Here is a 111,558-nt window from a genome sequence, read left to right on the forward strand (position 1 = left end):
TTCGACTGCGCCGGAAGTGGGGCGAATTATAGACACCTGAAATCTGCCGTCAAGCACTGATTTAGGTTTTCTATCAATAAGCTGCAGAAAGCAGCAAAACGCCCCAAAGGGGGCCTATATAGAGGAGCCGAAACTCCCCTCTATATAGAAGAGACCCATCAGAGAACGCCCGAAGCCTTGAATGCAGTCACCGCCCCGGCATCCAGGCCCAACACCCGCTGCAGAACCTCCAGCGTGTGCTCACCCAGCAAAGGAGGTGCAAAACGGTACTCCACGGGCGTCTCCGAGAGTCGAATCGGGCTCGCCACCTGAGGCACCATACCAGCCAGCGCATGCGGCAGCTCGATAGCCAACCCGCGCGCCTTCACCTGAGGATCGGCAAACATCTGCGCCACGTCATTGATAGGCCCGCAGGGCACGCCAGCCTGTTCCAGCTGCGCCACCCACTCAGCGGTAGTCTTGAATACCGTAGCCTGGCGGATCAGCGGAATCAGTACAGCCCTGTTTGCCACCCGCAGCTTGTTGGTAGCAAAACGCGGATCGTCCGCCCATTGCGGCTGCCCGGCCACTTCCGCGAACTTGCGGAACTGCCCATCGTTCCCGACGGTAAGGATGAAATCGCCATCCGCCGTAGGAAAATCCTGATAAGGCACGATGTTCGGGTGAGCATTACCCAAGCGTTTAGGCGCATTGCCTGTCGTCAGGTAGTTCATTGCCTGGTTAGCCAGGCAAGCCACCTGTACGTCCAGTAGCGCCATGTCGATATGCTGACCGCCTCCGTCGTGATCCCGATGCGCAAGCGCAGCCAGGATCGCAACAGTCGAATACAGCCCGGTCAGGATATCCGTCAGCGCTACGCCAACCTTCACCGGCCCCGCGCCTTCTTCGCCTTCAGGTCGCCCCGTCAGACTCATGAGACCGCCCAGCCCCTGGATCATGAAGTCATAACCCGCACGCTTGGCGTAAGGGCCGGTCTGGCCGAAGCCGGTGATCGAGCAATAGATCAGATCCGGATTGATCGCCTTCAACGATTCATAGTCCAGGCCATAAGCCGCCAAACCGCCAACCTTGAAGTTCTCGATCAGGATGTCCGACTTGGCCGCCAACTCACGCACCAGCTTCTGCCCTTCAGGGCGCGTGAAGTCGATGGTGACCGATTGCTTGTTGCGATTGGCCGACAAGTAATAGGCCGCCTCGCTGGTGTTTTCCCCATAAGCGTCTTTAAGGAACGGCGGCCCCCAGGCGCGCGTGTCATCGCCGTTACCCGGGCGCTCGACCTTGATCACTTCGGCGCCAAGGTCGGCAAGGATCTGCCCGGCCCAAGGCCCGGCCAGCACCCGCGATAAATCCAGTACCCGTAGATGCGAAAGCGCGCCCATCGACGTTCTCCTATTAATAGAACGCCTGGATGCCGGTTTGCGCACGACCAAGGATCAGAGCATGGACGTCATGGGTACCTTCGTAGGTGTTCACCACTTCCAGGTTGACCAGGTGGCGAGCAACACCGAACTCATCGGAAATACCATTGCCGCCCAACATATCGCGAGCCATGCGAGCGATGTCCAGGGACTTGCCGCAAGAGTTGCGCTTCATCATCGAAGTGATTTCGACCGCCGCAGTACCTTCATCCTTCATACGACCCAGACGCAGGCAGCCTTGCAGCGCCATGGTGATTTCAGTCTGCATGTCGGCCAGTTTTTTCTGGATCAACTGAGTGGCGGCCAGTGGGCGACCGAACTGCTGACGATCCAGGGTGTACTGGCGAGCGGTGTGCCAGCAGAACTCGGCAGCACCCAACGCGCCCCAGGAGATGCCGTAACGTGCCGAGTTGAGGCACGTGAAAGGACCTTTCAGGCCACGGACATCCGGGAAAATGTTTTCTTCCGGAACGAACACGTTGTCCATCACGATTTCACCGGTGATCGATGCCCGCAGGCCCACCTTGCCGTGAATCGCCGGAGCGCTCAGGCCTTTCCAGCCTTTCTCCAGAACGAAGCCGCGGATGTCGCCGGCATCATCCTTGCCCCAGACCACGAACACATCGGCGATCGGGCTGTTGGTGATCCACATCTTGCTGCCCGTGAGGCTGTAGCCGCCTTCTACTTTGCGTGCACGAGTAATCATCGCGCCCGGATCGGAACCGTGGTTAGGCTCGGTCAGGCCGAAGCAGCCGATCCACTCGCCCGAAGCCAGTTTCGGCAGGGACTTCTGCTTCTGCGCTTCAGTACCGAATTCATTGATCGGCACCATCACCAGAGAGGACTGCACGCTCATCATCGAGCGATAGCCGGAGTCGATGCGCTCGACTTCACGTGCGATCAGGCCATAGCTGACATAGTTCAGGCCACTGCCGCCGTACTGCTCGGGGATGGTTGCGCCCAACAGGCCGACTTCGCCCATTTCGCGGAAGATCGCCGGGTCGGTCTTCTCATGACGGAAAGCTTCGAGAATGCGCGGCGCAAGGCTTTGCTGAGCGAATTGCGCAGCCGTGTCGCGAATCATGCGCTCTTCTTCAGTGAGCTGTTGATCCAGCAGCAGGGGATCGATCCAGTTGAAGCTAGCTTTACCGCCCATGAGTGTGTCCTCTCGAATCGGGTCAAATAACGTGGACTGATGCTAGGCCGGGTTCGGCGTTACGACAAACGAGGATTTCGCATACTGTTGTGCTAATTTCTCACTCCGAAACGTCGCAAAAGAGCCTTTATACGATGTATTAGTGAGGTTGACGTACATGCGCAGAAAGATACCCAGCACCACCGCCCTGATCAGCTTTGAGGCAGCGGCACGCCACGAGAGCTTTACCAAGGCAGCCCAGGAACTTTCGCTGACCCAAGGGGCGATTTGCCGACAGATCGCCAGCCTGGAGGAGTTCCTCAGCGTGGAACTGTTCCGACGCTCGCGGCGCGGGGTCAAGCTGACGGAAGCCGGTCTCTCCTACAGCCGTCGAGTGGCCACTCAGCTCGACGCGGTTGAGCGCGACACCTTGTCCGTGATGGGCCAACAGGGCGCCAACGTGATCGAGCTGGCCGTCGTTCCGACCTTCGGCACCCAATGGCTGCTGCCGCGACTCAAGGACTTCCAGCAAAAGCACCCGGAAGTGACGGTCAACCTGACCAACCGCACGCGGCCGTTCCTGTTCGCCGACACTGATTTTGATGCCGCCATCTACTTCGGTGACGCGGATTGGTCGGGTACAGAATCCCACAGACTGATGGGTGAAAATCCGATGCCCGTTTGCAGCCCCAACCTGCTCGGAAAAAAGACCAGTCTGACGCCCGGCGAAATCGCCGACTTGCCTCTTCTGCAACAAACCACCCGCCCCTATGCCTGGCGCCAATGGTTCGACTCCCAACACCTGAATGTCCCGCGAGACATGACAGGTCCTCGCTACGAGCTATTCTCCATGCTCGCCCAAGCGGCCATGCACGACATGGGCATTGCACTGATTCCGCCGTTCCTGATTCAAAGAGAGCTGAAAGAAAAACGCCTGGTGATCGCCAACCCGCAAGCACTGTCGAGCATCAAGGCTTATTACCTGATGATTCCTGAGCGAAAGGTCGAATCTGCGTCTTTGAGGGCATTTCGTGACTGGCTGGTAAATCAGGCACACAACTACAGCCTAGAGGGATAAAGGCTCTCTAACATTACTTGACCCCGTAGTCAGCAACTGTAAAGCCCTACAGATATACGTATTTGTCGCATAGCAGCAAACTGTATCGAGAAGTCGTACAAACGTCCCACAAGCGGCTGACCACGCGGCTTTGCGCCACTATTTCGAAGCGATGCCGCATCATTCATACGGCCGATGTGTAATTTCCTGAATTTCGGCCAGAATCCTTGAAAAGCACGGTCTGTAAGGGATTGAGCCAGCTGGTTGCGACATTCGGTCACGGGGTGACTTGTAGTTAATTTTCCGTCACCCGTCATAATCCCTTGAAGGGCACAAAGTTCGCCTGCAAAATGCCGCGCCCCGCCCTGATTTGGCGGGATCGTGCTGATCGGCCGCCCCAGCCGCACCATCCGTAGTGCATGGGTTTACTCAATAAGATCACGCAGGAGATTTGACGTGCACATTGGTGTTCCTCTCGAAACCCAGACCGGTGAAACACGGGTTGCTGCAACCCCGGAAACCATCAAGAAGCTGATCAGCCAGGGTCATAAGGTCACTGTACAAAGCGGCGCTGGCGTTAATGCCAGCGTTGTCGACAGTGCCTATGCAGCGGCAGGCGCGACCATTGGCAGCGCCAATGATGCGTTTGGTGCAGAGCTGATTTTGAAGGTGGTCGCTCCCAGCGACAGCGAACTGACGCTGATTAAAAGCGGCACCGTTGTGGTGGGGATGCTCAACCCGTTCAGCAACGAAACCATCGCCAAGCTGGCCGAGTGCGGCATTACCGCATTTGCCCTGGAGGCTGCGCCTCGCACATCCCGCGCCCAAAGCCTGGATGTACTGTCCTCGCAAGCCAACATCGCCGGTTATAAATCCGTGTTGCTGGCCGCGCACTACTATCCGCGCTTCATGCCGATGCTGATGACTGCTGCTGGCACTGTGAAGGCGGCGCGCGTGCTGATTCTCGGTGCAGGTGTGGCCGGTTTGCAGGCCATCGCTACGGCGAAACGTCTGGGCGCAGTGATCGAAGCGTCTGACGTGCGCCCTGCGGTAAAAGAGCAGATCGAATCCCTCGGCGCCAAATTCGTCGACGTGCCTTACGAGACCGATGAAGAGCGTGAATGCGCCGTCGGTGTCGGAGGCTACGCCCGGCCAATGCCGGCCAGCTGGATGCAACGTCAGGCCGTGGCCGTGCACGAGCGCGCCAAACAAGCTGACATCGTCATCACCACCGCGCTGATTCCGGGCCGCAAGGCACCGACGTTGTTGAGCGCGGAAACCGTGGCGCAGATGAAACCCGGTTCGGTGGTCATCGACCTCGCAGCAGCCCAGGGCGGCAACTGCCCGCTGACCGTGGCGGACCAAGTGGTCGTCGAGAATGGCGTGACCATTGTCGGCCCGACCAACCTGGCTGCCGCAGTTGGAGCCGATGCCTCGGCACTGTATGCACGCAACCTGCTGGACTTCATGAAACTGTTGTTCGATAAAGAAGGACAACTGGTGATCAACCTTGAAGACGATATCGTCGCCGCGTGCCTGATGTGCCGCGACGGCCAGATCGTGCGCAAGAACGGCTGAGGATAAAAACAATGGAAGACATGCTGATCTCTCACGGTATCTACAACCTGATCATCTTCGTGCTGGCTATCTATGTCGGCTACCACGTGGTCTGGAACGTCACACCTGCCCTGCACACGCCACTGATGGCCGTGACCAATGCCATCTCGGCCATCGTGATCGTCGGCGCCATGCTCGCTGCCGCCCTCACCGTGACCCCGCTGGGCAAGACCATGGGCACCATGGCGGTGGCCCTGGCCGCAGTCAACGTGTTTGGTGGCTTCCTGGTAACCCGGCGCATGCTGGAAATGTTCAAGAAGAAAGCGGCTCCGGCAAAAGCTCCGGCAGCCAAGGCCGAAGCAGCCAAGGCTGAGGTGCAGCAAGCATGAGCATGAACCTGGTTACTTCCCTGTATCTGATCGCCTCGGTCTGCTTCATCCAGGCGCTCAAGGGTCTCTCGCATCCCACCACGTCGCGTCGCGGCAACCTGTTCGGCATGCTCGGCATGGGCCTGGCGATCCTCACCACAGTCGGCCTGATCTACAAGCTGGGTGCCGAACTTGCCCACGACGGTATCGTCTACGTGATCGTCGGCCTGCTGATCGGCGGCACCGCCGGTTCGATCATGGCCAAACGCGTTGAAATGACCAAGATGCCCGAACTGGTCGCCTTCATGCACAGCATGATCGGCCTGGCTGCGGTGTTCATCGCCGTGGCTGCCGTGGTCGAGCCGCAGTCGCTGGGCATCGTCCAGCAACTCGGTGACGCGATCCCGGCCGGTAACCGCCTGGAACTGTTCCTCGGTGCCGCCATTGGTGCAATCACCTTCTCCGGCTCGGTCATTGCCTTCGGCAAGCTGGCCGGCAAGTACAAGTTCCGCCTGTTCCAGGGTGCACCGGTACAGTTTGGCGGTCAGCACAAGCTGAACCTGCTGCTGGGCCTGGCCACACTGGCCCTGGGCGTGACCTTCATGCTCACCGGTGACTACACCGCTTTCGGCGTGATGCTGGCGCTGGCCTTCGTGCTCGGCGTGCTGATCATCATCCCGATCGGTGGCGCCGACATGCCGGTGGTGGTGTCGATGCTCAACAGTTACTCCGGTTGGGCGGCGGCGGGTATCGGCTTCTCGCTGAACAACTCGATGCTGATCATCGCCGGTTCGCTGGTAGGTTCGTCCGGTGCGATCCTCTCGTACATCATGTGCAAGGCGATGAACCGTTCCTTCTTTAATGTACTGCTCGGTGGTTTCGGCAATACGGCAGATGCGGCCGGCCCGGCGGGTTCGAAAGAAGCCCGTCCGGTGAAATCCGGCTCGGCTGACGACGCGACCTTCCTGCTGACCAACGCCGACACCGTGATCATCGTTCCGGGCTATGGTCTGGCGGTAGCACGGGCCCAGCATGCGCTGAAGGAACTGACCGAGAAGCTGACCCATCGCGGCGTGACCGTGAAGTACGCGATCCACCCGGTTGCCGGCCGTATGCCGGGGCACATGAACGTGTTGCTGGCCGAGGCCGAAGTGCCTTACGACCAGGTGTTCGAGATGGACGACATCAACTCCGAGTTCGGTCAGGCCGACGTGGTGCTGGTGCTGGGTGCCAACGACGTGGTCAACCCGGCCGCGAAGAACGATCCGAAATCGCCGATTGCCGGCATGCCGATTCTCGAAGCGTTCAAGGCCAAGACCATCATCGTCAACAAGCGCTCGATGGCCAGCGGCTATGCCGGCCTGGACAACGAACTGTTCTATCTGGACAAAACCATGATGGTGTTCGGCGACGCGAAGAAAGTCATCGAAGACATGGTCAAAGCCGTCGACTAACCCTCTGCGGCACACAGAACGCCCCGACTCGTCGGGGCGTTTTTGTTTGCGCAAAACGTCAGACAAACTATTCTTTTATTACCGATCCGGTAACGGTGTTTTGCTTCAAAGGCCCGGAATAGACACCTCGATTGCGACCTTGGTAGCGGGACAGAAGCCGACGCAATTCACTAGACTGCACGTCCTGCTACCTGTTACCCGAGATAACAATCCATGTACCGTGACCGTATTCGCCTGCCTTCGTTGTTGGACAAAGTGATGAGTGCCGCCGACGCTGCCGCTCTGATTGAGGACGGCATGACCGTCGGCATGAGTGGCTTCACTCGCGCCGGCGAAGCCAAGGCCGTCCCCCAGGCGCTGGCCGAGCGTGCCAAGGTCACGCCGCTGAAGATCAGCCTGATGACCGGCGCGAGCCTGGGCAACGACCTGGACAAGCAGTTGACAGAAGCCGGTGTGTTGTCGCGACGCATGCCATTCCAGGTCGACAGCACCCTGCGCAAGGCGATCAACGCCGGCGAGGTCATGTTCATCGACCAGCACTTGTCGGAAACCGTGGAGCAATTGCGCAACCAGCAATTGAAACTGCCGGACATTGCCGTGATTGAAGCGGTAGCAATCACCGAGCAAGGGCATATCGTGCCAACCACCTCGGTAGGCAACTCGGCCAGCTTCGCAATTTTCGCCAAGCATGTGATCGTCGAGATCAACATGGCGCACAACCCGAACCTCGAAGGTCTGCACGACATCTATATCCCGACCTATCGTCCGACCCGCACCCCGATTCCATTGGTCAAGGTCGACGACCGCATTGGCAGCACCGCCATCCCGATTCCAGCGGAAAAAATCGTCGCCATTGTGGTCACCAATCAGGCTGACTCACCCTCCACGGTGCTGGCGCCAGACGCTGAGACCCAAGCTATTGCCGACCACCTGATCGACTTCTTCAAGCAGGAAGTGGCCGCCGGACGCATGACCAACAAGCTCGGCCCGCTACAGGCCGGTATTGGCACCATTGCCAACTCGGTGATGTGTGGACTGATCGACTCGCCGTTCGAAGACCTGACGATGTATTCCGAAGTACTTCAGGACTCGACCTTCGACCTGATCGACGCAGGCAAGCTGAGTTTTGCCTCGGGCAGTTCGATCACCCTGTCGAGCCGGCGCAATGCCGACGTCTTCGGCAATCTGGAGCGCTACAAGGACAAACTGGTTCTGCGCCCGCAGGAGATTTCCAACCACCCTGAAGTCGTGCGTCGCCTTGGCATCATCGGCATCAACACGGCGCTGGAGTTCGACATCTACGGCAACGTCAACTCCACTCACGTCTGCGGCACGCGGATGATGAACGGCATCGGTGGCTCCGGCGACTTTGCGCGCAATGCGCACCTGTCCGTATTCGTGACCAAGTCGATTGCCAAGGGTGGTGCAATCTCCAGCGTGGTGCCGATGGTCAGCCACGTTGACCATACCGAACATGACGTCGACATCCTCGTGACCGAAGTAGGCCTGGCGGACTTGCGAGGCCTCGCGCCCCGGGAGCGTGCCCGGGTCATCATCGACAAGTGCGTGCATGCGGATTACCGCCAGGCGCTGAATGATTACTTCACCGCCGCATGCGCCATCGGCGGGCACACCCCGCACATCCTGCGTGACGCCCTCAGCTGGCACATCAACCTGGAAGAAACCGGGCAAATGCTGAAGAAGTAATTGGTACAGATAGCAGCTGACGCAAACACAGTTTCGTCAGCTTGCGCTTGCCCCCTCGCAATATGAAAAAAACTGTACTGCTGTACCGGTCATTTCCTACCGAAAACTCCTACCTTACTGGATCAAAACATCAAAAATGCACCATGACAGTGCGCATAGGTACAGTTGCCTCAATTTAGACCAGTACACCACCTATAAACAGTTAACTGAGCTCTCACAATACAGGTGAACTGTATCTACAGAGACTAGGCAAACAAGAGGATCATGGGCACCAGTTAAACCACTACCTAATCCCGCCACAAGCGGAAGGATGACCACCATGGAACGTACACTCAGTTCCGATCTGTTCTTTGAAGACACCGCTGCAAAAAACCAGGCTTCCCTGCCTCTGCGCGTTATCGCCAACCTGATGTTGTGGCAGCGCCGCATCTCCAGCCGCCATCAACTGGCTCGCCTGGATTCGCGTCTGCTGGCTGACGCCGGGATTAGCGAAGCACAACGCTACGAAGAGCTGAGCAAGCCGTTCTGGCGCTAAGCTAGCGTCGCTGGCTCTGACCTGAAGGTCCACCGCCAGCAACCCGAATTGAAAAAACAAAACCCGTCGTGGGAAACCACGACGGGTTTTGTCGTTTTGGCCGATCAAACCTGGTCTTACAGTAGGGAAACCTGAATACCAGTACAGTTTGTAGAAACCACAAACTGGATGAGTACAATATCGTCGCAGTGTGTCTGTAGTGGATGTTCGGCCGATGTCAGCATGGAACCCTCTACTTATCGAGACAGGGACCGCGCCATGAATTCTTTACAGGATGTTTCCACCCCCTCAATTCAATCGAGACCTTGCTTGAACTGGGTTAAAGATCTGTTAACAGGACTCTTCGCTAGTCTCGAAAGGGCGAGAGCGCGACGTTTACTGGCTCAACTCGATGATCGCCAGCTATCAGATCTTGGTATCAGCCACGCCGACCGCATCAATGAATTGGATAAACCGTTCTGGCGCTGACTTCCTGCTTGCATGACGGGCTATTCGAACCGACACACTCAGGCCTAATATCAATTCAGAACGTGGCGAGCGCCAAGCACCTGGCGTCTGACCTTGCAGACACTGCGCCATTTTTCAACTGGTTTACCCAAAGGAGTTACCTATGTCCCGTCTTCGCCTGCTTAGCGCTGCGGCCTTGTTTGCCGTAGCTGCCAGTGCACAAGCCAGCAGTTTCATCGTGACCACGGATGCTGTTGTCAATGCACTCAAAGCCACATCCGATGCGACCACCGACGTCGTCTCTTCGTCGTTCAAGGATGACAAGATCGTTCTTGCGGCCCGTGACGACGCTGCCAGCTTTGTCGCCAGCGAAGGTTCCATCCGCGGCGTAAAACTGGAAAGCGCACTCGACCACATTCGCCACCAGGCGCCACAGTTGAGCGCCACCGATGCACAACTGGCGCAAGCGATCCTGACCATCTAAACGACTGCACAGACATGGGGCACGTCCGACGTGTCCCAATGTTTCGGCGCTGGCTCTAGAACGGGCCTTGCGCTAGCCTTTTGACTCACTTTCAACTGTCGAGTCTCATGCGTTTTCCTTCCAGTCTCTTGATAGCTCCAGTCTTTCTTACCCTTGGTTACTGCGCATCAGCCCACGCTTATGACGCCTTCAACCTGTCCACCCAAGGCATCGTCGCCAGCGGTTACGCCACAAGTTTGGTGACCAGCGCCCCCTTCGACCATAAACTGCTGCTCGCCGCCCAGGATGACGCTGCGGCATTCATCGCCAGTGACGGCCAACTGAGAGGTGCACGACTGGAGTCGGCCTTGCGGTATCTGCGCCGAACCCAGGCAAAACTTCATGCCAGCGACCTTGAACTGGCACAAGCAATTCTCGTCCAATAGTTATCCCTGTTTTTCTGGAGTCGTTCCATGCGTAACCCGCTGATTGCTGCCACCTTGGGCCTGCTGCTGTTGGCCGACGTGGCCCAGGCACATACTCTGGTTGCCACCAGTAACATGCTGATCCGTGCTACCCAGCGCACCCTCGATTTCACCTCCGATACCACTACGTCCATCCGCGATTCGAAGATCGTGCGCGAAGCCCAGGACGATGCCGCCAGTTTCGTTGCCAGCAATGGCGACATCCGTGGCGCTCACCTGGAATCTGCTTTCGACTTGCTGCGCACCCGCGTGCCGGAAGCCCGTGACGCCAGTGACCAGGATCTCGCTGAAGCCATCCTCGCACTGTGAAGCGTCCAGGCGTCTGGCTGCTGGCCGGGGTCCTGTTGCTGCTGGGCAACACGGCCCACGCAGGCCTTCAGTTACAGCTCAAGACCGAAGGTCTGACTCCCGCACAACTGCAAGCCAGCCAGACGTTGCTCGATGAAGCCATGCAGGCACTGCCGCCACGCTTTATCGAGCAACTCGATCGACGCATCGACGTCGTCTGGACCGATGACATGCCAAGCAACGCCTATGGCCAGGCGTCACTGGTGTCCGAGCTTGATCTGAACCGCAACCTGCTGGCCGGCCTCACCGATGGCAGCGCTGCGACCAGGAAAACCCATCGCCCCCATGGCACCGTGCGCCAGGAAATGCTGGCCACGGTGTTGCACGAGCTGACTCACATCTACGATCGCTCGCGCCTGTGGCCGGATGCCGAACGCAAGCTGATTCAGCGTTGCACCCAGCGCAACAACAGCTCAGGGCTGGTTGGCATTCCCGACCAATGTCGGGGCCAGTCCGGTCGGCGTTTTACCCTCAGTGACGATCCGCGTCTGCTCGACCTCGCCGGCTGGCAGCAATACGTCGGCCGTCGCGGCGAACGCGAACAGCACAACCGCCAGATTGCCCGCAGTCCGGACATCTACGAGACCAGCAGTCCAAAGGAATTCGTCGCGGTCAACATGGAGTATTTCCTCCTTGATCCGACCTACGCCTGCCGCCGTCCCGCGCTGTATCGCTACTACGAGGAACATTTCGGCTGGGCGCCCGCCGCCAAAGACAGTTGCAGCAAAACCTTCGCCTTCCTCAATGCCGGCAACGACTTCGCCAAGACACCTTTGGGCCAGGTCGATCCGGAGCGGGTCTACGCCGTTGACTATCTGCTGGCCGAGGCTAACCAGAACTTGTTCAGCCGCTGGGGCCACAGCATGTTGCGCCTGGTGATCTGCGCACCGGGCCGGCCACGCGGACCGGATTGTCGACTGGACCTGGACCAGCATCTGGTGCTGTCGTACCGCGCCTTCGTCGGTGACGTGCAGCTGTCGAGCTGGGATGGCCTGGTCGGTAAATACCCGTCGCGGCTGTTCATCCTGCCGCTGTCCCAGGTCATCGACGAATACACCAAGACCGAGCTGCGCAGCCTGGCCTCCGTGCCCCTGAACCTGTCGCGCAGAGAGATTGAAGACGTGGTCGGACGTGCCGCCGAGATGCACTGGAGTTACGACGGCAACTACTTCTTCCTGTCGAACAACTGCGCGGTGGAAGAACTGAAACTGCTGCGCGGCGGCACCAACAACCCGCAACTGGTGGGACTCGACAACATCATGCCCAACGGTTTGTTGGAAGTGCTCAAGGGTCGCGGACTGGCGGACACCAGTGTGCTGGATGATCCGCGAGAAGCCTTGCGTCTGGGTTATCGTTTCGATTCTTTCCGCGATCGCTATCAGGCCATGTTCGAAGTACTGAAAAAGCACTTGCCGGTCAAACAGGAAACCGTCGAAGACTGGCTCGACTTGAAAGCCGAGGAGCGGCGGCAATGGTTTGAACAAGCCGATTTACGCACCAGTGCAGCGTTGCTTCTGCTGGAGCAAGCGAGTTTCCGTCGGCAGTTGCTATTGGCCCAGGATGAAGTGAAGCAACGCTATCTGGGTGCTCGAGAGCTGAAGAATGGCGGTATGGACAAGGCCAACGCGACACTGAAGGACATTCTTGCCAACAGTGGCTTCCTCAGCCGTCCGGCTGAGTTGCTGGGCACCAACGGTTATGGCTTGCCGCAGCCAAGCGAGTGGGAACATCTGGAATCAGAAAGCAGCCAGCGCCAGAAGCAGCTCCTGGCGCTGTCCGGGGATCTGGACAAGGAAGTGAGAGCGTTGCTTGAACCTGACCGTGCCGCCGAAATGGCCGCCAACGAGGCCAACGTGAAGCAGATTGGTGAGCACTTGCGCAAACTGCACAAGGCATCAGGCGGGATAGAGTTGCCTTGATCCGTAACCTGTAGGAGCGAGCTTGCTCGCTCCTACAGGGGGTCAGTGTTCAGCTCAACTGACGCGGGCTTTACGCACGCCGTCCGCCAGTGCCGAGCACAGACTCAATACGCCGTCGACGGCCTGGTCCGCAGTTGCCGCATTGGCGATCTGGTCGATCAACGCCGAGCCCACCACCACACCATCAGCCAGACGTGCGATGGACGCCGCCTGTTCCGGAGTCCGGATACCGAAACCGATGCTGATCGGCAGGTCGGTATGGCGGCGCAGACGGGCGACCGCTTCTTCGACGTGTTCCAGCGTGGCGGCACCGGCGCCGGTCACACCAGCCACCGACACGTAGTAGACGAAACCGGAGCTGCCGTTGAGAACGGTCGGCAGGCGTACATCGTCGGTGGTCGGCGTGGTCAGGCGAATGAAGTCCAGGCCCGCGGCCTGCGCCGGGTCGCACAGCTCGCCGTTATGCTCTGGCGGCAGGTCGACCACGATCAGGCCATCAACGCCGGCCTCTTTGGCTTCGGCAATGAAGCGCGGTACACCGTACATGTGAATCGGGTTGAAGTACCCCATCAGCACCAGCGGCGTTTCGTTGTTGTCCTGGCGGAACTCGCGAACCATTTGCAGGGTTTTCGCCAGATTCTGCCTGGCACCCAACGCACGGATGTTGGCGAGCTGGATGGCCGGGCCGTCAGCCATCGGGTCGGTGAAGGGCATGCCCAGCTCGATCACGTCAGCACCGGCCGCCGGCAAGCCTTTGAGGATCGCCAGGGAGGTGTCGTAGCTCGGGTCGCCAGCGGTCACGAAGGTCACCAAGGCGGCGCGGTTCTGTTCCTTGAGTTCGGCAAAACGCGTTTGCAGGCGGCTCATCAGTGTTTCTCCTGCTTGGATTGTTCCATGTGGTGCATCACGGTCTGCATGTCTTTGTCGCCACGGCCGGACAGGTTGACCACCATCAGGTGATCTTTTGGCAAGGTCGGTGCGCGCTTGAATACTTCAGCCAGGGCATGGGCGCTTTCAAGGGCAGGGATGATCCCTTCCAGGCGGCAGCACTGGTGAAACGCGGCGAGGGCTTCGTCGTCGGTCACCGAGGTGTACTGAACGCGGCCGATGTCGTGCAACCAGGCGTGTTCCGGACCGATGCCCGGGTAGTCGAGGCCGGCAGAGATCGAGTGGGCATCGATGATCTGGCCATCGTCGTCCTGCAGCAGGAAGGTGCGGTTGCCGTGCAGGACGCCAGGAACGCCGCCATTCAGGCTGGCCGCGTGCTTGCCGGTCTCGATGCCGTAACCGGCGGCTTCAACGCCGATGATCTCAACACTCTTGTCGTCGAGGAACGGGTGGAACAGGCCCATGGCGTTGGAACCACCACCAATGCACGCCACCAGACTGTCCGGCAGGCGGCCTTCCTGGGCTTGCAGTTGCTCGCGGGTTTCCTTGCCGATCACGGCCTGGAAGTCGCGGACCATCGCCGGGTAAGGGTGCGGACCGGCCACGGTGCCGATCAGGTAGAAGGTGCTGTCGACGTTGGTCACCCAGTCACGCAGGGCTTCGTTCATCGCGTCTTTCAACGTGCCAGTACCGGCTACCACCGGGATCACCTCGGCACCCAACAGCTTCATGCGAAACACGTTGGCCTGCTGACGCTCGATGTCAGTGGTACCCATGTAGATCACGCAATCCAGACCGAAGCGTGCAGCGACGGTGGCGGTGGCCACACCGTGCATGCCGGCACCGGTCTCGGCGATGATGCGCTTCTTGCCCATGCGCCGCGCCAGCAGGATCTGGCCGATGCAGTTGTTGATCTTGTGCGCGCCGGTGTGGTTCAGCTCTTCACGCTTGAGGTAGATCTTCGCACCGCCACAGAACTCGGTCAGACGCTCGGCGAAGTACAGTGGGCTTGGACGTCCGACATAGTCGCGCTGGAAGTAGGCCAGTTCTTCCTTGAATGCAGGATCTTCCTTGGCCAACTCATATTCGCGGGCCAGGTCGAGGATCAACGGCATCAGGGTTTCGGCAACGTAGCGGCCGCCGAACGCGCCAAACAGGCCGTTGGCATCAGGGCCGTTGCGCAGATTAGTCTGGGTCATTTGGCGCTCCAGTTGAATGCGTAAAGAGACAGTGGGCTTCACTCTACCCCTGACGTCCCGGCCTGAAAACCGATAAGATCGCCGCAACCTGTCAGTAAAACTCACAGATCCCATGAGCCATGACCTTCCTCCGCTGAACGCGCTTCGCGCCTTTGAAGCCACTGCCCGCCTGAACAGCGTCAGCCAGGCGGCCGAACAGCTGCACGTCACCCACGGTGCGGTCAGCCGGCAACTCAAGGTGCTTGAAGAACACCTCGGCGTAAGCCTGTTCATCAAGGACGGTCGCGGCCTGAAACTCACAGATGCCGGGTTGCGTCTGCGTGACGCCAGCAGCGAAGCCTTCGAGCGCCTGCGCAGCGTTTGCGCCGAACTCACACAAAGCACAGCCGATGCCCCCTTCGTGCTCGGTTGCTCAGGAAGCCTGCTGGCGCGCTGGTTTATCCCGCGGCTGGGGAGGCTCAATGCCGACCTGCCGGACTTGCGCCTGCACCTGTCGGCCGGAGAGGGCGATCTCGATCCGCGAAGACCGGGGCTGGATGCCTTGCTGGTCTTTGCCGAGCCTCCCTGGCCGGCGGACATGCAGGTTTTTGAGCTGGCCAGCGAACGTATCGGTCCGGTCATGAGCCCGCGGTTCACCGGCTATGAACGGCTCAAGGAAGCGCCGGCCACTGCACTGCTGAGCGAACCCTTGCTGCACACCACCTCACGCCCGCAAGCCTGGCCGAGCTGGGCGCAACCACGAGGCCTCGACGCCAGGGCGTTGAAGTACGGTCAGGGATTTGAACATTTGTATTACTTGCTGGAAGCCGCCGTCGCGGGTCTGGGCGTGGCGATTGCCCCCGAGCCCTTGGTGACGGAGGACTTGAAGGCCGGCCGCCTGGTTGCGCCATGGGGCTTCAGTGAAACCCCGGCACAACTGGCGTTGTGGCTACCCAAGCGCGCCGCGGACGGGCGCGCCCGGCAACTGGCGCAGTGGCTCAGGAACGAGCTGCGTCGAGCGGATTAATCACGCTTGCACAACAGATACGCGGCCAGCAGGCCCAATGCGCCCACGGCAACACCGGCTGTTGTCCAGGGGTGTTCCTGGGCGTAGCCCCGGGTGGCGATCCCGGTTTCGCGGGTTTTGACCTTGACCTCTTCATAGGCATCGGCCAGCAGATGACGCGAGTGCTTCAAGGCATTCTCGGCGTTGCTTTTCAGGGTCTTGAGGGTTTTACGCGACTCGTCCGAAGCGTCGTCCTTCAAGCTTTCCAAAGACTTGAGCAGACTCTCGATCTCGGCTTCCATGCTTTGCAATGAGGCTTTGCGTAACGAGGTGTTGGCCATGGTGGCTCTCCTGCATTGGTGATGAGTGGCGTGTGTTGGTTGGGACTTCAGGGGTTCGAGAAAGTGCAGAAAATCTGAACTTCACCTTCAGAACGGCCAACAGAAGAAATAGGAAAAATCACTGCTAGGCTGTAATTCACACGCCGAGGAGAACGCCATGTCTGACCATCACACCTACAAGAAAGTCGAGCTGGTCGGCTCGTCCACCAGCAGCATCGAAGATGCGATCAACAACGCCCTGGCCGAAGCCAGTAAAAGCATCAAGTATATGGAATGGTTTGAAGTGACCGAGACCCGTGGGCACATCAGGGACGGCAAGGCAGCGCACTTTCAGGTGACCTTGAAAGTCGGATTCCGCATTGCCAGCAGCTGACTTTGGGCTAGTCTTCTGAACTTGCACGCCAGCCGAATGCCATAGGGAATGGCAAAGCGCTCCATGAGTGCGTCCGGCTGACGGCTGGTTACCCCTATGATCCGACCAGGGAATGCAACCGATGAAGAAGTTTATGTTGGCGGTAGGTTTGTTGAGCCTTGCGGGGACCGCATTGGCGGGTGATGGCAAGCCATGCGAAGAGCTGAAAGCCGAAATCGCAGCGAAACTTGATGCCAAGGGCGTTTCCGGTTATTCGCTGGAGATTGTCGATAAAGGTACCGCTGCCGGCGGAAAAGTTGTTGGTAAATGCGAAAAGGGCGCCAAAGTGATCGTCTACAAAAAGTAGGCCGATCCTCGCCTGAACGAAAAAGCCGACGCCCTGGCGCCGGCTTTTTTATGCCTGCCGTTTGAGTATCAGCCTCGCATGACCTGTGCCAGCAGCTCGTAGGAATGCACACGATCCGAATGTTCGTACAGGTCACAGGTGAAAATCAGCTCGTCGGCCTGGGTCTGTTCGATCAGGACCTCGAGTTTGGCGCGGATTTTCTGCGGGCTGCCGATCATGGCCAGTCCAAGGAAATCGTGCACGGCCTCTTTCTCATGGGGCAGCCACAGGCCGTCCATGGTCTTCACCGGCGGACGTTGCACCAGGCTTTGCCCACGCATCAGGGCGAGAATCCGCTGGAACACCGAAGTGGCCAGGTAATCGGCCTGCTCGTCGGTATCGGCTGCCACCAATGGCACACCGAGCATTACGTAAGGTTTGTCCAGAACGGCTGACGGTTTGAAGTGATTGCGGTAGACCCGAATCGCTTCATGCATGTAGCGCGGTGCGAAATGCGATGCGAAGGCGTAGGGCAAACCGCGTTCACCCGCCAACTGTGCGCTGAACAGGCTCGACCCCAACAACCAGACCGGCACATTGGTCCCGGTTCCCGGCATGGCGATGATGCGTTGGTCCGGAGTGCGTGGCCCCAGGTAGCGCACCAGTTCCGCCACATCTTCCGGGAAGTCGTCGGCGCTGCCGGAGCGCTCACGGCGCAACGCACGTGCGGTCATCTGGTCGGAGCCCGGGGCACGCCCCAGGCCCAGATCGATCCGGCCCGGATAAAGACTCTCCAGGGTGCCGAACTGCTCGGCAATCACCAACGGCGCGTGGTTAGGCAACATCACCCCACCCGAACCGACTCGAATGGTCGACGTGCCACCGGCCAGGTAGCCGAGCAGCACCGAAGTCGCGGAACTGGCGATGCCATCCATGTTGTGGTGCTCAGCCACCCAGAAGCGGTTGTAACCGAACTTCTCGACGTGTTGCGCCAGGTCCAGCGAATTGCGCAGCGACTGAGCCGCGCTGCCGTTCTCGCGCACCGGCACCAGATCGAGGGTCGAGAACTTGATATCGGACAGTCGTTTCATAAACCTGCTTCTCCAATTGAGGGCGCAGGTTCGATCTTGCGAACGAAAACCTGCCGAATCCAAAAGCGTGTTTCATGCAATGTGGGCATATACCCGAGTTTCAATAGCCCGGTAAAAAATCCGGCGAAAAAAGCTGATTGATCGGACGAGGTGATGATGATCCTCAAGGCGAAATCAGCCTGGAGGCAACATTGGTCGGCTGGATTTTCGTTGAAACGAAAGATCGCAGCCTTGGGCAACCACCGGGATCACTCGGCAGATTGCCCAAGGCTGCGATCTTTTTTGCGTCGTGACAGACTTGCCCGCTAAAACTGTGGTCGAATAAATGACAGCAGCGAAACCCCATGACTGTGGTGCTGCCTCAAAGGAGCTTCAACCATGAAACGTTTTGCCCTGGTGATTATCTGTTGCGCACTGGCCACTTCGGCCCTCGCAGCGCCGAAACCCTGCGAAGAACTCAAGGCCGAGATCGAAGCCAAGATCCAGGCCAGTGGCGTCACCGCCTACACGCTTGAAATCGTCACCAACGACGAGGTACACGACCAGAACATGGTCGTTGGCTCTTGCGAAAACGGCACCAAGAAAATCATCTACCAGAAGAACGACCGCTGACACGTCACATCAAGCAGTAAGACTCCCGATCTTCTGCAACGATCTCCCGCTTGGCGTTGTATAGCCTGGCTTCAGGAATGAAGGCAATCGAGCGGCCTTCAAGCACATAACGTTGGCCGGCTTCGAAATGATCGAAGTTGATGGTCAAGTAACATATGCGTTCAGAAGGGCCACCCATCATGTTCAAGCCCCCGCCACCAGGTACTTCGAAGTCGAAGCGGACGATCAGTTCATGGCTACCGGGCATAACCTCAAAAAAACGCCCGTCGGCCAAGCGCTGTTTATCCAGACGCTCGGCCATCAGCAATTTATCGTTAGGGAAGGGCGTGGAAAATTCGACCCAGGCCATCTTTGGATTAGCCGCCGGCATCGGGGTCTGACAACCCGCAACAACACTGACGGCGAGTAACAGCATCAACCTGTACATGATGAATGTCCCATGGGGCTATACATTCAGCATAACGCCGATCAGGAGTGTTGACAGCCCGCTGGCGTGCCTTGGCCAACCACTTTGCGCTGTTGATCGTAGAGTTTCGCCCAAGGCCGAAAGCCGATGTTCCCCGCCTGTAGCTGATAACGCTCACCCGCGTTGAAGTCGTTGAATTTCACGTTCAATTGGCAATCGCGCCACAACGGCTCGGCGTCAGGGCCTATGTTGGTGGGCTGGACCGAGAATTGGTAACGGACAGTCAGCTCATGGCTACCGGGCTGGACCTGGAAATAGCGTTTATCGTCGGTGGCCTTGTCATCGACCTCCAGCGCTTGCAGCTTCGTATCTTCTTGCTTCGACTCCAGGTCGATCCAGGCTTGCGCAGGATCAGGGCGGGGTAGTCCGAAAAAAGCACAGCCGGCCAGCATCAACAGGCCTCCTGTCAGTATCAACATGCGCATAGCGGAGCTCCAGTCAGGCGGGATAGTCTTGTGGAAAGACTCTCCAAGGAAGAATTATTGTGATCAGGCCGCTTCCTAGCCTTGGGTTACTTGATCGCGTTTTTCGCGTTTTGTTTCCGGGCGTGTTGTTTTTATTGCTCAACGGTTGCACCAGCGCCAGCTATTACAGCCAATTGGCCAGCGGCCAACTGCAGTTGCTACGGGCAAGAGAGCCGGTTTCCAGCGTGATTGCCGACCCGGCGCGCGATCAAAAACTGCGCTCACACCTGGAGCAATCGCAAAAGGCCCGAACGTTTGCCAGCCAGCAATTGCACCTGCCGGATAACCAGAGTTACCGCCTGTACGCTGACATTGGCCGTCCATTCGTCGTCTGGAATGTCTTCGTCACGCCGGAATTTTCCCTCAAGCCCGTAAGTCACTGCTTCCCCGTCGCCGGCTGCGTGGCCTATCGCGGTTACTACAGCCAGAATGCAGCCCGCGGCGAAGCGGCATTGCAACGCTTGCAGGGTATGGACGTGTCAATTGGCGGCGTCGAGGCCTATTCGACACTCGGCTGGTTCAACGACCCGATCATCAGTTCGATGATGGGTTGGGGGGATGAGCGACTGGCCACACTGATCTTTCACGAGCTGGCCCATCAGCGTTTCTATATAAAGGACGACACGGAGTTCAACGAATCCTTTGCCACCTTCGTCGAGCAGGAAGGTACTCGCCAATGGCGCACCTACCGCCACCTGCCACCGGATAACGATGCGCAGGTGCGTCGGCGCGACCAGTTCACTGAGTTGGTGCTCAAGACCCGCACCCGGCTGGAAAAGCTCTACACCTTGTCGTTGCCAACCGAACAAATGCGCCAGCGCAAGGCTGCCGAGTTCGAGCGCTTGCGCAGCGAGTACCGGCAATTGCGCGACAGTCAGTGGGCCGCAGACAAACGCTACGACGCCTGGATCTATGCCCCCATGAACAATGCCCGGCTATTGCCGTTTGGTTTGTACGATCAATGGGTACCGGCATTTGCCGCGTTGTTCCATCAGGTGGATGGCGACTGGCTCAAGTTCTATGCTGCCGTGGAGAAGCTCGGTGCCTTGCCGACGGGCGAGCGCAAGGCAGCGTTGAAAGAGTTGGCTGGCGGGGCCGATCAACCAAAGAACCAGTAACAAACCCCGATCGCACCCAACACCCCGGCAAGCTCCGCCAACAATGCACAACCGACTGCATGTCGTGCGCGCTGGATACCCACGGCGCCGAAGTACACCGCCAGTACATAGAAGGTCGTCTCGGTACTGCCCTGGATCGTTGCCGCCACCAGCGCCGGGAAGCTGTCCACGCCCGAGGTCTTCATGGTTTCAATCAGCATCGCCCGGGCGGCGCTACCCGAGAAGGGTTTGACCATCGCCGTCGGCAGCGCATCGACGAAGCGCGTGTCCCAACCGGCCCACGCCACCAGATGACGAATCCCGTCCAGACCGAAGTCCAGCGCCCCGGATGCCCGCAGAACACCCACCGCGCAGAGCATTGCCACCAGGTAGGGCAGCAAGTTCTTGGCGACGTCGAAACCCTCTTTGGCGCCTTCGACGAAGGCCTCGTAGACCTTCACTTTGCGCAGCGCGCCGATCAGCAAAAACAGCATGATCAGGCCAAACAGCGTCAGGTTGCCGAGGATCGACGACAGGCCAGCCAGCGCGGTCGCCGAAAGAGTCGCCAGCAACGCCATGAAACCGCCGAGGGCGAGGGAGCCAGGGATGAGGTAGGCCAGCACCACGGGGTCCCAGATGCGCAGGCGCTGCATGAATGCCACTGACAGGAAGCCGACAATGGTCGAGCAACTGGTCGCCAGCAGGATCGGCAGGAACACCAGCGTCGGGTCAGGCGCGCCTTGCTGGGCGCGATACATGAAGATCGTCACCGGCAGCAGGGTCAGCGAGGAAGCGTTGAGCACCAGGAACAGTATCTGTGCGTTGCTGGCGATGGTATCGCTGGGATTGAGCTCTTGCAGCGCTTTCATGGCCTTGAGGCCGATCGGTGTGGCGGCGTTGTCCAGGCCCAGCCCATTGGCGGCGAAATTCAGGGTGATCAGGCCGATGGCCGGATGACCAGGCGGGACCTCAGGCATCAGGCGCAAAAACAGTGGCCCCAGGGCCTTGGCCAGCCATTCGACGATCCCGGCTTTCTCGGCAATGCGCAAAAAGCCCAGCCAGAGAGTGAGGGTGCCAAACAGCAGCACCATGACCTCGACCGACAACTTGGCCATGGCGAAAATGCTTTCCACCATCGCCGCGAATATCCCGGCGTTGCCGCCAATCAGCCACTGAGCCAGCGCCGAGACGGCTGCCACGATGAAGAAGCCAAGCCACAGGCCATTGAGCATCAGTCAAATCCCCCAAAAGATGCGCGAATGATAGCGGGGTGGCCAGAAACGACAAACCCCGGATTTCTCCGGGGTTTGTCTGGTGCGGCTTTCGTAGATCACTGTGGGAGCAGCCGGTCGACGCTCGATTGCTCGCGATAGCGGTGTATCAGTCGACATCAATGTCGGCTTTAGTCGGTCATCGCGAGCAAGCTCGCTCCCACAGTTTTTGTATCAGTTGCTGGAGGTTTCACCCGCCGGCAGTTTTTCCTTGCTGCGCCAGTGCGGCAGGGAGTTCCAGTAGCGCTGGCCCTTGGCGTCGTCGTACATGCCTTCCCAACGAGCGATAACCAGAACCGCCAGGGCGTTGCCGATCACATTCAGTGCGGTACGGGCCATGTCCATGACGCGGTCGACACCGGCGATGAACGCCAGGCCTTCCAGTGGAATACCGACGCTGCCGAGTGTGGCCAGCAGTACCACGAAGGACACGCCCGGTACGCCGGCGATGCCTTTGGAGGTGACCATCAGGGTCAGTACCAGCAACAGTTGTTGGCTGATCGACAGGTCGATGCCATACAGCTGGGCAATGAAGATCGCCGCGATGCTTTGGTACAGGGTCGAACCGTCGAGGTTGAACGAGTAACCGGTCGGCACCACGAAGCTGCAAATGGCTTTCGGTGCGCCGTAGGCTTCCATTTTCTCGATCACGCGTGGCAGCACGGTTTCGGAGCTGGCGGTGGAGTAGGCCAGTACCAGCTCATCCTTGAAGATGCGCATCAGCTTGATCACCGAGAACCCGAACAGGCGAGCGATCAGGCCCAGGATCACGAAAGCGAAAAAGGCGATGGCGAAGTAAACCAGGATCACCAGTTTGGCCAGCGGTATCAGCGAGGCGAAGCCGAAGTTGGCAACGGTTACCGCAATCAGTGCGAACACGCCGATCGGGGCGTAGTTCATGATCATGTGAGTGACCTTGAACATGCTTTCCGATACGCCCTGGAACATCTTCACCAGCGGTTCGCGCAGGTCCGCCTGCAGGCTCGACAAACCGAGACCGAACAATACAGAGAAGAAGATGATCGGCAGCATTTCGCCGCGAACCATGGCCGCAAAGATGTTCGACGGGATCAGGTTGAGGATGGTTTCGATGAACGCGTGTTCATGCTGAACCTCGGCCGCCGTGGCCTGGTACTTGGAAATGTCCACAGTGCCCAGGGTGCTCATGTCGATGCCGGCACCCGGATGGAACAGGTTGGCCAGCAGCAGACCGACCACGATAGCGATGGTAGTGACGATCTCGAAGTAGACGATGGTCTTGAAGCCGATGCGCCCCAGCTTCTTGGCGTCACCGACGCCTGCAATGCCGACGATCAGGGAGGAAATGACGATCGGAATCACGATCATCTTGATCAGACGGATAAAGATATCGCCTGCCGGTTGCAGGACGTTGCTGATCCACCAGGCTTTTTCGGCACTGAAATGGTTGAGCAGCGCACCGATTGCAATCCCCAATACCAGACCGATGAGGATCTGCCAGGCGAGGCTAAGCTTTGCCTTCTTCATATCTTTACCCTTACTTGTTGTTTGACTCAGGGAGATGCGCGAACTGGAACGCTTATGGCGAAAAAGTCCAGTGCATCTGCCCCCCGTATAAGGTGCCCCGGACCGCGTGTTTACGGCTCTCTGGCAGGCGAAAAAAGGCGCAACTATTCCGATGCAAGGGAGCGCCGTCTAATGCCGTAAACGCCTACCCCATGCCGAATCGGCATGAGGTTTTTTTAGTGAAACTCGCGTCCCAACCGGTTCGAATACGACATTTCGGCAGGCATAAGTGCCGTGAACCGGCCATCACAGAGCAGATTGAATGTTTTTTGAGCAGTGGCCGAGCGTTGATTTTCCAGCAAAATCCCGCCGAACGAAGCGAAAAATCGCGGCCAAAGAAAGGTGATTTTTCTCGATATACGGTCGCTGCTGAAACACCGGGAAAAGTAATTTCCGACGTAACAAGGACGAGGAAGCGATAACAGTGATGAAACCGGGACGAGCGCTCTATTTCAATGTGTTGCGTGATCAAGCCCTTCGCAAGCCCGTCGAACCATGGCGGTCCGGCGAACTTGCGCAGCAGCTTTTCCAGACCCGGCCCTTGCGCAGGTACTCCCTGTACCCGTAGGTCACTCCGCCCCTGAAACAGGCAGAACGTCCCGACCCCTTGGTCATGCGCCGGCCTTCCTCAGGTGGCGCAGCCAGTGTATTCAACAACCCTCTCATATCAGCCTCGACCGCGACGGCCAAAGAAAAAGGAGGCAACGAACATCACCAGGAACACGACGAACAGAATCTTGGCGATACCCGTGGCGGTGCCCGCGATACCACCGAAGCCTAGTACGGCGGCGATGATGGCGATGATCAGAAATGTGATTGCCCAGCTCAACATGGTGATTCTCCTTACGTTTCTGTTTAGAGGTGCTGCATTTCCCGGCGCATGGGGTGCGGCGGAAGTTTTGCCTAGAACACCCAACGCTCTTGATGACGCATCTCACCCACAGGCCCGGCCTGGTCGACATCCATCATGCGCATCGGGGTGCTATCGGCCTGACCGCTGCTGACAGCACTGAAATGGGTTTGGGCTGGATGCTGAATCGACAGACATGGCGCTTCCGGCTGCTGACACTGCTCCCAGCGCAGAAACTGCTGGCCGCCGATCAAGGTGATCAACAGCGCCAGAACAGCAAACACCCCTTGCTGGATATGCACAGGCGAGAGGTGCAGGTGGGCGGCACGTTGACGGTTCATCCTGAAGCTCCTACCGATCGGGTCGGTATTCGATAACGGGCGTTTGTTTTTGAATGCCCTGGTCAACCAGACAATTGCAGCCTGCATGCCAGCCTTGACTCGAATAAATTTTCTTTAATTTCAATATGTTATGAATATCAAAAAAATCACTTCGCACGCATCCTGCACGATGCCACGTGTGCAGTCGTGCGTATTGCACGATTCGTTTGTAGGAAGGCGTAAATTTTTTGAATTGAGAGGAAGGCGCGGATGTCAGAAATACACACAGGCTGTTGTAAGAAATCGGGCATCTATTAACAGACCCACAAAATCAGCCGGCTAACCGATACATGGGATGAAAGCTACCCTGCCATGACGGGAATGGCTCAGAATCAATCATGCAACTTGCCCGATTTTTCCAGGACCAAACCAAGATCATTCATTAAGGAGCGTAGGAAAATGGAATCAGCCACTGAGCATCAAGGCCGCATTCTGCTAGTGGATGATGAGTCCGCCATCCTGCGTACTTTCCGTTACTGCCTCGAAGACGAAGGCTACAGCGTGGCCACCGCTACCAGCGCCGCGCAGGCAGAAGCCCTGTTGCAGCGACAGGTCTTCGACCTGTGCTTCCTCGATTTGCGTCTGGGTGAAGACAACGGCCTCGATGTGCTGGCCCAGATGCGTATCCAGGCACCCTGGATGCGGGTGGTGATTGTCACCGCGCACTCAGCCGTCGACACGGCGGTGGATGCGATCCAGGCCGGTGCCGCCGACTATCTGGTCAAACCGTGCAGCCCGGATCAATTGCGGCTGGCAACCGCCAAGCAACTGGAAGTGCGGCAATTGTCGGCGCGCCTGGAAGCCCTGGAAGGTGAAGTGCGCAAGCCCATGGATGGTCTGGACTCCCACAGCCCAGCCATGAAAGTGGTACTCGAAACCGCCCGCCAGGTTGCCACGACCGATGCCAATATTCTGATTCTTGGTGAATCCGGTACCGGCAAGGGCGAACTGTCCCAAGCCATTCACGGCTGGAGCAAACGCGCGAAGAAATCCTGCGTCACGATCAACTGCCCGTCGCTGACCGCCGACCTCATGGAAAGCGAACTCTTCGGCCACAGCCGCGGCGCTTTCACCGGTGCCAGCGAAAGCACCTTGGGCCGAGTCAACCAGGCTGACGGCGGGACGCTGTTTCTCGACGAGATCGGCGACTTTCCTCTGACATTGCAGCCGAAGTTGCTGCGTTTTATTCAGGACAAGGAATATGAGCGCGTCGGTGACCCGGTGACCCGCCGCGCCGATGTGCGCATCCTTGCGGCCACCAACCGCAACCTTGAGGACATGGCCCGCGACGGTCGTTTCCGTGAAGACCTGCTCTATCGCCTGAATGTCATTACCTTGCACCTGCCGCCACTACGCGAACGCCGCGAAGATATTCTCAACCTCGCCGATCGTTTCCTGGCGCGCTTCGTCAAGGAATACGCCCGTCCCGCGCGCGCCTTCAGCGACGAGGCCCGGGAAGTGCTGCTGAGCTATCGCTGGCCCGGCAACATCCGTGAGCTGCGCAACGTGATCGAGCGGGCGAGCATCATCTGTCCGCAGGAGCTGGTCGAGATCAGTCATCTGGGCATGGCCGAAACCCCGGCCAACAATGCACCGCGCATCGGCGCGGCACTGAGCCTGGATGAGCTGGAAAAGGCCCACATCGGCGCGGTCCTTGCCACTGCCGACACGCTGGATCAAGCGGCCAAAATCCTGGGCATCGACGCCTCGACGCTGTACCGCAAACGCAAGCAGTACAACTTGTGAGCAATAACCGATGAAACTGGCGATGAAATTGCGGACCCGGCTTTTCCTGAGCATCTCCGCACTGATCACCGTCGCGTTGCTTGGGCTCTTGCTCGGGCTGGTCAGCGTGATGCAGATGGCCGGCAGCCAGGAAGTGCTCATCCGCAACAACTTCGTCACTCTGGACCTGGGGCTCAAGCTGCGTCAGACCCTGGGTGATCAACTGATCATCATGCTCAGCGAGAAACCTGACTCCGCCGCTTTCGCCGCCTCGAAGCAGCATTACTTCGAACTGCTGGAGGAAGGCATCGCCCAGGAACCGGCGGAGACCGGCAGCGAGTACGGCTTCAGAAAAGCCAAGGCCGACTACGAGCGCTTTATCCAGGCTTATGAAACGTCCCCGGCCCCGTCGAATGTGCTCAGCAGCCACGACAACCTGACGGAAAAATTCAACGCGCTACGCAATGGCCTGATCGCCGAGCACAAGCGCGCACTGGATAACATTAACGATACCGAGCGCCAGGCCCGAGAGCGGGCACTGCTGATTGCCGGGTTGCTTGGCTTGGTGGGGCTGGCGGTGCTGATCATCGGCTTCGTGACCGCGCAGGCCATCGCCCGGCGCTTCGGGGAGCCCATCGAGGCATTGGCCAAGGCGGCGGACAATATCGGCCAAGGCAATTTCGATGTCACCCTGCCGATCTCTTCGGCGGTGGAGATGAACCAACTGACCCGGCGTTTCGGGATCATGGCCCAATCGCTGCGTGAACATCAGGCCACCAACGTTGATGAACTGCTGGCCGGGCAGCAGCGTTTGCAGGCCGTACTCGACAGCATCGACGACGGACTGCTGATGATCGACCGTCAGGGCCATCTGGAACACCTTAATCCCGTGGCCCAGCGCCAATTAGGCTGGGAGTCCGATCGCCTGGGTCAAGGGTTGGGTACGGCGCTGGAGCGCCCCGAACTCGATGAGCAGCTGCATCTGGTGCTGCGCGGCGGCACGCTGGAACGGGCGCCGGAAGACCTGAGTATCGAAGTCGACGGCGAGTCGCGACTGCTGACCTTTAGCCTGACCCCGGTCAGCCATACCCAGGGCCATATTCTCGGTGCCGTGATGGTGCTGCATGACGTCACGGAACAGCGGGCCTTCGAACGGGTGCGCAGCGAATTTGTATTGCGCGCCTCCCATGAATTACGCACACCGGTCACCGGCATGCATATGGCATTCGGATTGTTCCGTGAGCGCGCACACTTTGCCCCGGATTCCCGGGAAGCCGACCTGCTCGATACCGTGAATGAAGAGATGCAGCGGCTGATGCAGTTGATCAATGACCTGCTGAATTTCTCCCGCTACCAGAACGGCTTGCAGAAACTCAGCCTGGCACCGTGTTCCATCGAGGCTTTGCTGGAACAGGCTCAGGCACGCTTTGCCACATCGGCCCAAGAGAAGGAAATCAATCTGCTGGTGGAAGTGCAGGGGCCATTACCGCGGTTGCAGGCCGACCAGCCACAACTGGACCGGGTACTCGACAACCTGCTCGACAACGCCTTGCGTCACACCGGTTCCGGCGGACGGATACGCTTGCAGGCCCGGCGCCATGGCGACCGGGTCATTATCAGTGTCGAGGACAATGGCGAAGGCATTGCCTACGGTCAGCAGGGGCGGATCTTCGAGCCGTTCGTGCAGGTTGGACGCAAGAAGGGCGGGGCCGGACTCGGCCTGGCACTGTGCAAGGAAATCGTGCAATTGCATGGCGGGCGGATGGGCGTCTATTCACGGCCGGGGCAGGGTACTCAGTTCTACATGGCGCTGACCGTTTAGGTCACCGTCACGCTTCGTCATCCAGGCGCCGGCCGGCCAGACGCCGCCCCCGGGTAATCAGTTCAATGAACTGCACTGCGCTCAGCGCGCGGGCGAACAGCCAGCCCTGGCCGAACTTCACGCCTTCACTGCTCAGGAACTCCGCCTGGGCCTCATGTTCAATGCCTTCGGCAATCACCTTCAGGTGCAGCGACTGGGCCATGTGAATGATGTGCGGGGCCACACCGCTGCTGGCGGCGTCATGACCCAACGCATCAATGAACGCCTTGTCGATTTTCAGGCAATCCACCGGCAGGGTTTGCAAATAAGCGAGACTGCAATAGCCGGTACCAAAGTCGTCGATCAACACCTGGTGCCCGACATCCCTCAACGATTGCAGGTTTTCCCGGGCCACCACCACATCGACCAGTCCACGCTCGGTGACCTCAAAGGCAATTTGCCGCGCAGCGACGCGGTGCAGGGTCAGCAACCGCGCCATCACCTGGCCGATCCGCGGAACCATCACGTCACACGCCGCGAGATTGACCGAGATGTACAGTTGCGGATTGGCACGCAGCAACTGTCCGAGCTGCTCGAGCAGGCGTTGCAGGACGAAGTCCGTCATCTGGCGAATTTGCCCGGTGTTCTCCGCCATCGGAATGAACAGGTCGGGACTGGTCAGGGTGCCGTCCGGCCTGCGCCAGCGCAGCAGCGCTTCAGCCCCGACACAGTTGCGGCTATCGAGGTCGAAGATCGGTTGATACAGCACCTGCAACTCGCCACGGCGAATCGCGCCGGCCAGTTCGGCGTCCAGCGACTGCCGCTGGCGTACCAGCAGAAACACCAGGAACCCAACGCACGTGCCCAGCGCGATGCTGGCTGGCAGCAACCACCACCAGACTGTCGGGATATGCATGCCGCTGCGCGGGCTGATCAACACCAATTGATACTCCGGGTTGTCGGTGGGCATGCGGTAAATCAGGCGTGTCTGGGTGATTTGTAGCGCATCGCGGTTTTTCGGTGGCCAGACCTTGGCCGGCGGCCAAACCTGAGTAACACCCAGCACCGGAATCGCGCGCGTGCCATGGTCCAGGACTACCAGCAGGCTGCTGCCCGGCGACAGGTCGACCATATCGGTCAAATGCCCGCGAGAGGTCGCGACCCGGAAATTCCCGCGCCCGAGCATCAGCGCGGCGCGGTTTTCATCGGGTTCGGTGGTGGTGTTGAGCCAATAGCTGTACGTCGGGCCTTTGATGTCTGGTGACCGACTCAGCGACAGCCCTTCCTGACGAGGGCGATTGGAGCAGATTCGCGAGGAGTCCATGTAGGCGGCTTCGTAGACGAAGCGATAATTGAACGAAACCTGTTGCAAGGTTGCGATCATTTCAGCATCGCAACCGCGCAACGGTTGCGCTTCAAGATCGTCAAGGCTTTCACGCAGTTGCCCGAAGAGCTGTTCCAGGCGGGCGAGAAAGCGTTCACCCTGAGCATTCATTTCTTCGCTTTCGTTTTGCTCGACCTGGTGTATGGCGACGAACAGGCTGCCGGCCATCAATAACGTTGCGCTCAGGGCAGTAGACATCAGCCCCAGGAACCAGGGGCGATGGAACCAACTACGGAAGGTCTCTCGAGCAGCAGTCATTGTGGAATATCCGAAGGATTACCAATGAGTTATAGCTGCTGATTGGGAAAACGCCCGGACCGTCGGGCGGGCGTCATTATTTTGTCTGATTCAACACCAAAAGAATTGCTGCAGTTTGCGCATCCGGAGTGCCATCGAAGCGCGCCGGGCGAAAATGCATCTGGAATGCCGCTATCACATGTCGTGTCGCGACATCGAGCTCGCCGGTTTGTGGCGAGGCATAACCCAGGTGAGCCAATTGCGCCTGAAACCAGCTGATGCTCGGCAACTGTTCGGCGAACTGCATTTGCTGGCGCGCCACCGACTGTTCGTTCGGCCAAATGCCCAAGCCTTCGGCGGCCAGACGCTTCCAGGGGAACAGCGGCCCCGGGTCCAGCTTGCGAAACGGTGCAATATCGCTATGGCCAACGATGTCGCGCGGCCTTATGCCATGACGCTTGCTGATGTCCTTGAGCAACACGATCAACGACTGGACCTGATCCTCGGTGTAGGGATACCACACGCGTCCAGTCGGGGTGTCCTTGAACCCTGGATTGACGATTTCGATACCGATGGAACTGGAATTCAGCCAGGTCCGGCCATTCCACTCGCTCTCCCCGGCGTGCCAGGCCCGCACATTTTCATCCATCAGCTTATAGATGGTGGCGCCCTTGTCGTCGCCGATCAGGTAATGGCTGCTGACTTCACCGTGGGTCAGCAATTGCAACGAACGCTCCAGCGAGGCATTGGTGTAATGCACCACCACAAATTGCACGCGGCTATCGTAATTGGCCGATGGGTGGCTGGTGTCATAACGGGGACCGCTGGTACAGCCGGCCAGCAGAATCAGTGACACGATCAGAGCAAAATATTTCATGGCGAAAGGCAGTACACACAAGACAATAATGCAACAGTGTAACGTAATGCCTTGCGGACTGACGGCAATCGCATCGAATTAAACAAATTGGAACAAATGATACTCAGCCCGGTTCCACCCGGTTGCGGCCTGCATTTTTTGCGCGATACAGTGCCTGATCGGCTCTTTTAAGCGCTTGATCGCCATGCTCACCCGGCCTGAACGCCGTCATTCCGATAGACACGGTGATGGTCACCGGCTCTCCCTTGAAGTGGAACGGACAGGCCTCAATGGAGGCACGCAAGCTTTCCAGCAACTTCAGTCCCGCCGCCGGCACCGTGGCTGGCATCAACAGTACAAACTCTTCGCCGCCAAACCGGGCAATGAAATCCGTCCCGCGCAGACGCTTGCGCAACACACTGGCGATGATTTTCAACACTTTGTCACCGGCCAGGTGCCCGTAGTTATCGTTGATGCGCTTGAAATGATCGAGGTCGAGCATGGCCAGCAGCAGCGTGTTGCCATGTTGCTGCCATTGTTTGACTTCATGATCAAGGCGCTCGCTCCAGGCCGCGCGGTTGGGCAGCCCGGTCAACGGGTCGACCAATGCCTTCTGACGTTGCTCTTCAAGGTGCTCGCGGTAACCCTGGGCCTCCTGCTCCATATGGGCGACCCGCTCGGCCAGGCTGTGCAGGCGCGCAGCGACCTCTTGCTCGCGCTCATCGCGCTGTTTCTGGTGCTGGTCCATGGTACCCAGCAAGCCTTCGAGATGGTTTTCCAGAACGTGCTTGAGATCTTCCAGGTCCGCGGCTTCCTGCATGCTGCTTTGCAAGCCATCGACCTGTTCGCGGATCTGCGTATCCATCTGCCGCGCGGCCGACCGATTGTCGGCGTGTCCTGCGGTGGCGGCCTGCAAGTTGCTCTGGAACGATTCGAGGCGCTCGTTCAGTCGTTGCAGATAGGCTTCGAACTCATGCTGGCCGCTGTCGGTAATGGCCAGCATCAACGTGGCGAAATCGTCGAGGATCGGTAGCAATTCGTACCAGTTCAGACCGTTTTTCAGACGATCGCGCATGGATTCGGCTTGCGGGCGATGACGCTCGGGCAATGTCAGGTCGTCGAGCAGCCCCAGCAGCGTGTCTTCGATGTGACTGGCCACCGAGCTGTAGGAGGGCTCGGGGGAGTCCGGGAGTGCGTAGAGAATATCGTGTTCGGGCGCATGATCGACGACGGCCACGCCCTCGGCCGCAATATCCGCCAAGGGCAGGCTATCCGGCGATGTTTGCGCGGTCAGCTCGTCAGGGTTCACTTCCGGCTCGGGGACAGTCGCGATGGTTTTCGAAACGGATTGTTCGACCGATTCGATTTCGGCGCCGGGTTGCACTTCTGAAATGCTGGCGGGCTGAGGCTCCTCGACCGCCGATGCAAAGGTCACGATTACCGGAGCAGACTCAGTCACGAGGGGTTCGGATGGCGAAGGTTCTGCTTCAACGCGCTCGGCAGCAGGCGGGGCCACCGCTTCGGCAGACGACGAGGCGCAGGCCTGGGCAGGCGATGTGGCCATTTCCTCCGCTTCACGACCGCCGAACAACCGCTGCAGCAAGCCCGGCCGTCCGTGCTCCGTCGGGGTCTCCAGCTGGTTCAAGGCCTTGCCTTGCAAGCCACTCAGCTCGCTGAGCAACAACGGTATCTCACGTGCCTGACTGACCCGCGCATCCAGTTGCCTGGCGAAAGTCTTGAGTGGCCGGCTCACATCCCGTGGCAGCGGCAATGTTTGCAACTGAGTGACCAGCGCAGTCAGGGCGGCACTGGTCTGGTTGATCCGGGTTTCCCGACGCTGCTCGGAGTCGAGCACGGCTTTTTCCAGGCGTGGAATCAGGGCGGCCAGGCCGGCGTCCATGTCATCGGTGCGCACGACCTCACGCATTTCCTTCATGCATTGGTCAACGGAGCGGTCAGTCCCTTCCGCCGCCAGGGTACTGCGCACCAGCCCACGGCGCAGCAAGTCGAGCCGCGCGTCCCAGCGACGTTCGAGCTTTTCCTGTTGTTCGATGCTTTTGAGGTATTTCTCTTTCCAGCGCTGTGCTTCGTCGCTCATTCATGGGATCCGCGAAGGGCAGGACTCAACGCGGGCAATGCATCGGCCGTGAGCGAACCCGGCAGACGAATTTCTACCGCGACCGGCAGGTGATCGGAAATGGGCTGTGCCAACACCTCGACCTTTTCCAGGGTCAGGCTCGGGCTCAGCAGGATATGGTCCAGGCAGCGCTGTGGGCGCCAGCTGGGAAACGTCGCCTCCATTTGCGGCGCAAGCAGACCGAGATCGCGCAACGCGGAGTTTTGCAGAAGGTCACTGGCATGGGTGTTCATGTCGCCCATCAGTACCTGGTGTTTGTAATCACCAATCAACTCGCGGATGTAGGCCAGTTGCAGGCTGCGCGCCCGGGCGCCCAATGCCAGGTGCATCATGACCACTACCAGCGCTTCCGGGCCTTCGCCGAACCTTACCAGAATGGCTCCGCGACCCTTTGGCCCCGGCAACGGATGATCTTCAATGGCCCACGGGCGCAATCGGCTGAGCACGCCATTGCTGTGCTGGGCCAGGCGACCGAGATTGCGATTGAGTTGTTGATACCAGTAGGGAAAGGCGCCGAGCTGGGCCAGGTGTTCGACCTGATTGACGTAGCCTGATCGCAGGCTGCCGCCATCGGCTTCCTGCAAGGCGACCAGATCGAAGTCGCCTAGCAGATTGCCGATTTTCTGCAGATTATCGGCTCGCCCGGTGTGCGGTAACAGATGTTGCCAGCCTCGGGTCAGGTAATGCCGATAACGCTCGGTACTGATGCCGACCTGGATATTGAAACTGAGCAAGCGCAGACGACTGTCTGCGGGCAGGCCCGTGGACTCCAGATGATGCTCGTTGACCCGCGGATCATGCAGGCCAACGATGCGTTCAGTACCCCATCGGCGCATGGCAGTGACTGCCCTTAGTTGGCGGCAGCCTTGTTAGCCGCTCGCTCTTTGTCGATCAGTTTGTCGGCCAGTTGCAGGGCCTGTTCGGCACCGCCGGCGGAGCCCACGTCAAAGCGGTACTTGCCGTTGACGATCATGGTTGGAACGCCGGAGATTTCGTACTTCTTCGCCAGCTCTTTAGCCTTATTGATCTGGCCCTTGATGGCGAACGAATCGAAGGTGGCCAGGAACTTGTCCTTGTCCACGCCTTGGGTAGCGAGGAAGTCAGCCATGTCATCCTTGTCGGTCAGTTTCTTGTGTTCTTTCTGAATCGCGTTGAATACCGCGGCGTGAACGTTGTGCTCGACACCCATGGCTTCAAGGGTCAGGAACATCTGACCGTGAGCATCCCACGCGCCACCGAACATGGCCGGGATGCGCACGAAGTTCACGTCCGTAGGCAGCTTCTCGACCCACGGATTGATCACCGGCTCGAAGGCGTAGCAATGCGGGCAGCCGTACCAGAACAGCTCTACCACTTCGATCTTGCCTGGCACGGCGACCGGAACCGGATTGCTCAGTTCGACATAAGGTGCGGCGGGGGCTTCAGCGGCCTGGGCAGTCATGCCGAACAGGCTGGCAGCGGCAAAAACGGCGCTGATGATCAGATTACGCATGCTTTACTCCTGGACAAATTTTATCGCCTCGCGCGACTTGTTTTCAGACAGATCCTGGCGGGCTTGAGTTCTGTAGTGTAACGGCAGCGGCCACAAAAAAGGGCGGCCAAAGCCACCCTTTTTATACTCGTTGCAACGGATTAATCGAGCGTTAACATTGCAGGCGATAAGCACCCCGTCCAACGCCCGAACCGCCGGCCTTAGTGCAGGCCTTGAATGTAGCTGGAGACCGCGGCGATGTCTTCGTCACTCAGCCGCTTGGCGATGGTCTGCATGGTTTTGGCATCGCCATCGTTGGTGCGACCACCGTCTTCCTTGCGGAAATCGGTCAGTTGCTTGGCGACGTATTGAGCGTGCTGGCCACCCAGGTGCGGGAAGCCGGCAGCCGCGTTACCTGCGCCATTTGGCGAGTGGCAGCCGGTGCAGGCTGGCAGGCCCTTGGCCATGTCACCGCCACGGAACAAATTCTCGCCGCGCTTGACCAGCTTCTCGTCGGCGGCCCCGACGCTGCCTTTCTGGCTGGCGAAGTAGGCGGCGATGTCCGCCAGATCCTGATCGCTCAGGTTGGTCAGCAGGCCAGTCATTTCCAGTACGGTGCGCTTGCCCGACTTGATGTCGAGCAATTGCTTGGTCAGGTAGCGTTCACCCTGACCCGCCAGTTTCGGAAAATTTGGCGCCATGCTGTTGCCATCCGGACCGTGGCAGGCGCCACATACGGCGGCTTTTGCCTGGCCAGCTGCTTTGTCACCAGGTTTTACTGCCTCACCTGCAGCATGGGCCATGCCGGAGATGCCCACGGTCAACAGCAGACTCACGATCAATTTCTTCATCAGCTAATCCAACTACGGCTAAGGGTTAAGAGTTATGGACCGGGCTTACTCGCTCATCCAAAGGATGATGGCTTGGTAATCCTCGGCACTGCAGTCCATGCACAAACCACGCGGCGGCATCGCCTTGAAACCCTGGGTCACGTGTTGCACCAGCGTCTCCATACCTTTCGCCAACCTCGGCGTCCAAGCTTCCTGATCGCCTTTTTTCGGCGCCATGGGGAGTTGGCCGGAATGACAGGCACCACAAACACGGTTGTACACAGCTTCCGGATCCTGTGTAGCCTGAGCGCTGTAAAGCGGCATCAAGACACCGGCAGCTAGCAGCCATTTCGTCATAAAACGACCTTTTCAGGGTTGAGAGCGAGCTGCGTTCTAGTGCGCAATCAAGGTCTGTCGCTCTCGTGAACTTCATCCTACGCTGGGACAAAGCGCACACAAAATCTGCGGCATTATATACTGGCGTCACTGAAACGGAAGCGACACTGCTTGCCGCGCCCATTCCTGGCGCCGCCCACATCGGAAATCCCATGCAACTCAAGAATCCCATCCTCGGTCTGTGCCAACAGTCCACCTTCATGCTCAGCGCCGCCAAAGTCGACCAATGTCCGGATGACGAGGGCTTCGAAGTCGCCTTCGCCGGGCGTTCCAACGCCGGCAAGTCGAGTGCCTTGAACACCCTGACTCATGCCAGCCTGGCGCGCACCTCGAAAACCCCGGGGCGCACACAGCTGTTGAACTTCTTCAAGCTAGACGATGAACGCCGTCTGGTCGACCTGCCGGGCTACGGTTATGCAAAAGTACCGATCCCGCTCAAGCAACACTGGCAGCGTCACCTGGAGGCTTATCTGGGTGGGCGCGAGAGTTTGAAAGGTCTGATCCTGATGATGGACATCCGCCATCCGATGACCGATTTCGACCTGCTGATGCTCGACTGGGCCGTGGCTGCCGGCATGCCGATGCACATTCTGCTGACCAAAGCGGACAAGCTGACCTATGGCGCGGCCAAGAACACGCTGCTCAAGGTTCAGGCGGAAATCCGCAAGGGCTGGGGCGATCTCGTGACAATTCAGCTGTTCTCGGCCCCAAAACGTATGGGCCTGGAAGATGCCTACACAGTGCTGGCAGGCTGGATGGAGCTGGCGGACAAGGGTGCCGAGGTAGAAGCCCAGTAAGCCACGAAAACTGTCTGGGACGTCCCCCAGGCAGTTTTCTGCGGGCAAAAAAAACCCCGGACTTCTATGGGGAGGAGGAAGTTCCGGGGTTCAAGCTCTAGACCGCTAGGGCGGGGTCCAGATATCTGCCAACACTTAACACAACATAGGAGCATCGAAGGGCTTCACCAGCCATTCAGTAACTCTGAGTGGTGGTTCGCAAGATTAGTTCAGATTTTTTTCAAATGGCTTTGGAATAACTCTGATAATTTTCCGGACCAAGCGATTTGCGCCCTTCTGCCGCGGCACTATGCCGCAGCAGAACACGACATTTTTCTGTAGGAGCGAGCTTGCTCCTACAGGAAGGCTCAGTGAGCCTCATCCCAGTTATTTCCAACACCCACTTCGACCAGCAACGGCACATCCAGTTTCGCAGCTTCGCTCATGTGCACGCGAATTTCATCGCGAACCTGGTCGACCAGATCTTCTCGCACCTCAAGCACCAGTTCATCGTGCACCTGCAAGATGACTTTGGCGTCGAGGCCAGACGCGGTCAGCCAGTTATCCACCGCGACCATGGCTTTCTTGATGATGTCCGCAGCGGTGCCTTGCATCGGGGCGTTGATCGCCGTGCGTTCGGCGGCGGCACGTTCTTGCGGCTTGTTGGAATTGATGTCCGGCAGGTACAGGCGACGGCCGAAGAACGTCTCGACATAACCTTGCTCGGCGGCCTGGGCGCGCGTGCGGTCCATGTACTGGCGAACGCCGGGGTATCGGGCGAAGTAGGTATCGATGTAGGCCTTGGCAGTCTTGGTGTCGACGCCGATGTCCTTGCCGAGCTTCTGCGCACCCATGCCATAGATCAGGCCGAAGTTGATCGCCTTGGCGCTACGGCGCTGGTCGGAGCTCACGTCGGCCAGTTCGACCTTGAACACTTCGGCGGCGGTCGCGGTGTGGACGTCCAGATTGTGGCGGAAGGCGTTCATCAGCCCTTCATCCCGGGACAGATGCGCCATGATCCGTAACTCGATCTGCGAGTAGTCCGCCGCCAGCAGCTTGTAACCAGTCGGGGCCACGAAGGCCTGGCGGATGCGACGCCCTTCGGCGGTGCGCACCGGAATGTTCTGCAGGTTCGGATCGCTGGAGGACAGCCGCCCGGTGGACGCTACCGCCTGGTGATACGAGGTATGGATCCGCCCGGTACGCGGGTTGATCTGCTCCGGCAGACGGTCGGTATAAGTGCTTTTCAGCTTGCTCATGGAACGGTATTCCATGAGCACTTTCGGCAACCGATAGTCGTCTTCAGCCAGTTTGGCCAGCACTTCTTCGGCGGTGGATGGCTGGCCCTTGGCGGTTTTCTTCAATACCGGCAGGCCGAGCTTCTCGTAAAGGATCACGCCAAGTTGCTTGGGCGAGCCGAGGTTGAATTCCTCGCCGGCAATCTCGAAGGCCTCACGCTCCAGCGCCACCATCTTGTCGCCCAGTTCGATGCTTTGCACGCCCAGCAAGGCGGCGTCGACGAATGCGCCTTGGCGCTCGATACGCGCCAGCACCGGCACCAACGGAATTTCAATGTCAGTCAGTACGCTGGCCAGGCTCGGAATGGCCGAGAGCTTTTCGAACAGGGTCTGGTGCAGACGCAAGGTGATATCCGCATCTTCGGCGGCGTAAGGCCCGGCCTGCTCCAGGGCGATCTGATCGAACGTCAGCTGTTTCACGCCTTTGCCGGCGATGTCCTGGAAGCTCACCGTGGTGTGGTCCAGATACTTCTGCGCGAGGCTGTCCATGTCATGGCGCGTGGCCGTGGAATTGAGCACGTAGGACTCAAGCATGGTGTCGAAAGCGATGCCGCGCACGGTGATGCCGTTGTCCTGATCACCGCCGATGGCGCAGTTGGCCAGGATGTTCATGTCGAACTTGGCGTGCTGGCCGACCTTGAGCTTGTTCGGGTCTTCGAGAATCGGCTTGAGTGCGCGCAGGACCGTGTCACGATCCAGCTGCTGCGGCACGCCGATGTAGGAATGGGTCAACGGGATGTAGGCCGCTTCGTTAGCCTGAACCGCGAACGACAGGCCCACCAGTTGTGCCTGCTGCGCGTCGATGCCGGTGGTTTCGGTGTCGAAGGCAAACAGCTTGGCGTTGTTCAGTTTTTCCAGCCAGACATTGAACCGCGCCTGATCGAGGATGGTTTCATAGGCGGCTTCAGCAGCGGCGGCCGGTGCTTCGGCCTCTGATTCGCTGAACAGATCGGCGGCCGGCGCAGGCTCGGCGGCAGCGCTCAGCTCCAGGCGTTTGGCGTCGCGATCAAGGTCGTTCAGCCAACTCTTGAACTCCAGCAGGCTGTACAACTCGTAGAGTTTCGCCTGATCTTCCTCGCCCATTTGCAAGTCGTCGAGGCCAATATCCAGCGGCACGTCAACCTTGATGGTCGCCAGTTGATACGAAAGGAAGGCCATTTCCTTGTGCTCTTCGAGCTTGGCCGGCAAGGTCTTGGCGCCGCGAATCGGCAGGGTCGGCACGATGTCGAGCTTTGCATAGAGCTCGGTCAGGCCGCCGTTCACACCGACCAGCAGGCCTGAAGCCGTCTTCGGGCCGATACCCGGAACGCCCGGAATGTTGTCGGAAGAATCGCCCATGAGCGCCAGATAATCGATGATCTGCTCGGGAGCGACGCCGAATTTCTCCTTCACGCCCTCCACGTCCATGCTGCTACCGGTCATGGTGTTGACCAAGGTAATGTGCCCGTCGACCAGTTGCGCCATGTCCTTGTCACCGGTGGAGATGATCACCGGACGGTCCGCCGCCGCGCTGCTGCGGGCCAGGGTGCCGATCACGTCATCGGCCTCGACACCTTCGACGCACAGCAACGGGAAGCCCAGGGCGATCACGCTCTGGTGCAGCGGCTCGATCTGCACGCGCATGTCGTCAGGCATGCTCGGACGGTTGGCCTTGTATTCGGCGTACATGTCATCGCGAAAAGTCCCACCCTTGGCGTCGAACACCACGGCGAACGGACTGTCCGGATACTGCTTGCGCAGGCTCTTGAGCATGTTCAACACGCCCTTGACCGCGCCGGTCGGCAGGCCTTTGGATGTGGTCAGCGGTGGCAGCGCGTGAAAGGCGCGGTACAAGTAAGAAGAACCGTCCACCAGGACGAGGGGGGCTTGGCTCATGAGCAGGATCAACCTTTTCGGCGGGTCCGGCGCTAGAATAGCGGGACCGTTGACGACAAAGGGACAAGGTTATCATGCGCACACCAAATCGCCTGTTGCTGGCTGGCTTGTTTGCAATCGCCCCATTGGCCGTCATGGCGGCCGACGATGCGCCGACACCGGAGCCAGATGTCACGATCCGCACGGAAGGGGACAAGCTCATCCAGGAATACCGCCAAAACGGCTTTCTGTATGCGATCAAAGTCACGCCCAAAGGCGGCAAGCCGTACTTCCTGGTACGCGCCGACGGATCAGAAGGTAACTTCATCCGCTCTGATTACCCGGATATGCTGATTCCGGCGTGGGAAATTTTTAAGTGGTAAGTCGTCCTTAACTTTAATCGGCGCTGGCTCAACAGCAGCGCCCGTACTGGCAGTTTAAACATGTCTGTGTTCACCCCCCTGGCTCGGCCCGAGCTGGAAGCTTTTCTCGCCCCTTATGGCCTCGGCCGCCTGCTTGATTTCCAGGGGATTGCCGCCGGTAGCGAAAACACCAATTTCTTTATCAGCCTGGAGCAGGGCGAATTTGTCCTGACCCTGGTCGAGCGCGGTCCGGTTCAGGAAATGCCGTTCTTCATCGAGTTGCTCGACGTGCTGCACGGCGCCGACCTGCCGGTGCCTTACGCCCTGCGCACCACCGACGGCGTGGCCTTGCGCGAACTGGCGGGCAAACCTGCGTTGCTGCAACCGCGCCTGGCCGGCAAGCACATCAAGCAAGCCAACGCGCAACATTGCGCGCAGGTCGGTGAGTTGCTCGGCCATCTGCACCTGGCGACCCAGGCCAACATGATCAAGCGCAAAACCGATCGCGGTCTGGACTGGATGCTGGAAGAGGGTACGCAGTTTTTGTCGCACCTCGGTGCCGAGCAGAAAGACCTGTTGCAGCGGGCACTGGAAGAAATCACCCGACAGAAAGAAAAAATCCTGGCACTGCCGCGGGCGAACATTCACGCCGACCTGTTCCGCGACAACGCGATGTTCGAAGGCACGCACCTGACCGGGCTGATCGATTTCTACAACGCCTGCTCCGGGCCGATGCTCTACGACGTGGCGATTGCCTTGAACGACTGGTGCTCGGACGACGATGGCGTGATCGATGGACCGCGAGCGCGGGCCTTGTTGGGTGCTTACGCGGCCTTGCGACCGTTCACCGCTGCCGAAGCCGAGTTGTGGCCGACCATGCTGCGGGTGGCTTGCGTACGGTTCTGGTTGTCACGCTTGATCGCGGCGCAGGCGTTCGCCGGGCAGGATGTGCTAATTCACGATCCGATGGAGTTCCAGTTGCGCCTGGCGCAGCGGCAGACGGTCAATACGCCGTTGCCTTTCGCCCTTTAAAGGCTTTGACCTGTGGGAGCGAGCTTGCTCCCACAGGGTTTGGTGTCGGTTACAACGACTCCAGGCACCCCGCCAGATCATTCCCCAATTTCTCCAGCACCTGCTCATAGCCCTGTGCTGTCGCCGGCGTGTACCCGCCCAGCGCATCCAGTTCAGCCAGCTTCACCGGCAAACCCGCCACCAGGGTTTCCGCCAGGCGCGGACGCAACGGAGGTTCGCTAAACACGCAGGTCTTGCCGACTTCCTGCAAACGCGCGCGCATCGCCGCAACATGCTGGGCACCGGGCTGCACTTCGGCCGCGACGCTGAACACACCCACGTGCTTGAGGCCGTAGGCATCTTCGAAGTAGTCGAAAGCTTCGTGGAACACGAAGTAGGGTTTGCCCTGAACATCGGCCAGGCGTTTCTTCAAGCGCGCATCCAACGCATCGAGGCGTTCGTCGAAGGCTTTCAGATTGCTTTGATAGCGCGCAGCATTGTCAGGATCGGCGGCACTCAGGTCAGCGGCCATTTTCGTGGCGATGACCCGGGCGTTAACCGGCGACAACCACAGGTGCGCATCCAGGCTGCCAGGACGGTGATCGTGGTCATGTTCGTCGGCTTCTTCGGCGTGGGAGTGGCTATCTTCGGCAAAGCGGCGCAGTTTCATACCTGGCAAGTCCTGCACGGCGACGCTGGGAAGCGTACGACCATTGAGCACGCGTGGCAGAAAACCTTCCATGTCCGGGCCGATCCAGTACAGCAGGTCCACCGATTGCACCTTGCGTACGTCGGAAGGGCGCAACGCATAGTTATGCGGCGAGGCACCCGGTGGCAGTAAAACTTCAGGAATCGCCACACCGTCCTGCACCGCTGCGGCGATCAACTGCAGAGGCTTGATGCTTGTAAGGACCTTGACCTCGGCCTGCGCCGAACCGATCAGCAGAAAACTTGCGATAAATGCGACAAAGATAGAAAAAAGTCGGGACACGATGACCACTCGAAGAGGCGAGAACGGGTAACATAATAACGTCTCTCACAAAACTCGTCGCCGCTCATGCTAAAAACACCGATTGCCAGCCGTCCCCACGACCACTCACATTGCGTTCACAGCGCTTTGTCCGAGGCTGATGCACTGTGCGCACGTCAAGGCCTGCGCCTGACCGCATTGCGTCGGCGGGTGCTGGAACTGGTGTGGCAAAGCCACAAGCCCCTGGGTGCCTACGACATTCTTGCGGTCCTCAGCGAGCAGGACGGCCGCCGCGCCGCGCCGCCGACGGTGTATCGCGCGCTGGATTTCCTGCTGGAAAACGGCCTGGTCCATCGGATTTCCTCGCTCAACGCCTTCATCGGCTGCAATCACCCGGAACATGCTCACCAGGGTCAGTTCCTGATCTGCCGCATGTGCCACGCCGCGATCGAACTTGAGCAAAAATCCATCAGCGACGCGATCATCGCCAGTGCCAGGGATGTCGGGTTTATCGTCGAAGGCCAGACCGTCGAAGTGATCGGTCTCTGCTCGGGTTGCCAGGGGGCTTGATGAGCAACGCGCTGATTCGTCTTGAGCAGGTTGCGGTCACGTTCGCCGGGCAACCGGTGCTGGACAACATCGAGCTGAGTGTCGAGCCGGGGCAGATCGTGACCCTGATCGGCCCCAACGGCGCCGGCAAAACCACACTGGTGCGTGCCGTGCTCGGCCTGTTGAAACCGGACAGCGGCAGCGTCTGGCGCAAGCCGAAACTGCGGGTTGGTTACATGCCGCAAAAACTTCACGTCGATCCGACCCTCCCGCTGTCGGTCCTGCGTTTCTTGCGCCTGGTGCCGGGCGTGGACCGTGCGATGGCCTTGGCGGCACTCAAGGAAGTCGGTGCCGAACAGGTAATCGACAGCCCGGTGCAAAGCGTTTCCGGTGGCGAAATGCAACGCGTGTTGCTGGCCCGGGCCTTGTTGCGCGAACCGGAACTGCTGGTACTCGACGAACCGGTACAGGGTGTCGACGTGGCCGGCCAGGCTGAGCTGTACAGCCTGATCACCCGCCTGCGTGACCGTCACGGTTGTGGCGTGCTGATGGTCTCCCACGATTTGCATCTGGTGATGAGCACCACGGACCAGGTGGTTTGTCTCAATCGTCACGTCTGCTGTTCCGGCCATCCCGAGCAGGTCAGCGGCGATCCGGCTTTCGTCGAGCTGTTCGGAAAGAACGCACAAAGCCTGGCGATTTATCACCACCATCACGACCACGCCCACGACCTGCATGGCTCGGTGGTCAAGGCGCCCGCGGCGGGCCAACCCCATGTACACGGAGATAGCTGCAAGCATGGCTGATTTTCTGCTCTACGCCCTGCTTGCAGGCTTGGCCCTGGCCGTCGTCGCAGGCCCGTTGGGGTCTTTCGTGGTCTGGCGGCGCATGGCCTATTTCGGCGACACCCTGTCCCACGCCGCATTGCTCGGCGTGGCCCTGGGCTTCCTGCTGGATGTCAGCCCGACCGTTGCCGTGACCGTTGGCTGCTTGCTGTTGGCGGTGTTGCTGGTGACTTTGCAACAACGCCAGCCACTGGCATCCGACACACTTCTGGGAATTCTTGCACCCAGCACGCTCTCCCTGGGCCTGGTGGTACTAAGCTTCATGCACGAAGTGCGGATCGACCTGATGGCCTATCTGTTCGGCGACCTGCTGGCGATCAGTCCGACCGATCTGGCCTGGATCCTGGGCGGCAGCGCTGCGGTACTGGTCTTGCTGGTTTCGTTGTGGCGCCCATTGCTGGCGATCACCGTGCATGAAGAACTGGCCAGGGTCGAAGGTTTGCCCGTGGCGGGATTGCGCCTGGCCCTGATGCTGTTGATCGCCGTGGTGATTGCCGTGGCGATGAAAATCGTCGGCGTATTGCTGATCACTTCATTGCTGATCATCCCGGCCGCTGCGGCACAACGTCACGCCCGCTCGCCGGAACAGATGGCACTGGGCGCGAGCTTGCTGGGCATACTCGCCGTGTGTGGCGGGCTGGCGCTGTCCTGGTTCAAGGACACCCCGGCCGGCCCGTCAATTGTAGTCACGGCCGCCGTGCTGTTTCTGCTGAGTTTTGTTCTGCCCCGTCGAGGGGTGTAGACTTGCTCGTTTTTTGCGCAAATAGAGAGTCGCAGGAATGAAGTCGTTCGCCTCCCGTTATCTGCTCCTTGTCGCATTTTCTTTGCTGCTGGGCGCCTGCCAAAGCACGCCACCGGCGGCCACCGAGGCTGCCGATGCACGGGCCGCGGCCATCGTACAGCTGGAACAAAACATCGCCGGCGATGAACTGGCCACCGCCGAAGACCAGTTGGCAGCCTTGCAGGCCGAATCGCCCAACGATGCGTCCCTTGAGCAATACCAGCGGCAACTGGCCGAAGCCTACCTGCGCCGCAGCCAGATCGTGCTGCAAAAGGGTGACGTGGATGCCGCCGCGACCGCCCTGAGCCGTGCCCGCGCGCTGATGCCCAAGGCTCCGGCATTGACCGGCGGAGTCAACGGCTCGATTGCCGAGGCGCGCAAGGCCGAGCTGGAAAAGGCCGAAGCCGCCCTCAAGGCTGCCGAAGCCAAGCCCAAAGCCAAGGTGATCGATCTGACGGCTGAAAGCACCACAGTCGCGCTGAACATCAACGACATGGGCAAACTGCGTCGCCAACTGGATGCGATCGCCGCCGATGTGGTGAACTTTCAGTGCGACGTGAGCATTCAGGCGCCGCGCACCAACGATTACCCTTGGCTGGCTAATTTGCTGACCAAACGGGTGAACAAGCTCGATCCTGAGTTTGATCTGAAGCTGGAGCGGCAGATTTTGCGCAGTGTTCCGGCGCAGATGGTCCTGAGCCCGCGCAAACCCTGAAAAGCTTCGTCGGAACGCCGCCCGGAGCAAGCCCGCTCCCACAATGTCCGAGTTAGCCACAACGTAAGTGACAAACCTAGAATCCTGTGGGAGCGGGCTTGCCCGCGAAGGCGTCCTATCTGGCAGTAAAACTCTCAGGCCGGAATCGCCTTGGCCTTCGCCTCCCGTCCCCAAATTTAGCCATTCCTTTTTTCTGACCTTTGATCGCGTTATTGCCAAATGACAGGACAAATGCGAAATAAATGCTAAGAACCTCTATACGGACAGGCTAAAATGCGCGCCCGGCTAACCGCTGATCCTTTTCTAACGCGCCCCACAAGGTTCGCTACGTGATCGAGTTTCAAAACGTCCACAAAACCTACCGCGTCGCCGGTAAGGAAATCCCCGCCCTGCATCCGACCAGTCTGACGATTGAGAACGGGCAGGTTTTTGGCTTGATCGGTCATTCCGGTGCAGGAAAAAGTACCCTGCTGCGTCTGATCAATCGCCTGGAAAACGCCAGTGGCGGCAAGATCACCGTCGACGGTGAAGAAGTCACCGCTCTCGACGCCAACGGCCTGCGACGTTTCCGTCAGCAGGTCGGGATGATTTTCCAGCACTTCAACCTGCTGGCCTCCAAGACCGTCGCCGACAACGTCGCGCTGCCACTGACCCTGGCCGGCGAGCTGTCGCGCAGCGAGATCGACTCCCGCGTGGCCGAGTTGCTGGCACGGGTCGGCTTGTCCGACCACGCGAAAAAGTACCCGGCGCAATTGTCCGGCGGGCAGAAGCAGCGTGTCGGCATTGCCCGCGCCCTGGCGACCAAGCCGAAAATTTTGCTGTGCGATGAAGCCACCAGCGCCCTCGACCCGCAAACCACGGCATCTGTGTTGCAATTGCTGGCCGAGATCAACCGCGAGCTGAAACTGACTATCGTGTTGATCACCCACGAGATGGACGTGATCCGCCGGGTCTGCGACCAGGTCGCGGTGATGGACGCCGGCGTGATCGTCGAGCAAGGCTCGGTGGCCGAGGTGTTCCTGCATCCGAAGCACCCGACCACCAAGCGCTTCGTGCAGGAAGACGAGCAGATCGACGAAAACGAACAGCGTGACGACTTCGCTCACGTGCCGGGGCGCATCTTGCGCCTGACCTTCCAGGGCGAAGCGACCTACGCGCCATTGCTGGGCACCGTCGCCCGGGAAACCGGTGTGGACTACAGCATCCTCGCCGGTCGCATCGACCGCATCAAAGACATCCCTTACGGGCAACTGACCCTGGCCGTCACTGGCGGTGACATGGAAGCGGCGTTCGCCCGCTTCACCGCAGCCGACGTTCACATGGAGGTGCTGCGTTAATGGAAGCCCTGACAAGTTTCTTCGCCAATATCGACTGGTTCGAAATCTGGCTGGCCACTGGCGACACCTTGCTGATGCTTGGCGGTTCGCTGTTGTTCACCGTGCTGCTCGGCTTGCCGCTGGGCGTGCTGCTGTTCTTGTGCAGCCCGCGCCAGTTGCTGGAAGCCAAAGGCGTCTACGCGATGTTGTCGCTGGTGGTGAACATTCTGCGCTCGCTGCCGTTCATCATCCTGTTGATCGTGATGATTCCGTTCACCGTGTTGATCACCGGCACGTCCCTCGGTGTCGCGGGGGCGATCCCGCCGCTGGTGGTGGGTGCCACGCCGTTCTTCGCCCGTCTGGTGGAAACCGCCCTGCGTGAAGTGGATCGCGGCATCATCGAAGCGACCCAGGCCATGGGTGCAACCACACGGCAGATCATCACCAATGCCTTGCTGCCGGAGGCTCGTCCGGGCATCTTCGCGGCGATTACGGTGACAGCCATTACACTGGTGTCCTACACGGCGATGGCCGGAGTCGTGGGCGCCGGTGGTCTGGGTGACCTGGCGATCCGCTTCGGTTACCAGCGTTTCCAGACCGATGTGATGGTGGTGACAGTGGTGTTGCTGCTGGTTCTGGTCCAGGTACTGCAAACCGTTGGCGACAAACTGGTTGTGCATTTCTCCCGTAAATAAGACATGAGCCGGCCATTCGCTGGCAGGCGCCGCAAGCCGGCGCCGCACAAGGAGTTAGCTGAATGAAAAAACTACTCGTGGCCTTCGCGGCCGTTGCCGCGTTCTCTGCCCACGCTGAAACCCTGACCGTCGCGGCCACCCCGGTGCCACACGCCGAGATCCTCGAATTCGTGAAGCCAGCCCTGGCCAAAGAAGGTGTGGACCTGAAGGTCAAAGTCTTCACCGACTACATCCAGCCGAACGTACAGGTCGCGGAAAAGCGCCTGGACGCCAACTTCTTCCAGCACCAGCCGTACCTGGATGAGTTCAACAAGGCCAAGGGTACCCACCTGGTTTCCGTGGCTGGCGTGCATCTGGAACCCCTGGGCGCTTACTCCAGCAAGTACAAGACCCTCGCCGAGCTGCCTGGCGGTGCCAACGTGGTCATCCCGAACGATGCCACCAACGGCGGCCGCGCACTGTTGCTGATGGCCAAGGCCGGCCTGATCAAGTTGAAGGATTCGAACAACATCCTGTCGACCGTGAAGGACATCACCGAGAACACCAAGGACCTGAAAATCCGTGAGCTGGAAGCCGCGACCATCCCGCGCGTGCTGACCCAGGTCGACCTGGCGCTGATCAACACCAACTACGCGCTGGAAGCCAAGCTCGATCCGGCCAAAGATGCGCTGGTGATCGAAGGCAGCGACTCGCCCTACGTGAACATCCTGGTTGCCCGTTCGGACGACAAGGACAGCGATGCGATGAAGAAACTGGTTACTGCCCTGCACAGCCCGGAAGTGAAAGCCTTCATCCTCGAGAAGTACAAAGGCGCGGTGGTGCCGGCGTTCTGATCTGATTCGGCAAAAAAATGGGGCGCATTGAATGCGCCCCTTTTTTTATGCCTGAAACACGGCCCCTTGTAGGAGCGAGCTTGCTCGCGAAGGTGTGTCAGCCACTGTGATGTCGACTGACACTCCATCGCGAGCAAGCTCGCTCCTACAGAGGGATTGTGGCGCTTAATTACGCTTGAGCATCACCGGCAACTGCGCCACCAGCTTCGCATTATTCAAAGGCGCCCGAATAAACCCGCGCTGGGTGCCATCCGGCCCGATCACCGCGAGGTTACCGCTGTGGTCAACGGTGTAGTTCGGCTTGCTGGTGTCCGCCGGAATGTACGGAATGCTCACCGCGTTGGCGACCTTTTGCAGCTCTTCGGTCGAGGCCGGGGTCAGGCCGATGAACTGCGGGTCGAAGTAGCCCAGGTACTGCTTGAGCTGCTTGGGTGTATCGCGATTGGGGTCGATGCTGACCAGCACGATTTGCAGTTTATCCACGGCCTCTGGCGGCAACTCGCTTTTGATCTGTCGCAGTTGGGCGAGGGTGGTCGGGCAGATGTCCGGGCAGAAGGTGTAGCCGAAGAACAGCAGGCTCCACTTGCCCTTCAACTCATTGATCGTGATCGGCTGGCCGTCCTGATTGGTCATCGTCACGTCCGGCAGATTACGGCTCTGCGGCAGCAAAATGATGCCGGCGTCGATCAGCGCCGTCGGATCGCCCTGGTTTTTCCCGGACAGTACCTTGTTGACGGTCAGGCCCAGGATCAGCGCGATCAGGGCGACGAGTATGAAGACGGTTTTCTGGGTTCGAGTCATAGGTTCAACAGTAAGTAGTGGTCTACGAGCAGGGCGATAAACAGCAGGAACAAGTAGTAAATAGAGTACTTGAACGTGTTGATCGCCGCGTGCGGCCGAGTGCCACGGTACAGCACCACGGCCCAATGCAGAAACCGCGCGCCCAGCCCGAGCGCGCAGACCAGGTAGAGCGTGCCGCTCATGTGGATCACATAAGGCATCAGGCTGACGGCGAGCAGCGCGAAGGTATAAAGCAGGATATGAACCTTGGTGTAGTGCTCGCCATGGGTGACCGGCAGCATCGGGATGTCGGCCTTGGCATATTCCTCCTTGCGATGGATCGCCAGCGCCCAGAAGTGTGGCGGGGTCCAGGCGAAGATGATCAGCACCAGCAGCAGCGGCTCGGCGCTGACATGACCAGTGGCGGCGGTCCAGCCGAGCAATGGTGGCGCGGCACCGGCCAGACCACCGATGACGATGTTCTGCGGAGTCGCGCGCTTGAGGAATCCGGTGTAAATCACCGCATAGCCAAGCAACGAGGCGAGGGTCAGCCACGCGGTCAGCGGGTTGGTAAACGCCAGCAGCATGGCTTGCCCGAGGGCGGCCAGTACCAACGCGAACGTCAACGCGGCGGTCGGCGAAACCCGGCCTTCGGCGAGCGGCCGTTTGTGGGTGCGCGCCATGATCGCGTCGATGCGCCGGTCCACCACATGATTGACCGCCGCCGCGCCACCGGCACACAGGGCGATGCCCAGGTTGCCGAAGATCAGCACCGTCCACGGCACCCCGGCGCGGGTTGCGAGGAACATCCCCACCAGTGAAGTGATGAGCATCAGCACCACGACTTTGGGTTTGGTCAGTTCCAGGTAGTCACGCCAGATCGCCTGACTGGGACGTTCGCCGATCAGAATCGCCATGGCATCTCTCCTTTTATTGTTATGGGCCCGGCTGAGTGTTTACGCGGGCTGAAGTGCCAGCGCGCTTGCTTGACCCGGACCAGACTGGTTCGGGCGTGATAATTAACCAACACCATGGTCAGCAACAGCGCCGCGCCGCCCGCGTTATGTGCGACGGCCACCGGCAGCGGCAGATGGAACAGCACGTTGCTGATGCCCAGGGTGATTTGTGCGCCAAGGGCGATCAGCACCAGGCCTGCCAGGCGCGTCATGCCGACCGCCTTCAATTGCCAGGCCAGACCGAGCAATACCAGGGTGACCAGCAACGCGCCGATGCGATGGGTCAGATGAATGGCCGTGCGGGCGTCGCTGTCCAGTTGCCCGCCGAGGTAATTCGGGCCGATGTGTTGGGTCAGGTGAAAACCATTGGCGAAGTCGGCGGGCGGCAACCACTGGCCGTGACAGGTCGGAAAGTCGATGCAGGCCACGGCGGCGTAGTTGGAACTGACCCAGCCACCGAGGGCGATTTGCCCGATCACCAACAGCAGCCCCGCCGTCGCCCAGTACTGCAAGCGTCGTGGCACGGTCAGCGCCGGCAGTACGCCGGACAGGCGCAAGGTCAGCAAAAACAACAGGCTCAAGGTCGCGAAGCCGCCAAGCAAATGCCCGGTGACCACCTGCGGCCAGAGCTTGAGCGTTACCGTCCACATGCCGAACGCGGCTTGGCCAAGGACCACCGCCAGCAGGAACAACGGCAGCTTCACCGGTTGCCCCGGATGGCGGCGATGCACCCACGCACGACCGGCCAACACCGCGATCAACATCCCCAACGTACCGGCGAAGTAGCGGTGGATCATCTCGTTCCAGCCCTTGTGGGCCTCGACCGGCGCGTCCGGGAAATGCAATTCGGCATGGGCCAGCTGGACTTCGCTTTTCGGCACGCTGAGGAAGCCGTAGCAGCCAGGCCAGTCCGGGCAGCCGAGGCCGGCGTGGGTGAGGCGGGTGTAGGCGCCGAGCAACACCACAATCAGTGCCAGCAAGGTGGCAAACAGCGCGAGGCGAAATCCAGGTTTGGCCATGACGATGCCCTTATCCGATGTTCGACAGTTTCAGCAGGTGACGCAGGTCGTTGAGCAGGTCCTTGCCCTTCACCGACGGGTCGTAGCGCAGCACCAGATTGCCATGAGGGTCGATGATCCAAAGGTGCGGCGCGTCATTGGTCTGAGCGCCTTTAGTGTAGGTCGGCAAGTCCAGTGAATAGCGTTGCAACTGCGGGTACTCGCGTTGAAGTTTAGTCTCGTAATCGCTGTTCAGCGTCTGCGCGGCGGCCAACGCATGGCTGGCGCGGGACGCATCGCGACCGAGGCCGATCTGGATCTGCCGCGCCAGATACACCAGTTGCTGGCAGTCCACTGCGCAATCCTTGGGCGCCGTCACCAGCATCTGCCAGCGATCGTCCTGCGCCTGCACGCCAATATCGGCGCGGGTCTGGCCGTTGCCGATCAGTTCGCCGTGATAGATGCGGCCCTCGGGCACCCAGAAATTCAGCTTGTACATGCCGGTGGCGAGGATCATCGGACCGATTACCCCGAAAAGTATCAGCAGCAGTTGCAAGCGGCCCTTGCGCCGGTTCACCGACGGTTTCGCCTCAGACATGCTGGGTGGATTCATGGCCGCTCCCATGGTGTTTCTCCTTTGCGTTGTGCCAGCCGAGATAGAGATAAAGACCGAACAGGGCGATCGCCATGGCGAACCACTGCACGGCATAAGCGCTGTGTTTTTCCGGGCCCATGGCGACCACCGGCCAGTCGGCTTGATAGGTGGCGGGGCCGGTTTCGGCGCGTAGTTCGTAGGCAAAGCCTTCGCGGTTCAGTGCCGTCCAGAGCCTGGTTGGCTCAACGGCCGTAATCAGCTTCGGCCATGTCAACGTTGTGGGATCTGCGTGCAATTGGAACGTCACACCGGGGGAGACGTAGACCCACGCGTCGAGGCTGACTGCTTCGGCAGGCGTGTTGAATTGCGGTGGTGTGCGGCGGTCCGGCCAGGGCAACCAGCCGCGATTGACCAGCAGCCAAAGCCCGGTGGCCTGATCGTGAAACGGTTGCAACAGCTCGACGCCAACCTTGCCGTTGCGTTGACTGTTGTCCAGCAACAGGCTGTGGGCGGCATCGAACTCGCCATGCAGGCGAACCCGGCGGAAGGCCGGGTCCTGAGTATGTTGCAGCTCGGAGCTGGCCATCGGCTCGGCGGCGCGGCGTTCGGCGTAGGTTTGCAGTAGCGCGCTTTTCTCCGCGCCCCGGCTCAATTGCCAGAACCCCAGGGACACCAGCAGCGGCAGCAACAGCGCCACCATCAGCGTTGGCACGATTCCCGGCCGAAAGCGCTTCATGGCATCGCCAGAAAGTCGGTCATCGCGATAGCTATACTTAAGAGCATCGCTTGTCCCCCCGGAGTCTCACCATGCTCAAAGCAGCCATCGTCCTGATGCTGATTGCCACGGTTGTCAGCCTGTTCAGCGGCCTGTTTTTTCTGGTCAAGGACGACAGCCGCTCAAACCGCCTCGTCATTGCCTTGAGTGTTCGTGTGACCTTGGCCGCCATTACCCTCGGTTTGATCACCTGGGGCTTTTTCAGCGGCCAGTTGGTGTCGCACGCCCCGTGGTAGCTCGCTCCTACAAGCTGCTTTAGAGCACATAGACGAAAACGAACAGTCCGATCCACACCACATCCACGAAGTGCCAGTACCAACTCGCCGCTTCGAAGCCGAACTGGTGATCGCCGTCGAAGTGCCCGCGCATGATCCGCATCAGCATCACGAACAGGATGATGGTGCCGATGGTCACGTGGGCACCATGGAACCCGGTGAGCATGAAGAACGTCGCGCCGTAGATGCCCGAACCCAGGGTCAGGCCCAGTTCGCGGTAGGCGTGCATGTACTCTTCAGCCTGGAAAGTGAGGAACCCGCAGCCCAGCAACACGGTGATCGCCAACCACAATTTCAGTGCGCCGCGATGGCCCTTTTTCAAGGCATGGTGGGCGATGGTCACGGTCACGCTGGAGCTCACCAGCAACACGGTGTTGAGCAGCGGCAGACCCCAGGGGCTGATGACCTCCTTGGGTGGCGGGAACAGTTTCGAGTCGGGGTTGTTCAGCAGCGGCCAGGTGAACTGGAAGTTCGGCCACAGCATGTGCGCGATGCCCTTGGCGCCGTCACCGCCGAGGGCCGGGCCGGAAATGTTACGCACATAAAACAGTGCACCGAAGAAGGCGATGAAGAACATCACCTCCGAGAAAATGAACCAACTCATGCCCCAGCGAAACGAGCGATCCATTTGCGGGCTGTACAAACCGCCGCGACTTTCCTTGATCACAGTGCCGAACCAGCCGAACAGCATGTAGGCCAGCAGCAGCCCGCCGACGAAAAAGATCAGCGGCCCGTGGGATTCGGGGCGCGCCGCTTTCAGATCGTTGAACCAGGTAGCCAGGCCGTACACGGTGGTGACCATGCCGAGCGTGGCGATGATCGGCCATTTGCTCTGGGCGGGAACGTAATAATGTTCATGAGTTGCCATTTATTGTTCTCCTTATCGGGCACGCTCAGCCGCCAGTGTTTACAGCTACCGGTGGATGTCGGGCGGTGATATCGAACAGCGTGTAAGACAGCGTCAGGTGCTTCACATCCTTGGGCATGTCACGGTCAACGATGAAACGTACCGGCATCTCGATCCGTTGACCGGGCTGCAGCACTTGCTGGGTAAAGCAGAAACATTCGGTCTTGTGGAAGTACGCCGCCGCCGCGCTGGGCGCGATGCTCGGCACTGCCTGGGCGCTCATAGGGCGGTCGGTGGGGTTATGCGCAATGAAGATCATCTCGTTCACTGCCCCAGGGTTGGCCGTCAATTCCTCACCCTTGGGATAGAAATCCCAGGGCATGTCGGCGGAATTGGTTGAAAGAAACTGCACGCGCACCTGCCGCGAGGTGTCGACCGTCTGCTCACCCTCGTACTGCCCGGCAGTTTTGCCATTGATGCCGAAGGCCTTGCACATCACGTCGTAGATCGGCACCAGCGCAAACCCGAACACAAACATCGCTACCACCACCAGCAACAGGCGGGTGACCAGTTTCTTCAACGAAATCGAGTCAGCCATGATTTCGAACCTCCACACCACCCCCTGTAGGAGCGAGCTTGCTCGCGATAGCGGTGTGTCTGACACACCGAGTTGGCCCTATCGCGAGCAAGCTCGCTCCCACAGAAGGGCAGGTGTTCATTTCACTTCCGGCGGCGTGGTGAAGGTGTGATACGGCGCCGGCGACGGAATACTCCACTCCAGGCCTTCAGCCCCGTCCCACGGTTTGGCCGGTGCTGGCGGACCGCCGCGAATGGTCTTGATCACGATGAACAGGAAGAAGATCTGCGTGGCGCCGAACATGAATGCACCAATCGACGACACCATGTTGAAGTCGGCGAATTGAAGGTTGTAGTCCGGAATTCGCCGCGGCATGCCCGCCAGTCCCACGAAGTGCATCGGGAAGAAGGCCATGTTCATGCCGATGAACGATAGCCAGAAATGCAGCTTGCCGAGGGTTTCGTCGTACATGTGGCCGGTCCACTTCGGCAGCCAGTAGTAGGCCGAGGCGAAGATCCCGAAGATCGCCCCCGGCACCAGTACATAGTGGAAGTGCGCGACCACGAAGTAGGTGTCCTGGTACTGGAAATCCGCCGGGGCGATGGCCAGCATCAACCCGGAGAACCCGCCGATGGAGAACAGGATCACGAACGCCACGGCGAACAGCATCGGCGTCTCGAAGGTCAGCGAGCCTTGCCACATGGTGCTGGCCCAGTTGAACACCTTCACGCCAGTTGGCACCGCAATCAGCAGCGTGGCATACATGAAGAACAGCTCGCCCACCAGCGGAATGCCGACCACGAACATGTGGTGCGCCCAGACGATGAACGACAGGAACGCGATACTCGCCGTGGCGTAGACCATCGACGTGTAGCCGAACAATGGCTTGCGCGAAAAGGCCGGAATGATCGAGCTGACGGCACCGAACGCCGGCAGGATCATGATGTACACCTCGGGGTGGCCGAAGAACCAGAACACATGCTGGAACAGCACCGGGTCACCGCCACCGGCGGCACTGAAGAAGCTGGTGCCGAAGTGGATGTCCATCAGCATCATGGTCACGCAGCCCGCCAGTACCGGCATCACCGCGATCAACAGGAACGCGGTGATCAGCCAGGTCCAGACGAACAATGGCATTTTCATCAACGTCATGCCGGGGGCGCGCAGGTTGAGGATGGTGGCGATCACGTTGATCGCCCCCATGATCGAACTGATCCCCATCAAGTGAATGGCGAAGATGAAGAAGGTCACGCTTTCCGGCGCATAGGTCGTCGACAGCGGTGCATAGAAGGTCCAGCCGAAGTTCGGCCCGCCGCCGGAGGTGAACAGGGTCGATACCAGCAGCAGGAACGCTGCCGGCAACAGCCAGAAGCTGAAGTTGTTCATCCGCGGCAGGGCCATGTCCGGCGCGCCAATCATCAGCGGGATCATCCAGTTGGCGAGGCCGACGAAGGCCGGCATTACCGCACCGAAGACCATTACCAAGCCGTGCATGGTGGTCATCTGGTTGAAGAATTCCGGCTGGACGATTTGCAGCCCCGGCTGGAACAGCTCGGCGCGAATCACCATCGCGAACGAGCCGCCAAGCAGGAACATGGAGAATGCAAACCACAGGTACAGCGTGCCAATGTCCTTGTGGTTGGTGGTCAGCACCCAGCGCATCAAGCCTTTGGCGGGGCCGTGGGCGTGGTCGGTGGCGGTATGAACATGTTCATCGATTACAGCAGTCATGTTCTGTCTCCTGCAAACAGATGGGCTGGGCAGGCCGGGGTGCATAGCCCCGACCGGTTCCGTACGTGCGCAATAGACCGGGTCATTTGCTTTCCGCCTGTTTCAGCTCCAGCACTTCTTTAGGCGTGACCATGTCGCCTTTGTTGTTGCCCCAGGCATTACGTTCATAGGTCACGACCGCCGCGATATCGACTTCCGAGAGTTGCTTGCCGAACGCCGCCATCGCGGTGCCAGGCTTGCCGTGGAAGACAATGCTCAGGTGAGCCTCTTTCGGCCCGGTGGCGATTTTCGAACCCTTGAGTGCCGGGAACATCGGCGGCAGGCCCTGGCCTTCGGCCTGGTGACAGGCCACGCAGGTGGTGTGATAGATCTTGTCGCCGCGATCCTTGAGCTCGTCGAGCGTCCATTCCTTGCTGGTCAGCTCTTTGAGCTGTGCGGCCTCGACCTTGCGATCGGCCAGCCATTTTTCGTAATCGGCCTTTTCCTTGACCTCGACCACCGTCGGCATGAAGCCGTGATCCTTGCCGCACAACTCAGCGCACTGGCCACGGTAGATGCCGGGCTTGTCGATGCGGGTCCAGGCTTCGTTGACGAACCCGGGAATCGCGTCGCGCTTGACCGCGAAAGCCGGCACCCACCAGGAGTGGATCACGTCGGCGGAGGTCACCAGAAAGCGCACTTTGGTGCCGACCGGAAGCACCAATGGCTTGTCGACTTCGAGCAGATAGTGCTCGCCCTTGGCTTCCTTGTTGTGGATTTGATCTTGAGGGGTGGTCAGGTTGCTGAAGAATTCGACGTCCTGGCCCAGGTATTTGTAGTGCCACTTCCACTGGTAGCCGGTGACCTGGATATCGATCTCCGGCTCGCTGGCGTCGTACATCTTGATCAGGGTCGCGGTAGCGGGAACCGCCATGGCCACCAGGATCAGGAAGGGCACGATGGTCCAGAGGATTTCGACAGTGGTGCTTTCATGAAATTTGGCAGCCACCTGCCCGGTCGAGCGGCGGTGGAGAATCATCGACCAGAACATGGCACCAAAAACGATGATGCCGATCACCACACAGATCCAGAAAATGGTCATGTGCAGGTCGAATACTGCGTGACTGATTTCAGTCGCTCCAGGCGCCATATTCACAGTCCAGGCCGCTTGTGCCTGACTGAAAATCGACCACAACAGGAGGCCCATCCAGACATGTGGATGTCGCATCATTGCGGGTTCCCCTTATCGTTCTTGTTATCCCGCCGGCTTTCACCTGCGGCAAGGGAGCGGCTGTATCAGACTACGAACTTGAATCGCCGTGCCTTGCTGCATATGCAGTCGGGCGTCATCAGCTAACTCCATTCCAACCCGAGTATAGACAGCACCTCTGACCTCGCAACGCGAAGGCGTAAATCATCTGAAACAGCATTAACTTGCTTTGCAGGGCACGAATGGAGAAGGATGCAGACGAGTGGTGGCCAATCGATATAACGGGACCGTCTCAAGGATGAAATAATTATGACAAATGCGTCTTAGCATTTTTCGTAAGCCAGCTAAGTTATGTCTTCCCTATTTCATTGCCTTGTTTCCTGGAGTTTTCATGAACACCGCCGCATTGCGCGAGCAGATCCAAAAAGCCCAACAACACGAAGCCGAGACCGGCCTGCTGACGCGTCAGCTGGAAAGTAAACTGCCTCACCTACACCCGGCGATCCAATTGCCGGAAGCGGACGCCAATGGCGTGCTGACGCGTTTTGTCGCCGCCTACATCGAAGAAGTGCCCGATCTGCTGGATGCAGCAAATGAAGTCGCCAGGGAAGCGGGCATTGAGTCACAGATCAAACCGGTGCTGAAAATCGCCGAACAGTACTTTCTCCAGCCGCCAGCCATCATGGCCGGCCATGTCGGGCTCGACAGCCTGCTGGATGAAGCCTATCTGGCGCACCGGTTTGTCGAAGAGGTCAACGACCTGTACATCAAGCATTTCGGCCAGCCACTGATCCCCTTGGACATGACTGTCGCCAACCTGATTGCTCACCAATTGATCGGTGAGTCGTTCGCCAACCAACTGGACGAAGCGGTGCATCACGCCATCGACGAAATGCTCAACGAAGAGAGTTTTGCGCTGGAGTCGGTGGAAACCTACCGCGACAAGCTCAGCAGCCCGGACACCGGCGCCGCATGGAAACGCTGGCCGTGCATGTCCCGCCGTTTGGGCGTAGGCCTGGAGCTGGATCAGCCGGCGGCTTGATCCCTGAAACCTGTGGGAGCGGGCTTGCTCGCGAATACGGTCAATCATTCAACGTTGATGTCGACTGACACGCCGCTTTCCCGAGCAAGCCCGCTCCCACACAGGTACCTCAGCCAGCCGCACCTATACCTGTATTCGTGCGCACCCGCCCCTCAAGCCTGCGCTTCAATCCCCGCGCTTCAATCAGCAGCTTCGAACCCTTGGCCGCATTCGCCCGACCCCATTCCTCCAGCAACTCCAGACAGGAGTGATCGATGTAGCTCAAATTGTTGAGTGGAACATGCACCGTAGTGCCCGGCGCAATGCTGCCCAGTACCTGGGTCAGCGCCGGCACTTTGAGGAAGGTCGCCGCACCCACCAGGCGCAATTCCATTTGCCCTTCCTGAGGCAGGTCGATCAGGCTGATCTTCAAGCGCGAGGCTTTCAGCGCCAGTTTCACCAGCGTCAGGCCGAAGCCAATCAACACGCCGGTCAGCAGGTCCGTGAATACGATGGCCAGCGCAGTTGCCGCGTAAGTGAACATCGGCGCCCGACCATACCGGCCCAAGCCACGAAAGACCTTGAGGTCCACCAGTTTGAAACCGGTGTACACCAGCACGCCCGCCAGGCTCGCCACCGGAATGCTTTGCAGGACACTGGACAGCAACAACACGAACGCCAGCAGCCACAGGCCGTGGAAAATCGTCGAGTAACGGGTGGTGGCGCCTGCCTGGACGTTAGCCGAGCTGCGCACGATCACGCCCGTCATCGGCAGGGCGCCGAGCAGGCCGCAGAGCATGTTGCCGACACCTTGCGCCGACAGTTCCCGATCGAAGTCCGAGCGCTGGCCGCTGTGCATCCGGTCTACTGCGGCAGCCGAGAGCAGGGTTTCGGCGCTAGCGATGAAGGCCACGGCAAACGCGGCGATCAGCAAGGTCGGATCAGCCAGGTTGAGTAGATCTGCCGGCTTCAGCCAGTCGATGGCCTCCGTCAGGTTGGCCGGCACCTCAACCCGTTTGACCTGCAACGCCAGCACCAGGCTGGCAAGCGTGGCCAGACCAACGCCGAGTAGCGCGCCAGGAATGAAGCGCAGGGATTGCGGACGGAATTTGTCCCACAGCCACATGACGGCAATCGTCGACAAACCGAGCAAACCGGCTTGCCAGCCAAGCGTGGGCAATGCCTGAGCCAGTACCGCCGGGAAGGCTGCCAGGTTATCCAGGCCCGAGGGTCTGGGTACGGCATCCAGCATCACATGCACCTGAGACAGGACGATCAGCACGCCAATCCCGGCCAGCATGCCGTACACCACTGCCGGCGCCGTCACCCGAAACCAGCAGCCCAGCTTCAAACGACCGGCCAACAGTTGCAGCAAACCCGCCAGCACCAGAATGGGCCCGAGCATGGCGATGCCGTGTTGGCGGACCAGTTCGAATACCAGAACCGCCAGGCCCGCCGCCGGGCCGCTGACTTGCAGCGGCGAGCCGGCCAACCAACCGACTACCAGACCACCGATGATGCCGGTGATCAGACCTTTGGCCGGAGGCAGCCCCGAAGCAATCGCGATGCCCATGCACAGGGGCAGGGCAACCAGAAACACAACCACCGAAGCCAGCAGCTCCCGTGGCAGAACAGCTTTGAGTCGAGCAGCACGCATGGTGAGTCTCCCGAAGTTTTCTTCAGGCATGGCAAAGCCAGGCTGCCTGAACGGCAGCCTCGGCTGAACCACACAACGATTTAGGGGGATTTAGAAGCGCGCTTTGGGCGTCGCCACGGGAATTGGCAGGCTGCCATTGAGCGGCAGGAAACAGCCTTTATCGGCGTCGTAGGCTTTGATTTCGCTGGTTTCGATGTTGTAGACCCAGCCGTGAATGAACAATTGACCGTTGGCCATGCGCGAGGCCACCGACGGATGGGTGCGCAGATGCTGCAACTGGGCGATCACATTCTCTTCGGTGAGGATGTGCATGCTTTCGCTTTCGCTAGAGCAGTTGCAATTCTCCTGCACCATGGTCTTGGCCACTTCGGCATGACGCAGCCAGGCTTTGACCGTGGGCATTTTTTCCAGACTGTCCGGGTTGAGCACCGCACGCATGGCGCCGCAATCGGAATGCCCGCAAATGATGATGTGATGAACCCCCAGAGCCAGTACGGCGTACTCGATGGCTGTGGAAACACCGCCGTTCATTTGCCCGTAAGGCGGCACGACGTTACCGACATTGCGCGTCACGAACAGATCGCCGGGGGAGCTCTGGGTGATCAATTCGGGAACGATGCGCGAATCGGCGCACGCGATGAACATGGCTCGCGGCCGTTGGGCGGTGGCGAGTTTCTTGAAGAGTTCTTCCTGTTGCGGAAAGATCTCATGATGAAAATGCAAAAAGCCGTCAACGATATGCTGCAACGCTGCATCGGCGGTTTCCGCCTCGGGTTCGGGCGAAGCCGATGCAGCCAACGGCTGTTTATCCTTATCACTCATGATTCATCCTCATTGACGGGCTCAGGGAGCCATCCCGTGTTGTCCGGTGTGAAGCCAGTGGCTGGTTGAAAAACATCCAGGTCAAACAGCTCGACCCATCAGTCACTCGATGAACAAGTTAGCGGTTGAATCTTAATTGAAACTGAATGAAACGCTCTAGGACGTGTGTTCCAGGTCAAAAAAAACGTGACCAGCCTAATGCGTGAGCGCGCTCCTCAGTACTCAACCATAGGCCAATTGTCCTCAAATCAACGACATCTGGCGACCCGGCGGACAAAAGGCGTCGCAATCCAGGTTAAAGCCTTCCCGTCGATTGAGCCCCAGGCGTTTGATGGTTTTGGCAAAGCGCTGCGCCAGCAGGTCGGCGAAGGGGCCTTCGCCGCGCATTCGAGCGCCAAAGCGGCTGTCGTAGAGTTCACCGCCACGGCTCTGGCGAATCAGGCTCAGCACATGCGCCGCCCGTTGCGGATAGTGGGCGCCCAGCCATTCTTCGAACAGCGGCGCCACTTCCAGCGGCAGGCGCAACATCATGTAAGCAGCGCTTTGCGCCCCGGCTACATGGGCCTCGGTGAGCAGGCTTTCGAGCTCACTGTCGTTGATCATCGGAATCATCGGTGAACACAGCACGCCCACCGGAATGCCTGCATCGCGCATGACCCTGATCGCCCGCAACCGGGCCTTGGGCGCTGCGGCGCGGGGTTCGAGGATGCGCTTGAGTTCGTCGTCCAGGGTGGTCAGGCTGATCATTACCGCCACCAGTCTTTGGCTGGCAAGCTCGGTCAGCAGGTCCAGGTCACGAAGAATCAGCGAGCCCTTGGTGACGATTGTCACCGGGTGCCGGTATCGCAGGAGTACCTCGAGGGTTTGCCGGGTGATCTTGTATTCACGCTCGATCGGCTGATACGGATCGGTGTTGGAACCGAGGTTGATCGGTGCACATTGATAGCCACGCTTGGACAGCTGCTCCTCCAGCACATCCGTGGCGTTGGTCTTGGCGATCAGTTTTGTTTCGAAATCCAGCCCTGGTGACATGTCCCAATAGGCGTGACTGGGGCGTGCATAGCAATAAATGCAGCCGTGCTCGCAGCCGCGATAGGGATTGATCGAACGGTCGAAGGGCAAATCCGGCGATGTGTTACGGGTAATGATGGTTTTCGCCGTTTCAATGCGCACCTCGGTGCCCTGGGTGAGCGGTACTTCCTGGTACCAGCCGTCGTCCTCTGCCACCGAATGGCTGGGGGCGAAGCGGTTGTGCGGGTTGGTCGCGGTGCCGCGGCCACGGGGAGGCAGAGAGCTAATCATCGGCGTATTCCTGCATCTGTATATCCATACAGTAACCGACGTCGCACCTCGCGACCAGTACCGCTCAGCCCTTCATTTGACAGTTGGGCTGTTGTCATGAACTTACTTGTTCAATAAACGAAGGGAAAACTAAGGAAACATATAGTCAGTGGCTGGATCCAATACCCGCCCGTATATTCAACCCAACAAGCAACACCCTCAACAGCAAACAAATAAAAGGATTTATTAATGTCTTTCTTCAATCAGCGCGGCATCTTCCTGCAACTTATGCAACCAAGCCATTCGGAGCCCGACACACTTGTTTCGTTGCAACTTGCTCGCAAGGAATCAAGTTGGGATGCGGAAAATGAACAACAAGTTGAAAAACTGGTCGACTCGGTTTTTTTCAGGGCCACTTCTACAGACCTGGGTGATTCTTTCAGTATCAGGACTGTCGGAAAGGATGTAGATGGAGACGGCGTCATTGGCGCATCGGACAAAGCCAAGCTGCAGGCGCTGGCCAAGGCCTACGCCAGTATCGTCAACCCTTGACTCCTGACCGTTGATTTCAGCTGTCAAAGAGTCGTTTCGGATGCATGTGGACGACTGCATGCATTCAAGATAATCGCGAGGATAAAATGCCAATATTCACCAAGACAGGCGCTTTCTTGCAACGAATAGAAACATCAAACAATGTACAAGTAATTATAAAACTAATAAGACCAAACAACTATTCCGACGCAACAAATCAACCAAACCGCGATACCCTTACCCACATACCAACTCTGACACTCCATATAAACGATGACGGAAAAACAGTAAAGCTGGACTTTGACCCATGGTCTGACATCAATGTTAATTCAGACAGTAACATTGACGAAAAAGATATCGGCATCGTGACAGATCTCGCGCTCGCCTTTTTTCATCAAACAATAATAACTTCTGAATTCGCAGGCTATCTCTATCGCCTTCCCGCTGACCCGTCCGAGTTTCGAGTAGGTGTCGAGATATTGGAGTTTGATGAAAATGATCAAAAATTCTACAGCTACGATGTTCTCGAAACCGAGTCTCTGGATTCAGGCGCCCGGTTTCAAGGCGCGCGTCGTAACCCTCAGACTGGAAAGGTTTATGAGTACGGGACGGCCCTGGAGGCATTGCTCAAGGCATTCATCAAGTTGGAACTGTAGGCTCGGTCAGGCGTAGCGACTTCAGGACAGGGACTTCACGATTCTTTGACGGTCCGCTCACAGGCCTTTGACCGCGCATGGCTGATCCTTGTCAGCCTCTTCCCGTCCCTTTCTGAACGGTCGCTCAAGCATGCCTCTATCACGATTTTTATCTGCAATATGCCTGTCGCTGGTCGCACTCGTTAACCTGACACCGGCATTTGCTGACGACAGCACGATGCACCGTCCGGCAGACTGGGCTCAACCGATCGAGAAGCAATACAACCTCTTTCAAATGTCGCCAACTCTCTATCGCAGCGCCTTGCCGGACAAAGGGGCGGTGCCGCTGCTGGAAAAACTCAAGGTCGGGACGGTAATCAACTTCCTGCCTGAAGCGGACTCCAGTTGGTTGTCCACGCCGGGGATCACTCAAGTACAGCTGCCTTATCGCACCAACCATGTGGATGACGCCGATGTGCTCAAGGCCTTGCGCGCCATCAAGTCTGCAGAAGCCAAAGGCCCGGTACTGATGCATTGCAAACACGGTTCCGACCGTACTGGCCTGATGGCGGCCATGTACCGGGTTGTCATCCAGGGCTGGACCAAGGAAGAGGCCCTTAACGAAATGACCCAGGGCGGCTTTGGCGACAGCACCCATTTCAAGGACGGAATTCGCTACATGATGCAGGCCGACGTGGAAAAACTGCGCACGGCCCTGGCCAATGGCGATTGCAGCACCAGTCCGTTCGCCGCGTGCTCGATGAAGAGCTGGTTCAAGTCCGCTCATATCGAATAAAAAGCCCCCGTTGCATTGCGCAACGGAGGCTTTTTTTCACTCAGTGCTGTTCGTCAGGCTTTTTCTTCAGTTTCGGGTTCGGGAAGAACTGAACCGCCTGAACCTTGGTGTCCGCTGGCTTCGGCGCAGTCGCATTGACCCGCGTACCTAGCTCCCTGGGCACCGACAGCCCTTGTTCATTGAGAGTGTCGGAGTAACCGCAGGCCACGCACTCTCGGTGCGGGACCAGGTCCTCGTTCCACATCATCAACTTATCCGGCTCGCTGCATGCCGGGCAGACCGCCCCGGCGATAAAGCGTTTTTTCGTAATCACAGGTCCCTCACTCATGCTGCCGCGTCCTCACTCAGGCCACTGTGGCGCAAGAGTGCGTCAATCGATGGCTCACGGCCACGGAAGTCGACGAACAGCACCATCGGTTCCTGGGAACCGCCACGCGCCAGGATCGCTTCGCGGAACGCACGACCAGTGTCGGCGTTGAGCACACCTTCTTCTTCAAACTTCGAGAACGCATCGGCCGACAGCACTTCAGCCCATTTGTAGCTGTAGTAACCCGCGGCATAACCGCCGGCGAAGATGTGCGCAAAGCTGTTGGGGAAGCGGTTGTAGGCCGGCGGACGCATGACCGAAACCTCGTCGCGCACGCCTTCGAGCACTTGCAGCACACTGCGACCATCGCCGTGGGTGGCGTGCAGTTCGAAGTCGAACAGCGAGAATTCCAGTTGGCGGACCATCATCAGGCCAGACTGGAAGTTTTTCGCCGCGAGCATTTTCCCGAGCAGGTCCTGAGGCAGTGGTTCGCCGGATTCATAGTGACCGGAAATCAGCGCCAGACCTTCCGGCTCCCAGCACCAGTTTTCCATGAACTGACTTGGCAGTTCGACCGCATCCCAGGCCACACCGTTGATGCCGGACGCGCCAGCATGCTCGACGCGGGTCAGCAGGTGATGCAAGCCGTGACCGAACTCGTGGAACAGGGTGGTGACTTCGTCGTGGGTCAGCAGCGCAGGCTTGCCGCTGTCGGCCGGGGTGAAGTTGCACACCAGGTTGGCCACCGGACTTTGCAGTACACCGCCGGCGGTGCGGCGACGGTCGCGGGCGCCATCCATCCAGGCACCACCGCGCTTGTTGGCGCGGGCGTAGAGGTCGAAGAAAAAGCGGCCGACATGCTGGCCGTTTTCCTTGATTTCAAACAGGCGGACATCCGGGTGCCAGGTGTCGAAACCTTTGAGCTCGGCAATCTCGATGCCGTACAGACGCTGGACGATGGCGAACAGGCCGCTGAGCACCTTGTCGATCGGGAAGTAGGCGCGCAGGGCTTCCTGGGCAACGCTGTAACGCTGTTCACGGAGTTTTTCGCCGTAGAAACCGCTGTCCCAGCTTTGCAGATCCGGGCAGCCTTGCCCGGCTGCATAGGCCTTGAGCTGTTCCAGGTCCTGGGTGGCGAATGGCTTGCTGCGCTTGGCCAGGTCGCGCAGGAAACTCAGCACCTGATCGCTGGATTCGGCCATTTTGGTCGCCAGGCTCAGCTCGGAGAAACTGCTGAACCCCAAGAGCTTTGCCAGTTCCTGACGCAAGTCGAGGATCTCTTCCATGACCGGACCGTTGTCGTTCTGGCCGGCATTCGGCCCCTGGTCCGACGCACGGGTGCAGTACGCGGCATAGACCTCTTCACGCAGTGCGCGGTCCTGGGCGTAGGTCATCACCGCGTAATAGCTCGGGAATTCCAGGGTGATCAACCAGCCGTCCAGATCCTTGGCCTGAGCTGCGGCGGCCATTTGCGCCTTGGCCGAATCGGTCAGGCCGGCGAGGGCGGCTTCATCGGTGATGTGCTTGGTCCACGCCTGCGTGGCGTCGAGCAACTGGTTGGAGAAACGGCTGCCCAGCTCGGACAGCTTGCTCTGCACTTCGGCGTAACGCTTCTGTTCGGCTTCCGGCAAGTCGATACCCGACAGACGGAAGTCACGCAGGGAGTGTTCCAGGATAGTTTTCTGCGCCACGTCGAAACCGGCGGCTTGCGGGCTGCTGGCCAGGGCTTCGAAGGCCTGGAACAGTTCGCGGTTCTGGCCCAATTCGGTGGCATAGGCGCTCAACGCCGGCAGGCACGACTCGTAGGCTTCACGCAGTTCGGCGCTGTTGCACACGGCGTTGAGGTGACTGACCGGGCTCCAGGCGGCGCCCAGGCGGTCGTTGAGTTCATCCATCGCCAGCACCAGGCCAGCCCATGTTGGCTGTTTGGCCTGGGTCTTGAGGATCTCGACGATGGCGGCACGGTTGTCAGCCAGGATCTGTTCAATGGCCGGTTGTACGTGTTCGGCGCGGATGGCGGAGAACGGCGGCAGGTCGTAGGACTGCAAAAGAGGGTTGTTCACGCTCACGGTTGATACCTTGGCTGGAGAAACATGCAGCCATCTTAATTACAATCGGCACTCACCGCAGCTATCAGCGACAGAGAGAAACCCTATCGTGAACCTTCGCAAGTATCAGAACCACACGCCGCTGCTTGGCAAAGGCGCTTTTGTCGACCGCTCGGCGGTGGTGATCGGCGACGTTGAAATCGGCGAAGACAGCTCGGTCTGGCCGCTGACGGTGATCCGTGGCGACATGCACCGCATACGCATCGGCGCACGCACCAGCGTGCAGGATGGCTGCGTATTGCACATCACCCACGCCGGGCCGTTCAACCCCGATGGCTTTCCGTTGCTGATCGGCGATGACGTGACCATCGCCCACAAGGTCATGCTGCATGGCTGTTCGGTGGGCAGCCGGGTGTTGATCGGCATGGGCAGCATCGTCATGGACGGCGCGGTGGTCGACGATGATGTGATCATCGGTGCCGGCAGCCTGGTGCCACCGGGCAAGCACCTGCAAAGCGGCTTCCTGTATGTGGGCAGCCCGGTGAAGCAGATCCGTCCGCTGACTGACAAGGAGCGTGTCTTTTTCACCTACAGCGCGGCGAACTACGTGAAGCTCAAGGACCTGCATCTGGCCGAAGGTTACGACCAGCTTTGACCCAGCCTCCTTATTCAGGATTCAACATGCATTACCAAACCGTTTTGTTCGACCTCGATGGCACCCTGACCGACCCGCGCGAGGGCATCACCCGTTCTATCCAGTTCGCTTTAAGCAAACTGGGTATCGATGAGCCGGACCTGACCAAACTCGAACACTTCATCGGCCCTCCGCTGTTGCAGGCGTTCATGCAGTTCTACGACTTCGACGAAGCCCGCGCCTGGGAAGCGGTGAATTTCTACCGCGAGCGATTCAAGGTCACCGGCCTCTACGAAAACCGCGTGTTCGATGGCGTCACACCACTGCTGGAAACCCTGGTCGGACAAGGGCGACAGCTGTACATCGCCACTTCGAAGCCGTGGGTGTTCGCCCGTGAGATCGCCCGGCATTTCGATTTTGCCAGGCACTTCAAAGTGATTTACGGCAGCGAACTGGATGGCACCCGGACCAACAAAATCGAGCTGATCGCACACCTGATGGCCGAAGAAGGCCTGGACCCGGCCAACACCCTGATGATCGGCGACCGCAAGCACGACCTGATCGGCGCACGCAGCAATGGACTGGATGCGGCGGCGGTGGGTTACGGGTTCGGCAGCCACGAAGAATTGAGCGCCGAAGCGCCGGCGTATCACTTTGAAACGCTGGAAGCGCTGCATCGGGCGTTTTTGCGCTGATACGACGTCTCCCTGTAGGAGCGAGCCTGCTCGCGATGGTCGTGAACGATAACGCTGGAAGCCTGACGCCCCGCGGCGCTCTCAGGTTTTTCGCGAGCAAGCTCGCTCCTACAAAGGAATTGCGCAGGCCTTCATGGCCGAGGTGGCGGGGCGAGTTTCTGTCCTTGCTCAACCGCCCAGTTCACCACCTGCGCTGTCAACTGATCGTTCGCCTGACCAAACCCGGCCACCACCGCCGGGACCTGCACATCGCTGAGTGGCTGGCGCACTTCAAAGCGACGGCTGGCGAGGATGCGCTGGTCGTAGCTGCGCACTAGCAACGCATCCAGACGCACCACCGCGCTGGCATTCGTACCTTGGTATTCAGTCTGAAACGCCTGCAGGCTGCCGCCCAATTCAAGATCGGTCTGGAAAATGCTGTCATCGGTGCTCAACAGCGGCACCCGCCCGTCATGCTGGAAACCTTCCAGCAAGCGATTGCGCACCAGCACCGGCGTCGGGTCGCTCCAGCGTGAACCCTTGTAGTGGCTGATCACATCGCCCTGAGGAATCACTGCAATGTTCGGGCTGTTCAACGCTTCGCTGGACTGGAATTTGCTCAGGCGCAGCGACCAGCGCTGCGGCGTGCCGTGGCTGGCCGATGCACTCTGGGCCGACGGCAATCGATAGACTTCGAAGGGCTCGGGCTTGGGCAGGATCGAGCACGAACTGATCAGTGTGAAGCCAGCGAGGAGGGCAATCCGAGTCAGCTTCATGGCGTGAATTCCTTGGTCTTTTCACTGCCCAGCAGGTAACCGCTGGGGTTGGCCTCCAGACGTTTGGTAATGACGCGCAACGAGGACAGGGTTTCGCGCATCTCGCGCACGGCCGGGCCCAGGCCATTGAGGCCTTGCATGCCGCTGTTGAGCGAGTCCTGATTGGCGGTTATCAATTTGTTGAGGGTGGCGCTGCTTTCCTGCAGCGACTTCATCGCCTGCTCGGCGCTGCCCAGCGTCTCCTTGCCATGCTCATTGAGCAGCCCGTTGGCATTGCGCATCAGCGCCGTGGTCTGTTCCAGCATGTTGTTGGCCTGTTTGCCGACCGAGGCCAGTTGCTGCATGGCCTGGCGGATATCGCCGCGCTGCTCGGCTATGGTCCCGGTGGTTTGCTCCAGGTGCTCCAGGGTATTGCTGATGCGCTCGATGTTTTCCGTGGAGAACATCAGGTTGGCGTTATGCATCAGCGTGCTCACCCCGGCCATCAGGTCTTCGCTGTCATTGAGCAGGCGGGCGATGGGCGACGGCGATGCAACGATGGTCGGCAGGTTGCCGTCCTTGCCCTTGAGCGTCGGGCTCTGTGGCGTGCCGCCGCTGAGCTGGATGATCGAGGTCCCGGTGACACCGGTCAGGGCCAGCTTGGCATTGGTGTCTTCCTTGACCGGGGTATCGCCGGCCAGGCGAATTCGCGCCAGCACCCGGCGCGGGTCTTTGGGGTCCAGGCGCAGCGAGATCACGTCGCCGACCTTGATCCCGCTGTACTGCACGGAACTGCCCTTGGACAATCCGCTGACCGCCTCGTTGAACACGACTTCGTAGTCCTTGAACTCGGTGTCGACACTGGACTTGGCCAGCCACAGGCCGAACAGCAGCGCGGCCGTCACCACAATCACGGTGAACAGGCCAATCAATACATGATGGGCTCGGGTTTCCATGTCAGACCTCTTTGAGCTGTTGGGCGGCCGTCAATGCCGCGCGGCCGCGAGGGCCATGGAAGTATTCGTGAATCCACGCATCGTCGGTTTCCGACACCTTGTCGATGGCGTCCGCCACCAGCACTTTTTTCTGCGCCAGCACCGCCACCCGGTCGGTGATGGTGTAGAGCGTGTCGAGGTCGTGGGTCACCAGAAAGACACTCAGGCCCAGGGCATCGCGCAGGGTCAGGATCAATTGGTCGAACGCGGCGGCGCCAATCGGATCGAGGCCGGCGGTGGGTTCGTCGAGAAACAGGATGTCCGGGTCCAGTGCCAATGCCCGGGCCAGTGCGGCACGCTTGATCATGCCGCCGGACAGCGACGAGGGGTACTTCTCCGCCGCCGACAGCGGTAACCCGGCCAGGGCCATTTTCACCGCCGCCAGGTGCTCGGCGTCGTTGCGGCTCAAACCGGCGTGTTCGATCAGCGGCAGGGCGACGTTCTCGGTCACCGTCAGCGAAGAGAACAGCGCGCCCTTCTGGAACAGCACGCCAAAGCGTCGTTCCACCAGCGAGCGCTCGTGCTCGGACAAGGTCGGCAGGTTCTTGCCGAAGACTTTCACCACGCCTTCGCTGGGCTGACGCAACCCGACAATGCTGCGCAGCAGCACCGATTTACCGCTGCCGGAGCCGCCGACCACGGCGAGGATCTCACCCTTGTACAAGTCCAGGTCGAGGTTCTCGTGCACGCTCTGGCGGCCAAAGCGATTGCACAACCCACGCACCTCAATCACCGCCTCGGAGGGCGCTCGGGGGATACGACTCACCAACCCATCTCCATGAAAAACATCGCGGCTATCGCATCCATCACGATCACCACGAAAATCGATTGCACCACGCTCGACGTGGTGTGGGCACCGACGGACTCGGCGCTGCCGCTGACCTTGAAGCCTTCGAGGCAACCAATCGCGGCGATGAGGAAGGCGAAAACCGGCGCTTTGACGATCCCCACCAGAAAGTGCTGAACGCCGATGTCGGTTTGCAGCAGCGATATGAACATCGCCGGAGAGATATCCAGCGCCACGGCGCAGACCACGCCACCGCCGATAATCCCCGACAGCATCGCCAGGAAGGTCAGCATCGGCAGGGCGATCAGCAACGCCAGGACCCGCGGCACCACCAGCAATTCCACGGGGTCGAGGCCCAGGGTGCGAATGGCGTCGATTTCTTCGTTGGCCTTCATCGAACCGATCTGCGCCGTGAACGCACTGGCGGTGCGCCCGGCCATCAGGATCGCGGTCAGCAGCACACCGAATTCGCGCAGGAAGGCGAATCCCACCAGGTCCACGGTAAAGACTGTGGCACCGAAAGTGGCCAGCACCGTCGACCCGAGAAACGCCACCACGGCACCCACCAGAAACGTCAGCAGGGCAACGATTGGGGCGGCATCGAGGCCGGTCTGTTCGATGTGCGCGATCATTGGTGTGACGCGCCAGCGTTTTGGCCGGAACAGGCCGCGGGCGATGGTTTCGATGATCAGGCCGACGAAACCCAGCAGTTGCAGGGTGTCCTGCCAGACGGCGTCCACCGCGCGGCCAATGCGGGTCAGCAATTGAATGGCAACGCTGACTTCCGGTTCCTTGATCGGTACACAGAAATCGGTCAACGAACAGTAGACGGTTTGCAGCAACGCGCGGTCGGCGGCGGAGAGTGTGCAATCCGGGTGTTCGGCGGAGCGGCCTAGGCGCTCGGAGCCGAGCAGCTCGACCAGTAGCGAGGCACCAGCGGTGTCGAGGGCGCCCAGGCCATTGAGGTCGATGGGGGTGTTGGCGTCGTACTGGCCGTGGAGTTTTTCGCTCACCAGCTTGAGGTCAGCGTAATGGGCAAGCGTCCAGTCGCCCGTCACCCGCAACCGCGCAGGGGTAATCGACGTATCTAATCTGGCGTTGCCGGCCATCGTGCTGCTGATCATAGGCTCCGTGCTTGTTCAGTGATTACGCAGCTGTACGTAATAGCACGAAGCGCACTACTTTTCTTTGATCGCTGTGCTGTCCGTGACTTTGAAGCGCAGCACGCCGATGACCTGGCCATCTTCGGTCAGCACCCGAACCTGCCATTTGCCGGCCGGGTTGCCCGGGAAATTCTGCTTGTGGGTCCAGGCCCGGTAACCTTCCTTGCGCCCGCCGCGGATATCCAGAGCGATGCGATCGACCTCCTTACCGTTGAATTGCCAGACGTGATAAATCCGTTCGTCCAGGCCACGCGGGGCATTGATCGCGGTGTACGCGTAGAGCCCGCCATTGCGAATCTGCTCGGCGCTGACTTCGTCGAGGCTGGCGCCTGGCGTACGGTCCTGCATTTGCGTGCTGATGGCCACATCGGTCATCCACAGCGTCGCCGGTGGCACCCACGAGCGCAGTTCCCAACCAACGAAACCGATGCCCAGGGTGATACTCAAAATCGCCAACGCACTGCGTACGGTACGAATCGGGAAGATCGACGCCAGGCTCGGGAACGACAACAGTACCGAGATACCCAGCGCCCATTTGAAACTTTGCGCGGTGGTCAGGTGCATGATCACCGGCAACGCGGTGAGCAGCGCGGCGAACAGGGTCAGGGTGTGCAGGGCCAGAAACGCCCAGCGCCGTGGCGCCAGCCATTTGTAGTAGAGCGGATCGATGATCGAAATCAGCGCCGCGATACCCAACAGCCCGGTGAACACCAACTGGCCGCTGTTCCACGTCGTGGTGATGAAAAAGAACGGCAGGACAAAAAACAGGCTTTCCTGGTGGATCATCTGCGTCGCGTAACGCAGCAACGGCTCCGGGATTTCTCGTTTGAATACGCGCGTGAACAGCTTGGTCAGGCTGTTTTCCAGCATCAACCAGATCCAGCTGATCAGCATGATTGTGGTGATCCAGCTCGCCAGGCCTTGCTGGCGATCGACCAGAATGAAACTGCCCACCCCGGAGATGAAACCACAGAGCGCAATGACCCCAGGGTAGCGCTTCATCAATTCGAGGATGCGCTGTACGAAAAGGGTCAGGTTTTGCATTCGGCGGGTTCACAGTAGTCGTAGGAAAAAACCTCGACAGGGTACCGTTGGCGCGGCGCTGTGGCGAGGGTTCACGGTCAGTGACACCACGCCACCTGTGGGAGCGAGCTTGCTCCGGGCGGCGTTCCGACGATGGCGGCGGATCAGTCAACTTTAATGTTGAATGACATGGCCTCATCGTCGGAACGCCGCCCGGAGCAAGCTCGCTCCCACAGGGGGATTGTGTTTCCCACAAGGAGTTTTCCTGCCAAACAGAGTGGTTACTTCCTGCGATGCAAACGCCAGCCCACCACACTCAACACCAGCAACCCCAACACCCCGACCACCAACCACATCAACTGGTCATAACTGAACAAAGGCTTCTCGATCCGCAAATACCCCGGTTGCAGGAGCAATTCACGCACGGCCTTGTTCGCCTCTTCCAGCGTCACCCCTTCCAGCTCCCGGGCCGGGTTGGCGAAACGGCCGTCCTGGTAGTCGCCGATGGCGCTCCAGTAGTAGTCGGCCAACGCACTGTTGCCTTGTACGGCCCAGGTCTGACGGGCAATCGCGGCCTGTTTGAGGCGGTTGAAGGTGTCGGCATTGAGGCCGTCCTTGAGCAGTTCGGCCTTCAAGTCATCGAGCACGTGTTCGGCAGCGGCTACGTCGTCGCGCTCAAGATCGGCATTGAGGCTCATGAAACCCACGCCGCCGAACACCTCGCGTTCCGCCCACGGGCCGTAGGACAAACCGTGAGCCAGGCGCAGCTGGCGATAGAGCGCCCAATCCAGATAATCCTTGAGCAAATCGAAGGTTTCGTCGTGTCCATCTTCCAGCACTGGCTCCGGCACCAGCCAGTGCAATTTGGCGCCGTTGCCGACCAAACCGTGGGGCAGGGTGCGCTCGTGGGCGGCGCTGACCTGGATTTGCGGCAGCGGCGGATGCTCGCCGGGGGTAATCGCTTCCAGCCCGCCATACGCCCGCTCCAGATAGGCCGGCAGCAACTTGTCGAGGTCGCCGACCACGATCAGGGTCATGTTGTTCGGCGCATACCAGTCCTTGCGCACCTGCTCCAGTTGCTCACGGGTCAGGTCATCGACTTGTGCACGCTCCGGGCATTTGAGGCCCAGTTCCACGGCCAGCTGGTTGCTGGCGGTGTGGCCCAGGTCCTGACGATCGAGCCAGCGTTGCAGGTGCGAGTAGTGGCCGCCGTCTTCACGCTCGACCACTTGCTTGGCAGCGTTGATGGCGTAGTCGTCGAAGCGGGTCTGGGTCAGTAGCGCCAGCAGCAGGTCGAGCACCTTGCGCTGGTTTTTCGCCGGCGCCTCGATGACGAAAGTCGTATCGGCGTTACTGGTGTAGGCGTTCCACTCACCACCCAAGGCCTGCATGCGCTCTTCCAGGCCACCTTCGCCGCTGGCGTCGATGCCGCTGAACAGCAGGTGTTCCAGCAAATGCGGCAACTCCTTTTCTTCGCAGTTGAAATCGTCCAGGCCAACACCGACCACCAGCCGGATTGCCACATGCCCATGGTCGGTGCCGGGCTTGAGCAGCAACTGCAAACCGTTGCGCAGGGTGTAGCCCTCGACCTGGAAGCGATCCAGGGCGAATGACGGGAATGAACCAAGCAACAGGCAGGCGAGCAACAGACAACGCATAACGGGTTCCATACGGCCAGCGTAAGTTCAACAGACTTCAGGCAACTGTGGACGTTCAGGGTGAATGAGTGATGTCGCTCAAATCGTCGACCACCAGCGCGCCGGTGTCCGATGTTTCCAGCACCACGTAGGCACTGCTGCAAAACAGCGAATTCAGGCGCTTCATGTCGGCGATCAGCTCCAGGTGCAACGAACTGGTTTCGATACTTTGCACGATTTTACGTTGCAAGCGGCTGACATGGGCATGGGCCAGACGCCGTTCCTGTGCACGAAACCGACGTTTTTCACGCACCAGTTGACGGGCACTTTCCGGGTCGCCACTGAGAAACACCGACATCCCGAGCCGCAGGCTGGAAATCAGCTGAGTATGCAGCCCGGTCAACTCGTCCAGCCCGACTTCGGAAAACGACCGGCGCTGCGAGGTTTTCTGCTGCTGAATCTTGCGCAGCATGCGTTCGATCAAGTCGCTGGCGAGTTTCAGGTTGATCGCCAGTTCGATGATTTCCGCCCAGCGCCGGCTGTCCTGATCGCTGAGATCTTCCCGGGGCATTTGCGCCAGATACAACTTGATCGCGCTGTAGAGCGCTTCCACATCGTCGGTCAGGCGGCGAATTTCCTGGGTGACGGCGGTTTGCTTGCCGCGCAACACGTCGAGCATGGCTTCGAGCATGCTGTCGATCAGGTCGCCCATGCGCAGGGTTTCCCGGGCCGCGTTGGCCAGCGCCAAACCGGGCGTAACCAACGCAGTGGGGTCAAGATGCCGGGGCTTGGCCGTGCCGTTGGCCTGCGGGCGCTCCGGCAGCACCCAGGCACAAAACCTGGCCATCGGCTCGATGCTGGGCAGCAGGATCAGGCAGCGCGCGGTGTTGTAGAGCAGGTGAAAGCCAATGACCATTTCCTGGGGGCTGAAATCGAAGCCATCGAGCCAGTGCACCAGCGGATCGAGCACCGGTATGATCAATAAAAGACCAATCAGTTTGTACAGCAAGCTGCCCAGCGCCACTTGGCGCCCGGCGGCGTTCTGCATGCTGGTGCTGAGAAAGGCGAGTACGCCGCTGCCGATATTGGCGCCGATCACCAGTCCGATGGCCACCGGCAGACTGATCACGTTGGCACCCGCCAGGGTCGCGGTCAGCAGTACAGCGGCCAGACTGGAATAGGAAATCATCGCGAACAGCGCACCGACCAGGGCGTCGAGCAGGATGTCGCCGGTGAGCGAGGCGAAAATCACCTTCACCCCTTTGGCATGGGTAATCGGATGCGCCGCTTCGACAATCAGTTGCAGCGCCAGAATGATCAACCCCAAGCCAATGGCGACACGGCCCAACTGCCCGAGTCGGGTCTGCTTGCGCGACAGAAAGAAAATCACCCCGACAAAAATCAGCAACGGCGACAGCCACGACAGATCGAACGTCAGCACCCGCGCCATCAGCGCCGTACCGACGTCCGCGCCAAGCATGGTGGCCAGCGCCGGGGTCAGCGCCATCAGGCCCTGGCCGACAAAGGAAGTGACGAGCATGGCAGTGGCGTTGCTGCTCTGGACCATCGCTGTCACGACGATCCCGGAGACGAAAGCCAACCAGCGTTTGGACACGTTCTGGCCAATGACATGGCGCAGATTGGTGCCGTAGACCCGCAGAATGCCGGTTCGGACGATGTGCGTGCCCCAGATCAGCAGGGCCACGGCAGAAAGCAAATTGAGCAGGGTGAGCATAATGACCCCCTGTGGTGTAGCGCCCCAAAGGAGCAAGTTGACGGTACCGCGCGACGTTCTACGTTCTTCGTTCTGTACTTAAGCTGTAGTTGGCTAACGGTCTGCGCGCCAGCATCGCATAGCCAAAGAAGGGATTGAAACAAAACCGTCATGAAATCCCGTTCACGCAGGCATGAAAAAGGGGCCCGATGGCCCCGATTTTATGTAGGAGCGAGCTTGCTCGCGATGGTCGTTAACGAAAACGCGTGTTTACGAGGTTAACGCGGAGCGCTCGAGTCCATCGCGAGCAAGCTCGCTCCTACAGGGTTACTGACCCGGAATGTCCTTGCGCAGTTTCACCGGATCCTGCTGCTTTTTCTTTTTCGCAATCGCGGTGCGCATCTTGATGTTGATCGCTTCCACTGCCAGCGAGAACGCCATGGCGAAGTAGACGTAGCCTTTAGGGATATGCACGTCGAAGGATTCGGCAATCAGCACAGTACCGACGATCAACAGGAACGACAGCGCCAGCATCTTCAGCGACGGGTGCTTGTCGATGAACTCGCTGATGGTGCCAGATGCCCACATCATCACCAGCACCGCCACGATGATCGCCGCGACCATGACCGGTACGTGGGAGACCATGCCGACCGCGGTGATCACCGAGTCCAGCGAGAACACGATGTCGATGATCGCGATCTGGATGATGGTGTAGAGGAAGTTGCCGCCCTTGCCGCTTGGCTCGTCGCTGGTTTCGTCTTCACCTTCCAGCGCGTGGTACATCTCTTGCGAACTCTTCCACAGCAGGAACAGACCACCGAAGAACAGAATCAGGTCGCGTCCGGAAATACCCTGGCCGAATACCACGAACAGGTCCGCCGTGAGGCGCATGACCCAGGTGATCGACAGCAGCAGCAGGATTCGCGTGACCATGGCCAGCGCCAGGCCGAAAATCCGGGTGCGCGCCTGCATATGCTTGGGCATGCGGCTGACCAGGATCGAAATCATGATGATGTTATCGATGCCCAGGACGATTTCCAGGGCGGTCAGGGTGAAGAAGGCAACCCAGATTTCAGGGTTGGTCAGCCATTCCATGTGTATTCCTTTGAGCGATTGTTAAACCACAAAGGGCCCAGGCTTCAAACAGCGAAGCCTGGACCCGAAGTGGTGAGTCTTGGGCTTATAGAGTGCTGAACATCGGGAAAGTCCCCAACAGCAGTGCAGCAATCAGTATGCAGATACAAACCAGCACTGCCCACTTCAGGGTGAAGCGCTGGTGGTCACCGAAATCGATGCCGGCCAGGGCCACCAACAAATAAGTCGATGGAACCAGCGGGCTCAACAGGTGGACGGGCTGACCGACGATCGAGGCACGTGCCATTTCCACCGCGGTTATACCGTAATGGCTGGCGGCCTCGGCAAGAACCGGTAACACGCCGTAATAAAATGCATCGTTCGACATGAAGAAGGTGAACGGCATGCTGACCAGCGCCGTGATCACCGCCAGGTACGGGCCGAGAAAGTCCGGAATCACCGCCAGCAGGCTTTTCGACATGGCGTCGACCATCCCGGTGCCGGTCAGGATACCGGTGAAGATACCGGCCGCAAAGATCAGCCCGACTACCGCCAGCACGCTACCGGCGTGAGCCGCGACGCGATCCTTCTGCTGCTGCAGGCAAGGATAGTTGACGATCATGGCAATACTGAACGCCACCATGAACAGCACCGGCAACGGCAGCAGGCCGGCGATCAGGGTGCCCATCAGGGCCAGGGTCAGGGCGCCGTTGAACCAGATCAGATTCGGACGACGGGCATCCGGGAACTGCGAAACGCTGATTTCGCTGTGGTCGATTTCATCGCCCACCAGGTGCAGTTCACCCAGACGCGCACGTTCACGCTTGCCGTAGAAGTAGGCAATGACCAGGATCGCCACCACACCGGCCAGCATCGCAGGAATCATCGGTACGAAGATGTCGGACGGATCCACATGCAACGCACTGGCAGCGCGAGCTGTCGGGCCACCCCATGGGGTCATGTTCATCACGCCACCGGCTAGGATGATCAGGCCGGCCATGATCCGCGGGCTCATGCCGATACGGCTGTAGAGCGGCAGCATCGCGGCCACGCAGATCATGTAAGTGGTCGCGCCGTCACCATCGAGGGAAACGACGAGCGCCAGTACGGCGGTACCGACCGAAACTTTCAGCGGGTCGCCCTTGACCAGTTTGAGGATCTTGCGCACGGCCGGGTCGAACAGGCCGGAGTCGATCATCAGGGCGAAGTACAAAATAGCGAACATCAGCATCACGCCGGTTGGCGCAAGCTTGGTGATGCCTTCGAGCATCATCGGGCCAATCTTCGGCGAAAAACCGCCAAACAGCGCGAAAATGATCGGGATGATGATCAGGGCGATCAGCGCGGACAGGCGCTTGGTCATGATCAGGAACATGAACGTGATGACCATGGCGAAGCCAAGGAAAGTCAGCATGGGAATACTCCAGGCGTAGCGCGGCTAGGGAATGGGCGGATCGGGCGTGATCAGCGCAGAACGGAAAGCACGAGGCGTACGGGTGGAGTTGCAGCGAAGCGGCGGGTAGAAGAGGACATCAGAATCACCATTGTTGTTGTTAAATGGGCTGTGCGAGCGATAACACGCTGGCATTGGCCAACCGGTCTGTTGCCGGTAGTGGGGGCGATCCTAATCGGGGAAGCTTTCAGCCAGCTTTCGGTGATGAAAGCTTTGACCGGATGCACGACCGGTCGTCGGACCGGGGCTGGGAGGTGAACCGGGTTACAGCCTTCGCGAGCAAGCCCGCTCCCACACTGGTTCTGTGTCGTACACAAAGCTGATGTGGGAGCGGGCTTGCTCGCGAAGGCGTCAGTAATGACGCATCAGGAGGAATGCCATGAACAAAACTCACACCGGCGGCTGCCACTGTGGGCAACTGCGCTATCAATTCAGCGGGCCGCTGCACGATATCGTCCACTGCCATTGCTCGATTTGCCGACGGGTCAGCGGCGGCATCGTGACCACCTGGATCACCGTGCCGGCATCCGCCTTTCAATGGTTGGCCGGGACACCGTCGCGGTACGACTCCTCATCCACCTGCGCGCGATACTTCTGCGGCCACTGTGGAGCGCAACTGGCGGTGGTGACGCACCTGAGCCCGGAAACCATCGACCTGACCATCGCCACCCTCGACCATCCCGAGCAAGCACCGGCCGAGCGGCACATCTGGACCGACAGCCGCTTGCCGTGGCTGCACCTGGACGAACACTTGCCCGGCGAGGCTGAAGAAACACTCTGATCAAAAAATAGACAGATCCAACGGCCGAATCGCGCCCATCCAGATCGCGTGCTCGGTGTGGTCGAGCAGATCGTCGCCGGTGTCCGGGTGCAGGAACACCACCAGACCCTTGCGGTTCAGCGCCAGCCACGGCAGCACGTCGCCCAGAACCTGCGGTTCGAACGCCAACTGGCAGCTCCAGTCCGGGTGCGGACCGACCGGACGCTCGTGCACGCGGCCCATTTTCAGTGGAAACAATTGCGCCGCCTGTTCACACAAGGCTCGCGCCTGATCGATGGTGCTGGCGTCGAAATAGACATGGGCGTGGTAGCCCGTTATGTGTTGCATTTGAAATCCCCTATATCCGGTCGAGCAGATCACGCGGCACAAGTTGTGATCGTTTCACGTTTCACACCGCAATCGAAGGCAATGACAACCCCGACAACGACTCCGCACTACTGGCCTGCTCGGCCATCAACCAATCCACAAACTGCTGGATCAAAGCTCCACGCCGTTTGCGCTGGGGCAGAACCACGTAGTAACCCAGCCTCGACATCACCGTTTCGCCGATCGGCCGACACAACAACCCTTGCGCGAGCAAGTTATCCACAAGGTGCCGCCAACCAATGGCCACGCCCTGACCGCCAATCGCGGCCTGAATCAGCAGGGTGTAGTTGTCGAAGCGCAACTGTCCGGGCGCCGGGGGCGAGGTGATGCCCAGCTCGCGGAACACACCACTCCAGTCGAACCAGTTACTGCTGTGTTCCCCACGCAGGTGCAGCAACGGAAACTCCAGCAATGCCTGGGCCGGCAAGGGTAAGGTCCGCTCGCTCAACAACTGCGGGCTGCACACCGGAAACACTTCCTCGCTGAACAGCCAATGGCTTTCACCCTGCTTGAAACGGCCATCGCCAAACAGCACCGCCACATCGATATCAGTACGTAGCATGTTATGACTGCGTTCACTGGTGACCAGGCTGACATCTACCTGCGGATTGGCCGCGTGAAAGCGGTGCAGACGCGGCATCAACCAATAGGCTGCGAAGGCAAAATCCGTGGCAACTTGCAGCACTTCATGCTGTTGCTGTGCGCTGATTGCGCTCAATCCTGCGTCGATATTCTGCAATCCGAGCTGAACCTGCTCGAAAAGAATCTGCCCGGCCTCGGTCAGTCCGATTCCACGATAAATGCGGTCGAACAGGCGGGTCGCCAATTGTTCTTCCAGGCGCTTGATCTGCTGGCTGATGGCCGGTTGCGTCGTACCCAGTTCAACCGCCGCAGCGGTGAAGCTGCGCTGACGGGCCGCCGCTTCGAAGGCACGAAGCAAATCCAGTGACAGGTCACCAAGGGCGTCATACATAAGCTGTGCTTATCCTAGTCATTGCCGTGTATGGGCTTTACCGCAAAGCGTGAGGGTTTCATTCTCGAAGCCAGCACTCTCGCATAAACATCCACTATGGAATGCCGCGATCACATGAAGCGCAAGAACATTCTTTTCATCATGGCCGATCAAATGGCCGCGCCAATGTTGCCGTTCTACGGCCCGTCGCCCATCAAGCTGCCCCATCTCAGCCGCCTCGCCGCACAAGGCGTGGTGTTCGATTCTGCTTATTGCAACAGCCCCCTGTGCGCGCCGTCGCGATTTACCCTGGTCAGCGGCCAGTTGCCGAGCAAGATCGGCGCCTACGACAACGCCGCCGATTTCCCCGCCGAGGTACCGACTTATGCCCATTACTTGCGCCGCCTCGGCTACCGCACCGCCCTGTCGGGCAAGATGCATTTCTGTGGACCAGACCAGCTGCATGGCTACGAAGAACGCCTGACCAGTGACATTTACCCGGCCGACTACGGCTGGGCAGTGAACTGGGATGAACCGGACGTGCGCCCGACCTGGTATCACAACATGTCGTCGGTGCTGCAAGCCGGCCCGTGTGTGCGCACCAATCAGCTGGATTTCGACGAAGAGGTGGTGTTCAAGGCCCAGCAATACCTGTTCGATCATATCCGCGAAGATGGAGACCAGCCGTTCTGCCTGACCGTTTCGATGACTCACCCACACGACCCGTACACCATTCCCAAAGCCTTCTGGGATTTGTACGACGATGCCGACATCCCGCTGCCTACAGCCCCGGATCAGCATTCACTCGATCCACACTCCCAGCGTTTGCTCAAGGTTTACGACCTGTGGGACAAGCCATTGCCTGTGGATAAGATCCGCGATGCCCGCCGCGCCTATTTCGGAGCGTGCAGCTATATCGACAGTAACGTCGGCAAACTCCTGCAAACCCTCGAAGATACTGGGTTGATCGACGACACCATCATCGTCTTCTCCGGCGACCACGGCGACATGCTCGGCGAACGTGGCCTCTGGTACAAAATGCACTGGTATGAAATGGCCGCACGGGTGCCGCTGCTGATCAGCGCACCGGGGCAATTCGGTGCCGGCCGAGTCAGCGCCAGCGTTTCGACCGCCGACCTGTTGCCGACCTTCGTTGAACTGGCCGGAGGCACTCTGGAACCTGGCTTGCCGCTGGATGGCCGTTCGCTGGTGCCGCACCTGCAAGGGCAGGGCGGTCACGACGAAGTGTTCGGCGAATACATGGCCGAAGGCACCATCAGCCCGTTGATGATGATCCGCCGCGGTGCCTACAAATTCATCTACAGCGAAGACGACCCTTGCCTACTCTTCGACGTACACAACGACCCTCGCGAACTGGAGGAACTCAGCCATTCGCCGCAACATCGCCAGCTATTCGACGATTTTCTTGCCGAAGCGCGGACCAAATGGAACATCCCGGCGATTCACCAGCAGGTGCTCGCCAGCCAGCGGCGTCGACGTTTCGTGGCCGAGGCGCTGACCCTCGGCAAGCTGAAGAGCTGGGATCATCAGCCGCTGGTGGACGCCAGTCAGCAATACATGCGTAACCACATCGACCTCGACGATCTGGAGCGTAAAGCACGTTATCCACAACCCTGCCAAAACTAATAATGTTAAGGGGAAGTCCATGCAAAGGTTATCCACAGTACTGACGATCGGGCTCCTGGCTCTAGGCAGTGCATCGGCGTTTGCCGATCAGAGTTGCGAGACGGTGAAGATGGCCGACCCGGGCTGGAGCGACATTGCCGCGACCAATGCCATCACCGGGTTTCTGCTGGACGGCATGGGCTACAAGGCCAAGGTTGATACCCTCGCGGTGCCGATCACCTTTGGCGGGCTCAAGGATGGCCAGGTCGATGTGTTCCTGGGTAACTGGATGCCGGCGCAGCAGGGCTTCTACGACAAATTCGTCGCCAGCGGCGATGTCACGCAACTGGCGAAGAACCTCGACGGCACCGAATTCACCCTCGCCGTCCCGGACTACGTGTGGGACGCGGGTGTGCATGACTTTGCCGACCTGAACAAATACGCCGACAAGTTCGACCGCAAGATCTACGGCATCGGTTCCGGCGCACCGGCGAACATCTCACTGCAAGAGATCATCAAGAAAAACGATTTCGACATGGGCCAGTGGAAACTGGTCGAGTCCAGCGAGCAGGCAATGCTGGCAGAAGTGTCCCGCGCGGTGAAAAAACAGAAATTCGTAACCTTCCTCGGCTGGACCCCACACCCGATGAACGTGCAGCTGAAAATGCATTACCTCAAGGGCGGCGAGAAATACTTCGGCGACACCGGCAGCGTTCATACCCTGACCCGCAAAGGTTATGCACAGGCCTGTCCGAACGTTGGCAAGCTGCTGACCAACCTGAGTTTCACCCAGGACATGGAGAACAGCATCATGGCCGAGGTGGTGAACAAGAAAGTCAGCAATACCGACGCAGCCAAGGCATGGATCAAGGCCAACCCCGCGGTACTGGACAAGTGGCTCGATGGGGTGAAGACCGTAGATGGGCAGGATGCGTTGCCGGCGGTGAAAGCCAAGTTGTAACGTTCAAGGACGCCATCGCGGGAAAGCCCGCTCCCACAGGTTTTCGGAGATCCTTGTGAGAGCGGGCTTGCCCGCGATTCGATGGTCGCCCTTGCACAACTGGTTCTGACCCACCACCCTGACATTTTCGCCGTTTATTCACCGAGAGGCCCCATGGCCCTGCCAAGCCGCCATTCACTCTTTCCATTCCTCAGTTGGCTGCCCAAGCAAACCCGCGCCAGCGTCGGTCGTGACCTGATCGTCGGCCTCAGCGGCGCGATTCTGGCGTTGCCGCAATCCATTGCCTACGCGCTGATTGCCGGCCTGCCACCGGAATACGGCCTCTATGCCGCAATCATCCCCGTGCTGATCGCCTGCCTCTGGGGCTCGTCGTGGCATTTGATCTGCGGTCCTACGGCGGCCATCTCGATTGTCCTGTATGCCAGCGTCAGTCCTCTGGCCGTTCCGGCCACGCAGGACTACGTCATGTTGATCCTGTTGCTGACGTTTCTTGCCGGCATCTTTCAGTGGCTGCTGGGTTTGCTGCGGTTTGGCGCGCTGGTGAATTTCGTCTCGCACTCGGTGGTACTCGGCTTCACCCTGGGTGCTGCCGTGGTGATTGCCATCGGTCAATTGCCTAACCTGCTGGGGCTGGACTTGCCCAGCCAAGCCACCGCGCTGGATAGCTTCATCACGTTGTTGCTCCATCTCGGCGAAATGGACAGACCTTCGCTGGCGCTGGGGCTGGCGACGGTGGTGGTGGGCGTGACCCTCAAACTGCTGCTGCCACGCTGGCCGACGCTCCTGATCACTCTGGTTCTCGGCGGATTGCTGGTCTGGCTCTGGCCATCGATGTTCGGGCACGTGCAACTGGTCAACGCATTCATCGGCCAATTGCCGCCCTTCAGTCCGTTGCCGCTGGACCTCGACCTGATCCTGCGCCTGCTGCCCAGCGCGGTGGCGGTCGGAATGCTCGGGCTGGTCACCAGCCTGTCGATTGCCCGCTCGATTTCTGCACGTTCGCAGCAATTACTCGACGCGAATCAGGAAGTTCGTGCCCAGGGCTTGTCGAATATCGTCGGGGCGTTTTTTTCCGGATCGCTGTCGGCCGGCTCCTTCACTCGCTCAGGCCTGAGCTATGAAGCGGGGGCCTGTTCGCCACTGGCCGGGATCTTTTCGGCATTGTGGGTGGCGCTGTTTGCGATCTTCGGTGCGAGCCTGATCGCGCACATCCCGATTCCGGCCATGGCCGGCAGCATTCTGTTGATCGCCTGGGGACTGGTGGACCATCGCGGCATTCGCGCGTTGTTGCGGGTCAGCCGTGCTGAATTCGCGGTCATGGCACTGACCTGCGTCGCCACGCTGCTGCTGGAGTTGCAAACGGCGATCTACGCCGGCGTATTGGCCTCGCTTTTTTTCTACCTCAAACGCACATCGCAACCCCGGGTGCAGCATGTACGAGATGGCGAGGAGGATATTCTGCGGGTGGGCGGTTCGATCTTTTTCGGTGCCAGCCACTACCTGCAAGTGCGTCTGCAACGGATGCATGGCGTGCGGGTGGTGATCGAGGCGCAGCAGATCAACTTCATCGATTATTCAGGGGTGGAAATGCTGCATCAGGAGGCGCGGCGCCTGTTGCGTCAAGATCGCAGCCTGACCTTGCGCCGGGCACGGCCGCAGGTGGTGGAAGAGTTGAGGAAGCTCGAAGGGGCGGAGAAATGCCCGATCCGGTTTGAGGATTGAAACACCGCCCCCTGTAGGAGCGAGCTTGCTCCGGGCGGCGCTCCGACGAAGGTCGTGAACGAAAACGCGCAAAACCAGATGCCTAAGGTGCCCTCGGGTTTTTCGCGAGCAAGCTCGCTCCTACAGTAGGTTATAGGGCCAGCTGCCGACGCAACTCCGCCAGCACCGGCGCCGTATCCGGTCGCACGCCACGCCACAGGAAGAACGCTTCCGCCGCTTGTTCGGCAAGCATTCCCAAACCATCCATCGCCACCGCCGCGCCGTGTTCGCTGGCCCAGCGGCAAAACGAGGTCGGTTCCTTGCCGTACATCATGTCGTAGCACACCGTTTTGCCCGGTTCGATCAGGCTGGGTGCAATCGGCGGCACATCGCCGGTCAGGCTCGCCGACGTCGCGTTGATGATCAGGTCCACCGACTCCTGCAACCAGTCGTAACCGCTGGCCGATACCGGCCCCAGATCGCCGAACAATTCCGCCAGCAGCTCGGCCTTGTCCACCGTGCGGTTGGCGATGATCACCGACGCAGGTTGCTCGGCCAGCAACGGCTCCAAAGCACCGCGCACCGCACCGCCGGCACCGAGCAGCAGGATGCGTTTGCCCTTGAGGCTGAATCCGGCGTTGACCGTCAGGTCGCGCACCAGCCCGGCACCATCGGTGTTGTCGCCCAGCAGACTGCCATCGGCCAACTTGCTCAGGGTATTGACCGCACCCGCCCGCTGCGCCCGCGGGGTCAGGTTGTTCGCCAGTCGATAGGCCTCTTCCTTGAACGGTACCGTCACATTGGCGCCGCGTCCTTCGAGGAAAAACGTCCGGGCACAGGTGGAAAAGTCGTCGAGTGGCGCCAGTAACGTGTTGTAGTCCAGCTTCTGCGCGGTCTGCTCAGCAAACAGGCGATGGATCAGCGGCGACTTGCTGTGGCCAATCGGGTTACCGAATACGACATAACGGTCCATCAGGATTCCTCGTTCAGGCTTCGGCCAACCAATCGCGGTCTTGCAGGAAGTACTCGGTCAGGCGAGCTTCTTCGCTGCCAGGCTCGGCCTTCCAGTCGTAACCCCAGCGCACTTGCGGCGGCAGCGACATCAAGATCGACTCGGTACGCCCACCCGATTGCAGGCCGAACAACGTGCCGCGGTCATAGACCAGGTTGAATTCAACGTAGCGGCCACGGCGGAATTCCTGGAACTCACGCTGCTGGGCGGTGAACGCATCGTTCTTGCGGCGCTGCACGATTGGCAGGTAGGCGTCGATGTACGCATCGCCGATGGCGCGCATGAAAGCAAAGCTGGTGTCGAAATCCCACTCGTTCAGGTCGTCGAAAAACAGCCCGCCGATGCCGCGCGGCTCGTGGCGATGCTTGATGTGGAAGTAGCTGTCGCACCAGGCCTTGAAACGTGGGTAAACGTCAGGACCGAACGGCGCGCAGGCCTGTTCGGCGACGCGGTGCCAGTGGATGCAGTCTTCTTCATTGCCGTAGTAAGGCGTCAGGTCGAAACCGCCACCGAACCACCAGACCGGCTCTTCGCCTTCTTTTTCGGCGATGAAAAAACGCACATTGGCGTGGGAAGTCGGCACATGCGGGTTGTGCGGGTGAATCACCAGCGACACGCCCAGGGCTTCAAAACCACGGCCCGCCAGCTCTGGCCGGTGGGCGCTGGCAGACGGTGGAAGACCGCTGCCGAAGACGTGGGAAAAGTTGACGCCGCCCTTTTCAATCACCGCGCCGTTTTCAATGACGCGGGTGCGACCGCCACCGCCGGCCGGCCTGGTCCAGGCGTCTTCGACGAATTGCGTGCCACCGTCTTCGGCTTCCAGAGCGGCGCAAATACGGTCTTGCAGGTCGAGCAGGTAGGCCTTTACGGCCTCGGTGCGGGTCGTCATGTCATCACCTTGAATCGGGCAAAACTACGCGGTGCTCCCTTGGAGCTCAGCCTGCGCAAATGGGCCCGTAGCATACCATCGCAAGTCGACCCGTCGCAGTTGACGAAGATCAAGCTTAGGAGTCCGATAGGGAGCTTGGTAAAACGACCTATGGAGAGTTCAGATGGCAAAGCGTATCCAGTTCCGCGCCCATGGCGGCCCCGAAGTGCTCGAATATGTGGACTACCAGCCCGCCGCGCCAGGTCCGAAGGAAGTGCGCGTGACCAACAAGGCGATCGGTCTGAACTTCATCGACACCTATTACCGCAGCGGTCTGTATCCGCCGCCGTCCCTGCCATCGGGTGTCGGCTCCGAAGGCGCGGGCGTGGTCGAAGCGGTGGGCAGCGACGTGACCCGCTTCAAGGTCGGCGATCGCGTGGCCTATGGCAGCGGCCCATTGGGCGCCTACAGTGATGTTCACGTCTTGCCCGAGGCCAATCTGGTGAAACTGCCAGACGCTATCAGTTTCGAACAGGCCGCCGGCGTGATGCTCAAGGGCCTGACTGTGCAGTACCTGCTGCGTCAGACTTATGAACTCAAGGGTGGCGAAACCATCCTGTTCCATGCCGCGGCCGGTGGGGTCGGTTCCCTGGCCTGCCAATGGGCCCGGGCCTTGGGCGTGAAGCTGATCGGTACGGTCAGCTCGGCAGAGAAAGCCGCACTGGCCAAGGCCAACGGTGCCTGGGCGACCATCGACTACAGCTATGAAAACGTCGCACAACGCGTGCTGGAATTGACCGACGGCAAAAAAGTCCCGGTGGTGTACGACGGCGTCGGCAAGGACACCTGGCTGACTTCACTCGACTGCGCCGCGCCGCGGGGGCTGGTGGTGAGCTTCGGCAATGCGTCCGGCGCAGTGGACGGCGTGAACCTGGGGATTCTCGCGGGCAAGGGTTCGCTGTACGTGACCCGGCCAACCCTGGGCACTTATGCGAACAACGCCGAGAACCTGCAACGCATGGCCGACGAACTGTTCGAGATGATCATCAGCGGCAAGCTGACGGTGGACATCAGCCAGCGTTATCCGCTGGCTGACGCGGCGAAAGCGCAGACCGAGTTGTCGGCGCGGCGTACGACGGGTTCGGTTGTTCTGTTGCCCTGAATGGGTAGTTGACTGGTAGGGCCCCTTCGCGAGCAAGCCCGCTCCCACACTGGATTTGTGAACGACACAGATCCAGTGTGGGAGCGGGCTTGCTCGCGAATGAGGTCAACCCGGCCTCAATCCGGGCGCACAACCTTGCCGGTCGCCAGATCGCGAATCACGCTCGGGTTCTTGCGCCCGCCCAGATTGCCACCCAGCACCAGATCCACCTGGCCACGGAAATACTGCTCGACGCGAATCCGCGTACGCGCCGCCGGACGTCCCTGCGGGTTGGCCGACGTCGACACCAGCGGCCCGACCAGCGCGCACAAGTCCCGCACCAGAGGGTGATCGCTGACCCGCAGCGCCACGGTTTCATGCACGCCGGTAATCCACTGCGGCAGCAGGTTCTGGTGCGGCACCAGCCAGGTGTTCGGCCCCGGCCAGGTACTGGCCATGCGGTCCATCCACAACTCGGGGAAGTCTTCGAAGAGGAAATCGAACTGACGGATATTGTCGGCGACCAGAATCAGCCCCTTATCCACGGACCGGCCCTTGATCAGCAGCAGACGCTCTACCGCTTCCTCGTCCCACGGGTCGCAACCCAGGCCCCAGACTGCTTCGGTTGGGTAGGCAATCACCGCCCCGGCGCGAATTGCTTGCGCGGCTTGTTGCACACGCCAACTGTTGACCATGAAAAACACTCCAGAATAAGGCTCTGCGCAGTTTACCGATCTTGTTTATAAAACCTAGCTCACCCGTGCAAACCAGCGCCCGCTTTCGCAAACGGCGCGACCGTCCATTTCCAGTTCCGTCAACGCCGCCAGCACTTTCGGCAAGGCCCAGCCGCTTGCATCGGCCAGCGCTTCACTGGTGTGAGGCGCGGCATGCAGTAACTTCAACAGCGGGTGAGTCGTTGCAGGGGTGCAGGTTTGTGTGGATAACGACAGTCGTTGCCAGCCTCGCAAGGCTTCGAGGATGTGTTCGATGGTTTCCACCAGCACCGCACCGTCACGGATCAATTGATGGCAGCCGCGGGCGCCGGGATGATGGATCGACCCGGGCATCGCAAACACCTCGCGTCCCTGTTCCGCCGCCAGCCTCGCGGTGATCAGTGAACCGCTGGCGACACTGGCTTCGACCACCAGCACCCCGAGCGACAAACCACTGATGATCCGGTTGCGCCGAGGGAAGTTGCTGGCGCTGGGGCCTGCATCCAGCGGAAACTCCGAAAGCACCGCACTGCCCGAAGCAATCATGGTGTCCGCCAGGCGTCTATTTCGCTGTGGATAAAACTTCTCAAGCCCCGTACCAAGCACACCGACCGTTTGCCCGCCGACATCGAGCGCGGCCTGGTGCGCGGCGGCATCAATGCCCAGGGCGAGGCCGCTGGTAATGACAAAACCGGCACCCGCCAGGCTGCGGGAAAACGCGGCAGCGGTGTCCATCCCTGGCCGGGACGCGCGACGGCTGCCGACCATCGCCAGCTGTGGTTTTTCCAGAATGTCCGGATCGCCAGCGACAAACAACAGCGGTGGTGCATCGCTGATTTGTGCCAGCAGTGCCGGGTAGTCCGGCTGGTCCCACATCAGTAAATGCTGACCCGGACGCTCCAGCCAGGCCATTGCATGGCTCGCGCCATCGCGAATATCAGCGCAACGGCGAGCCTGCGAACACGCCAGCGGCAGGCCCAGTGCACGCCAGGCACTGGCGGGCGCACTGAGAGCTTTGGATGCCGAACCGAAGGCCTCGAGCAATTTCTTGAAACGCGCGGGACCGAGTTCCGGCAGTCGATGCAAACGCAAGCGGGCTTCCAGTTCCGCAGGGGAAACCGGTGTAACGGCAGACAGCGACATGGATCATCCTTGATCGTTATGAGCACCCGTACAAACGGGAATAAGCTGTGGATAACTCTGTTGGTAACTTGTGAAGCACACTTACGGATTTCGCACCTTGTCCATGACCGCCAGCGAGCGCGATGCATTGAGCACCAGCCCGTAGCTGAGTTTGTCGTAGGTACGGAAAACCATCAGCAGACCGGCGCGCTCATCGGGAGTTTTCAACGGCTGGCCAGTGATCCGGTCGCGCACGGTTTCGCCGGTCTTCATCACCGCAAGCACATTGCCTTCGGCCAGGCCGTCGCGTTGCCCCTTGTTCAGCGTGACCACGTCCAGTGCGCCTATCTGCGTGACCCCGCGCGGCACATCGATAATCAAGCCGTTGATCTCGGTGCCCGGCGCGTTGGGTATGAAGGTCGAATTGATCGAGCGCTCTTCGCCGCTGAACAGGCGGTCGCCGATGCGGACTTCCTGGGTCGTGCGTTGCAACGCCAGGGTGGCGACGTCGCCTTCGATGGCCACGACCTCGCCGCCGCCGATGTCGTCGGCATTGATCCCCAGAATTTCCTTGCTCTGCGGATCGGTGTAGACCTTGCCTTGGCGGAAGATGCCGTACACCGGTTGCGCCGGATCGAAATGGCCGCGGGCAAAGATGCGGTCACCGGCGCCGCTGAGCACGCGCTCGGCATCGCCGGCGACAATGTAGGGTGCCTTGTCGAAATCCTCGGCCTTGTCGACGATGCGGTTGCTCAGCAGAAAGCTGTTGATCGATTTCAGCGCAATACCGGGGATCGTCTCGGTCACCGGGCTGCTGCGCACCTGGGGCGACAGCTTTATGGTGGGAATATCTTCCCTGAGCGGCACTTGCCCGTGGGCCAAACCGGCCGAGGCCAGGAGTAGCAGGGCGAGTAGTGATTTCCTCATGCGGTGAATCCCTTTATTATGTACGTTCGCGTGAAACGCCAGAGCCCTCAGTGGCTCGCTCCCGGCTTGCTTGTCAAAACTTGCTTGTCAACAGAAGGGAGCTACGTTTTACAACGGTAGCCTGCATTTCTTCGGACCCGCCAGGCCATCGACCCGACCTTACTTCACACGTGCACTAATCAAGCTTATGGCCATTTTAAACATCCTCGAATTCCCTGATCCGCGTCTGCGCACTATCGCCAAGCCAGTGGCCGTAGTGGACGACGAAGTGCGTCAGTTGGTCGATGACATGTTTGAAACAATGTATGAAGCGCCTGGCATCGGCCTCGCCGCGACCCAGGTCAACGTGCACAAACGTATCGTCGTGATGGACCTCTCTGAAGACCGCACCGAACCGCGAGTGTTCATCAACCCCGAGTTCGAACCGCTGACCGACGAGATGGGTCAGTATCAGGAAGGCTGCCTGTCGGTGCCAGGCTTCTACGAAAACGTCGATCGCCCGCAACGGGTCAAGGTCAAGGCGCTGGACCGCGACGGCCAGCCTTACGAACTGATCGCCGAAGATTTGCTCGCCGTGTGCATCCAGCACGAATGCGACCACCTCAATGGCAAATTGTTCGTCGATTACCTGTCCACGCTCAAACGCGACCGCATCAAGAAGAAACTGGAAAAGCTACATCGCCAGAACGCCTGATGCCCATCTTCAAAGGCTTGCTGCGGCAAGCCTTTTTCTTTTCAAGAGACGTCACCCATGACTGAGCCACTGCGCATTGTCTTTGCCGGCACCCCGGAATTCGCCGCCGAACACCTCAAGGCCCTGCTGAGCAGCCCTTACGAGATCGTCGGGGTCTACACCCAACCGGATCGTCCGGCTGGTCGCGGGCAAAAACTGATGCCAAGCCCGGTCAAGCAGCTGGCGCTGGAAAACAATATCCCGGTGCTGCAACCGCCGACCCTGCGCAACGAAGATGCTCAGGCTGAACTGGCTGCACTGAAGCCGGACTTGATGGTGGTGGTCGCCTACGGGCTGATCCTGCCGCAAGTAGTGCTGGATATTCCGCGCCTGGGTTGCATCAACAGCCACGCCTCGCTGCTGCCGCGCTGGCGCGGTGCGGCGCCGATCCAGCGCGCCGTGGAAGCCGGCGATGCGGAAAGCGGCGTGACCGTGATGCGCATGGAGGCCGGCCTCGACACCGGGCCGATGCTGCTCAAGGTCGCCACGCCGATCAGCGCCGAAGACACGGGCGGTAGCCTGCACGATCGTCTGGCCGAAATGGGACCGTCGGCCGTGGTCCAGGCGATTGCCGGACTCGCCGCCGGAACCCTGGCAGGCGAAGTGCAGGACGACAGCCTGGCCACCTACGCGCACAAATTGAACAAGGACGAAGCACGCATCGACTGGAGTCGCCCGGCGGTTGAGCTGGAGCGTCTGGTCCGTGCCTTCAACCCGTGGCCGATCACCCACAGCACCTTGAATGGCGAAGCACTGAAAGTGCTGGCCGCCAACCTCGCCGAAGGCAAAGGCGCCCCGGGTGAAATCCTAAGTGCCAGCAAGGACGGTCTGATCATCGCGTGCGGCGAGCAGGCCTTGTGCCTGACCCGTCTGCAATTGCCCGGTGGCAAGGCGCTGAACTTCAGCGATCTGTTCAACAGCCGCCGCGAGAAATTCGCCACCGGCACTGTCCTCGGTCAAGCGGCGGACGCTCAATGAATCCGCGTCTGGCCGCCGCCAAGGCACTCGCTGCTGTCCTGAACGGAAAAGCCTCCCTGAACAGTTCTCTGCCCACGCAGATGGACAAGGTCGAGGACCGAGATCGCGGCTTCACCCAGGACCTGGCGTTCGGCACCGCACGCTGGCAGCCACGCCTGTCGGCGCTGGCGGCCAAGCTGCTGCAAAAGCCGTTCAAGGCCGCCGACGCCGATGTCGAGGCGCTGCTGCTGGTCGGCCTGTATCAGTTGCTCTACACCCGCGTCCCGGCCCATGCCGCCATCGGTGAAACCGTCGGTTGCGCCGACAAGCTGAAAAAGCCTTGGGCCAAGGCGTTGCTCAACGCCGTGTTACGCAACGCTCAGCGCGAAAGCGAAACGATTTTCGCCGAACTGGAACGCGATCCAGTGGTGCGAACCGCCCACCCACGCTGGCTGCAGAAGTCCCTGAAGGCGTTCTGGCCAGAGCAATGGGAAGCCATTTGCGCCGCCAACAACGCGCATCCGCCGATGATTTTGCGGGTCAACCGTCGCCACCACACCCGGGATGCCTACCTCGGTTTGCTGACTGACGCGGGTATCGCCGCTACGCCGTGTGTCTTCAGCCGCGACGGCATCGTGCTCGACGCCGCCGCCGATGTGCGCAGCCTGCCGGGTTTCGCCGAGGGCTGGATCAGCGTGCAGGACGAAGCCGCGCAACTGGCCGCTGATCTGCTCGACCTGGCCCCCGGTCAACGGGTGCTCGACGCCTGCTGCGCGCCGGGCGGCAAGACCTGCCATATTCTCGAAGCCGAGCCAAAACTGGCCGGCGTTGTAGCGGTAGACCTGGAAGCCAAGCGGCTGGTGCGAGTGCGGGAAAACCTCGAACGCCTGAAGCTGAGCGCCGAACTGATTGCCGCCGACGGCCGTGACACTCAGGCATGGTGGGACGGCAAGCCGTTCCAGCGCATCCTGCTGGACGCGCCATGCTCGGCCACCGGCGTGATCCGTCGTCACCCGGACATCAAGCTGACCCGCCAACCCGACGACATTGCCGCGCTGGCGCTGCTGCAAGGCGAGCTGCTCGACGCCATGTGGAACACGCTGGAAGTGGGCGGCATCCTGCTGTACGCCACCTGTTCCACGCTGCCGACCGAGAACACCGAAGTCATCGAAGCCTTCCTCGCCCGCACGCCGGGCGCCCGTGAGCTGGACCTCGCCACGACGGCCGGCATCAAGCAGCCCCATGGTCGCCAGTTGCTGGCCCAGGAAGGCGGCCACGACGGGTTCTACTACGCCAAGCTGATCAAGATCGCCGCCGCTCGCGGTTAAATGGATTCAATGGAGTGACTGGATGAAAATCATCATCCTCGGAGCAGGGCAGGTCGGCGGTTCGCTGGCGGAACACCTGGCCAGCGAAGCCAACGACATCACCGTGGTCGACACCGATGGCGAACGCCTGCGTGATCTCGGCGACCGCCTGGACATCCGCACCGTACAAGGTCGCGGCTCATTCCCGACCGTGCTGCGCCAGGCCGGGGCCGATGACGCCGACATGCTGGTCGCCGTGACCAACAGCGATGAAACCAACATGGTCGCCTGCCAGGTCGCCCACACCTTGTTCCACACACCGACCAAGATCGCCCGGGTTCGCGAAGCCGCGTACCTGACCCGCGAAGAGCAATTGTTCCAGAACGAAGCGATTCCGGTGGACGTGCTGATCAGCCCCGAGCAGGTGGTCACCAACTACATCAAGCGCCTTATCCAGCATCCCGGCGCCTTGCAGGTGATCGACTTCGCCGAAGGCAAGGCGCAACTGGTGGCTGTGCGGGCTTATTACGGCGGGCCGCTGGTGGGCCAGCAACTGCGGCAGTTGCGTGAACACATGCCGAACGTGGAAACCCGCGTCGCGGCGATTTTCCGTCGTGACCGGCCGATCCTGCCCCAGGGCGACACGGTGATCGAGGCCGACGACGAGGTATTTTTCATCGCTGCCAAAGCGAATATTCGCGCCGTTATGAGCGAAATGCGCCGTCTCGACGAGACTTACAAGCGCATCGTCATTGCCGGTGGCGGGCAGATCGGCGAGCGCCTGGCCGAGGCCATCGAAAGCCGTTATCAGGTAAAGGTTATCGAGATGAATCCGGCACGCTGCCGCCATCTCTCGGACCACCTCGACAGCACCGTGGTATTGCAGGGCAGTGCCTCGGACCGCGACCTGCTGCTGGAAGAAAACATCGCCGATGCGGATCTGTTCCTCGCCCTGACCAACGACGACGAAGCCAACATCATGTCGTCGCTGCTGGCCAAGCGCCTGGGTGCGAAAAAAGTGATGACCATCATCAACAACCCGGCCTATGTCGATCTGATCCAGGGTGGCGACATCGACATCGCCATCAGCCCGCAACTGGCGACCATCGGCACCTTGCTGGCCCACGTGCGCCGTGGCGACATCGTCAGCGTGCACTCACTGCGCCGGGGCGCGGCAGAAGCCATCGAGGCGATTGCCCATGGCGATGCGAAATCAAGCAAAGTGATCGGCAAGGCCATCGAGAACATCGGCCTGCCACCGGGCACTACCATCGGCGCGATCATCCGCGATGAGGAAGTAATCATCGCCCATGACGACACCGTGATCGAAACCGGCGACCATGTGATTCTGTTCCTTGTGGATAAAAAGCATATTCGCGATGTGGAGAAGCTGTTCCATGTGGGGTTGAGCTTCTTCTGATCCGGACTTTTCGTTGATCAGACTGGCCTCATCGCGAGCAAGCTCGCTCCCACATTGGTTATATGTCGATCACAAAGCCCCTGTGGGAGCGAGCTTGCTCGCGATAGCGGTCGGACTGGCACCTGACCTCTAACCGACCTACCTCAAAAAGGAATCCACCGATGATCGAATCCCTGGAAAAAATGCTCGCCAAGGGTGTGGATAACTCTTTGCTACGCTTCGGCCTGGGCAAGGGCTATCTGGATCTGGGGGAGAACGCCAAGGCTGTGGAGCATTTTCAGCGCTGTGTCGAATTTGATCCGAAGTATTCGGCGGCGTGGAAACTACTGGGCAAGGCCCATCTGGCGCTGGCGGACTTTGCGGCCGCGCGGCAGGCTTGGGAACAAGGCCTGGAAGCTGCTCGCGGCCATGGCGACAAGCAGGCAGAGAAGGAAATGACGGTGTTCCTGAAGAAGCTCGAGCGTCAGGCGCACTGATCAGAGATAACGCAAACCGATGCCCTCGGCATCCACCAGCACCACTTCCATACGCACCCGCGGCGCGCCTGTGGGTAAGTCCTGCACCTGCCCGTAGACCACCGCGCCCCGGGGCAGCGCCGACAGTAGGGGATGCTTGACGTAAACGCCGGTGGTCGACAGGTTGCGCGTCTGCCCCAGGCAATCGCCGATGCTTTCGTGACTGATCTTGATGCGCAATGACTTGCGGTGTTCGGACATCTTCTGCGCCCTTGAGAACGGGTTGCGGATACGCGTAGGAGCGAGCTTGCTCGCGATGGATGCAAGGGCGCCGCGTTCAGCCAGGCAGCCCGCATCATCGTTAACGTCCATCGCGAGCAAGCTCGCTCCTACAAGGTTATCCACAGAGTGTGCCAAGCAAGTCAGTACCAGCGCTCTTCACCCGGTGGCCGCTTCTTGAAGCGCTTCATGCTCCACATGTACTGGCTCGGGTAGGCCCCGACATAACGCTCGACCACTTTACTCATGGCCGCACAGGATTCCGCCGTATCGGTGCTGTACATGGCCTCGGGCGCAGCTTCGAGGATGACCTTGTAGCCTGAACCGTCGGGCAGGCGCAGGGCGTGCAGGAACACGCCGACCGCTTTGCCGCCAGCCAGCATGTTCGGCACGAACTTGCTGGTCAGCGCCTGGGTGGCGAAGAACGGCACGAAGATCCCGGCGGACTCGGCCGGTTCCGGGTCAGCGGGAATGCCCACTGCACCACCTTTACGCACTTCCTTGATGACGCTGAGGATGCCTTCCTTGGTGGAAGCGGCGACCTTGTTGCCCAACTGCACCCGCTGCTTTTGCAGCAATTCATCCACTGCCTTCAACTTCGGTGGACGATAGAAAATGATCGGTTTGCACTGGCTGCAATAGAAGTGGTTGAGCACTTCCCAGTTGCCCAGGTGGCTGGTGATGCCGACCACGCCTTTGCCGGAAGCGAGAGCGTCTTTCAACACATCGAGACCTTCGACTTCACGCACCAGGTCGATGGAACGCTGGGCCGGCCAGATCCACGCGCAGGCGCTTTCGGTCAGGGACTTGCCGATGTCTTTCAGGCTCTGGCCCACCAGGCGCTCACGCTCGGCGGCGTCCATCTCCGGAAAACACTTGGACAGATTGATCCGTACCACGTCGCGGGAACGGTTCGGGGTTTTCCACATGACCCAGCCAATCGCCGAGCCCACGGCCTGCACGGCCCACCACGGAAGCAGGGCAAACAGCCGCAGAGCGCCTACCAGCAAGGCGCCTTTCAACTTATCCACAGTTCACTCCTGATCTTGTGCTGTGCGCGAGGCGGCCATTCTAACCGCCGTTCGCCAGCTGCGCGTAGCGGTCGCAGTCCCGGGTGTGATCCATGACCATGCCCGAGGCCTGCATCAACGCGTAGCAAATGGTCGGCCCGACGAAGGTGAAACCGGATTTTTTCAGGCCTTTGCTCATCTCGACGGCGATCGGCGTGACGGCCGGCACTTCGCTGCGATCCTTGAAATGATTGATCACAGGCGTGCCACCGACAAACGACCAGAGAAATTCCACCGGGTCCTCCAGCGCCAGCCAGGCCTGGGCATTGCGCCGGGCAGCGTTGAGCTTGAGGCGGTTGCGGATGACGCCTGGATCGAGCATCAATTCGTCGATTTCGGCGTCGCTCATCTGCGCCACACGCTGGACATCAAAACCGAACATCACCTGACGATAGTGCTCGCGTTTGCGCAGCACGGTGATCCAGGAAAGCCCGGCCTGGAACCCTTCGAGCAAAAGTAACTCGAACAATCCCTGCGCATCGCGTAGCGGCGTGCCCCACTCCTTATCGTGATAAGCCATGTACAGCGGATCTTCGGAACACCAAAAGCAGCGTGGCATAAGGCTCCAGGGGGCGTGCGCAGCAATGAATCGGGTATACTCCCGCTCTTTAAATCGCAGCCCAAGAAACAGGTGAATTTCGTGAGCCAGCCTACGCCAGCCGTGCGTACCTTCCAAGACTTGATCCTCGCCCTCCAGCAATACTGGGCCGAGCAAGGTTGTGTGGTACTTCAGCCCTACGATATGGAAGTAGGCGCCGGCACTTTCCACACTGCAACATTCCTGCGCGCCATCGGCCCGGAAACCTGGAACGCCGCCTACGTGCAGCCAAGCCGCCGTCCGACTGACGGCCGCTACGGCGAAAACCCGAACCGTCTGCAGCATTACTACCAGTTCCAGGTCGTCCTGAAGCCGAACCCGGACAACTTCCAGGAGCTGTACCTGGGCTCGCTCAAGCACGTGGGCCTCGACCCATTGGTGCACGACATCCGTTTCGTTGAAGACAACTGGGAATCGCCGACCCTCGGCGCCTGGGGTCTGGGCTGGGAAGTCTGGCTCAACGGCATGGAAGTGACCCAGTTCACCTACTTCCAGCAAGCGGGCGGCATCGAGTGCTACCCGGTAACCGGCGAAATCACTTACGGTCTCGAGCGTCTGGCCATGTACCTGCAAGGCGTGGACTCAGTCTACGACCTGGTCTGGGCTGACGGTCCGTTCGGCAAGGTGACCTACGGCGACGTGTTCCATCAGAACGAAGTGGAGCAATCGACCTACAACTTCGAACACGCCAACGTCGAGAAACTGTTCGAACTGTTCGATTTCTACGAAAGCGAAGCCAAGCGCCTGATCGAACTCGACCAGCCGCTGCCGTTGCCGAGCTACGAAATGGTGTTGAAGGCCTCCCATACCTTCAACCTGCTGGATGCGCGCCGGGCAATCTCGGTGACTGCGCGTCAGCAATACATCCTGCGTGTACGCACCCTGGCGCGTTCCGTTGCGCAAGCCTACCTGCTGGCTCGCGCCAAGCTGGGCTTCCCGATGGCGACCCCGGACCTGCGTGATGAAGTACTGGCCAAGCTGGAGGCTGCACAATGAGTGCTCTGGATTTTCTGGTTGAACTGGGCACTGAAGAACTGCCACCCAAAGCCCTGAACACCCTGGCCGAGGCGTTCCTCGCCGGTATCGACAAGGGCCTGCAAGCCGCCGGCCTGAACTACGAGACTAAAACCGTTTATGCCGCCCCGCGCCGCCTGGCCGTGCTGATCACCGCACTGGCCACCCAGCAGCCGGATCGCAGCATCAACCTCGATGGCCCGCCACGTCAGGCGGCATTTGATGCCGAAGGCAACCCGACCCAAGCGGCACTGGGTTTTGCCAAGAAGTGCGGCGTCGAGCTGAGCGAAATCGATCAGAGCGGCCCGAAACTGCGTTATAGCCAGCGCATCGCCGGCAAGCCGACCGCGAGCCTGCTGCCGACCATCGTCGAAGATTCCCTGAACGACCTGCCGATCCCGAAACGCATGCGTTGGGGCGCGCGCAAGGAAGAGTTCGTTCGTCCGACCCAATGGCTGGTGATGCTGCTCGGTGACCAGGTCATCGACTGCACCATCCTCGCCCAGAAGTCCGGCCGCGATTCCCGTGGTCACCGCTTCCATCACCCGGAAAACGTGCGCATCGGTTCGCCGTCCAGCTACCTGGCCGACCTGCGTGCCGCCTACGTGCTGGCCGATGCCAACGAGCGTCGCGAGATCATCAGCAAGCGCACCGAAGAACTGGCCACCCGTCAGGAAGGCACGGCAATCGTTCCACCAGCCCTGCTCGACGAAGTGACCGCGCTGGTCGAATGGCCAGTGCCGCTGGTGTGCTCGTTCGAGGAACGCTTCCTCGATGTACCGCAGGAAGCCCTGATCACCACCATGCAGGACAACCAGAAGTACTTCTGCCTGCTGGACGCCGACGGCAAGTTGCTGCCACGTTTCATTACCGTGGCCAACATCGAAAGCAAAGACCCACAGCAGATCATCGCCGGTAACGAGAAAGTGGTTCGCCCACGCCTGACCGACGCCGAGTTCTTCTTCAAGCAAGACAAGAAGCAGAAACTCGAAGACTTCAACCTGCGCCTGCAAAACGTGGTGTTCCAGGAAAAACTCGGCAGCGTCTACGACAAGGCCGAGCGCGTATCCAGACTGGCTGCGTTCATCGCTCAGCGCATCGGCGGCAACGCTGCGTGGGCCGCTCGTGCGGGCCTGCTGTCGAAGTGCGACCTGGCGACCGAGATGGTCGGCGAGTTCCCGGAAATGCAAGGCGTCGCCGGTTACTACTACGCCCTCAACGACGGCGAGCCGGAAGATGTCGCCCTGGCCCTGAACGAGCAGTACATGCCGCGCGGTGCTGGCGCTGAACTGCCGTCCACCCTGACCGGCGCGGCCGTGGCCATTGCCGACAAGCTCGATACTCTGGTCGGCATTTTCGGCATCGGCATGCTGCCGACCGGCAGCAAAGACCCGTATGCCCTGCGCCGTGCAGCGCTGGGTGTGTTGCGCATCCTGATCGAGAAGCAACTGGACCTGGACCTGACCGACGCCGTGGCCTTCGCCGTGGACGCGTTCGGTGCCAAGGTCAAGGCTGCCGGCCTCAATGACTCGGTGCTGGAGTTCATCTTCGACCGACTGCGTGCCCGTTACGAAGACGAAGGCGTGGATGTCGCGACCTACCTGTCGGTACGTGCCCTGAAACCAGGCTCGGCCCTGGACTTTGACCAGCGCGTACAAGCGGTAGAAGCTTTCCGCAAATTGCCGGAAGCCGCTGCCCTGGCCGCGGTGAACAAGCGTGTATCGAACCTGCTGAGCAAACTCGAAGGTTCGGTGCCTACCGTCGTGGAAGCCAAGTACTTCGACAATGCCAACGAGTTCTCCCTGTACTCGGCGATCCAGCAGGCTGACCAGGCTGTGCAGCCAATGGCCGCCTCGCGTCAGTACAGCGAATCCCTGGCACGCCTGGCCGCCCTGCGCGAGCCGGTGGATGCGTTCTTCGAAGCCGTTATGGTCAACGCGGAGGACGCAAAGGTCCGCGCCAACCGTTATGCGTTGCTGGCGCGTCTGCGTGGGCTGTTCCTCGGCGTCGCCGACATTTCGCTGCTGGGTTGAGGGACTGCTGTTGAAACTGCTGATTCTCGATCGGGACGGAGTGATCAATTACGACTCCGACGCTTACATCAAGTCGGTGGAGGAGTGGATTCCGCTCCCCGGTTCGATCGAAGCCATCGCGCAGTTGAGCAAGGCCGGCTGGACGGTGGCGGTCGCTACCAACCAGTCGGGCATCGCTCGCGGCTACTACGACCTCGCCACCCTGGACGCCATGCACGAGCGCTTGCGCGCGCTGGTGGCGGAGCAGGGTGGTGAAGTCGGCCTGATCGTCTACTGCCCGCACGGGCCGGACGAAGGCTGCGATTGCCGCAAGCCGAAACCCGGGATGTTGAAAAGCATCGCCGCACATTACAACGTATCGCTGACTAATCTATGGTTCGTCGGCGATAGCCTTGGTGACCTGGAAGCCGCTAAAGCCGTCGATTCACAGCCAGTTTTGGTTAAGACCGGAAAAGGCGAAAAAACCTTGGGCAAGACCTTACCAGCAGGCACCTTGATTTTTGACGATCTGGCGGCGATTGCCGCAGAACTTATCCACAATTAGAGCGTTTTCGAGACTCCTGACCAGGGAGTTATCGGGAGTGCGCTTTATATAGACGGGCAAAGCCCGCACGGTAACCGTCACCATGTCGATACTGCAGGCCATCAGAACCTTCCTCTTTTACCTGCTGCTGGGCACCAGCTCCTTGCTGTGGTGCAGCCTGAGCTTTTTTATCGCGCCGTTTCTGCCCTTCAAGGCACGTTACCGCTTTATCAACGTGTACTGGTGCCGCTGCGCCTTGTGGCTGAGCAAAGTGTTTCTGGGTATCCGCTACGAAGTAAAGGGTGCCGAGAACGTACCTGAACAGCCTTGCGTCATTCAGTCGAACCACCAGAGCACGTGGGAGACGTTCTTTCTCTCTGCCTACTTCTCGCCGCTGAGCCAGGTGCTCAAACGTGAATTGCTCTATGTGCCGTTCTTCGGTTGGGCCATGGCCATGCTGCGACCGATCGCCATCGATCGCGACAACCCGAAAGCAGCACTCAAGCATGTAGCGAAGAAGGGCGATGAACTGCTCAAGGACAATGTCTGGGTGCTGATCTTCCCAGAAGGCACGCGCGTTCCTTTTGGCACCATCGGGAAGTTCTCGCGTGGCGGCAGCGCATTGGCGGTCAACGCCGAGTTGCCGGTGCTGCCGATTGCACACAACGCTGGCAAGTTCTGGCCGAAAACCGGTTGGGCGAAGAAGCAGGGCGTCATCACTGTGATCATCGGCGCACCGATGTATGCAGAAGGCTCCGGGCCGCGAGCCATTGCTGAATTGAACGACCGGGTCCAGGCGTGGAATGAGCAAATGCAACGGGAAATGGGCTCGCTGCCACCGGCTCCGCAAGCGCCGGTTTCAAACGATCAGCTGGCTGTCTGAGATTCTGTGGATAACCTGTGTACCGTTTCATTGAAAACTGTTGTTTTTTGTACGTAACCTTATGATTTTTTTACATATTTCTTCGAATGATTAAAACCATAAAAACGTGCATAAGTTTTTTTCGGACGTAAAAAAACCGGCTGATATAGCCGGTTTTTTTATGCCCGGAGCAATCGCTGACTGTCGACATGACAGGGCGACCTGGATCGCTCGCTTTCATTCTGTAAACAGTGGAAATTGCAGCCTGAATGTCGTGCTCCGACCCACCTCGCTCTGACACTCGATTCGCCCGCCATGTCGATCCACTACGGCTTTGACCATCGACAATCCCAACCCCACGCCATCGATACCCTGGGCGGAAGAAAGGCGCCGGTATTGGCTGAACAGTTCGGGTAACTCCTCAGCGGCGATGCCTTTGCCCTGATCGATGAGCTCACAGATCAGCCAGCCGTCGCATTGACTGACGCGCAAACGGATACGAGTACCTGAAACACTGTACTTGATGGCATTTTCCAGCAGATTGAACAACGCCCGGGTCAGCAGCGCCTGATCCGCCAGAACCACACTTTCCTGTGCCTCTTCTTCCACTTGATGAACCAGTTCGATCTGTTTCAGCTGCGCGATGGGCAGTGCCTGATCGAACACATCCAGCACCAACATCGCAAACAGACTCGGCTGAAACTGATAAGCCTCGGACTCGGCCCTCGCCAGTTGAGCGAAGCCATCGGTCAGCTCCAGTGCCCGGCGCACCTGCCGCTCGATTTGATCGAGGAGTTGCAGATCACCGCCCACCTGATGGCGATGCACATCGAGTAGCGCGAGAATGGCCGAATGGGGCGCCCGCAGGTCATGGGACAGAAAACGCAACAGGACGGCACGCTGCTCTTGCGCATCACGTTCGACACTCAGGTCAGTCAGGCTCCACAACCAGCCGACGTGGGTTTCCCCGTCTACCGGTAGCAACTCGGCGCGCTCCAGTCGCAGGCTGCGTTCCTTGAGGTCGCGAAACTCCATCAGTGGCAGCGTCGACAAAGGCGAACCCGGCTCGCGGGTCAAATTCGGGTAGCCAAGCTCTACCAGGCGCTCCAGCACATCATCGCCGACCAATTCTCCGCCAAACAGGTCCCGGGCCTTACGGTTGCCCAGCAAAATCTTTCCGCGGGGATCGCTGATCATCGTGGCCACCGGCAGGTACTCCAGGCCGTCGGAGATGAACCGATGTGTATCGCGAGCCCGGCTCATGGCTAGTTCGAGGGCGATGATCTGCTTTTGCAGGTGATCGCCACCGGGAAACAGAGCCCGACGGCGCTCCGGAAAAACCTTCGGCTCACTGTCCAGTCGCGCGAGCTCCCAACCGAAATAGGTCAGCACCACACTAAGGCGACGCCAGTTCCAGATCAGATAACCGAACAGCATGCCCAACGCCGCCGGTGTCGGCGACCACCATCTCTGCAGCTCCGCGAGGGCGGTGCTGGTCAGCAACGTGCAAGCGATGCCAATCAACGTCAGCCAGAGCGCCAATCGCGGGCGCCACAGCAGCAACCCGAGAACGCACGTCAGCAAGCCAATCGACAGCAACGCGCTCGAGCCTGGCGAGGCGTCATGCAGATTGACCTGAGCGCGATAGGACAACAGCGCAGTCAGTGGCAGCAGCACCAGGCTTATCCACAACCATTCGCGCACCAATTGCCGAAACAACCGCTCAACCTGGCTCGGCTCACGACTTTCAGGGCGGCGTAGGTTATCCATGGGTAATAGGGCAGGGCGGGATAATGGGGTTCATGGATTGCCGGTTTGAGGACATAGACCCCAAAAAGCATAGCGGAGGTCGACCAACGGCGGACCGCTTACTTTCACTGTGTCGATTGAGCCGCTATCGTCGATAAAGAGCTGCCCAAGCGACAAGGAATCACCGTGTATGCGCGTTGCGATTCTGGACGATGAGCCCGCAGAACTGCGCCGGGTAGAACAAACCCTGCAACAGATGGCCGAAGCCGGGGAACAACCGTGGTCGCTGCACAGCTTCGAACGGGCCGAAGACCTGTTGCGCCAACTGCGTCGGGAAACCTTCGACCTGCTGATCCTCGACTGGCAACTGCCCGACCTCACGGGATTGTCATTGCTGCTATGGACCCGCGAACACATGGAAGCGCCGCCTGCGACCATCATGCTCACCAGTCGCGACGGTGAAAGCGATATCGTTCAGGCCCTGAATGCCGGCGCCGACGACTACGTCAGCAAACCGTTCCGCCCTAATGAACTGAAAGCCCGTGTTGGCGCTGTACTGCGCCGGCATGGCCAGCAGCGCACAGCTGGCGAAGGGTTGAGCTTCAATGACCTGGTGTTCGACGACGCCGAACTGAGCGTCACCCGCGACGGCAAACCGATCGTCATGACCGAACGCGAATACCGCCTGGCGCATTGCCTGTTCAGCAACCTCGGTCGACCGCTGTCGAGGGATTATCTGTACGAACGATTCTGGCCCCATGAAGAAATGTCGTCGTCCCGGCCGCTGGACACCCACATCTATCGCCTGCGCAACAAGCTTGGGCTGACGGCGGATCGTGGTTGGCAGTTGCTGACGATTTATGGGTATGGGTATCGGTTGGAGAGTGTGGCACCGGCGAGCGAGTAAAACGCAGGCAATAAAAAAGGCCAATGCAGATGCATTGGCCTTTTCGTTGGCGTCGACCGGGATCAGAAGTCCAGGTTGGATACCGCCAGGGCGTTGCTTTCGATGAAGTCACGGCGAGGTTCGACCGCATCACCCATCAGGGTGTTGAAGATCTGGTCCGCGCCAATGGCGTCTTCGATGGTCACTTTGAGCATGCGGCGCGAGCCCGGGTCCATAGTGGTTTCCCACAGCTGATCCGGGTTCATCTCGCCCAGACCTTTGTATCGCTGGATGGTGTGGCGCTTGGTGCTTTCGGCCATCAACCACTCAAGGGCCTCCTTGAACTCGGTGACCGATTTACGGCGTTCGCCACGCTGGATGTACGCGCCGTCGTCCAGCAAGGTGCTCAGTTGAGCGCCCAGGGAAACCACAGTCTTGTAGTCGTTGCTGCCGAAGAAGTCGCGGTTGAAGGTGACGTAGTTCGACAGGCCGTGGGAGATCAGTTCGACCTCTGGCAGCCAGACGTTTCGCTCACGGTCTTCACGCAGGCTGGCCTTGTAGACCAGACCCGACTTCTCGACGGTGCGCAGACGCACTTCGTACTGGGCCAGCCAATCCTGCATCGCTGCGTGATCGGACAGTTGATCCATGCTGACCGCCGGCAGGTAGATGAAGTGTTCGGTCAGTTCCTGTGGGTACAGGCGCGACAGGCGCTTGAGGGTCTTCATCACCAGACGGAAGTCATTCACCAGACGCTCAAGGGCTTCGCCGGAGATACCCGGTGCTTCCTCGTTCAGGTGCAGGCTCGCATCTTCCAGGGCCGACTGCGTCATGTACTCTTCCATGGCGTCGTCGTCTTTGATGTATTGCTCTTGCTTGCCTTTCTTCACTTTGTACAGCGGCGGCTGAGCGATGTAGATGTAGCCACGCTCGATCAGCTCCGGCAACTGACGGAAGAAGAAGGTCAGCAGCAGGGTACGGATGTGCGAACCGTCGACGTCAGCATCGGTCATGATGATGATGTTGTGATAGCGCAACTTGTCGATGTTGTACTCTTCGCGACCGATGCCGCAGCCCAGCGCGGTGATCAAGGTGCCCACTTCCTGGGAAGAGATCATCTTGTCGAAGCGTGCCTTCTCGACGTTCAGGATTTTACCCTTGAGGGGCAGAATCGCCTGGGTCTTGCGGTTACGTCCCTGCTTGGCAGAGCCGCCCGCGGAGTCACCTTCCACGAGGTACAGTTCGGACAGGGCAGGGTCCTTTTCCTGGCAGTCGGCCAGTTTGCCCGGCAGGCCGGCGATGTCCAGCGCGCCTTTGCGGCGAGTCATCTCGCGGGCTTTACGCGCCGCTTCACGGGCGCGGGCCGCGTCGATCATCTTGCCGACGACCAGTTTGGCTTCGTTCGGGTTTTCCAGCAGGAAGTCAGAGAAGTACTTGCCCATTTCCTGTTCGACCGCGGTCTTCACTTCGGAAGAAACCAGCTTGTCCTTGGTCTGGGAGCTGAACTTCGGATCCGGCACCTTCACCGAAATGATCGCGGTCAGGCCTTCACGAGCATCGTCACCGGTGGTGGCGACCTTGTGCTTCTTCGCCAGACCTTCTGCTTCGATGTAGGTGTTGAGGTTACGCGTCAGTGCGGAACGGAAACCCACCAGGTGAGTACCGCCGTCGCGCTGTGGAATGTTATTGGTGAAGCACAACAGGTTCTCGTTGAAGCTGTCGTTCCACTGCAGGGCGATTTCCACGCCGATGCCGTCTTCACGCTGGATGTTGAAGTGGAATACTTGGTTGACCGGAGTCTTGTTGGTGTTCAGGTATTCAACGAACGCACGCAGGCCGCCTTCGTACTTGAACAGTTCTTCCTTGCCGCTGCGCTCGTCCTTGAGGACGATGCCGACACCGGAGTTGAGGAAGGACAGTTCGCGAATCCGCTTGGCCAGGATGTCCCAGCTGAAGTGGATGTTCTTGAAGGTTTCGCTGGAAGCCTTGAAGTGAATTTGGGTACCGGTGGTTTCGGAGTCGCCGACGATTTTCATCGGCTCTTGCGGAACACCGTGGACGTAAGTCTGTTCCCAGATCTTGCCACTACGGCGAACGGTCAGGACCAGCTCTTCCGACAGGGCGTTGACTACCGACACACCCACACCGTGCAGACCACCGGAAACCTTGTAGGAGTTGTCGTCGAATTTACCGCCAGCGTGCAGCACGGTCATGATGACCTCGGCTGCCGAAACGCCTTCTTCTTTATGCACGTCTACCGGGATGCCACGGCCGTTGTCGCGAACGGTGATGGACTCATCCGGGTGGATGATGATGCTGATGTCGTCGCAGTAGCCGGCGAGCGCTTCGTCGATCGAGTTGTCGACCACCTCGAACACCATGTGGTGCAGGCCGCTGCCATCGTCGGTATCACCAATATACATACCGGGACGTTTGCGTACGGCATCCAGGCCTTTCAGCACTTTAATGCTCGTTGAGTCGTACGTATTTTCTTCGCTCAATGCCTTCACTCCCGATGGTCGTGGGTCTGGGTGATACGGCCCTGTTCCACGTGGAACAGAGCGACTGGCGTTTCCGTCTGCCAGCCTTCCCTCAATAATTCGTGATCTACACAGGTGATAAATACCTGGCAGCGTAAGTCTTCCAACAAGCGGCAAAGGGCGCGACGGTGGTGCTCGTCCAGCTCGGACGGCAAGTCATCCACCAGATAAATACACTGACCGCGTCGAGCCTGGCTGACCAAGTGCCCTTGGGCAATCCGCAATGCGCAAACCACCAACTTCTGCTGGCCACGGGACAAGATGTCCGCAGCATTGTGCGCGCCCAGTCTGAGACGCAAATCAGCACGTTGTGGTCCGGCCTGGGTATGCCCCATTTGCTGGTCCCGCTGCAAAGACCCGGCGAGCACAGCACTCAGTTCACGGTCCTTGTCCCAGCCGCGGTAATAGCTGAGCGTCAAGCCCTCAAGCTCAACCAGATCGCTCAAGGTTTGTTCAAAGACTGGTTTCAAGGCTTTGATATAAGCGCGGCGGTATTCATCAATTTCAGCGCTGGCCTGGCACAGTTCCCTGTCCCAAACCGCTTGCGAAACGGCGTCAAGTGTACCATGCCGCAGCCAAGAGTTTCTCTGGCGCAGGGCCTTCTGCAAGCGCTGCCAGGTTGACATGAAGCGCGGTTCCACGTGGAACACACCCCAGTCGAGAAACTGTCGGCGAATCTTCGGCGCACCTTCCAGCAATCGAAAGCTGTCCGGATTGATCAGCTGCAGCGGCAGGATCTCGGCCAGTTGCGCGGCGCTGCGCGCGTTCTGTCCATCGATACGGATCTGAAATTCGCCTTGGCGATCACGGGAAATGCCCAAGGCGCTATGCCCACCCTCCGCCAGCTCAACCTGGCCAAAGACTGTGCACGCCAGTTGTTCGTATTGAATGACCGGCAACAGGCGGGTGCTGCGAAACGAACGGGCAAGCCCCAGCAGATGGATGGCTTCCAGAACACTGGTTTTGCCGCTGCCGTTGGCGCCGTAAAGAATATTGATGCGGGGGGAAGGGGAGAAGGTCACCGGGTGCAGATTGCGCACCGCGGTGACCGAGACGCGACTTAAGGACATCTAGCTTCTGCTGAACATGATTACAGACGCATCGGCATGACAACGTAGGCCGAGTCGTCGTTATCCGATTCCTGCACCAGCGCACTGCTGTTGGAGTCGGACAGGATCAGGCGAACCTGCTCGGTGGTCATCACGCCCAGCACGTCGAGCAGGTAGCTCACGTTGAAACCGATTTCCAGAGAGCCACCGTTGTATTCAACGCCCACTTCTTCTTCCGCTTCTTCCTGCTCCGGGTTGTTCGCCTGGATCTTCAGCTGACCGCTAGCCAGTTGCAGACGGATACCGCGGTACTTCTCGTTGGACAGAATCGCGGTACGGCTGAACGCTTCGCGCAGCGCTTGGCGATCACCCAGAACCAGCTTGTCTCCACCTTTAGGCAGAACACGCTCGTAGTCCGGGAATTTGCCGTCGACCAGTTTCGAGGTGAAGGTGAACTCACCGGTGGTGGCGCGGATGTGGTGCTGACCCAGCACGATGCTGACATTGCCGTCTGGCTCGGTGAGCAGGCGTGCCAGCTCAAGAATGCCTTTGCGCGGCACAATGACCTGGTGACGATCCGGTTGGCCGATATCGGCCTGCATCGAGCACATGGCCAGACGGTGGCCGTCGGTGGCCACGGCGCGGATCACGCCAGCGGACACTTCCAGCAGCATGCCGTTGAGGTAGTAACGCACGTCCTGCTGGGCCATGGCGAAGCTGGTGCGTTCGATCAGACGACGCAGCTTGCTTTGCTCCAGGCTGCAGGTCAGCGAGCCCGGGCCTTCTTCCACGGTAGGGAAGTCGTTGGCCGGCAGTGTAGACAGGGTAAAGCGGCTACGGCCGGCTTTGACCACGAGCTTCTGCTCATCGACCTTGATGTCGATCAGTGCATCGTTCGGCAGGCTTTTGCAGATGTCCATCAGCTTGCGTGCCGGCACGGTGATGGAACCCGGATCTGCCGGCTCTTCGAGTTGAACACGACCAACCAGCTCGACTTCCAGGTCGGTACCGGTCAGCGACAATTGCTGGCCTTCGACAACCAGCAGCACGTTGGAGAGCACCGGCAAGGTCTGGCGGCGTTCGACGACGCCTGCGACCAGTTGCAGGGGTTTCAACAGGGCTTCGCGTTGAATGGTGAAATGCATGGTCTAGTCCCTTGCCTTAATAAGCTGCGCTGGTGTTCATCAAGTGGTCAGAGTACGCAGCAGGTTCTTGTAGTCCTCGCGGATGTCCGCGTCGGATTCCTTAAGTTCGTTGATCTTTCGGCACGCGTGCAAAACAGTCGTATGGTCGCGACCGCCAAACACATCGCCGATTTCCGGCAGGCTGTGATTGGTCAATTCCTTGGACAACGCCATGGCGACCTGCCGTGGACGAGCAACCGAACGCGAACGGCGTTTGGACAGCAAGTCGGAGATCTTGATCTTGTAGTACTCGGCGACAGTGCGCTGAATGTTATCCACAGAGACCAGTTTATCCTGCAACGCCAACAAGTCCTTCAGGGATTCGCGAATCAGCTCGATGGTGATATCGCGGCCCATGAAGTGCGAGTGGGCGATCACGCGTTTGAGCGCGCCTTCCAGCTCACGGACGTTGGAGCGAATGCGCTGGGCAATGAAGAACGCGGCGTCGTGAGGCAGCTCGACTTTGGCCTGATCGGCCTTCTTCATCAGGATCGCCACCCGGGTTTCCAGCTCCGGCGGCTCGACCGCTACGGTCAGGCCCCAGCCAAAGCGGGATTTGAGGCGTTCTTCAAGGCCCTCGATTTCTTTCGGGTAGCGGTCACTGGTGAGAATGACCTGCTGGCCACCTTCGAGCAGGGCGTTGAAGGTGTGGAAAAACTCTTCCTGGGAACGCTCTTTGCGGGCGAAGAACTGAATGTCGTCGATCAGCAACGCATCCACCGAACGGTAGAAGCGCTTGAACTCGTTGATTGCGTTCAGTTGCAGGGCCTTGACCATGTCGGCCACGAAACGCTCGGAATGCAGGTACACCACCTTGGCATTCGGGTTCTTCTTTAATAGATGGTTACCCACAGCGTGCATCAAGTGGGTTTTACCCAGGCCGACGCCACCATAAAGGAAGAGCGGGTTGTAACCGTGCTTGGGGTTGTCCGCCACCTGCCAGGCGGCGGCGCGCGCCAACTGGTTGGATTTACCTTCAACGAAGTTCTCGAAGGTAAAGGTACGGTTCAGGTAACTGGTGTGCTTGAGCGCACCTTCGACCTGCACGGTACGTTGCTCGGCACGAACCGGGGCCTGTTGCGAACTGGCGCCGGCCATTGGATCGAAGCTGTCACGGGAAGGTTCTTCCTCGGTGACCTCTGTCACTTTTTGCGTGGCACGTTTGGTCGAAGCGGCGGCTGGTGCTGACGGCGGCGGACTGGCGGGCGCTTGAGCTGCCTGAGCCTGGGAGGCCGCGGCAGCCAGGGGAGCATTTGGCGCAGCACGGGGTGCCGAACTGCGTTTGCTGCCTATTAACAAGGAAAGCGCAGGCGCCATGCCATTGCCGTGCTCATCGAGCAGCTCGAGAACACGCCCCAGGTATTTTTCGTTGACCCAGTCCAGAACAAAACGATTGGGCGCATAGACACGCAACTCGTCGCCTTCGGCTTCGACCTGTAGTGGACGGATCCAAGTGTTGAATTGTTGGGCAGGCAGCTCATCGCGCAAAAGCTCCACGCACTGCTGCCAAAGTTCCACTGACACGGATATCCCCTAAGTTGAAAGCCGGTGAGGCAAAAACAAGCGGCCATTGTAGCGACCAGACGCCGACTTATCCACACGAAGGTGGTTCATCGACCAAGAAGAATCGTCGTTTTATACGCAAAAAAGGCGACCAGTGGTCTGTGCATAAGCTCTGTGGATAACCAGGCTTAAGGTCATTGCACAAGTGGGGGCGAAACTCGGTGGATAACCTGCCTGTGGATAAACCGACCTTCCACACACAGGTTATCCGACAGCGCAGCACAGGCTGAACACTGTTTTCCACTGTAGTTGTCATTCTCTGTACATCAGGTAAAACAAGGGCCTGATCGAGTTATCCACAGAAGAGTGCGGGCCTAGCCTTTATAAGCTTTACAGAAAAGCTTTAAATACTTTCCTTTCTTATTTCTATATTTACCGACGGTTCGTACAGCGCAAAACGTCTGGAGATCTATTTATAAGGAAACGTTGGTTGGAAATTGACCTGAAGGCTTGCTTTCTCTAGAATCCCCGGTCTCTTAAAACGGGGGCCATTCCGGCCCGTTGTGGACGAACCAGGTAACACGACAATGAAACGTACTTTCCAACCAAGCACTATCAAACGCGCTCGTACCCACGGTTTCCGTGCTCGCATGGCTACCAAGAACGGTCGTGCCGTACTGTCGCGTCGTCGCGCCAAAGGTCGTGCGCGTCTGGCAGTTTGATAAGCCGGCACTGGAGGTGAGTCAGGACTTCAGTCGGGAAAAGCGTCTGCTTACTCCCCGGCATTTCAAGGCAGTCTTTGACTCCCCTACCGGCAAGGTTCCGGGGAAAAATCTCCTGCTCCTTGCGCGCAACAACGATCTTGATCACCCCCGTCTCGGGTTGGTTATCGGGAAAAAGAGCGTAAAGCTCTCCGTCGAGCGCAATCGCCTCAAACGTCTGATGCGCGAATCGTTTCGCCTGAACCAGGATTCGCTGGTCGGTTGGGACATCGTTATCGTCGCGCGCAAAGGTTTGGGTGATGTAGAAAACCCCGAATTGATTCAGCATTTCGGCAAACTCTGGAAACGCCTGGCTCGCAGTTCGCCGGTACCAGCAGTCAAAACCGAAACTGTAGGGGTAGACAGTCCAGATGCGTAAACTGGCACTCGTTCCGATCCAGTTTTATCGCTATGCCATTAGTCCCCTGATGGCCAGTCACTGTCGTTTCTACCCCAGTTGTTCCTGCTACGCGTTAGAAGCCATCGAAAATCATGGCCTTCTTCGCGGTGGCTGGCTGACCTTTCGTCGTTTAGGTCGCTGTCATCCGTGGAATCCCGGTGGTTATGACCCGGTTCCACCTATCCCTACCTCCCGTTCTTCTTCGATGGCCGAGTAATCATGGATATCAAACGCACGATCCTGATCGTCGCCCTGGCAATCGTGTCCTACGTTATGGTTCTTAAATGGAACCAGGACTATGGTCAGGCTGCCCTGCCGACTCAGAATGTTGCCACCAATACGACTGCATCGGGCCTGCCGGATACGGCATCTGGCTCCAACGCTTCTGCCAGTGACGACATTCCACGTGCTGCAAGCGACACCAGCGCACCTGCCGAAACTCCGGTGGCTGTGAGCAAGGACCTCATCCAGATCAAAACGGATGTACTGGACCTGGCTGTCGACCCACAAGGTGGCGATGTTGCCCAGCTGACCCTGCCGCTGTATCCGCGTCGTCAGGATCACCCGGAAATTCCGTTCCAGCTGTTCGATAACGGCGGCGAACGTACTTATCTGGCGCAAAGCGGTCTGATCGGCAGCAACGGTCCGGATGCAAATCCTGCCGGTCGTCCGGTTTATTCCTCGGAGAAGAAGGTTTATCAGCTGGCTGACGG

Annotated in this window: 113 protein-coding genes and 1 pseudogene (1 of these 114 only partly in view); 55 read left to right on the forward strand and 59 right to left on the reverse strand. The window is 59.5% G+C overall.

What is annotated here, in order from left to right:
- Window positions 1–158: 158 nt before the first annotated feature.
- Both PMI29_RS06140 and PMI29_RS06135 read right to left on the reverse strand, forming a co-directional pair.
- Complete coding sequence (locus PMI29_RS06140) at window positions 159–1,379, reverse strand: CaiB/BaiF CoA transferase family protein (RefSeq protein WP_008002120.1); 1,221 nt, start codon at window positions 1,377–1,379, stop codon at window positions 159–161.
- A 13-nt stretch (window positions 1,380–1,392) separates the two neighbouring features.
- Complete coding sequence (locus tag PMI29_RS06135; protein ID WP_008002122.1) at window positions 1,393–2,574, reverse strand: acyl-CoA dehydrogenase; 1,182 nt, start codon at window positions 2,572–2,574, stop codon at window positions 1,393–1,395.
- Window positions 2,575–2,731: 157 nt separating this feature from the next.
- On the opposite strand from PMI29_RS06135, the gene PMI29_RS06130 reads away from it, so the two are divergent.
- The 11 genes from PMI29_RS06130 to PMI29_RS06085 all read left to right on the forward strand — a co-directional run bounded on the left by PMI29_RS06130 (window position 2,732) and on the right by PMI29_RS06085 (window position 12,893).
- Window positions 2,732–3,631, forward strand: coding sequence for a LysR family transcriptional regulator (locus PMI29_RS06130; protein ID WP_008002124.1), 900 nt, complete (start codon window positions 2,732–2,734; stop codon window positions 3,629–3,631).
- A 435-nt stretch (window positions 3,632–4,066) separates the two neighbouring features.
- Window positions 4,067–5,188, forward strand: a complete 1,122-nt coding sequence (locus tag PMI29_RS06125) for a Re/Si-specific NAD(P)(+) transhydrogenase subunit alpha (RefSeq protein WP_008002126.1) — start codon at window positions 4,067–4,069, stop codon at window positions 5,186–5,188.
- Between the two features lie 11 nt (window positions 5,189–5,199).
- On the forward strand, window positions 5,200–5,556 hold the full coding sequence (locus tag PMI29_RS06120; RefSeq protein WP_008002128.1) for an NAD(P) transhydrogenase subunit alpha: 357 nt from the start codon (window positions 5,200–5,202) through the stop codon (window positions 5,554–5,556).
- Window positions 5,553–6,989: an NAD(P)(+) transhydrogenase (Re/Si-specific) subunit beta gene (locus PMI29_RS06115; RefSeq protein WP_008002130.1), complete on the forward strand. Its 1,437-nt coding sequence runs from the start codon at window positions 5,553–5,555 to the stop codon at window positions 6,987–6,989. Before PMI29_RS06120 ends, PMI29_RS06115 begins: the two co-directional genes overlap by 4 nt.
- A 213-nt stretch (window positions 6,990–7,202) precedes the next feature.
- Window positions 7,203–8,696, forward strand: coding sequence for an acetyl-CoA hydrolase/transferase family protein (locus tag PMI29_RS06110; protein ID WP_008002133.1), 1,494 nt, complete (start codon window positions 7,203–7,205; stop codon window positions 8,694–8,696).
- Between the two features lie 319 nt (window positions 8,697–9,015).
- A complete protein-coding gene (locus PMI29_RS06105; RefSeq protein ID WP_008002135.1) occupies window positions 9,016–9,231 on the forward strand; it encodes a DUF1127 domain-containing protein in 216 nt (71 codons plus the stop codon).
- Between the two features lie 258 nt (window positions 9,232–9,489).
- Window positions 9,490–9,699: a DUF1127 domain-containing protein gene (locus PMI29_RS31450; protein WP_081501710.1), complete on the forward strand. Its 210-nt coding sequence runs from the start codon at window positions 9,490–9,492 to the stop codon at window positions 9,697–9,699.
- Window positions 9,700–9,841: 142 nt separating this feature from the next.
- Window positions 9,842–10,162 (forward strand): DUF2388 domain-containing protein, encoded by a 321-nt coding sequence (locus PMI29_RS06100; protein WP_008002137.1) that lies wholly within the window; start codon window positions 9,842–9,844, stop codon window positions 10,160–10,162.
- 107 nt (window positions 10,163–10,269) lie between these two features.
- Complete coding sequence (locus PMI29_RS06095; RefSeq protein ID WP_008002139.1) at window positions 10,270–10,587, forward strand: DUF2388 domain-containing protein; 318 nt, start codon at window positions 10,270–10,272, stop codon at window positions 10,585–10,587.
- A gap of 27 nt (window positions 10,588–10,614) precedes the next feature.
- Window positions 10,615–10,935, forward strand: coding sequence for a DUF2388 domain-containing protein (locus tag PMI29_RS06090; protein WP_008002141.1), 321 nt, complete (start codon window positions 10,615–10,617; stop codon window positions 10,933–10,935).
- On the forward strand, window positions 10,932–12,893 hold the full coding sequence (locus tag PMI29_RS06085; RefSeq protein ID WP_008002143.1) for a DUF7844 domain-containing protein: 1,962 nt from the start codon (window positions 10,932–10,934) through the stop codon (window positions 12,891–12,893). The genes PMI29_RS06090 and PMI29_RS06085 overlap by 4 nt, the downstream gene beginning before the upstream one ends.
- Window positions 12,894–12,947: 54 nt before the next feature.
- On the opposite strand, the gene trpA is transcribed toward PMI29_RS06085, so the two are convergent.
- Both trpA and trpB read right to left on the reverse strand, forming a co-directional pair.
- Entirely contained in the window at window positions 12,948–13,760 is an 813-nt protein-coding gene (trpA, locus tag PMI29_RS06080; RefSeq protein WP_008002144.1) for a tryptophan synthase subunit alpha, read from the reverse strand.
- Window positions 13,760–14,980 (reverse strand): tryptophan synthase subunit beta, encoded by a 1,221-nt coding sequence (gene trpB, locus PMI29_RS06075; RefSeq protein WP_008002146.1) that lies wholly within the window; start codon window positions 14,978–14,980, stop codon window positions 13,760–13,762. Before trpB ends, trpA begins: the two co-directional genes overlap by 1 nt.
- Before the next feature lie 112 nt (window positions 14,981–15,092).
- Here trpB and PMI29_RS06070 point away from each other — a divergent pair, with 112 nt between their 5' ends.
- Window positions 15,093–15,986: a LysR family transcriptional regulator gene (locus tag PMI29_RS06070; RefSeq protein WP_008002148.1), complete on the forward strand. Its 894-nt coding sequence runs from the start codon at window positions 15,093–15,095 to the stop codon at window positions 15,984–15,986.
- Here PMI29_RS06070 and PMI29_RS06065 read toward each other — a convergent pair.
- Complete coding sequence (locus tag PMI29_RS06065) at window positions 15,983–16,306, reverse strand: DUF883 family protein (protein ID WP_008002150.1); 324 nt, start codon at window positions 16,304–16,306, stop codon at window positions 15,983–15,985. The genes PMI29_RS06070 and PMI29_RS06065 overlap by 4 nt on opposite strands.
- Window positions 16,307–16,463: 157 nt before the next feature.
- On the opposite strand from PMI29_RS06065, the gene PMI29_RS06060 reads away from it, so the two are divergent.
- Entirely contained in the window at window positions 16,464–16,679 is a 216-nt protein-coding gene (locus PMI29_RS06060) for a dodecin (protein ID WP_008002152.1), read from the forward strand.
- Between the two features lie 121 nt (window positions 16,680–16,800).
- Window positions 16,801–17,025 carry a DUF1161 domain-containing protein gene (locus tag PMI29_RS06055; RefSeq protein WP_008002156.1) on the forward strand — a complete coding sequence of 75 codons (225 nt, stop codon included), beginning with the start codon at window positions 16,801–16,803 and terminating at the stop codon, window positions 17,023–17,025.
- Between the two features lie 68 nt (window positions 17,026–17,093).
- On the opposite strand, the gene PMI29_RS06050 is transcribed toward PMI29_RS06055, so the two are convergent.
- A complete protein-coding gene (locus tag PMI29_RS06050) occupies window positions 17,094–18,095 on the reverse strand; it encodes an LLM class flavin-dependent oxidoreductase (protein ID WP_008002158.1) in 1,002 nt (333 codons plus the stop codon).
- 378 nt (window positions 18,096–18,473) lie between these two features.
- Between PMI29_RS06050 and PMI29_RS06045 the strand changes: the two genes are divergently transcribed.
- The gene (locus PMI29_RS06045) at window positions 18,474–18,707 is read left to right on the forward strand and encodes a DUF1161 domain-containing protein (RefSeq protein ID WP_008002160.1); all 234 of its coding nucleotides are present in this window, start codon (window positions 18,474–18,476) and stop codon (window positions 18,705–18,707) included.
- A 4-nt stretch (window positions 18,708–18,711) separates the two neighbouring features.
- On the opposite strand, the gene PMI29_RS06040 is transcribed toward PMI29_RS06045, so the two are convergent.
- Window positions 18,712–19,134 carry a PA0061/PA0062 family lipoprotein gene (locus PMI29_RS06040; protein WP_008002161.1) on the reverse strand — a complete coding sequence of 141 codons (423 nt, stop codon included), beginning with the start codon at window positions 19,132–19,134 and terminating at the stop codon, window positions 18,712–18,714.
- Between the two features lie 41 nt (window positions 19,135–19,175).
- Entirely contained in the window at window positions 19,176–19,598 is a 423-nt protein-coding gene (locus PMI29_RS06035) for a PA0061/PA0062 family lipoprotein (RefSeq protein WP_008002163.1), read from the reverse strand.
- Window positions 19,599–19,657: 59 nt separating this feature from the next.
- On the opposite strand from PMI29_RS06035, the gene PMI29_RS06030 reads away from it, so the two are divergent.
- Window positions 19,658–20,755 (forward strand): aminopeptidase, encoded by a 1,098-nt coding sequence (locus PMI29_RS06030; protein WP_008002165.1) that lies wholly within the window; start codon window positions 19,658–19,660, stop codon window positions 20,753–20,755.
- Here the strand turns inward: PMI29_RS06030 and PMI29_RS06025 are convergent.
- The 4 genes from PMI29_RS06025 to PMI29_RS06010 form a co-directional block, all read right to left on the reverse strand.
- Window positions 20,737–21,966 carry a nucleoside recognition domain-containing protein gene (locus tag PMI29_RS06025; protein WP_008002167.1) on the reverse strand — a complete coding sequence of 410 codons (1,230 nt, stop codon included), beginning with the start codon at window positions 21,964–21,966 and terminating at the stop codon, window positions 20,737–20,739. The genes PMI29_RS06030 and PMI29_RS06025 overlap by 19 nt on opposite strands.
- 213 nt (window positions 21,967–22,179) lie before the next feature.
- Entirely contained in the window at window positions 22,180–23,511 is a 1,332-nt protein-coding gene (gene gltP, locus PMI29_RS06020; protein WP_008002170.1) for a glutamate/aspartate:proton symporter GltP, read from the reverse strand.
- 706 nt (window positions 23,512–24,217) lie between these two features.
- Entirely contained in the window at window positions 24,218–24,382 is a 165-nt protein-coding gene (locus tag PMI29_RS31460; RefSeq protein ID WP_008002172.1) for a DUF1328 domain-containing protein, read from the reverse strand.
- A gap of 71 nt (window positions 24,383–24,453) precedes the next feature.
- The gene (locus PMI29_RS06010; RefSeq protein WP_008002174.1) at window positions 24,454–24,741 is read right to left on the reverse strand and encodes a hypothetical protein; all 288 of its coding nucleotides are present in this window, start codon (window positions 24,739–24,741) and stop codon (window positions 24,454–24,456) included.
- Window positions 24,742–25,179: 438 nt separating this feature from the next.
- Here PMI29_RS06010 and algB point away from each other — a divergent pair, with 438 nt between their 5' ends.
- The gene (algB, locus tag PMI29_RS06005; RefSeq protein WP_008002175.1) at window positions 25,180–26,526 is read left to right on the forward strand and encodes a sigma-54-dependent response regulator transcription factor AlgB; all 1,347 of its coding nucleotides are present in this window, start codon (window positions 25,180–25,182) and stop codon (window positions 26,524–26,526) included.
- Between the two features lie 10 nt (window positions 26,527–26,536).
- Entirely contained in the window at window positions 26,537–28,327 is a 1,791-nt protein-coding gene (locus tag PMI29_RS06000) for a KinB sensor domain-containing domain (RefSeq protein ID WP_008002177.1), read from the forward strand.
- A 7-nt stretch (window positions 28,328–28,334) separates the two neighbouring features.
- Here PMI29_RS06000 and PMI29_RS05995 read toward each other — a convergent pair whose 3' ends face one another.
- The 7 genes from PMI29_RS05995 to PMI29_RS05965 form a co-directional block, all read right to left on the reverse strand.
- Entirely contained in the window at window positions 28,335–29,948 is a 1,614-nt protein-coding gene (locus tag PMI29_RS05995; protein WP_008002179.1) for an EAL domain-containing protein, read from the reverse strand.
- A gap of 76 nt (window positions 29,949–30,024) precedes the next feature.
- Window positions 30,025–30,804 (reverse strand): N-acetylmuramoyl-L-alanine amidase, encoded by a 780-nt coding sequence (locus PMI29_RS05990; RefSeq protein ID WP_008002180.1) that lies wholly within the window; start codon window positions 30,802–30,804, stop codon window positions 30,025–30,027.
- 103 nt (window positions 30,805–30,907) lie between these two features.
- Window positions 30,908–32,881 carry a GGDEF domain-containing protein gene (locus PMI29_RS05985; protein ID WP_008002182.1) on the reverse strand — a complete coding sequence of 658 codons (1,974 nt, stop codon included), beginning with the start codon at window positions 32,879–32,881 and terminating at the stop codon, window positions 30,908–30,910.
- Window positions 32,878–33,756, reverse strand: a complete 879-nt coding sequence (locus tag PMI29_RS05980; RefSeq protein ID WP_008002184.1) for an endonuclease/exonuclease/phosphatase family protein — start codon at window positions 33,754–33,756, stop codon at window positions 32,878–32,880. Before PMI29_RS05980 ends, PMI29_RS05985 begins: the two co-directional genes overlap by 4 nt.
- A gap of 14 nt (window positions 33,757–33,770) precedes the next feature.
- Entirely contained in the window at window positions 33,771–34,412 is a 642-nt protein-coding gene (locus tag PMI29_RS05975) for a thiol:disulfide interchange protein DsbA/DsbL (RefSeq protein WP_008002186.1), read from the reverse strand.
- 200 nt (window positions 34,413–34,612) lie between these two features.
- The gene (locus tag PMI29_RS05970) at window positions 34,613–35,242 is read right to left on the reverse strand and encodes a c-type cytochrome (protein ID WP_008002188.1); all 630 of its coding nucleotides are present in this window, start codon (window positions 35,240–35,242) and stop codon (window positions 34,613–34,615) included.
- A gap of 45 nt (window positions 35,243–35,287) precedes the next feature.
- A complete protein-coding gene (locus PMI29_RS05965) occupies window positions 35,288–35,578 on the reverse strand; it encodes a c-type cytochrome (protein ID WP_008002190.1) in 291 nt (96 codons plus the stop codon).
- 191 nt (window positions 35,579–35,769) lie between these two features.
- On the opposite strand from PMI29_RS05965, the gene yihA reads away from it, so the two are divergent.
- Window positions 35,770–36,414 (forward strand): ribosome biogenesis GTP-binding protein YihA/YsxC, encoded by a 645-nt coding sequence (gene yihA, locus PMI29_RS05960; protein WP_008002192.1) that lies wholly within the window; start codon window positions 35,770–35,772, stop codon window positions 36,412–36,414.
- A gap of 347 nt (window positions 36,415–36,761) precedes the next feature.
- Here the strand turns inward: yihA and polA are convergent, their stop codons facing one another.
- Entirely contained in the window at window positions 36,762–39,566 is a 2,805-nt protein-coding gene (polA, locus tag PMI29_RS05955) for a DNA polymerase I (protein WP_008002194.1), read from the reverse strand.
- Between the two features lie 74 nt (window positions 39,567–39,640).
- On the opposite strand from polA, the gene PMI29_RS05950 reads away from it, so the two are divergent.
- Both PMI29_RS05950 and PMI29_RS05945 read left to right on the forward strand, forming a co-directional pair.
- A complete protein-coding gene (locus PMI29_RS05950) occupies window positions 39,641–39,928 on the forward strand; it encodes a DUF2782 domain-containing protein (RefSeq protein WP_007989414.1) in 288 nt (95 codons plus the stop codon).
- Window positions 39,929–39,988: 60 nt separating this feature from the next.
- Window positions 39,989–40,939 (forward strand): homoserine kinase, encoded by a 951-nt coding sequence (locus PMI29_RS05945; RefSeq protein ID WP_008002196.1) that lies wholly within the window; start codon window positions 39,989–39,991, stop codon window positions 40,937–40,939.
- 49 nt (window positions 40,940–40,988) lie between these two features.
- Here PMI29_RS05945 and znuA read toward each other — a convergent pair whose 3' ends face one another.
- Window positions 40,989–41,909, reverse strand: a complete 921-nt coding sequence (gene znuA / locus PMI29_RS05940) for a zinc ABC transporter substrate-binding protein ZnuA (protein ID WP_008002198.1) — start codon at window positions 41,907–41,909, stop codon at window positions 40,989–40,991.
- 66 nt (window positions 41,910–41,975) lie between these two features.
- On the opposite strand from znuA, the gene zur reads away from it, so the two are divergent.
- The 7 genes from zur (at window position 41,976) to PMI29_RS05905 (ending at window position 47,622) form a co-directional block, all read left to right on the forward strand.
- Window positions 41,976–42,458 (forward strand): zinc uptake transcriptional repressor Zur, encoded by a 483-nt coding sequence (gene zur, locus PMI29_RS05935; protein WP_008002200.1) that lies wholly within the window; start codon window positions 41,976–41,978, stop codon window positions 42,456–42,458.
- Window positions 42,458–43,243 (forward strand): zinc ABC transporter ATP-binding protein ZnuC, encoded by a 786-nt coding sequence (znuC, locus tag PMI29_RS05930; protein WP_008002203.1) that lies wholly within the window; start codon window positions 42,458–42,460, stop codon window positions 43,241–43,243. Before zur ends, znuC begins: the two co-directional genes overlap by 1 nt.
- Complete coding sequence (znuB, locus tag PMI29_RS05925; protein ID WP_008002205.1) at window positions 43,236–44,024, forward strand: zinc ABC transporter permease subunit ZnuB; 789 nt, start codon at window positions 43,236–43,238, stop codon at window positions 44,022–44,024. The genes znuC and znuB overlap by 8 nt, the downstream gene beginning before the upstream one ends.
- A gap of 37 nt (window positions 44,025–44,061) precedes the next feature.
- Window positions 44,062–44,778, forward strand: a complete 717-nt coding sequence (locus tag PMI29_RS05920; RefSeq protein WP_008002208.1) for a PA5502 family lipoprotein — start codon at window positions 44,062–44,064, stop codon at window positions 44,776–44,778.
- 329 nt (window positions 44,779–45,107) lie between these two features.
- Window positions 45,108–46,115: a methionine ABC transporter ATP-binding protein gene (locus PMI29_RS05915; protein ID WP_008002210.1), complete on the forward strand. Its 1,008-nt coding sequence runs from the start codon at window positions 45,108–45,110 to the stop codon at window positions 46,113–46,115.
- Window positions 46,115–46,789: a methionine ABC transporter permease gene (locus tag PMI29_RS05910; RefSeq protein WP_008002212.1), complete on the forward strand. Its 675-nt coding sequence runs from the start codon at window positions 46,115–46,117 to the stop codon at window positions 46,787–46,789. The genes PMI29_RS05915 and PMI29_RS05910 overlap by 1 nt, the downstream gene beginning before the upstream one ends.
- A gap of 62 nt (window positions 46,790–46,851) precedes the next feature.
- Complete coding sequence (locus PMI29_RS05905) at window positions 46,852–47,622, forward strand: MetQ/NlpA family ABC transporter substrate-binding protein (RefSeq protein ID WP_008002214.1); 771 nt, start codon at window positions 46,852–46,854, stop codon at window positions 47,620–47,622.
- A 165-nt stretch (window positions 47,623–47,787) separates the two neighbouring features.
- Here the strand turns inward: PMI29_RS05905 and PMI29_RS05900 are convergent, their stop codons facing one another.
- The 5 genes from PMI29_RS05900 to PMI29_RS05880 are packed head-to-tail and all read right to left on the reverse strand — an operon-like array spanning window position 47,788 to window position 51,687.
- On the reverse strand, window positions 47,788–48,423 hold the full coding sequence (locus PMI29_RS05900; protein ID WP_008002216.1) for an SCO family protein: 636 nt from the start codon (window positions 48,421–48,423) through the stop codon (window positions 47,788–47,790).
- A complete protein-coding gene (cyoE, locus tag PMI29_RS05895; protein WP_008002219.1) occupies window positions 48,420–49,319 on the reverse strand; it encodes a heme o synthase in 900 nt (299 codons plus the stop codon). The genes PMI29_RS05900 and cyoE overlap by 4 nt, the downstream gene beginning before the upstream one ends.
- Window positions 49,307–50,377 carry a COX15/CtaA family protein gene (locus PMI29_RS05890; protein ID WP_008002221.1) on the reverse strand — a complete coding sequence of 357 codons (1,071 nt, stop codon included), beginning with the start codon at window positions 50,375–50,377 and terminating at the stop codon, window positions 49,307–49,309. Before PMI29_RS05890 ends, cyoE begins: the two co-directional genes overlap by 13 nt.
- Window positions 50,378–50,387: 10 nt before the next feature.
- On the reverse strand, window positions 50,388–50,981 hold the full coding sequence (locus tag PMI29_RS05885) for a hypothetical protein (RefSeq protein ID WP_008002224.1): 594 nt from the start codon (window positions 50,979–50,981) through the stop codon (window positions 50,388–50,390).
- Complete coding sequence (locus PMI29_RS05880; protein ID WP_008002226.1) at window positions 50,947–51,687, reverse strand: SURF1 family protein; 741 nt, start codon at window positions 51,685–51,687, stop codon at window positions 50,947–50,949. Before PMI29_RS05880 ends, PMI29_RS05885 begins: the two co-directional genes overlap by 35 nt.
- Before the next feature lie 71 nt (window positions 51,688–51,758).
- Here PMI29_RS05880 and PMI29_RS05875 point away from each other — a divergent pair, with 71 nt between their 5' ends.
- Complete coding sequence (locus PMI29_RS05875; RefSeq protein ID WP_007969817.1) at window positions 51,759–51,962, forward strand: twin transmembrane helix small protein; 204 nt, start codon at window positions 51,759–51,761, stop codon at window positions 51,960–51,962.
- 19 nt (window positions 51,963–51,981) lie between these two features.
- Here PMI29_RS05875 and PMI29_RS05870 read toward each other — a convergent pair whose 3' ends face one another.
- The 4 genes from PMI29_RS05870 to coxB form a co-directional block, all read right to left on the reverse strand.
- Entirely contained in the window at window positions 51,982–52,869 is an 888-nt protein-coding gene (locus tag PMI29_RS05870; RefSeq protein ID WP_008002228.1) for a cytochrome c oxidase subunit 3, read from the reverse strand.
- Between the two features lie 25 nt (window positions 52,870–52,894).
- On the reverse strand, window positions 52,895–53,446 hold the full coding sequence (locus PMI29_RS05865) for a cytochrome c oxidase assembly protein (RefSeq protein ID WP_008002230.1): 552 nt from the start codon (window positions 53,444–53,446) through the stop codon (window positions 52,895–52,897).
- 117 nt (window positions 53,447–53,563) lie between these two features.
- Entirely contained in the window at window positions 53,564–55,156 is a 1,593-nt protein-coding gene (ctaD, locus tag PMI29_RS05860) for a cytochrome c oxidase subunit I (RefSeq protein WP_008002232.1), read from the reverse strand.
- 82 nt (window positions 55,157–55,238) lie between these two features.
- On the reverse strand, window positions 55,239–56,366 hold the full coding sequence (gene coxB / locus PMI29_RS05855; RefSeq protein ID WP_008002234.1) for a cytochrome c oxidase subunit II: 1,128 nt from the start codon (window positions 56,364–56,366) through the stop codon (window positions 55,239–55,241).
- Window positions 56,367–56,736: 370 nt separating this feature from the next.
- Between coxB and PMI29_RS05850 the strand changes: the two genes are divergently transcribed.
- On the forward strand, window positions 56,737–57,387 hold the full coding sequence (locus PMI29_RS05850; RefSeq protein ID WP_008002236.1) for a hypothetical protein: 651 nt from the start codon (window positions 56,737–56,739) through the stop codon (window positions 57,385–57,387).
- A 109-nt stretch (window positions 57,388–57,496) separates the two neighbouring features.
- Here the strand turns inward: PMI29_RS05850 and PMI29_RS05845 are convergent, their stop codons facing one another.
- The 3 genes from PMI29_RS05845 to PMI29_RS05835 form a co-directional block, all read right to left on the reverse strand.
- Window positions 57,497–59,023, reverse strand: coding sequence for a SulP family inorganic anion transporter (locus PMI29_RS05845; protein ID WP_008002238.1), 1,527 nt, complete (start codon window positions 59,021–59,023; stop codon window positions 57,497–57,499).
- A gap of 90 nt (window positions 59,024–59,113) precedes the next feature.
- A complete protein-coding gene (locus PMI29_RS05840) occupies window positions 59,114–59,845 on the reverse strand; it encodes a carbonic anhydrase (RefSeq protein WP_008002240.1) in 732 nt (243 codons plus the stop codon).
- Window positions 59,846–60,088: 243 nt separating this feature from the next.
- Window positions 60,089–61,147 carry a PA0069 family radical SAM protein gene (locus tag PMI29_RS05835; RefSeq protein ID WP_008002242.1) on the reverse strand — a complete coding sequence of 353 codons (1,059 nt, stop codon included), beginning with the start codon at window positions 61,145–61,147 and terminating at the stop codon, window positions 60,089–60,091.
- A 228-nt stretch (window positions 61,148–61,375) separates the two neighbouring features.
- Here PMI29_RS05835 and PMI29_RS05830 point away from each other — a divergent pair, with 228 nt between their 5' ends.
- The 3 genes from PMI29_RS05830 (at window position 61,376) to PMI29_RS05820 (ending at window position 63,088) form a co-directional block, all read left to right on the forward strand.
- The gene (locus PMI29_RS05830) at window positions 61,376–61,678 is read left to right on the forward strand and encodes a hypothetical protein (protein ID WP_008002245.1); all 303 of its coding nucleotides are present in this window, start codon (window positions 61,376–61,378) and stop codon (window positions 61,676–61,678) included.
- An 86-nt stretch (window positions 61,679–61,764) separates the two neighbouring features.
- Window positions 61,765–62,313, forward strand: a complete 549-nt coding sequence (locus PMI29_RS05825) for a hypothetical protein (protein ID WP_008002246.1) — start codon at window positions 61,765–61,767, stop codon at window positions 62,311–62,313.
- 130 nt (window positions 62,314–62,443) lie between these two features.
- Window positions 62,444–63,088, forward strand: a complete 645-nt coding sequence (locus PMI29_RS05820) for a dual specificity protein phosphatase family protein (protein ID WP_033052651.1) — start codon at window positions 62,444–62,446, stop codon at window positions 63,086–63,088.
- Window positions 63,089–63,128: 40 nt separating this feature from the next.
- Here PMI29_RS05820 and PMI29_RS05815 read toward each other — a convergent pair whose 3' ends face one another.
- Both PMI29_RS05815 and prlC read right to left on the reverse strand, forming a co-directional pair.
- Window positions 63,129–63,416, reverse strand: a complete 288-nt coding sequence (locus PMI29_RS05815; protein ID WP_008002251.1) for a YheV family putative zinc ribbon protein — start codon at window positions 63,414–63,416, stop codon at window positions 63,129–63,131.
- Entirely contained in the window at window positions 63,413–65,464 is a 2,052-nt protein-coding gene (prlC, locus tag PMI29_RS05810; RefSeq protein WP_008002252.1) for an oligopeptidase A, read from the reverse strand. Before prlC ends, PMI29_RS05815 begins: the two co-directional genes overlap by 4 nt.
- Window positions 65,465–65,552: 88 nt before the next feature.
- Between prlC and PMI29_RS05805 the strand changes: the two genes are divergently transcribed.
- From PMI29_RS05805 to PMI29_RS32755, 3 genes and pseudogenes are all read left to right on the forward strand, one after another.
- Entirely contained in the window at window positions 65,553–66,098 is a 546-nt protein-coding gene (locus PMI29_RS05805; RefSeq protein WP_008002254.1) for a gamma carbonic anhydrase family protein, read from the forward strand.
- Window positions 66,099–66,124: 26 nt separating this feature from the next.
- A complete protein-coding gene (locus PMI29_RS05800) occupies window positions 66,125–66,772 on the forward strand; it encodes an HAD family hydrolase (RefSeq protein ID WP_008002256.1) in 648 nt (215 codons plus the stop codon).
- 35 nt (window positions 66,773–66,807) lie between these two features.
- Window positions 66,808–66,885, forward strand: a pseudogene (locus PMI29_RS32755) (outer membrane lipoprotein carrier protein LolA); the annotation flags it as partial.
- A gap of 18 nt (window positions 66,886–66,903) precedes the next feature.
- On the opposite strand, the gene PMI29_RS05795 reads toward PMI29_RS32755, so the two are convergent.
- The 9 genes from PMI29_RS05795 to PMI29_RS05755 all read right to left on the reverse strand — a co-directional run bounded on the left by PMI29_RS05795 (window position 66,904) and on the right by PMI29_RS05755 (window position 77,313).
- On the reverse strand, window positions 66,904–67,527 hold the full coding sequence (locus PMI29_RS05795; RefSeq protein ID WP_008002258.1) for an ABC-type transport auxiliary lipoprotein family protein: 624 nt from the start codon (window positions 67,525–67,527) through the stop codon (window positions 66,904–66,906).
- Complete coding sequence (locus PMI29_RS05790; protein ID WP_008002260.1) at window positions 67,524–68,462, reverse strand: MlaD family protein; 939 nt, start codon at window positions 68,460–68,462, stop codon at window positions 67,524–67,526. The genes PMI29_RS05795 and PMI29_RS05790 overlap by 4 nt, the downstream gene beginning before the upstream one ends.
- Before the next feature lies 1 nt (window position 68,463).
- Window positions 68,464–69,267, reverse strand: coding sequence for an ABC transporter ATP-binding protein (locus tag PMI29_RS05785; protein WP_008002262.1), 804 nt, complete (start codon window positions 69,265–69,267; stop codon window positions 68,464–68,466).
- The gene (locus PMI29_RS05780) at window positions 69,264–70,412 is read right to left on the reverse strand and encodes an ABC transporter permease (protein WP_008002264.1); all 1,149 of its coding nucleotides are present in this window, start codon (window positions 70,410–70,412) and stop codon (window positions 69,264–69,266) included. Before PMI29_RS05780 ends, PMI29_RS05785 begins: the two co-directional genes overlap by 4 nt.
- A gap of 54 nt (window positions 70,413–70,466) precedes the next feature.
- The gene (locus tag PMI29_RS05775) at window positions 70,467–71,495 is read right to left on the reverse strand and encodes a DUF5924 family protein (protein WP_008002266.1); all 1,029 of its coding nucleotides are present in this window, start codon (window positions 71,493–71,495) and stop codon (window positions 70,467–70,469) included.
- 260 nt (window positions 71,496–71,755) lie between these two features.
- Entirely contained in the window at window positions 71,756–73,132 is a 1,377-nt protein-coding gene (locus PMI29_RS05770; protein ID WP_008002268.1) for a M16 family metallopeptidase, read from the reverse strand.
- 55 nt (window positions 73,133–73,187) lie between these two features.
- Window positions 73,188–74,846, reverse strand: coding sequence for a Na/Pi cotransporter family protein (locus PMI29_RS05765; protein ID WP_008002270.1), 1,659 nt, complete (start codon window positions 74,844–74,846; stop codon window positions 73,188–73,190).
- Between the two features lie 306 nt (window positions 74,847–75,152).
- Window positions 75,153–75,920 (reverse strand): TerC family protein, encoded by a 768-nt coding sequence (locus tag PMI29_RS05760; protein ID WP_008002272.1) that lies wholly within the window; start codon window positions 75,918–75,920, stop codon window positions 75,153–75,155.
- 85 nt (window positions 75,921–76,005) lie between these two features.
- Window positions 76,006–77,313: a CitMHS family transporter gene (locus PMI29_RS05755; RefSeq protein WP_008002275.1), complete on the reverse strand. Its 1,308-nt coding sequence runs from the start codon at window positions 77,311–77,313 to the stop codon at window positions 76,006–76,008.
- Between the two features lie 418 nt (window positions 77,314–77,731).
- Here PMI29_RS05755 and PMI29_RS05750 point away from each other — a divergent pair, with 418 nt between their 5' ends.
- Window positions 77,732–78,133, forward strand: coding sequence for a GFA family protein (locus PMI29_RS05750; protein ID WP_008002278.1), 402 nt, complete (start codon window positions 77,732–77,734; stop codon window positions 78,131–78,133).
- On the opposite strand, the gene PMI29_RS05745 is transcribed toward PMI29_RS05750, so the two are convergent.
- Window positions 78,134–78,460: a DOPA 4,5-dioxygenase family protein gene (locus PMI29_RS05745; RefSeq protein WP_008002280.1), complete on the reverse strand. Its 327-nt coding sequence runs from the start codon at window positions 78,458–78,460 to the stop codon at window positions 78,134–78,136.
- A gap of 61 nt (window positions 78,461–78,521) precedes the next feature.
- Window positions 78,522–79,472 (reverse strand): choline sulfate utilization transcriptional regulator, encoded by a 951-nt coding sequence (locus tag PMI29_RS05740; protein ID WP_008002282.1) that lies wholly within the window; start codon window positions 79,470–79,472, stop codon window positions 78,522–78,524.
- Between the two features lie 114 nt (window positions 79,473–79,586).
- On the opposite strand from PMI29_RS05740, the gene betC reads away from it, so the two are divergent.
- From betC to PMI29_RS05725, 3 genes are all read left to right on the forward strand, one after another.
- Window positions 79,587–81,098, forward strand: a complete 1,512-nt coding sequence (gene betC / locus PMI29_RS05735; protein WP_008002285.1) for a choline-sulfatase — start codon at window positions 79,587–79,589, stop codon at window positions 81,096–81,098.
- Between the two features lie 19 nt (window positions 81,099–81,117).
- Window positions 81,118–82,038: a choline ABC transporter substrate-binding protein gene (choX, locus tag PMI29_RS05730; RefSeq protein WP_008002287.1), complete on the forward strand. Its 921-nt coding sequence runs from the start codon at window positions 81,118–81,120 to the stop codon at window positions 82,036–82,038.
- Between the two features lie 153 nt (window positions 82,039–82,191).
- Window positions 82,192–83,760 (forward strand): SulP family inorganic anion transporter, encoded by a 1,569-nt coding sequence (locus PMI29_RS05725; RefSeq protein WP_008002289.1) that lies wholly within the window; start codon window positions 82,192–82,194, stop codon window positions 83,758–83,760.
- Window positions 83,761–83,890: 130 nt separating this feature from the next.
- Here the strand turns inward: PMI29_RS05725 and aroE are convergent, their stop codons facing one another.
- On the reverse strand, window positions 83,891–84,712 hold the full coding sequence (gene aroE / locus PMI29_RS05720; RefSeq protein ID WP_008002290.1) for a shikimate dehydrogenase: 822 nt from the start codon (window positions 84,710–84,712) through the stop codon (window positions 83,891–83,893).
- Between the two features lie 13 nt (window positions 84,713–84,725).
- On the reverse strand, window positions 84,726–85,640 hold the full coding sequence (gene hemF / locus PMI29_RS05715; protein ID WP_008002291.1) for an oxygen-dependent coproporphyrinogen oxidase: 915 nt from the start codon (window positions 85,638–85,640) through the stop codon (window positions 84,726–84,728).
- 163 nt (window positions 85,641–85,803) lie between these two features.
- Between hemF and PMI29_RS05710 the strand changes: the two genes are divergently transcribed.
- Window positions 85,804–86,781 (forward strand): NADPH:quinone reductase, encoded by a 978-nt coding sequence (locus tag PMI29_RS05710; RefSeq protein ID WP_008002292.1) that lies wholly within the window; start codon window positions 85,804–85,806, stop codon window positions 86,779–86,781.
- Between the two features lie 116 nt (window positions 86,782–86,897).
- Here PMI29_RS05710 and PMI29_RS05705 read toward each other — a convergent pair whose 3' ends face one another.
- The 3 genes from PMI29_RS05705 to PMI29_RS05695 form a co-directional block, all read right to left on the reverse strand.
- Complete coding sequence (locus PMI29_RS05705; protein ID WP_007985104.1) at window positions 86,898–87,455, reverse strand: L-threonylcarbamoyladenylate synthase; 558 nt, start codon at window positions 87,453–87,455, stop codon at window positions 86,898–86,900.
- Between the two features lie 54 nt (window positions 87,456–87,509).
- Window positions 87,510–88,616 carry a DNA-processing protein DprA gene (gene dprA, locus PMI29_RS05700; RefSeq protein ID WP_008002293.1) on the reverse strand — a complete coding sequence of 369 codons (1,107 nt, stop codon included), beginning with the start codon at window positions 88,614–88,616 and terminating at the stop codon, window positions 87,510–87,512.
- An 81-nt stretch (window positions 88,617–88,697) separates the two neighbouring features.
- On the reverse strand, window positions 88,698–89,522 hold the full coding sequence (locus PMI29_RS05695) for a hypothetical protein (RefSeq protein ID WP_008002294.1): 825 nt from the start codon (window positions 89,520–89,522) through the stop codon (window positions 88,698–88,700).
- A gap of 187 nt (window positions 89,523–89,709) precedes the next feature.
- Between PMI29_RS05695 and def the strand changes: the two genes are divergently transcribed.
- The 5 genes from def to PMI29_RS05670 all read left to right on the forward strand — a co-directional run bounded on the left by def (window position 89,710) and on the right by PMI29_RS05670 (window position 94,415).
- A complete protein-coding gene (gene def / locus PMI29_RS05690) occupies window positions 89,710–90,216 on the forward strand; it encodes a peptide deformylase (RefSeq protein ID WP_008002295.1) in 507 nt (168 codons plus the stop codon).
- 57 nt (window positions 90,217–90,273) lie between these two features.
- Complete coding sequence (gene fmt / locus PMI29_RS05685; protein ID WP_008002296.1) at window positions 90,274–91,233, forward strand: methionyl-tRNA formyltransferase; 960 nt, start codon at window positions 90,274–90,276, stop codon at window positions 91,231–91,233.
- The gene (gene rsmB, locus PMI29_RS05680) at window positions 91,230–92,540 is read left to right on the forward strand and encodes a 16S rRNA (cytosine(967)-C(5))-methyltransferase RsmB (protein WP_008002297.1); all 1,311 of its coding nucleotides are present in this window, start codon (window positions 91,230–91,232) and stop codon (window positions 92,538–92,540) included. Before fmt ends, rsmB begins: the two co-directional genes overlap by 4 nt.
- Window positions 92,541–92,562: 22 nt before the next feature.
- The gene (gene trkA / locus PMI29_RS05675) at window positions 92,563–93,939 is read left to right on the forward strand and encodes a Trk system potassium transporter TrkA (RefSeq protein WP_008002298.1); all 1,377 of its coding nucleotides are present in this window, start codon (window positions 92,563–92,565) and stop codon (window positions 93,937–93,939) included.
- 161 nt (window positions 93,940–94,100) lie between these two features.
- The gene (locus tag PMI29_RS05670) at window positions 94,101–94,415 is read left to right on the forward strand and encodes a tetratricopeptide repeat protein (RefSeq protein ID WP_008002299.1); all 315 of its coding nucleotides are present in this window, start codon (window positions 94,101–94,103) and stop codon (window positions 94,413–94,415) included.
- On the opposite strand, the gene PMI29_RS0130415 is transcribed toward PMI29_RS05670, so the two are convergent.
- From PMI29_RS0130415 to tag, 3 genes are all read right to left on the reverse strand, one after another.
- Window positions 94,416–94,655, reverse strand: coding sequence for a hypothetical protein (locus tag PMI29_RS0130415; protein ID WP_033052655.1), 240 nt, complete (start codon window positions 94,653–94,655; stop codon window positions 94,416–94,418).
- A gap of 161 nt (window positions 94,656–94,816) precedes the next feature.
- Window positions 94,817–95,704: a lysophospholipid acyltransferase gene (locus PMI29_RS05665; protein WP_008002301.1), complete on the reverse strand. Its 888-nt coding sequence runs from the start codon at window positions 95,702–95,704 to the stop codon at window positions 94,817–94,819.
- A 40-nt stretch (window positions 95,705–95,744) separates the two neighbouring features.
- Window positions 95,745–96,302 (reverse strand): DNA-3-methyladenine glycosylase I, encoded by a 558-nt coding sequence (tag, locus tag PMI29_RS05660; RefSeq protein ID WP_008002302.1) that lies wholly within the window; start codon window positions 96,300–96,302, stop codon window positions 95,745–95,747.
- 81 nt (window positions 96,303–96,383) lie between these two features.
- Between tag and glyQ the strand changes: the two genes are divergently transcribed.
- From glyQ to PMI29_RS05640, 4 genes are all read left to right on the forward strand, one after another.
- The gene (gene glyQ, locus PMI29_RS05655) at window positions 96,384–97,337 is read left to right on the forward strand and encodes a glycine--tRNA ligase subunit alpha (RefSeq protein WP_003213601.1); all 954 of its coding nucleotides are present in this window, start codon (window positions 96,384–96,386) and stop codon (window positions 97,335–97,337) included.
- Window positions 97,334–99,388, forward strand: a complete 2,055-nt coding sequence (gene glyS, locus PMI29_RS05650) for a glycine--tRNA ligase subunit beta (protein WP_008002303.1) — start codon at window positions 97,334–97,336, stop codon at window positions 99,386–99,388. Before glyQ ends, glyS begins: the two co-directional genes overlap by 4 nt.
- 4 nt (window positions 99,389–99,392) lie before the next feature.
- Window positions 99,393–99,932 (forward strand): D-glycero-beta-D-manno-heptose 1,7-bisphosphate 7-phosphatase, encoded by a 540-nt coding sequence (gmhB, locus tag PMI29_RS05645; protein ID WP_177323285.1) that lies wholly within the window; start codon window positions 99,393–99,395, stop codon window positions 99,930–99,932.
- Between the two features lie 82 nt (window positions 99,933–100,014).
- Window positions 100,015–100,794, forward strand: a complete 780-nt coding sequence (locus tag PMI29_RS05640) for a lysophospholipid acyltransferase family protein (protein ID WP_008002306.1) — start codon at window positions 100,015–100,017, stop codon at window positions 100,792–100,794.
- A 216-nt stretch (window positions 100,795–101,010) separates the two neighbouring features.
- Here the strand turns inward: PMI29_RS05640 and PMI29_RS05635 are convergent, their stop codons facing one another.
- Window positions 101,011–102,543 carry a sensor histidine kinase gene (locus tag PMI29_RS05635; RefSeq protein ID WP_008002308.1) on the reverse strand — a complete coding sequence of 511 codons (1,533 nt, stop codon included), beginning with the start codon at window positions 102,541–102,543 and terminating at the stop codon, window positions 101,011–101,013.
- A 169-nt stretch (window positions 102,544–102,712) separates the two neighbouring features.
- On the opposite strand from PMI29_RS05635, the gene PMI29_RS05630 reads away from it, so the two are divergent.
- Window positions 102,713–103,429 carry a response regulator transcription factor gene (locus PMI29_RS05630; RefSeq protein ID WP_008002309.1) on the forward strand — a complete coding sequence of 239 codons (717 nt, stop codon included), beginning with the start codon at window positions 102,713–102,715 and terminating at the stop codon, window positions 103,427–103,429.
- A 62-nt stretch (window positions 103,430–103,491) separates the two neighbouring features.
- Here PMI29_RS05630 and gyrB read toward each other — a convergent pair whose 3' ends face one another.
- Genes gyrB through dnaA form a run of 4 tightly spaced genes read right to left on the reverse strand, consistent with a single transcriptional unit; the run spans window position 103,492 to window position 109,705 of the window.
- Window positions 103,492–105,909, reverse strand: coding sequence for a DNA topoisomerase (ATP-hydrolyzing) subunit B (gene gyrB / locus PMI29_RS05625; RefSeq protein ID WP_007985070.1), 2,418 nt, complete (start codon window positions 105,907–105,909; stop codon window positions 103,492–103,494).
- 5 nt (window positions 105,910–105,914) lie between these two features.
- Window positions 105,915–107,018 (reverse strand): DNA replication/repair protein RecF, encoded by a 1,104-nt coding sequence (gene recF, locus PMI29_RS05620; protein WP_007985068.1) that lies wholly within the window; start codon window positions 107,016–107,018, stop codon window positions 105,915–105,917.
- Window positions 107,019–107,038: 20 nt separating this feature from the next.
- Window positions 107,039–108,142: a DNA polymerase III subunit beta gene (dnaN, locus tag PMI29_RS05615; RefSeq protein ID WP_007969885.1), complete on the reverse strand. Its 1,104-nt coding sequence runs from the start codon at window positions 108,140–108,142 to the stop codon at window positions 107,039–107,041.
- 39 nt (window positions 108,143–108,181) lie between these two features.
- Window positions 108,182–109,705 carry a chromosomal replication initiator protein DnaA gene (gene dnaA / locus PMI29_RS05610; RefSeq protein ID WP_008002312.1) on the reverse strand — a complete coding sequence of 508 codons (1,524 nt, stop codon included), beginning with the start codon at window positions 109,703–109,705 and terminating at the stop codon, window positions 108,182–108,184.
- Between the two features lie 566 nt (window positions 109,706–110,271).
- Between dnaA and rpmH the strand changes: the two genes are divergently transcribed.
- The 4 genes in view from rpmH to yidC are tightly spaced (at most 16 nt apart) and all read left to right on the forward strand, a layout consistent with a single transcriptional unit that may run on beyond the window.
- A complete protein-coding gene (gene rpmH / locus PMI29_RS31470) occupies window positions 110,272–110,406 on the forward strand; it encodes a 50S ribosomal protein L34 (protein WP_003213577.1) in 135 nt (44 codons plus the stop codon).
- A 16-nt stretch (window positions 110,407–110,422) separates the two neighbouring features.
- The gene (gene rnpA, locus PMI29_RS31475; protein WP_015097448.1) at window positions 110,423–110,824 is read left to right on the forward strand and encodes a ribonuclease P protein component; all 402 of its coding nucleotides are present in this window, start codon (window positions 110,423–110,425) and stop codon (window positions 110,822–110,824) included.
- Entirely contained in the window at window positions 110,817–111,062 is a 246-nt protein-coding gene (yidD, locus tag PMI29_RS31480) for a membrane protein insertion efficiency factor YidD (RefSeq protein ID WP_010207715.1), read from the forward strand. The genes rnpA and yidD overlap by 8 nt, the downstream gene beginning before the upstream one ends.
- A 2-nt stretch (window positions 111,063–111,064) precedes the next feature.
- Window positions 111,065–111,558: the 5' end (the start) of a membrane protein insertase YidC gene (gene yidC / locus PMI29_RS05605; RefSeq protein ID WP_008002313.1), read on the forward strand. Its footprint extends 1,186 nt past the window's final position; the window shows 494 of its 1,680 coding nt (coding positions 1–494); it begins with the start codon at window positions 111,065–111,067; its stop codon lies off the right edge, out of view.

This window comes from Pseudomonas sp. GM49 (genome assembly GCF_000282355.1).
In the GTDB taxonomy this organism is placed as follows: Bacteria; Pseudomonadota; Gammaproteobacteria; order Pseudomonadales; family Pseudomonadaceae; genus Aquipseudomonas.

Bases quoted from the DNA above. Each gene is read 5' to 3' on its own strand.
- PMI29_RS06010 (WP_008002174.1), bottom strand. From the start codon at position 24,741: ATGAACCGTCAACGTGCCGCCCACCTGCACCTCTCGCCTGTGCATATC.
- PMI29_RS06130 (WP_008002124.1), top strand. From the start codon at position 2,732: ATGCGCAGAAAGATACCCAGCACCACCGCCCTGATCAGCTTTGAGGCA.
- PMI29_RS05830 (WP_008002245.1), top strand. From the start codon at position 61,376: ATGTCTTTCTTCAATCAGCGCGGCATCTTCCTGCAACTTATGCAACCA.
- PMI29_RS0130415 (WP_033052655.1), bottom strand. From the start codon at position 94,655: ATGTCCGAACACCGCAAGTCATTGCGCATCAAGATCAGTCACGAAAGC.
- rsmB (WP_008002297.1), top strand. From the start codon at position 91,230: ATGAATCCGCGTCTGGCCGCCGCCAAGGCACTCGCTGCTGTCCTGAAC.
- PMI29_RS05740 (WP_008002282.1), bottom strand. From the start codon at position 79,472: ATGTATGACGCCCTTGGTGACCTGTCACTGGATTTGCTTCGTGCCTTC.
- PMI29_RS05985 (WP_008002182.1), bottom strand. From the start codon at position 32,881: ATGAGCGACGAAGCACAGCGCTGGAAAGAGAAATACCTCAAAAGCATC.
- PMI29_RS05640 (WP_008002306.1), top strand. From the start codon at position 100,015: ATGTCGATACTGCAGGCCATCAGAACCTTCCTCTTTTACCTGCTGCTG.
- PMI29_RS05920 (WP_008002208.1), top strand. From the start codon at position 44,062: ATGAAGTCGTTCGCCTCCCGTTATCTGCTCCTTGTCGCATTTTCTTTG.
- PMI29_RS31450 (WP_081501710.1), top strand. From the start codon at position 9,490: ATGAATTCTTTACAGGATGTTTCCACCCCCTCAATTCAATCGAGACCT.
- PMI29_RS05825 (WP_008002246.1), top strand. From the start codon at position 61,765: ATGCCAATATTCACCAAGACAGGCGCTTTCTTGCAACGAATAGAAACA.
- rpmH (WP_003213577.1), top strand. From the start codon at position 110,272: ATGAAACGTACTTTCCAACCAAGCACTATCAAACGCGCTCGTACCCAC.
- aroE (WP_008002290.1), bottom strand. From the start codon at position 84,712: ATGGACCGTTATGTCGTATTCGGTAACCCGATTGGCCACAGCAAGTCG.
- PMI29_RS05900 (WP_008002216.1), bottom strand. From the start codon at position 48,423: ATGACTCGAACCCAGAAAACCGTCTTCATACTCGTCGCCCTGATCGCG.
- PMI29_RS05750 (WP_008002278.1), top strand. From the start codon at position 77,732: ATGAACAAAACTCACACCGGCGGCTGCCACTGTGGGCAACTGCGCTAT.
- PMI29_RS05970 (WP_008002188.1), bottom strand. From the start codon at position 35,242: ATGAAGAAATTGATCGTGAGTCTGCTGTTGACCGTGGGCATCTCCGGC.
- PMI29_RS05745 (WP_008002280.1), bottom strand. From the start codon at position 78,460: ATGCAACACATAACGGGCTACCACGCCCATGTCTATTTCGACGCCAGC.
- PMI29_RS05905 (WP_008002214.1), top strand. From the start codon at position 46,852: ATGAAAAAACTACTCGTGGCCTTCGCGGCCGTTGCCGCGTTCTCTGCC.
- PMI29_RS06060 (WP_008002152.1), top strand. From the start codon at position 16,464: ATGTCTGACCATCACACCTACAAGAAAGTCGAGCTGGTCGGCTCGTCC.
- PMI29_RS06065 (WP_008002150.1), bottom strand. From the start codon at position 16,306: ATGGCCAACACCTCGTTACGCAAAGCCTCATTGCAAAGCATGGAAGCC.
- zur (WP_008002200.1), top strand. From the start codon at position 41,976: ATGCTAAAAACACCGATTGCCAGCCGTCCCCACGACCACTCACATTGC.
- PMI29_RS06040 (WP_008002161.1), bottom strand. From the start codon at position 19,134: ATGTACAGGTTGATGCTGTTACTCGCCGTCAGTGTTGTTGCGGGTTGT.
- PMI29_RS05875 (WP_007969817.1), top strand. From the start codon at position 51,759: ATGCTCAAAGCAGCCATCGTCCTGATGCTGATTGCCACGGTTGTCAGC.
- znuC (WP_008002203.1), top strand. From the start codon at position 42,458: ATGAGCAACGCGCTGATTCGTCTTGAGCAGGTTGCGGTCACGTTCGCC.
- trpB (WP_008002146.1), bottom strand. From the start codon at position 14,980: ATGACCCAGACTAATCTGCGCAACGGCCCTGATGCCAACGGCCTGTTT.
- PMI29_RS05795 (WP_008002258.1), bottom strand. From the start codon at position 67,527: ATGAAGCTGACTCGGATTGCCCTCCTCGCTGGCTTCACACTGATCAGT.
- PMI29_RS06105 (WP_008002135.1), top strand. From the start codon at position 9,016: ATGGAACGTACACTCAGTTCCGATCTGTTCTTTGAAGACACCGCTGCA.
- betC (WP_008002285.1), top strand. From the start codon at position 79,587: ATGAAGCGCAAGAACATTCTTTTCATCATGGCCGATCAAATGGCCGCG.
- PMI29_RS05770 (WP_008002268.1), bottom strand. From the start codon at position 73,132: ATGCGTTGTCTGTTGCTCGCCTGCCTGTTGCTTGGTTCATTCCCGTCA.
- PMI29_RS05760 (WP_008002272.1), bottom strand. From the start codon at position 75,920: ATGGAATGGCTGACCAACCCTGAAATCTGGGTTGCCTTCTTCACCCTG.
- PMI29_RS05945 (WP_008002196.1), top strand. From the start codon at position 39,989: ATGTCTGTGTTCACCCCCCTGGCTCGGCCCGAGCTGGAAGCTTTTCTC.
- PMI29_RS05800 (WP_008002256.1), top strand. From the start codon at position 66,125: ATGCATTACCAAACCGTTTTGTTCGACCTCGATGGCACCCTGACCGAC.
- glyS (WP_008002303.1), top strand. From the start codon at position 97,334: ATGAGTGCTCTGGATTTTCTGGTTGAACTGGGCACTGAAGAACTGCCA.
- trpA (WP_008002144.1), bottom strand. From the start codon at position 13,760: ATGAGCCGCCTGCAAACGCGTTTTGCCGAACTCAAGGAACAGAACCGC.
- PMI29_RS06095 (WP_008002139.1), top strand. From the start codon at position 10,270: ATGCGTTTTCCTTCCAGTCTCTTGATAGCTCCAGTCTTTCTTACCCTT.
- PMI29_RS05990 (WP_008002180.1), bottom strand. From the start codon at position 30,804: ATGAAATATTTTGCTCTGATCGTGTCACTGATTCTGCTGGCCGGCTGT.
- PMI29_RS05755 (WP_008002275.1), bottom strand. From the start codon at position 77,313: ATGCTGACTTTCCTTGGCTTCGCCATGGTCATCACGTTCATGTTCCTG.
- recF (WP_007985068.1), bottom strand. From the start codon at position 107,018: ATGTCCTTAAGTCGCGTCTCGGTCACCGCGGTGCGCAATCTGCACCCG.
- PMI29_RS06070 (WP_008002148.1), top strand. From the start codon at position 15,093: ATGAGCCATGACCTTCCTCCGCTGAACGCGCTTCGCGCCTTTGAAGCC.
- fmt (WP_008002296.1), top strand. From the start codon at position 90,274: ATGACTGAGCCACTGCGCATTGTCTTTGCCGGCACCCCGGAATTCGCC.
- PMI29_RS05850 (WP_008002236.1), top strand. From the start codon at position 56,737: ATGAACACCGCCGCATTGCGCGAGCAGATCCAAAAAGCCCAACAACAC.
- PMI29_RS05865 (WP_008002230.1), bottom strand. From the start codon at position 53,446: ATGGCTGACTCGATTTCGTTGAAGAAACTGGTCACCCGCCTGTTGCTG.
- PMI29_RS05630 (WP_008002309.1), top strand. From the start codon at position 102,713: ATGCGCGTTGCGATTCTGGACGATGAGCCCGCAGAACTGCGCCGGGTA.
- PMI29_RS06135 (WP_008002122.1), bottom strand. From the start codon at position 2,574: ATGGGCGGTAAAGCTAGCTTCAACTGGATCGATCCCCTGCTGCTGGAT.
- trkA (WP_008002298.1), top strand. From the start codon at position 92,563: ATGAAAATCATCATCCTCGGAGCAGGGCAGGTCGGCGGTTCGCTGGCG.
- PMI29_RS05790 (WP_008002260.1), bottom strand. From the start codon at position 68,462: ATGGAAACCCGAGCCCATCATGTATTGATTGGCCTGTTCACCGTGATT.
- PMI29_RS05695 (WP_008002294.1), bottom strand. From the start codon at position 89,522: ATGAGGAAATCACTACTCGCCCTGCTACTCCTGGCCTCGGCCGGTTTG.
- PMI29_RS05780 (WP_008002264.1), bottom strand. From the start codon at position 70,412: ATGATCAGCAGCACGATGGCCGGCAACGCCAGATTAGATACGTCGATT.
- PMI29_RS05950 (WP_007989414.1), top strand. From the start codon at position 39,641: ATGCGCACACCAAATCGCCTGTTGCTGGCTGGCTTGTTTGCAATCGCC.
- dprA (WP_008002293.1), bottom strand. From the start codon at position 88,616: ATGTCGCTGTCTGCCGTTACACCGGTTTCCCCTGCGGAACTGGAAGCC.
- PMI29_RS05885 (WP_008002224.1), bottom strand. From the start codon at position 50,981: ATGGGAGCGGCCATGAATCCACCCAGCATGTCTGAGGCGAAACCGTCG.
- znuB (WP_008002205.1), top strand. From the start codon at position 43,236: ATGGCTGATTTTCTGCTCTACGCCCTGCTTGCAGGCTTGGCCCTGGCC.
- PMI29_RS06115 (WP_008002130.1), top strand. From the start codon at position 5,553: ATGAGCATGAACCTGGTTACTTCCCTGTATCTGATCGCCTCGGTCTGC.
- algB (WP_008002175.1), top strand. From the start codon at position 25,180: ATGGAATCAGCCACTGAGCATCAAGGCCGCATTCTGCTAGTGGATGAT.
- PMI29_RS05840 (WP_008002240.1), bottom strand. From the start codon at position 59,845: ATGAGTGATAAGGATAAACAGCCGTTGGCTGCATCGGCTTCGCCCGAA.
- PMI29_RS05820 (WP_033052651.1), top strand. From the start codon at position 62,444: ATGCCTCTATCACGATTTTTATCTGCAATATGCCTGTCGCTGGTCGCA.
- PMI29_RS06055 (WP_008002156.1), top strand. From the start codon at position 16,801: ATGAAGAAGTTTATGTTGGCGGTAGGTTTGTTGAGCCTTGCGGGGACC.
- cyoE (WP_008002219.1), bottom strand. From the start codon at position 49,319: ATGGCGATTCTGATCGGCGAACGTCCCAGTCAGGCGATCTGGCGTGAC.
- PMI29_RS06090 (WP_008002141.1), top strand. From the start codon at position 10,615: ATGCGTAACCCGCTGATTGCTGCCACCTTGGGCCTGCTGCTGTTGGCC.
- polA (WP_008002194.1), bottom strand. From the start codon at position 39,566: ATGAGCCAAGCCCCCCTCGTCCTGGTGGACGGTTCTTCTTACTTGTAC.
- PMI29_RS06000 (WP_008002177.1), top strand. From the start codon at position 26,537: ATGAAACTGGCGATGAAATTGCGGACCCGGCTTTTCCTGAGCATCTCC.
- tag (WP_008002302.1), bottom strand. From the start codon at position 96,302: ATGCCACGCTGCTTTTGGTGTTCCGAAGATCCGCTGTACATGGCTTAT.
- hemF (WP_008002291.1), bottom strand. From the start codon at position 85,640: ATGACGACCCGCACCGAGGCCGTAAAGGCCTACCTGCTCGACCTGCAA.
- ctaD (WP_008002232.1), bottom strand. From the start codon at position 55,156: ATGACTGCTGTAATCGATGAACATGTTCATACCGCCACCGACCACGCC.
- PMI29_RS31460 (WP_008002172.1), bottom strand. From the start codon at position 24,382: ATGTTGAGCTGGGCAATCACATTTCTGATCATCGCCATCATCGCCGCC.
- PMI29_RS05705 (WP_007985104.1), bottom strand. From the start codon at position 87,455: ATGGTCAACAGTTGGCGTGTGCAACAAGCCGCGCAAGCAATTCGCGCC.
- PMI29_RS06025 (WP_008002167.1), bottom strand. From the start codon at position 21,966: ATGCTCAATGGCCTGTGGCTTGGCTTCTTCATCGTGGCAGCCGTCTCG.
- PMI29_RS05710 (WP_008002292.1), top strand. From the start codon at position 85,804: ATGGCAAAGCGTATCCAGTTCCGCGCCCATGGCGGCCCCGAAGTGCTC.
- choX (WP_008002287.1), top strand. From the start codon at position 81,118: ATGCAAAGGTTATCCACAGTACTGACGATCGGGCTCCTGGCTCTAGGC.
- PMI29_RS05775 (WP_008002266.1), bottom strand. From the start codon at position 71,495: ATGCAAAACCTGACCCTTTTCGTACAGCGCATCCTCGAATTGATGAAG.
- PMI29_RS05965 (WP_008002190.1), bottom strand. From the start codon at position 35,578: ATGACGAAATGGCTGCTAGCTGCCGGTGTCTTGATGCCGCTTTACAGC.
- coxB (WP_008002234.1), bottom strand. From the start codon at position 56,366: ATGATGCGACATCCACATGTCTGGATGGGCCTCCTGTTGTGGTCGATT.
- PMI29_RS06050 (WP_008002158.1), bottom strand. From the start codon at position 18,095: ATGAAACGACTGTCCGATATCAAGTTCTCGACCCTCGATCTGGTGCCG.
- PMI29_RS05890 (WP_008002221.1), bottom strand. From the start codon at position 50,377: ATGGCCAAACCTGGATTTCGCCTCGCGCTGTTTGCCACCTTGCTGGCA.
- PMI29_RS05835 (WP_008002242.1), bottom strand. From the start codon at position 61,147: ATGATTAGCTCTCTGCCTCCCCGTGGCCGCGGCACCGCGACCAACCCG.
- def (WP_008002295.1), top strand. From the start codon at position 89,710: ATGGCCATTTTAAACATCCTCGAATTCCCTGATCCGCGTCTGCGCACT.
- PMI29_RS05635 (WP_008002308.1), bottom strand. From the start codon at position 102,543: ATGGATAACCTACGCCGCCCTGAAAGTCGTGAGCCGAGCCAGGTTGAG.
- PMI29_RS05980 (WP_008002184.1), bottom strand. From the start codon at position 33,756: ATGCGCCGATGGGGTACTGAACGCATCGTTGGCCTGCATGATCCGCGG.
- PMI29_RS05870 (WP_008002228.1), bottom strand. From the start codon at position 52,869: ATGGCAACTCATGAACATTATTACGTTCCCGCCCAGAGCAAATGGCCG.
- yihA (WP_008002192.1), top strand. From the start codon at position 35,770: ATGCAACTCAAGAATCCCATCCTCGGTCTGTGCCAACAGTCCACCTTC.
- PMI29_RS05815 (WP_008002251.1), bottom strand. From the start codon at position 63,416: ATGAGTGAGGGACCTGTGATTACGAAAAAACGCTTTATCGCCGGGGCG.
- PMI29_RS05765 (WP_008002270.1), bottom strand. From the start codon at position 74,846: ATGCTCACCCTGCTCAATTTGCTTTCTGCCGTGGCCCTGCTGATCTGG.
- PMI29_RS06140 (WP_008002120.1), bottom strand. From the start codon at position 1,379: ATGGGCGCGCTTTCGCATCTACGGGTACTGGATTTATCGCGGGTGCTG.
- PMI29_RS05880 (WP_008002226.1), bottom strand. From the start codon at position 51,687: ATGAAGCGCTTTCGGCCGGGAATCGTGCCAACGCTGATGGTGGCGCTG.
- PMI29_RS06035 (WP_008002163.1), bottom strand. From the start codon at position 19,598: ATGCGCATGTTGATACTGACAGGAGGCCTGTTGATGCTGGCCGGCTGT.
- PMI29_RS05995 (WP_008002179.1), bottom strand. From the start codon at position 29,948: ATGACTGCTGCTCGAGAGACCTTCCGTAGTTGGTTCCATCGCCCCTGG.
- PMI29_RS06110 (WP_008002133.1), top strand. From the start codon at position 7,203: ATGTACCGTGACCGTATTCGCCTGCCTTCGTTGTTGGACAAAGTGATG.
- PMI29_RS06100 (WP_008002137.1), top strand. From the start codon at position 9,842: ATGTCCCGTCTTCGCCTGCTTAGCGCTGCGGCCTTGTTTGCCGTAGCT.
- PMI29_RS05910 (WP_008002212.1), top strand. From the start codon at position 46,115: ATGGAAGCCCTGACAAGTTTCTTCGCCAATATCGACTGGTTCGAAATC.
- gltP (WP_008002170.1), bottom strand. From the start codon at position 23,511: ATGAAGAAGGCAAAGCTTAGCCTCGCCTGGCAGATCCTCATCGGTCTG.
- PMI29_RS05670 (WP_008002299.1), top strand. From the start codon at position 94,101: ATGATCGAATCCCTGGAAAAAATGCTCGCCAAGGGTGTGGATAACTCT.
- PMI29_RS06120 (WP_008002128.1), top strand. From the start codon at position 5,200: ATGGAAGACATGCTGATCTCTCACGGTATCTACAACCTGATCATCTTC.
- PMI29_RS05725 (WP_008002289.1), top strand. From the start codon at position 82,192: ATGGCCCTGCCAAGCCGCCATTCACTCTTTCCATTCCTCAGTTGGCTG.
- yidD (WP_010207715.1), top strand. From the start codon at position 110,817: ATGCGTAAACTGGCACTCGTTCCGATCCAGTTTTATCGCTATGCCATT.
- PMI29_RS05845 (WP_008002238.1), bottom strand. From the start codon at position 59,023: ATGCGTGCTGCTCGACTCAAAGCTGTTCTGCCACGGGAGCTGCTGGCT.
- PMI29_RS06045 (WP_008002160.1), top strand. From the start codon at position 18,474: ATGAAACGTTTTGCCCTGGTGATTATCTGTTGCGCACTGGCCACTTCG.
- dnaN (WP_007969885.1), bottom strand. From the start codon at position 108,142: ATGCATTTCACCATTCAACGCGAAGCCCTGTTGAAACCCCTGCAACTG.
- PMI29_RS05975 (WP_008002186.1), bottom strand. From the start codon at position 34,412: ATGCGTAATCTGATCATCAGCGCCGTTTTTGCCGCTGCCAGCCTGTTC.